Origin of the sequence: Pseudomonas azotoformans, from assembly GCF_001579805.1 — a bacterium.
Classification (GTDB): Bacteria; Pseudomonadota; Gammaproteobacteria; order Pseudomonadales; family Pseudomonadaceae; genus Aquipseudomonas; species Aquipseudomonas azotoformans_A.
Genome location: NZ_CP014546.1, coordinates 917,340 through 1,031,385 on the forward strand (window position 1 = coordinate 917,340; position 114,046 = coordinate 1,031,385).

The following is a 114,046-nucleotide window of genomic DNA, read 5'->3' on the forward strand; positions in this document are numbered from 1 at the left end:
TGCTCGGACAACGACAGCAACAACAGGTAGAACAACGCCAGCGCAAACCCCACCAACGCGTATTGGATTGGATGCACCGCCAGGCTCTTGAGCACTTCGAACAGGAAGAAGCCGGCGAAGGTCAGGGCGATGAACAGCAGCGCGTATTTGATCGCACGATCGCTCTTGAGGTACTGGTCCACCGGGTCGATGAAGTTCACGCCGAAGCTGCGGTTGTTGAAGTCTTCACAGCCCTGCTTGTCCAGACAGGTTTGCAGGGCTTGTTCAAGGTTGGTGGAGAAGAACGAGGTCTGCCAATTAGCGGTAAAACCCTTATCGGTAATCTCACGTTGTGCCGGCAGGAAATTGCCGATGAAGCTGGGATGTGGCCAGTTGGAAGCGAGTGACACCTGGCTGGTCTTGCCCACCGGCACCACTTGCAGTTGCTCGGTGCCTTGCAGGCGCAGGTCGAAGGCGAAGTCCACGACGTTGGGCTTTTTGCTGTCGTGCTCCGGCAGTGTCACGTGCACGCCCTCACCCAGCCAGTCCACCTGGGAGCCGGGCTCGAACTCCAGTTGCTGGCTGCCCAGCTCCAGTTTCAGCGCGTTCTCGATGCCGCGAATATCGCTGATGCCCACCGCCAGAAACGCCGGCTCAAAACGGTAATCGGCAAAATTCTCCGTAATGCCCAATTGCGCAGGCAGCTCGAAACGCCCGCTGATGCGGTTGTCGGCATGGAACAGCCGCGCCTGGTAGATGCCCCGCGCACGCAGTTCGGTTTGCACTTTGCCGTCGAGTTCAAATCGATCCGGCAGGAAATACAGACGACCGCGCTCTTCCCGGGTGACTTCGTAGCGTTTATTGAGCTTTTCATTGAGCTTCCACTCGCGCACGGTCTTGCGATAAGGCACCACCATCACCGGGCCGGTGAGGCGCTGGCTGTAGCTGGAGCTGCGGGCAATGTCATCCAACACCTGATCACGCGTGAACTGGCGGTCGGCGATGATGCCGTTGATCATCAGCAATGGAATCAGCAATACCAGCATCAGCAGCGCAATCGCGCCAAGTTTGAAAAGCAGGCTGCGGTTCATGGGTCTCTCCCTGTTTTGATGGGGAGAGTCTGGGCAGCCCGTGTGGGCGATTTATGTGGGCAATGTGGAGACTGTGTGGAGATGCAGTACCACCTGCACGCCGCCGTCGACATTGCCGATCTGCAATGCGCCGCCGTGCAATTTCATCACTTCCTCGACAAAGTTGAGGCCCAGCCCCGTGCTTTTGCGCCCACTGGCCGGGCGTGGCAGCGAGTAGAAACGCTCGCTCAGGCGCGGCAGGGCGTAGTCGGGAATCGGTGCGGCCTGGTTGAACAGGCTGACTTGCACGTCGTTGTGTCGCGTCTGTGCGCTGAACTTCAACAGGCCGCCGGGCGGTGTGAAGTCCAAGGCGTTATCCAGCAGGTTGCCCAGAGCCTGACGCAGCAGGAAGGGTTCACCGTACACCTTCACATCCGCCGCAATCGACTGCTCGACCTGCAACCCGGCGCCTTCAATCCGCGCGCACTGAGCCTTGAGCACTTCATCGACCATCGCCGCCAGCGGGATACTCGCCTGCTCTTCCAGGCCCTGACGCTGTTCGACCTGCGCCAGGTTCAGCAGGCGCTCGATCAGCTGCTGCAGACGCGCGCTTTCGCTGTCGATGTTGCTGACGAAGCGCTGCTGTTGCTCGCGGGTCATCTCACCCTGCAACAGCTCCGCCGCACCGCGGATCGCGGCCAATGGGCTCTTCAATTCGTGGGTCAGGGTGTGTACGTAATGTTCGACGTAGGCCTTGCCTTCCAACTGCGTGCGCATGTGCTCGACGGCGGTGGACAGCTGCTTGAGTTCACCGCCACGGTAATGGGGCAGCTCGGCACGCCGCCCCTCGCTGACGGCTTCGGCGTAGGCGGTCAGACGGCGCAGCGCCACGCTCAGCCACCAAGACAGCAGTGCGCCCAGCAGCAGGCCCAGAATCACCAGGCCCGCGCCGTACCACAGCAGGCGGCGCTCGGTGCGGTCGACATAAGGCTGCAATGAACTGTTCGGCTTGGCCACGGTGACCACGCCGATGATCTGGCCATTGTCACGGATCGGCGCGCCCACGTGCATCACCGACGAGGCGGGGTCATCCAGTTCGCTACGGGTAGAGCGCGCGCCATACTCGCCACGCAGGGTCAGGTAGACGTCGTTCCACTTCGAATAGTCTTGCCCCACCGCTTCGCCCGTAGAGTCGAGCAACACGGTGCCCTTGGCATCGGTTACGTAGATACGGTGGTTGACCTGGTTCTTCGGCAAGCCCCAGATGGTCGCGCCCGGCTGGCGGTTGCCATAGGCCTTGAGCAGCTCCGGCCAGTGGCTCTGGCCGAGAGTGCCGTTCTTTACGTCACTGCGCACGATCTCGGCCAACAGGTTGGCGGTATCCACCAGGGTTTCTTCGGTGGACTGGCGCACGCCAGGGCGGATTTCCTTCATCACGGTGCTAAGCACGAAGTAGCCAGTCAGGCCGATAAACAGCGCATACACCAGGAAAATCCGCAGCCCCAGGCGCATCAGCTGTTGCTCGGGCTGTAGCTGTAGCCGAGGCCACGATGGGTCTGGATCGGCTCGGCATCGGCAGCCACGCTGCGCAATTTGCTGCGCAGGCTTTTGATATGGCTGTCGATATTGCGCTCGTAACCCGCATCCGCCGCCACGCCCACCGCGTCCAACAGTTGCTCGCGGCTGAACACACGCTCGGGCTGTTCCAGCAGGCTTTGCAGCAGGCGAAATTCATGGCGTGTAAGGCTCAACGGCTGGCCGCGATAGCTGATCTGCATGCGCTCCAGATCCACCTGGAACACGGCCGGCGCAGCACCTGGGCCAATGCGTTTCAGGATCGCCCGGACCCGCGCCGTCACCTCCCGTGGGCTGAAGGGCTTGACCACATAATCGTCGGCGCCGATCTCCAGCCCCACCACGCGGTCGATCTCGCCATCCCGCGCGCTGAGAAACATGACAGGCACTTCGCTGAACCGGCGCAGTTGCTTGCAGGTTTCAAAGCCGGTGATATCCGGCAGGCCGATGTCGAGGATAATCAGGTCGGCGGGGGTCTGGCGCTGATGCTCCAGCGCCGCCTGGCCGAGGGTCAGCCAGGTGGTGGTGAAGCCCTCGCCTTGCAGGGCGAAGATCAGCGTGTCGGCAATCGCCGCTTCGTCTTCGACAATCAGGATATGCGGCATGTAGGTCCGTCAGCAGTCCGGTTTGTCGGCAGTGTAACGACGGGCCGGGTTTACCGCAGCGCCAAATTCACGCAGGGCCTTGGCGCCGATCAGCAACGGGTAGTTGAAGCTGCTGCGGTCGGTGAGGTTGACCTCGACGGTGCGCTTGACGTCGCCCAGGCACATTTCCAGGTCGATCACCGGGCGCTTGGCCACGGTGGCTTCGTCTTTGTCGTCGTCTTCGTCGGCGCGGCTCTTGATCTTGCTGATGCGCGACACCTTGTGTTCGTAGACTTTGTTGGAGGCGTCTTTGCCGCCGAGGCGGAAGCGCACCCAATCGTCGCCGTCACGGGTGAAGGTCTCGATGTCGCGGGCCGACAGCGAAGCAGTCAGCGCGCCGGTGTCCATCTTGGCCTTGAAGGTTTCGCCGATCTCCGGCAACTGGATGTATTCGTAGCGACCGTAGAGGGTCGGTTCGGCGGCCATGACCGGCAGGGCAGCCAGGGCGAGAGAGGCAAGGAGCAGTTTCACGAAGTGATTTCCTCGGAAAGAAGTAGGCGGATTCTAGACCGCAAAGGCAGCACTTAGTTAGCTCGCCCCAGCATAACCGGCACATTGTGAAACATTCGTACGGTGATTTGCGATTTGGTCTCTAGACTCACCTCTCTTATGATGGCCCGCCCACCGGACTCCAAGAGTTGCTTATGCGCCGCCTGCTCACCGGCTGTTTTGTCTCATTGCTACTGCTGCTCAACACCCTGGTCCTGATCGGGCCGTTGATGGTGTTTGCCCTGCTCAAGCTGGTGGCCCCTGGGCGCTCGCGTGACTACATGTCCTGGGCGGTGATGTGGATCGCCGAGACCTGGGCCGAGATCGACAAGCTGATTTTCGCGCTGTGCATCCCGACCCAATGGGATATTCGCGGTGGCGAAGACCTGCGGGGCGATACGTCCTACCTGGTGATCAGCAACCACCAATCCTGGGTGGATATCCCGGCGCTGATCCAGGCCCTCAACCGCCGCACGCCGTTCTTCAAATTCTTCCTGAAAAAAGAGCTGATCTGGGTGCCCTTCCTCGGCCTGGCCTGGTGGGCATTGGATTACCCCTTCATGAAGCGCTACAGCAAGGCCTTCCTGGCCAAGCACCCGGAACTCGCGGGGCAGGATTTAAAAATCACCAAGGAGGCCTGCGAGCTGTTCAAGCGCCAACCGGTGACGGTGGTCAATTATCTGGAAGGCACGCGTTTCAACGAAACCAAGCGCAAGCAGCAGGGCTCACCCTTCACTCGCTTGCTCAAGCCCAAGGCGGGCGGCGTGGCGTTTGTATTAGCGGCGATGGGTGAACAACTGGATGCCGTGCTCGACGTGACCGTGGTCTATCCACAGCACAGGATTCCGGGGTTCTGGGATTTGATCAGTGGCGCGGTGCCCAAGGTGATCATTGATATCCGCACCCGCGAACTGGATCCGGCATTGTGGCAAGGGGATTACGAGAATGATCCGGCGTTTCGCCAGACCATCCAGAACTGGGTGAACCAACTCTGGATGGAGAAGGACGCGCGCATCGAGCAACTGCGCGCGGAGCGCTCTTAACTGCCAGTGCCCCAGGCCTGGGCCAGTTTGCCCAGCACCGAGCTGCTGGCACCCTGGCCGCCCAGGTATTGCAGGATGACCGGGGCAAACTGGCCGACCATGCCGCTGTCCATGCCCAAGGCGCTGAAGGCGGTGTTCAGGTCGTTGGTGCTTTTCACATTACCCAACAGGCCATCCAGGCCGCTGGTCTTGCTGCCGCCGGTCTGGCCGAGCATCCCGCTCAAGGCGCCGAGGCTGCCCAATGCGTTGTTGCCCGACAACTGGTCGAGGCCCGGCACGCTGTTGCCCAACTGCGAATAATCGTTGCCGCTCAGCTTGTTCTTGGCCAGGCCGAGCATGGCGCCTGTACCGCCGACCGCTTGTTCGGGGGTGATATTCAGTTGCGAGGTCAGTGCGCTTAACAGGCCGGCCGTCTCGGAAGACGGGGCGGCAGCGGCTGCCTTGTTGTTGCCACCCTGCATGCCGGAAATCGCATTGGCTGCGTCGCCAAGGCTGAAGCCTGCGGCGAACACCGGGGCGGCTGCCAGGGTCATCAGGCAGGAAAGGGCGAAACCGCGTGAAATCTTCATCGAAACAACCTCTGGGTGTAAGAGCTAAAAGCAGGCGTTTGACTGACAGTCCGGAACGATTGTTCCCACACCAAGGTTAGTTCAGATTTTTCTGCATCCGAATGGCCTCGGCCCGCGTATAGCCTGCATACGCCGCTCGGAGTTGGATGGAATGAATGCCCAGGCTGAACTACCCTCCGCTTACCGCGTGCCGTCCCGTCACCCTCGAACGAGGGTCTGGAGAAGCCCTATTAGCGCCGATGATGCTGACCCCTTGCGCCCTTTGCTGGCGCAATGTGCCCTGGGTAACCGCCAAGCGTTCGAAACCCTCTACCGCAGCGTTTCGCCGCGCCTGCACGGTGTGGCCCTGCGCTTCATGGGCCGCACGGACCTGGCCGAAGAAGTGCTGCAGGAAGCCTTCGTACGCATCTGGTACAACGCTTCGCGCTACGAGGCGCACCTGGCGGCGCCGATGACCTGGATGGTCAACATCACCCGCAACCTGGCCATCGACCAGTTGCGCAAACACCGCGAACAGCCGCTGGCCGATGGTCAGCAAGACGCCTTGATCGATGACGCCCCCAGCGCCCACGACCAACTCGACCATGAACGCCAAGCCCATGCCCTGAACCGCTGCCTGGACACCCTCGACGGCATGCAACGCCGGTCGATCAGCGTGGCGTACTTCCAGGGCCTGTCGTGCTCGGAGCTGGCCACGCAGTTGGCAGCGCCCCTGGGTTCGGTCAAATCCTGGATCCGCCGCGGCATGGAACGCCTGCGCAGGTGCCTTGAATCATGAACTACCAGACCACCGCCCTGCGCCGCGCCCTGGCCGCCGACTACGCCATCGGGCTGATGCCCGCTACCGCGCGTCGGCGCTTTGATGCGCTGTTGCTGGAGGATGCCGCGCTGCGAATGGAACTCGGCCATTGGCAGGACGCGCTCGCCAGCCTGACCGGTGCCCTGCCTGAGCGACCCGTTCCGGAACACGTGTGGGCAGGCATCAAGGCACGCATCGAGCCGCAGGTGCTACATGTGCCGACGAAGCAAGCGTTCTGGAAAAACCTCCGCGTCCTGGCCGCCGCCTGCGCAGTGGTCGTCGCCGTCACCGTCGGTGTGCTGTACCAACGCGACACAGGGGTGGCGTACAACGCCACCCTGGTCAACGCCAACCAACAACCCGCGCTGCAGATCAGCGCGTTCGCCGACCACCTGCAAGTGGAACCCCTGACACTGGCCGCGATAGCACCGACGTTGAGCCTGGAACTGTGGGCGATTGCGCCGGGTGGCAAACCCATCTCACTGGGCTTGCTGCCCGCCGCAGGCAAAGGCCGGATTCAACTGAGCGAGACACAGCGTGCGTTACTCAGCGCGCCGCTGACCCTGGCCGTGAGCCTGGAGCCGCACGGCGGCTCACCGACCGGCCAACCTACCGGACCGGTGCTGTATCAGGGCCAATTGGCATCACTTTGAGCTGAACCGGGGCCAGGAACCCATCGTGCAAACCAGGGTCCATGACAGGACTGAAAGCCTTGTCAGGAATAGCCCCATGAGCGCGACCCGCCCCCAAGTGATTGAGCAAAAGCCCCCATTCTGGAGCCGCCCACGTGTGTTTATCGGCGTCTGCATGGCCATCGTCGCCGGCCTCGGCGGCGCGCTCTACACCCAGGACAACGTCAAGTCCGCCGCCACGCTGGTGACCACTGCCCAGCAGCCGGCCGCGCAAATCAGGGCGCACAAGGATTACCTCGAAGTCGAACCGATCGCCACGGCGGCGCCTGAGCCGGATCGCAGCCTGGAACTGTGGGCCATGCCCGAAGGTGGTGCGCCGGTTTCACTGGGGCTATTGCCGGAAGATGGCAAAGGCATTATCGGACTCAACCCGCGCCAGCAGAAAAGCATCCGTAAGCCGGTAGAGTTGATGGTGAGTTCGGAGACCAAGGGTGGGTCGTTGAGCAAGCAGCCGACGGGGCCGACGGTTTATCAGGGGGCGTTGGCTGCTCGCTGAGTCGACGTCCCGCGTTGCTCGCCACGATGCATAGGAGCTAGATATAACTACCCCATCACGCCATCTTGCCTCAGGAAAAATGTCCCTCTCAACCATCATTTAACCGAGAGGCAACATGGAACTCTTTTCCACCTTATTCATTGAAACCTTCGCTGCAACCTTGCACGCCCTGAGCAACGGTCGAACCCTGGTTGCGCCGCAGGACTTCCCCGTAGAAAGGGCTTACACAAAATTCATTTTCAACCTGGAAAGCCGAGAGAATGAAGATGAGTTTGAAGTCGTCATCAAGGCAAAACTCATAGACTTTCGCGATGAGTGCAACCGCTACACACCGCCCTCCAGCAGCCTGATAAAGGCACCTGCGGGCTACTACTTCATCGACCGACCCGTTTCTGGACAAACCGCAATGGCCTGTGCGACCCGTACGTTGCGCGCGGAAGTCTTCGATATAGCCCTTCGCGACAATCGCTTCCCCTACAACAGTCATGCCCCGATCGTCATCCACGCGTTCCATGGGATACACGTTGAGTATGAGGTCATAGCCAAAACAGCCTCTGGCGCCACGGATAATTCCGACAGCTAACGTCCGCTAATCCGCAACCAGCGGTCCAGGTTATAGCGGAACCGAACGACTCTGACAGCCCACCCAAGGCAGCCTTCCCATTCAAAGGGAAGGCTCAGCCATAAAACAAGGAGCTGTAACGATCATGATCGGATTGATACCCAATTTTTATGCTGCCTTCAGCGCACTCAACCATTTACCAGCTCGCAGCCAAGCCCAGTCTTCACGGCCCCAAGCCACCGGCATCGACCAATGCCCCGCCCCCCGTGACATCCAATCCAAACCCTACACAGACCCTGACCTTCCAGCGCCCTATGGCGAGGGTTATCAATACACTGCCACCACCAACGGCAAGTCGTGGACAGGGCAAACGGCAGCCACCCAGGATGACTACCTGGCCCCGGAGTACGAGCTGAAGGCCGAGGCCATCAATGAACGCAACGGCAAGATTCATTGCGACTACGGCGGCAAGCGCCTGATCAAGAACGGTGAGGTGGCCGATCCCTATCTGCGACTCACGACCATCAAGTAACCCATAAAAATGGCGACCTCCGGGGTCGCCATTTTTTCAGCCTTGAGCCTTACGCCGCACTGAACAGCTTGTGCGGATCAATCACAAACTTCTTCGGCACGCCCGCATCAAACTCGCCGTAGCCACGTGGTGCGTCATCCAGGCTGATCACCTGCACGCCGACGATTTCGGCAATGTTGATACGGTCCCACATGATCGCCTGCATCAGCGCGCGGTTGTACTTCATCACCGGGGTCTGGCCGGTGTGGAAGCTGTGGGACTTGGCCCAGCCGAGGCCGAAGCGGATGCTCAGGCTGCCCATTTTGGCGGCGGCATCCACGGCACCTGGATCTTCGGTGACGTACAGGCCAGGAATACCGATTTTGCCCGCCACGCGCACCACGCCCATCAGCGAGTTGAGCACCGTGGCCGGGGCTTCTGCTTTCACGCCTTCATGGCCGTGGCCACGGGCTTCGAAACCGACGGCGTCGACGGCGCAATCCACTTCCGGCTCGCCCAGCAACGCGGCGATCTGTTCGTGCAGTGGGGTATCGGTGGACAGGTCGGCCACTTCAAAACCCTGGGCCTTGGCGTGGGCCAGGCGGATCGGGTTGACGTCGCCAATGATCACCACCGCCGCGCCCAGCAGGCGTGCAGATGCGGCAGCGGCCAGGCCGACCGGGCCGGCACCTGCAATGTAGACGGTGCTACCTGGGCCAACGCCTGCAGTCACGGCGCCGTGGTAGCCGGTAGGCAGAATGTCGGAGAGGCACGTCAGGTCGCGGATTTTCTCCATGGCCTTGTCGCGGTCCGGCAGTTTCAGCAGGTTGAAGTCCGCGTATGGCACCAGCACGTATTCGGCTTGGCCGCCGGTCCAGTCGCCCATGTCGACATAGCCATAGGCGCCACCGGCACGGGCCGGGTTGACGGTCAGGCAGACGCCGGTGTGTTGCTCTTTGCAGGAACGGCAGCGGCCGCAAGCCACGTTGAAGGGAACCGAAACCAGGTCGCCGATCTTTAGGTTTTCGACGTCGCTGCCCTTCTCGATCACTTCACCGGTAATTTCATGACCGAGCACCAGGCCGGTCTGGGCAGTGGTGCGGCCACGCACCATGTGTTGGTCGGAGCCGCAGATGTTGGTGGAAACCACGCGCAGGATGACGCCGTGCTCAATCTTCCTGCCACGGGGGTCCTGCATTTTGGGATAGTCGATTTTCTGTACTTCGACCTTGCCGTTGCCGAGATACACGACACCACGATTACCAGACATGCTTTCACCTCGCTGTTGTTTTTATGGAACTGCGTTGCCCGTTGGGTGGGCAGCGCGTTTAAGTGCTCGGGTACAGATGCTGTTTGTTGTCTTTGCAATCAGAGCACCACAGTCCGATTGGCGTTGAGAAACACCCGCCGCTCAATGTGATACCCCACCGCCCGGGCCAGTGTCAGCCCTTCAATATCGCGCCCCTTGGCAATCAAATCCTCTGGATAGTGGCTGTGATCCACCACCTCCACGCCCTGGGCAATGATCGGGCCTTCATCCAGATCATTGTTGATGTAATGCGCCGTGGCGCCGACCAATTTCACGCCCTTGTTGTACGCCTGGTGATACGGCTTGGCGCCCTTGAACCCCGGCAACAATGAGTGGTGAATGTTGATGGCTTTGCCATCCAGCTTGCGGCACAGCTCCGGCGACAGCACTTGCATGTAGCGCGCAAGGATCACCAGTTCCGCGCCGGTGTCTTCCACCACTTGCCACACCTGACGCTCCTGGGACGGTTTGTCGTTGGGGTCGAGGGGGAAATGGTAGTAGGGAATCTGGTGCCAGTCGGCCAAGGGCTTCAAATCAGGGTGGTTGGACACCACCGCGACCACGTCCATCGACAGTTGGCCGATGCGCTGGCGATACAGTAGATCGTTCAGGCAATGGTCGGCCTTGGAGACCATGATCACCACTTTTGGCCGGTAATTCGGCGCCGTCAGCTCGAAGATCATGCCGAAGGCTTCGCCGCGCGTGGCCAGGCCATCGCGGAAACCTTGTTCGTCAAAACCGTCGGGCTGGCGAAACTCCACGCGAATAAAGAACCGGCCCGAAAGCCGGTCATCGAACGAGTGGTGCTCAGTCACGTAGCAACCCTGTTCGAACAGATAGCGGGTGACCGCGTCCACCGTGCCGAGCACGCTGGGGCAGTCGGCGGTCAAAATCCATGTATCAGGTGCGCGGCTCATGGGTATTCCTCAGGCTTGGACGCTCAGGCCGAATTCGGCGGATGCATCCTGTAACCACAACCACCAGTAATCCGAGAAGCTGCGGCGAATCAGCAGTTCCCAAGTGTCTTCGGCCGTGTGACGGATCACTAGTTGCGACTTGGCGAACACCGTGCCCACCGCCTTGCCCACCGGGAAGTTGTTGGGGTGCACGTCGTAGCTGGTGGACTTCATCAGCACATCGCGCACGTTCGGGCCGCTCAGTTCAAGAATCTGCTGGCCGCCGCTGACGTTGACGATCTGGATATGCAGCTCACCCAGGGCGGCACGCAGGCTTTTCTCGGCGGCGAATTCTTCGCCGCTTGGCACGATGAGCAACCACTCATCCGGGCCGAGCCACTGCAAGCTGGTTTCGCCTTTGACGATCACGGTCAAGGCGCTCGGCAGTTCGATGCCCAGGGCCTTGTGTACGCCAGCGGCGAAGGCTGCATCATGGCCGTCGCCACGGATGGTCAGGTGGCCCAGAAGTTTCTTTTCGCGCACGGTCACGCCGGCGTTCTTGCGGCCCTTGCCGACCAGGCTGGCGAGGTCGGCATGGTGCAGCGACGACTCGGCCTTGGCCCCGGTGGTTGGGCGTTGTTGGTACACATTGGCTGCTGTCATAAAGCACCTTTGAATGCTGCTTGGAATGCGGCCCCTGTGGGGCCGCAACTCGGTCCATCAGATGTTCTGGCGATCGCCTTTCGGGTCAAAGAACACCGAGGAAACAATCTCCGCCTCGATCACGCTGCCATCCGCCTGCGGCGAGAACACGCGCTCACCAATACGCTTCAAGCCGCCCTTCACCACACCCATGGCGAACGAATAGCCTAGGGAGTTGTGCGCATAGCTTGAGGTCACGTGGCCGACCATCTTCATCGGAATCGTCTGCTTCGGATCGAACACCAACTGCGCGCCTTCCGGCAGCCATACATTCGGATCGATCGGCTTCAAGCCCACCAGTTGCTTACGCTCTTCGCGCACGCAGTCTTCACGGTTCATGCCGCGCCAGCCGATCCACGAGAACGGCTTGGTACGGCCGACGCACCAACCCATGTTCAGGTCGTCGGGGGTCATCGAGCCGTCAGTGTCCTGGCCGACGATGATGAAGCCCTTCTCGGCCCGCAGTACGTGCATAGTTTCGGTGCCGTACGGCGTCAGGTTGTACTTCTTGCCGGCGTCGACGATTTTTTCTAGCACGCCCATGGCGTAGTCGGCCTGCACGTTGACTTCGTACGACAGCTCACCGGTAAACGAGATCCGGAACACCCGCGCCGGTACGCCGCCGACCAAGCCTTCCTTCCAGGTCATGAACGGGAAGCCGTCCTTGTCCAGGTCGATATCAGTCACTTCCGCCAGCAGCTTGCGGCTGTTGGGGCCGGACAGGGTCATGGTGGCCCAGTGGTCGGTGACCGAAGTGAAGTACACCTTGAGGTCTGGCCACTCGGTCTGCTGGTAGATTTCCAGCCACTGCAACACGCGAGCCGCGCCGCCGGTGGTGGTGGTCATCAGGAAGTGGTTGTCGGCGAGGCAGGCAGTCACACCGTCGTCGAAGACCATGCCGTCTTCCTTGCACATCAGGCCGTAGCGCGCCTTGCCCACATCGAGCTTGGTCCAGGCGTTGGAGTAGATGCGGTTGAGGAACTCGCGCGCGTCCGGGCCCTGGATGTCGATCTTGCCGAGGGTCGACGCATCCAGCAGGCCGACGCTGTCGCGCACGGCCAGGCATTCGCGTTTCACCGCGGCATGCAGGTCTTCACCGTTGCGTGGGAAGTACCACGGACGTTTCCACTGGCCGACGTCTTCAAACTCGGCGCCGTTCTTCACGTGCCAGGCTTGCAGCGCGGTGTAGCGCACCGGCTCGAAGATGTGCCCACAGTGACGACCGGCGACGGCGCCGAACGTGACCGGCGTGTAGTTCGGGCGGAACATGGTGGTGCCCATCTGCGGGATGGTCACGTTCAGCGAACGGGCGGCAATCGCCAGGCCGTTGACGTTGCCCAGCTTGCCCTGGTCGGTGCCGAAGCCCAGCGCGGTGTAGCGTTTGACGTGTTCGACCGACTCGAACCCTTCGCGGGTCGCCAGTTCGATGGCGGCGGCGGTCACGTCGTTTTGCAAGTCGACGAATTGCTTCGGCGCCCGTGCGGTTGGCTTGTCGTGCGGCACTTGGTAGATCGCCAGTGTCGGCTCTTCCAAGCGGCTCAAGGCTTTTGGCAGGGTGCCTTCCACCGGGGCAAAACCGGCTTCGCTGGCCGCGCGCACGCCGCCTTCAAAACCGTCAGCCAGGGAATCGCCGAGGCCATAGACGCCGTTGATGCCACCGACGCACACGCGTTTTTGCGGTGCTTCGCCCGGTACAAAACCGAGGATGTCTTCACGCCAGGTCGGCTTGCCGCCCAGATGCGAAGCCAAGTGAACCACCGGGCTGTAGCCGCCGGAGCTGGCCACCAGGTCGCAGTCCAGCCACTCGCCAGGGCTGGTGACTTTATGCGCTTTGACGTCAATTGCAGCCACGCGGGCAGCAGTCACGTGCTTGCTGCCACGGGCCTCGATCACGGCGCTGCCGGTGAGGATACGAATACCTTTGGCGCGGGCTTCTTCCACCAGCGCGCCGCGTGGGTTGTGGCGCACATCGGCCACAGCCACCACTTGCAGGCCGGCGTCGAGCCAGTCCAGCGCAACGCGATAGGCGTGATCGTTGTTGGTGGACAGCACCAGCTTCTTGCCCGGTGCCACGCCGTAGCGACGCACGTAGGTCGAAACCGCACCGGCCAGCATGTTGCCCGGCACGTCGTTGTTGCCGTACACCAGCGGGCGCTCACACGCACCGGTCGCCAGCACCACACGCTTGGCGCGCACACGGTGGATGCGTTGGCGCACCACACCAATCGGCGCACGGTCACCCAGGTGGTCGGTGAGGCGTTCGTGAATAGTCAGGAAGTTATGGTCGTGATAACCGTTGACGGTGGCGCGGGGCAGCAACACCACGTCTGGCAGGGCCTTCAATTCAGCAATGACACTGGCAATCCATTCCGCCGCCGGCTTGCCGTCGAGGCTTTCGCGCGAATCGAGCAGCGAACCGCCGAACTCTTCCTGCTCATCGGCGATGATCACGCGGGCACCGCTGCGTGCGGCGGCCAGTGCGGCGGCCAGACCCGCAGGGCCCGCGCCGACCACCAGCACGTCGCAGTGACGGTTGAAGTTGTCATAGGTGTCCGGATCGTTTTCGGTCGGCGAGCGACCAAGGCCAGCGGCCTTACGGATGTACTTCTCGTACGTCATCCAGAACGATTGCGGGTACATGAAGGTTTTGTAGTAGAAACCCGGCGGCATCAGCTTGCCACCGACCTTGCCAAGAATGCCCATCACGTCATTGTTGACGTTCGGCCAGCCGTTGGTGCTGGTGGCGACCAGGCCTTGGTACAGCGCCTGTTGCGTGGCGCGCACGTTAGGAATCTGGGTGGCTTCGGTGGCACCGATCTGCAGCACCGCGTTCGGCTCTTCGGCGCCCGCAGCAAAGATGCCGCGAGGGCGCGAGTACTTGAAGCTGCGGCCGATGATGTCGACGCCATTGGCCAGCAGGGCTGCGGCGAGCGTGTCGCCTTCAAAGCCTTTGTAGCTCTGGCCGTTGAAGCTGAAGGTCAGGACTTTATTACGGTCGATCCGGCCACCGTTGGACAGGCGATTGGTCTGGCTCATACCTTCTCTCCAGAGGCCTTGGCGGTGAATTGTGGCTTCTCACCGATCTTGTAGGTTTCAAGAATTTCGTAGGTCAGGGTGTCGCGGGTCGCGTTGAAGTACTGGCGGCAACCGGCGGCGTGGATCCACAGTTCGTGGTGCAGACCACGGGGGTTGTCGCGGAAGAACATGTAGTCGCCCCACTCTTCATCGGTGCAGGCGTTCGGGTCCAGCGGGCGCGGGATGTGCGCTTGGCCGGACGCGTGAAATTCCTCTTCGGAGCGCAGTTCGCCACAGTGAGGACAGAAGATATGCAACATAGGGAATTTCTCCTGTTAGTGGGCGACGGCCGCAGCGCCGTGTTCGTCGATCAACGCACCGTTGTGGAAACGGTCGATGGAGAAAGGTGCGGCCAACGGGTGCATTTCACCCTTGGCGAGGCTGGCGGCAAACACGTTGCCTGAGCCCGGAGTCGCTTTAAAACCACCGGTGCCCCAACCGCAGTTGAAGAACATGTTCGGCACTGGAGTCTTGGAGATGATCGGGCACGCATCCGGCGTGGTATCGACGATGCCGCCCCACTGACGGTTCATGCGCACGCGGGACAGCACCGGGAACATCTCGACGATGGCCTGGATGGTGTGTTCGATCACCGGGTACGAGCCGCGCTGGCCGTAGCCGTTGTAGCCGTCGATACCGGCGCCGATCACCAGGTCGCCCTTGTCGGATTGGCTGATGTAACCGTGTACGGCGTTGGACATGATCACGCTGTCGATAATCGGCTTGATCGGCTCCGACACCAACGCTTGCAGCGGGTGGGATTCGATCGGCAGGCGAAAGCCCGCCAGCGAGGCCATGTGCCCGGAGTTACCGGCGGTGACCACACCGACGCGCTTGGCGCCGATAAAGCCTTTATTGGTCTCCACACCGATGCACACACCGTTTTCCTTGCGAAAGCCGATCACTTCGGTCTGCTGGATCAAATCCACGCCCAGTGCGTCGGCGGCGCGGGCAAAGCCCCAGGCCACGGCATCGTGACGGGCCACGCCGCCGCGCCGTTGCACGGTGGCGCCGAGCACCGGATAGCGGGTGTTCTTGGAGCAGTCGAGGTACGGGATCTCATCGGCCACTTGCTTGGCGTTGAGCAGTTCGCCGTCCACGCCATTGAGGCGGTTGGCACTCACGCGGCGCTCGGAATCACGGATGTCTTGCAGGGTGTGGCACAGGTTGTAGACGCCACGTTGGGAGAACATCACGTTGTAGTTCAGGTCCTGGGACAGGCCTTCCCACAGCTTCATTGCGTGTTCGTACAGATGCGCCGACTCGTCCCACAGGTAGTTGGAACGCACGATGGTGGTGTTGCGCGCGGTGTTACCGCCGCCCAGCCAGCCTTTCTCGACCACGGCCACGTTGGTGATGCCGTGCTCCTTGGCCAGGTAGTAGGCGGTCGCCAGACCATGCCCGCCGCCGCCGACGATGACCACGTCGTAGACCTTTTTAGGGGTCGGGGTGCGCCACATCTTCTGCCAGTTTTCGTGGTGGCTGAGTGAGTGCTTGAAGAGGCCGAAGCCCGAGTAGCGTTGCATAGTCATTACTCCAAAACCGCGCTCAGCGATAAACCGGGAAATCAGCGCACAGGGCAGACACGTGCTTGGCCACGTTGGCCTCAACGTCGGCGTCGCCGAGGTTGTCGAGGATGTCGCAGATCCAGCCAGCCAGTTCGATGCACTGCGGCACTTTAAAACCACGCGTGGTCACTGCCGGGGTGCCGATGCGCAGGCCCGAGGTCACGAACGGCGACTGCGGGTCATTCGGCACCGCGTTCTTGTTGACGGTGATGTGGGCGCGACCGAGGGCGGCGTCCGCCTCTTTGCCGGTGAGGCCCTGACGGATCAGGCTGACCAGGAACAGGTGGTTATCGGTACCGCCGGACACGACATCGTAGCCACGTTTGATGAACACCTCGGCCATAGCCTGGGCGTTGTCGATCACTTGTTGCTGATAGGCCTTGAAGCTTGGCTCCAGCGCTTCCTTGAAGCACACGGCCTTGCCGGCGATGACGTGCATCAGCGGGCCGCCCTGGGCGCCAGGGAATACGGCGGCGTTGAGTTTCTTTTCAATCTCTTCGTTGGACTTGGCCAGGATCAGACCGCCCCGTGGACCACGCAGGGTCTTGTGGGTGGTGGTGGTGACCACGTCGGCGTACGGCAGCGGGTTCGGGTACAGGCCAGCGGCAACCAGGCCGGCGACGTGGGCCATGTCGACGAACAACAGCGCGCCCACTTTGTCGGCGATCTGACGGAAACGTGGGAAATCCAGAGTCTTGGAGTAGGCAGAGAAACCGGCCACAACCATTTTCGGCTTGTGCTCGACGGCCAGGCGCTCGACTTCGTCGTAGTCGATCAGGCCAGTGTCGGTGTTGATGCCGTATTGCACCGCGTTGTACAGCTTGCCCGAGGACGACACTTTGGCGCCGTGGGTCAAGTGACCGCCGTGGGCCAGGCTCATGCCCAGAATTGTGTCGCCCGCATTGATCAGAGCCAGGTACACCGCGCTGTTGGCGGACGAACCGGAGTGTGGCTGCACGTTGGCGTAATCGGCGCCGAACAGTTGCTTGGCGCGCTCGATGGCCAGGGCCTCGACTTTATCCACGTGCTCGCAGCCACCGTAGTAGCGCTTGCCCGGGTAGCCTTCAGCGTATTTGTTGGTGAGGCCGCTGCCTTGGGCTTCCATTACGCGTTTGCTGGTGTAGTTCTCTGACGCGATCAGCTCGATATGATCTTCCTGGCGCTGCTCCTCGGCATTCATGGCCGCCAGCAGTGCGTCGTCATATCCCTGGATCTGGTCTTGTTTGCTGAACATCGCGTCTCTCCCAGCCTTTCGTATTGTTGAGGCCCGGTGCAGGGCCCTTTGATGCGATGGTAGGGCTGGCGTCAGCAGGTCAAATGCCTACGCACGCCACACAAAGGTGCGTTTACGACATGGAATGAATTCAGCGACTCAGGCAAGGCTGTGGCGCAAAGCCAGCAGTAGCAGGAAATGCGCGGGATAGAGGGCATACGCCCAGCGGCGCATGGCCGGTGGCGAGGCGTTTTGAGCGTGTCGCAATAGGACCAGGCCAAGCATTGGCGCAATCAGGCAAGCGGCCAATCCGACCAACGCTACGGGGGTGCCGCTATTGAGCAGAACCTGCCATTGATTGGCCGCCACACAGACCAGGCCCGGCAATACACTGAAATACCAGGGGCGACGGAATACCAGCAGCGTCGCCAGTGGCAGTAATACGCCGAAAAAACCGAACATCAGCTGTGTGGAAAACACGGCGGCAATCGTGAGGGCAATCAGCGCCAATCCTCGATCAAAATGCGCCTTCTGCCGCCATCCTCGGGCAACCAGCAGCCCCAGCGCCAAGGTCGGCAGGACGTTCAACGTATCGGCATCGTCGATAAACAGTCGGTACGGCACTTCGCTGATCACGCTGAACAGTAACAGCCAGCCCAGGTAGCGCCATTGACCTGTCACAGGCGCGCCCCTGACCCGGTGCAGATTCGCCGCAATCGCCAGGCAAAACCACGGGAACGCCAGGCGCCCCGGCACGTACAGGCCGTCCAGACTCAAACCGACATAGCGTAGGTGATCGAGCACCATGCTCAACAGTGCCAGCCACTTGAGCAGATCCAAAGCGCCATCACGGACACGTCCGACAGGCAGGGTTCCAGTACCGTGCATAATTCCCCAGTGACTTTGCATTTACAGTGCGTGCGCACCCGCAACAATCTTGGTTACAGTGCGCACCAACATCGACCACAGGAATGGGCCATGACCGACAAGAGCCAACAATTCGCCAGTGACAACTATTCGGGCATCTGCCCGGAAGCCTGGGCCGCCATGGAACAAGCCAACCAAGGCCATCAGCGCGCCTACGGCGATGATGAATGGACCCACCGCGCCGCCGACGGTTTCCGCAACTTGTTCGAAACCGACTGCGAAGTGTTCTTCGCCTTCAACGGCACCGCCGCCAACTCCCTTGCGCTGTCGTCCTTGTGCCAGAGCTACCATAGCGTGATTTGCTCGGAAACTGCCCACGTCGAAACCGACGAATGCGGCGCGCCGGAGTTTTTCTCCAACGGTTCCAAGCTGCTCACCGCTCGCACCGAAAACGGTAAGCTGACCCCGGAGTCGATCCGCGAGATCGCCCTCAAGCGCCAGGACATTCACTACCCCAAGCCGCGCGTGGTCACCCTGACCCAGGCCACTGAAGTCGGCAGCGTGTACACCCCGGATGAAATCCGCGCCATCAGCGCCACCTGCAAAGAGTTGGGCCTGAACCTGCACATGGACGGCGCGCGCTTCTCCAACGCCTGCGCGTTCCTCGGCTGCTCACCGGCGGATCTGACCTGGAAAGCCGGGGTGGACGTGCTGTGCTTTGGCGGCACCAAGAACGGCATGGCCGTGGGCGAAGCGATCCTGTTCTTCAACCACAAGCTGGCTGAAGACTTCGACTACCGCTGCAAGCAAGCCGGCCAACTGGCGTCGAAAATGCGTTTCCTGTCCGCCCCTTGGGTAGGCCTGCTGGAAAACGACGCCTGGCTCAAACACGCGCGTCACGCCAACCACTGCGCTCAATTGCTGAGCAGCCTGGTGGCGGATATTCCTGGCGTGGAGTTGATGTTCCCGGTGCAGGCCAACGGCGTGTTCCTGCAACTCTCGGAACCGGCGATTGCCGCGTTGACCGCCAAGGGCTGGCGCTTCTACACCTTTATCGGCAAAGGCGGCGCACGCTTCATGTGTGCGTGGGATACCGAGGAAGAACGTGTAAGAGAATTGGCAGCGGATATTCGGAAAGTGATGGAGGCCTGAAACCACGGGGCTTTCAGCGCGTTTTCAGAGACTGTTTGTACGTATTTCTGACAGTATCTATCTACCCCCTGTCTTGGATAGGATCTTGTCACCCCGATTGAACGGACGCGTTACTTCGGGGCTGACTGCCTGCCGAATAGTCGGCTGGAAATGGAAATCCTATCGAGGGCAACATCATGGAAATTCAATGCTACACAACTGATTCGCAACTTCGAGATGATAACAACGCCACACTCGTCAACCTGGATGATCTCAGGAAACTGGCGAATGTCGGTGATACCATCATCGAGCCTTCAAGAACCTTTACCATCACTGGGAAAGAGTTCGAAATGACAGCATCCGGCGCGTACCTCATCAACGTTTTCGTCCGCTAACCCATAACTGTAGGAGCCGGCTTGCCGGCGATGGCGGCCTTAGGATCGCTATCGCCGGCAAGCCGGCTCCTACAACGGGGATCGCCTCAGAATTCGATGCGCACATCGCCCTTCGGCACACTGCAGCACGACAGGATGTAGCCTTCGGCTTCATCTTCTTCAGTGATGCCGCCGTTGTGCTCCATCTCCACCTCGCCGCCCAACTTCATCACCTTGCAGGTGCCGCAGATGCCCATGCCGCAGGCTTTCGGGATCAACAGGCCAAGCTTGGCGGCCGCGGCATGCACGGTTTCCCCAGGGGCGACGCGGATGCTCTTGCCCGATGCGATGAACTCCACCTGGTGCAGATCCGCCAGGTCGATTTCCGGCGCGTCGGCGGCTTGTTCGGCTTGCTCCACCGCGTCCGCACGGGCTTCCGGCGGCGTGGCGCCGAAGGATTCCTCGTGATAACGCGTCATGTCGAAACCCGCCACTTCCAGCAGGCGCTTCACCGCGCTCATGTACGGCGTCGGGCCGCAGCAGAACACTTCGCGCTCCAGGAAGTCCGGCACCATCAGTTCAAGCATTTTGTGATTCAGGTAACCGCGATACCCCGCCCATGGCTCGCCCAAGCCGTGTTTCTCGCAGATCAGGTGCAGGCTGAAGTTGTCGATCCGCGACGCCATGTGCTCCAGCTCGCGGTGGTAGATGATGTCCTTGGGCGAGCGGGCGCTGTGGATAAACGTCATGTCGACGTTGGCGTTGGTGTCGTAGAACCAGCGGGCCATGGACATGACTGGCGTGATGCCCACGCCGCCGCTGAGGTACAGCACTTTCGGGCTCGGGAAGTCGATGGCGTTGAACAAGCCCACCGGCCCGTGCACCGCCAACTCTTGCCCTTCATGAAGGGTGTCGTGCAGCCAGTTGGACACCTTGCCGCCCGGCACACGCTTGATGGTCACCGAGAAGCTGTAGGGCACCGACGGTGAGCTTGAAATGGTGTAGGAGCGCATGATCGGCTGGCCTTCGATCTCCAGCTCCAGGGTGACGAATTGCCCCGGCTTGAAAAAGAACAGGATCGGCTGGTCGGCCATGAAACAGAAGGTGCGCACGTCCCAGGTTTCCTGGATGACTTTGACGCAACGGACAATGTGCCGACCATTGGCCCAGGTCTGGGTGGTTACCGGATTCAGGAAATTATTGGACATGTTGTTCTCCACCGCCGACATCGGCCTTATGGTGGCGATTCTGCGTAACGCCAGAACCACCCATTTACCTATCTGCGACATTCACATACTTATCGCGACCAGCCCCCAACGACCTAGGGTTGCGCGTCGGGAACAGATTGGGCCATGTCGCCCATGGATAAGGTTCGGCGCATCGGCGGCCCCACACTCGCTCCCAACACAGACGCTTTCTTTACGCCTTGCTGCAAACCTGATTAGCCACTTATCTCGGCCACACAGAATGGCCATGAGGACACACACGATGGACGTCACCGCAACCTTAAGCTTGGGCGATCCGCTGGAACCCGCACGCAAGGCCACCGCGCAAATGCTGCAAGAGCGCGAGCGCACTTTCTCGCTGCCGCAGCCGTTCTACTCTGATGAGCGGCTGTTTGATATCGACATGCAGGAGATCTTCCAGAAAGAGTGGTTGATCGCCGGCATGACCTGCGAAATCCCCGCCAAGGGCAACTACCTGACCCTACAAATCGGCAAAAACCCGATCATCGTGATCCGGGGCGCCGAAGGCGTGGTTCACGCGTTCCACAACGTGTGCCGTCACCGTGGCTCGCGCTTGTGCACCAGCGACAAGGGCAAGGTCGCCAAACTGGTCTGCCACTACCACCAGTGGACCTACGAACTCGATGGCCGCCTGCTGTTCGCTGGCACCGAAATGGGCGCCGACTTCGACATGAAGCAGTACGGCCTCAAGCCGGTCAACGTGAAGACGGCCGGTGGCTACATCTTCATCAGCCTGGCGGACAACCCGCCGGCCATCGATGACTTCCTGTCGACGCTGAACCATTACATGGAACCCTACGACATGGAGAACACCAAGGTGGCGATTACCACCACCTTGATGGAGAAAGCCAACTGGAAGCTGGTGCTGGAAAACAACCGCGAGTGCTACCACTGCAACGCGTCGCACCCGGAACTGCTGAAAACCCTGCTGGAGTGGGACGACGTCACCGACCCGCGCGCCGACCAGGCGTTCAAGGACCACGTGGCCGCCTCCGCCGCCGCCTGGGATGCCGAGAAAATCCCGTACGCCCACGCCAGTTTCGGCCTGCGCAACCGTATCGTGCGCATGCCGCTGCTCAAGGGCACCGTGTCGATGACCCTCGACGGCAAGCAAGGCTGCGCCAAGCTCATGGGCCGCATCAAGAACCCGGACCTGGGCTCGATGCGCATCCTGCACCTGCCGCACTCCTGGAACCACTGCATGGGCGATCACATCATTGTGTTCACCGTGTGGCCAATCAGCGCCCAGGAAACCATGGTCACCACCAAATGGCTGGTGCACAAGGACGCCGTGGAAGGCGTGGACTACGACGTGGAGCGCATGCGCCAGGTGTGGGACGCCACCAACGACCAGGACCGTCGCCTGGCCGAAGAAAACCAGCGCGGCATCAACTCCACCGCCTACCAGCCTGGCCCGTACTCCAAGACTTATGAGTTCGGCGTGGTGAACTTCGTGGACTGGTACAGCGAGCGCCTGTTGAGCAACCTGGGGGCCGCTCCAGCGCCGTACCTCAAGGGCGTTGCGGTTCACGAATAACCTGTTGATCTTCGGGGGGCTGGGCTGTACAAAAAACACCCAACCCCCTGATAACCCTTGATTCCCCTGCCCTCCAGCCTTTCCCCAACAACTTATCCACAAAGCCACCCACAGCAATTGTGGGCAACTACGCTTCCTGCCTGAAATTAAATGAAGAAAATCCGTGACTTATTCAAGCCAGTCGGTTTGAACCGGCTTTGTTCATTTATTGACCAAACCAGCGCAAGCCACGACTTACGTGGCCTGTAGCGGAACGCGAACACCTTATCCACAGAAGCACCAACAGACTTTGGGGGCAACTTGGAGAGTGCTGTGGAAAACCACCTCAAACCTTCACAAATCGGGGTTTACAGGGTTTTTAGTCGGTAAAAAAACCAAATCGATCACATTTTGATCAATCCGATGAAAGCCTTGATTAATAAGGGCTTCAGCCGACAGCGAACATGTTATCCACAGAAGCGCCAACAGACTATGGGGGCAAGTCGGGCCGGAGAAATGCACAGGAGCAGCGAAAAACCCAAGTAAAAACCGCAAGTTAGCTTGGTTGTTTTTCGTACAGAGGGCTGGAGGGCTTGATTCACAGGGGGTGTGGACAACCGCGAACAGGTTATCCACAGACGGGTCAACAGGGATTGTGGGTAAGCCACATTCCCTGTTCAGCTTCAGCGAACCACACCTTCCTCAACCAGCAGCTTGAGGATAGCTTCGGCGCCCGCTTCCGGGCTCAGGCCCTTGAGCACTTGCCCGCCACCACCACTGGCCTTGGCCGTGGCGGCTTTCATGCGGTCAGCACCGCTCTTGGCCTTGATTACCTTGAGGCGCTTGGGGCGTGGCTTGGCCGGTTGCAGCACGGCGCCTGTGAATAACTCGTCTTGTTCGATTTCGACTTCATGGGCCGCCAGCTCACCGCGCTGCGCCGGGCCGTAAGCACTCTGCCGAGGCTTGGGCGCGGCGTTATCCACTGTCGCCAGAAACGGCAGGCGCACCTTCAGGCGTCGCCGCTGGCCGCGTGGCAAGGCTTGCAGCACATGGGCCACGCCGCCATCGATGGATTCGACCTGCGCCAGCCCGACAATCAGCGGCCAGCCCAATTGCTCGGCCAGCAGGTACGGCAACATGCCCGAGCCTTCACCGGTTTCGGCCTGGCTGCCAGCAAGCACCACCTGGGCACCGGCGTCGCGCAGGTATTCGCTGAGCACCGGCAAGGCATCGCTGCCCGCCGGTTGCTCCAGCACATGCAATTGCGGCAACCCCATGCCCAGGTAGCTGCGCAGGGTCGGCTCAGCAATGTTGCCGGCGTGCAGCACCTGCAACTTATCCCCAGCCATTTGCAGGCCCAATTCCACTGCGCGCGCGTCTTGCTCGGCGCGGCGCGGGCGACCGGAGGTCGGGTGGGCGCCGATGGATACCAGGCTGATAACATTCGTGTTCATGCTCATATCCTCAAGCCGCATCGCGCTTGGCGCCGTTGCGGTAGGCCTCTACCGCAGCGATCAAGGCATGCAGAATCGCGGCGCTTTCGCCGATGACCGAGAGATCGGCCCGCTTGATCATGTCGCAACCAGGGTCGAGGTTGATCGCCACCACCTTGTCGCAGGCACCGATGCCTTGCAGGTGCTGGATCGCCCCGGAAATACCCACGGCCACGTAGACCCGCGCCGTCACCCAGGTGCCGCTGGCGCCGACCTGGCGATCACGCGCCATGAAGCCATCGTCCACCGCCACCCGCGAGGCGCCTTCGGTGGCGCCCAGGGCCGCAGCGGTCTGGTGGAACAGGGCCCAGTCCTTCACGCCGTTGCCGCCAGAGAAAATGAATTCTGCCTCGGCCATGGGAATCGCCGCCGGATCCACCGCCACTGCACCGAGGTCTTCGATGCGCGGCAGGCTGCGTGCCAGGGCTGTGGATAACTCCACGGGGAGCACTTCATGCCGTGTCTCACTGACAGGATCGGCGCATTCAGCGGCGGCCAGAATCAGGCGTGGCAGCGGACGGGCCAAGTCTTCCTGGCCCGCACCGGCGCGGCCGATGCACTCGTCGCCCTTGATCTGCCAAACCCGCGTAGCCGGGCGTTCCTTGAGGCTGGCGGCAAAACGCCGGCCCAGTTCGCCACCACCGCTGCGGCTGTCTGGCAGCAACCAGTGACGCGGATTGAACTGGTGATCCACAGCGCGCAAACCTTGCACCCGTTGTTCCGGTGAATAACCGTCGAATTCGTGACCTTCCAGCACCAGCAGGCGATCGACGCCTGCGGTGGCAAATGCACCTTCCTTGTGTTCGCCAAACACCACCGCCAGCACCGCGCCGTCGCTGCCCGCCAGTTGTCGGGCCAGGCCGAGCAAGTCACGGTCGTGGCTGCTCAAGCGGCCGCCGACCATGTCCGGCACCACGTTGATGTAGAACGCAGGCGCCGCCACCTGATGCAGCGGCAACTGCACTTCCACCGCCGCTGTACGCTTGGCCGCGCCGCCCTGCTGGGCGCCACTGCGGTCGATGCGCTTGATGCCATTGGGGCCGATGAAGCCAACACCATGTACATTTTTGCGGATGACGCCATTGGGGCCCATCCAACTGTGTTGCACCGGTTGCATAGCCGCATGCAGCGGGTGCAGACGGTTGCGGGCGATCCACTCAGCGCGTGGGTCGCGGCGGATAATGTCGCTCATCAGTGCACCTCCGCAGACTTTTGTTGGACCGGGCGTTTGATGGGAGCCTTGGTCGGGGCTGCGTCTTCCAGCAGAGCGTCGGCTACCAGTTCGGCGATATCCTTGATCAGCGGACGTGGCTCAACCACACCCTCAAGCATCGCCGTGCACTGTGGACAACCCACGGCCACCAGCTCGGCGCCGGTTTCGCGGATGTCTTCCATGCGCATATCCGGTATGCGTTGCTTGCCGGGAATGTCGGTAATCGGCGCACCGCCCCCGCCACCGCAGCAGCGTGAACGGAAGCCCGAGCGTTGCATCTCCTTGACCTCGATGCCCAACGCCCGCAGCACTTGGCGCGGCGCCTCGTATTCGCCGTTGTAGCGGCCCAGGTAACAAGGGTCGTGGTAGGTCACGCTGTTGCCCTTGTGCTGGCCCAGGTTCAGCGCGCCCTCGCCGATCAGCTCGGCCATGAAGGTGCTGTGATGTTGCACCCGATAGTTGCCGTTGAAGGCGCCGTATTCGTTTTTCAGCACATGGAAGCTGTGCGGATCGCAGGTGACGATGCGCTTGAAGCTGTACTTGGCCAGGGTCTGGATATTGCGCGAAGCCAGCAACTGGAAGGTCGCTTCATCGCCCAGACGACGCGCCACGTCGCCGCTGTCACGCTCTTCCAGGCCGAGCACGGCAAAGTCGACCTTGGCCGCCTTGAGCACTTTGACGAAGGCGCGCAGAGTACGTTGGTTACGCATGTCGAAGGCACCGTCGCCGACCCAGAACAGCACGTCGGCACTGCCTTTCTCGCTGAGCAGCGGCAGGTTCAGGTCTGCCGCCCAGTTCAGGCGACCACCCGGTGCGAAACCGCCGGGGTTGTCGGTGGCGATCAGGTTTTCCAGGACTTCCGCGCCTTTGTTCGGCGTGGCGCCTTTTTCCAGGGTGAGGTGACGGCGCATGTCGACGATGGCGTCCACGTGCTCGATCATCATCGGGCACTCTTCCACGCAAGCGCGGCAGGTGGTGCAGGACCACAGGGTCTCGGCGTCCACCAGGCCGTTGACGATCGGCTGATGCGGGTTGCCGCTGTGTTCGCCGATGGCTTTGCCCGGATACGGGCTGCCGGCGAACTTGGCATCGGTGCCACCGGCCAGGCCGACCACCATGTCCTGGATCAGCTTTTTCGGGTTCAGTGGCTGGCCGGCGGCGAAGGCCGGGCACGCGGCTTCGCACTTGCCGCACTGTACGCAGGCGTCGAAGCCCAGCAGTTGGTTCCACGTGAAATCCTTGGGTTTCTCCACGCCCAGCGGCGCGGATTTATCGCTGAGGTCCAGTGGTTTCAAACCGGTGGAACGGCCGCCGCCAAAGCGCTCGGCGCGACGGTGCCAGGCCAGGTGCAAGGCACCGGCGAAGGCGTGCTTCATCGGGCCGCCCCAGGTCATGCCGAAGAACATCTCGGACACGCCCCACAACACACCCACCCCGAGCAACGCGGCAAGCAACCAGCCGCCGAAATCCGCTGGCAGAATCCCGGCCACCGGCAGGGTCACCAGAAAGAAGCTGACCGAGAACGCCATCAGGCTTTTCGGCAAGCGCATCCATGGGCCTTTCGAAAGACGTGCAGGCGGATTGCGACGGCGCAGGTAAACGAAGGTGGCGCCGACAAACATCAGTACCGAGGCCAGCAGCAAGGCGTAGCCGAGGATGCGATTCTGCAGGCCGAAGCCGTGGACCAGAATGGCGAGCAACGCCGACAGCACAAAACCCAGCGCGGTGGCGACGTGGGTGTTGGCGATGTATTTGTCGCGGGCGACCACGTGGTGCAGGTCGACCATGTAGCGTTTGGGCATGGCGAGCAGGCCGCCCAAAAGGTCAACCTTGGACGCGCGGCCACGGCGCCACATGTTCACCCGGCGCAGGGCGCCGAGGACGGCAAGGCCCAGGGCGGCAAACAAGAGAATAGGCAGCAAGGTGTTCAACATTGAGGTGACCTCAAGCGGCAAGCCTCAAGCTACAAGCGGCAAGTCAAAGCCGGTCACACATCGCTCTTTCTTGCAGCTTGAAGCTTGTGACTTGCGACTGTTCTTAAAAATCCTTGCAAAGGCGCAGGGCGTCATAGATCGCAGCATGGGTATTACGCTGCGCCACACAATCACCGATGCGGAACAGCAAGTACCCGTCACCCGCCTCGCTCAAGCACGGCTGCGGCTTGATCGCGAACAAGGCTTCGACGTCGATCTGGCCCTTGTTGCGCGAGCCTTCCTTGAGTGCGTAGTAGATAGCTTCATCCGGACGCACGCCGTTCTCGACGACCACCTGGTCCACCACCCGCTCCTCTTTAGCGCCGGTGTATTCGTTCTCCAGCACCGCCACCAGCTTGTCGCCTTCGCGGTAGACCTTTTCCAGCATCATGTCGCCGGTCATGATCACTTCCTTGGGGTACATGCTGCGGTAGTAGGTCGGGAACGACGTACCGCCGATGGCTACGCCCGGTTTGATGTCGTCGGTGACGATCTCGACCTGGCTGCCCTTGTCCGCGAGGAAATCCGCCACCGACATGCCGGTGAATTCGCAGATGGTGTCGTACACCAGCACGTTCTTGCCCGGCGCGACTTTGCCGTCGAGCACATCCCAGCTGCTCACCACCAGGCCTTCGGCCGCGCCCCAGTGTTCGTTCTGTTCCACGTTCGGATGTCCGCCTACCGCCAGCACCACTACGTCCGGACGCACGTCCAGGATAGTGTCGGCATCGGCGGCCACGCCCAGGCGCAGGTCGACCTTCAACCGCGCCAGCTCCAGCTGGTACCAGCGGGTGATACCGGCGATCTGGTCACGCTGAGGCGCCTTGGACGCCGTGGTGATCTGCCCACCAATAAACTCTTTCTTTTCGAACAGGGTCACGTCGTGGCCACGTTCGGCAGCCACGCGTGCAGCTTCCATCCCGGCCGGGCCGGCACCGACCACTACAACTTTGCGTTTGACGCCGGTGGTTTTTTCGATGATGTGCGGCACGCCCATGTATTCACGGGAGGTCGCGGCGTTCTGGATGCACAACACATCCAGGCCCTGGTACTGGCGGTCGATGCAGTAGTTGGCACCGACGCACTGCTTGATCTGGTCGATCTGGCCCATCTTGATCTTGGCGATCAGGTGCGGGTCGGCGATGTGCGCACGGGTCATACCGACCATGTCCACATAACCGCCTTCCAGGATGCGCGTGGCCTGGTTTGGGTCCTTGATGTTCTGCGCATGCAGCACCGGGACCTTGACCACTTCCTTGATACCGGCGGCCAAATGCAGGAACGGCTCCGGTGGATAACTCATGTTGGGGATCACGTTGGCCAAGGTGTTGTGCGTGTCACAACCCGAGCCCACTACGCCGATGAAATCCAGCATGCCGGTGTCGTCGTAGTACTTGGCGATCTGCTTCATGTCCTCATGGGACAAGCCGTCCGGGTGGAATTCATCACCGCACAGGCGCATGCCAACGCAGAAGTCGTCACCGACTTCGGCGCGCACGGCTTTCAGCACTTCCAGGCCGAACTTCATGCGGCCTTCGAAGGTGCCGCCCCACTCGTCGGTACGCTTGTTGACCCGCGGGCTCCAGAACTGGTCGATCATGTGCTGGTGCACGGCGGACAGTTCCACACCGTCCAGGCCGCCGGCCTTGGCGCGTTTGGCTGCGCTGGCGTAGTTGCCGATCACGCGCCAGATTTCTTCCGGCTCGATGGTCTTGCAGGTCGCACGGTGCACCGGCTCACGCACGCCAGACGGCGACATCAGCGTGGGCCAGTTGAAGCCGTCCCAACGCGAGCGACGGCCCATGTGGGTAATCTGGATCATGATCTTGGCGCCATGCTTGTGCATCGCGTCGGCCAGGTTCTGGAAGTGCGGGATGATGCGGTCGGTGGACAGGTTGACCGAACTCCACCATTCCTGCGGGCTGTCGATAGCCACGACCGAGGAACCGCCGCAGATCGCCAGGCCGATACCGCCCTTGGCTTTCTCTTCGTAGTACTTCACATAGCGGTCGGTGGTCATGCCGCCGTCGGTCGCGTAGACCTCGGCGTGGGCGGTACTGAGCACGCGGTTGCGGATGGTCAGTTTGCCGATCTGGATCGGCTGGAACATTGCTTCGAAAGCCATGGCACGGTCCTCGGCTTACAACGGCTTGACGGTGAACAGGCCGTCATCGTGGCCCTCTTCGGAGCCTCCGTAGACTTGTTCGGCGACAGTGCGGATCTGGCTGCCGCGGGCTTGCAGGATCTGGTCCATGGCGCCGGCAAACCAGCCGGTGAACATGTAGTCCACCTTACGCCCGACCTTGCCGTACACGTACACAAACGCGGAGTGTTCCAGCTTGACGCTGCAGGTGCCCTTGTCGAGGTCGATATCCTGGATCTTGAACAGGCCCCAGCCGCGTTGCGACAGGCGCTTCATGTAGTGCTCGAACACCGCGACGCCTTCCAGGCCGTGGCATTCGGCTTCTTTTTCACACCAGTGCCACGCGGATTTGTAGCCGGCCTTGTAGAGGATTTCGGCGTAGGCGTCGGCGCCCAACACTTCTTCAATACCAATGTGGTTGTTGACGAAGAAATGGCGTGGCACGTACAGCATTGGCAGGGCGTCGGAGGTCCAGACACCGGTTTCGCTGTCGACTTCGATAGGCAATTGCGGGGCGATCTTGGCCATGGAAACTTAACTCCAGAAAAATTCTTGTTGATGCCCCCGGCGCGAATGGCCGGGGGGAAAAGATGCGGTGGCGGTGGCTTATTCGCCCCAGACGTCCTTGAGGACGTTCACCCAGTTTTCACCCATGATCTTGCGTACCACGCGCTCAGGGTGGCCGCGCTTGAGCAGGGTCTCGGTGAGGTTGGGGAACTCGCCCACGGTGCGGATGCCCAGCGGGTTGATGATCTTGCCGAAGCTGGTCAGGCGGCGGGCGTAGCCCTTGTCATGGGTCAGCATTTCAAAGAAATCCTGGCCATGGCCCTGGGTGAAGTCGGTGCCGATGCCGATGGCGTCTTCGCCGACGATATTCATGGTGTATTCGATGGCTTCGGCGTAGTCGTCGATGGTCGAATCGATGCCTTTGGCCAGGAACGGCGCGAACATGGTCACGCCGACAAAACCACCGTGGTCGGCAATGAACTTGAGTTCTTCATCGGACTTGTTGCGCGGGTGCTCTTTGAGCCCGGACGGCAGGCAGTGGGAGTAGCACACCGGTTTTTTCGATTCGAGGATGACTTCTTCGGAAGTCTTGGAGCCGACGTGTGAGAGGTCGCACATGATGCAGACGCGGTTCATCTCAGCGACGATTTCACGGCCAAAACCCGACAGGCCGCCATCACGCTCGTAGCAACCGGTGCCGACCAGGTTCTGGGTGTTGTAGCACATCTGCACCACACCGACGCCGAGCTGCTTGAAGATCTCGACATAGCCAAGCTGGTCTTCGAAGGCATGGGCGTTCTGGAAGCCGAAGATGATGCCGGTCTTGCCCTGCTCCTTGGCGCGGCGGATGTCGGCGGTGGTTTTCACCGGGATCACCAGGTCGCTGTTTTCACGGATCAGGGTCTGGCTGGCCACGATATTGTTGATGGTGGCCTGGAACCCTTCCCACACCGACACGGTGCAGTTGGCAGCGGTGAGGCCGCCTTTGCGCATGTCCTCGAACAGGTCGCGGTTCCACTTGGCAATAATCAGCCCGTCGATAACGATGCTGTCGGCGTGCAATTCGGCTGGGCTCATCAGGCGTCCCCTTATTGGCGATTCATGCGCCGAATCGTCTGCCGGCGCTTTGGGGCCAGCATATGCCCAGGGGCCGACAGAGCCGGGTGCAAAAACGACAGGGGAATTGCCGAAAGCGTCAATCCACGACAAAGCCTGTTATGAGAGGTCTGACTGGCGGCTGTTCTTTGTCTTACGCTTGAGCCAGAATTCCCGCATCACCTGATATGAGACGGCGCAATGAAATCGATTTTCCTGGCTTTGGCACTCATCGCAACCGGCGTCCACGCGGCCGAAGACACCGACAGCACGCCGTGCGACGGCATCGAAAACGACAAGCAAACCCTGGAATGCGCCTCCTACAACAAAACCACCGCCGAACAACTGCTCAAAGACAACTATCAAGGTCTGCTGGAACGCATGGCTTCGACCTATGGCAGCGACAAGACCAAGCTGGCGGACATTACCGCTCGTCTGAAGGATGCCCAGCAGAAGTGGGAAAAGTTACGGGATGCTGATTGCGCCGTGGACACCTTCCCGGCAGTCAACGGCACCAAGGCGTATGCGATTGCGCAGAATGATTGTCTGGCACGAATGAGCGATGAGCGGTCGGAGTTTTTGGAGTCGATTGGGCAGGAGTAACGGCTAGAAGGCTTTCCCGATTGAATTGAAGGCCATTTGCACCTGATCCCGCTGGGCTTTGTCGATATTGAGGTCAGCGCAATGCTGATGCCACCGGGATAGAGCCTCCATCGTCTGCTCGATGTAGAGGTCAGGTTCAAGAAAGCTGAAGGGTGCACAGACCTTCTTGATTGCCGTGCGTGATGGCTGGCCTGCACCTGCAAAAGCACTGGTGTTCTCATTCCCCCGACCGCTGGTATTGGCAAACGTCAGGTCATAGGCCGGCGCCATCTGCCAGCCTGTCGATGAGCCAAAGAACGAGAAGTTTTTTGCGTGGTCGTCACGGTTATGGGTCAGTGCATTGAACACCATCAGCCGGGCCATTTTTTCCACCTCCCTGGCATTTTTGGTGATCGCGAAGGTCAGGCGCAACAAATCGCCATAGTCCAGGCTGGGCATACGGTAGTCGGCATACAGAATCGCCGCAGCGGTGAGCATATGACGCTTCGTAAGACCCACGCGGTCAAAGCGCCGTGTGACGAAAAACCGCTCTATTGCGGTAGCTGTCTCTACCTCAAGTAACGCCGAGTCTGAAATTTCGACCCCCGCGATACGGGCCATCAAGGCGTAGGCCTGTTCGATAGCGCCACTGTCCGGATGCTCTTCCTGGCTACGGAACTTGATCAACCAATGTTCGTAACCTTCAGGCATCTCACCAAATGAAGAGATAGCCTGCGTCTTGTCGGATGAAAGACCCATGACTGCCTTAGGACGTGCACCGCCAGGGGAGCCGCCCGCGAGGCGCAGTGACTCAATCACGTCTTTCGACTCACCCGACAGCACCTCTTGTGAAGCCTGGTAAAGAGAGGCCAGGTCAAGCTCGTTCTGTTCTGGCCTCTTTTCGAACGCTGGCTTGTATTCCAGTGCCCCCATACCCCGATTATCCATATAGGCGAGCCGCTCCAATGGGCCGATCGCACGACGCTCCATGCCCAATTGCGTGCGAAAGAAGCGGTCCATCAACAAGAGCCCCCAGCCATCGGGCAACGAATCGCTGAACGCCCCTTGCAGGCCACCGAACAGCAATGCGTCTGCCGCCAACTGAGGCGCCGAAGAAAAGTCCATGTACAACGGCGCCAGGTTGAAGCCGTTAGCCAGCCAACTCGGATCATACGAAAAATAAATGCCCCGGCCAGGCGCATCTACCAGCTCACCGACGCGTGAGCCCTGCAACATCACGTGCAGTGCAGAGACTGTTTTCATCGGCGTCCTCGCAGCCTGGTTTGGCTTTTCAGTTCCTGAAGACTGAGTGGCGGTGGTGCACTGAACAGATTCGCCATTTGCTCTCCTACCCCCAGGCTCATGGCGATCAGCAGCAGCGCATCGAGGGATACCTTGCCGGTCGTTTCAAAACGCTTGAGTGTGGATTCAGCCACTCCGGACTGGGCTGCCAAGGCTCGGCGAGAAAGGTTCTTGCTCAGCCGCAGAGCCTTGGCATTACCGGCGATCTGCAAGGCAATCTCTCCAGGGGCGTAGAGAATATGCGTAAGGGCCATGGTTCGACCTCAGAGGAGTGTTAGCAAGTGTAGCAGGCTACCCTACAATCATATTAAATAATGGATAACGGGTTATCCATAAAACGATGATTATCGACATAACGGATAATATATTGACCCTTATTTCATAATCTCTTCGATCTGATCTCCAGTGCCTTTGACCCCCATCGAAAGGTAAGCGACCATCTGCGCCATCTCACCTCCTTCAAGGCCAAACCATGAAAACCTGCGGCATCGAAATCAAAGGCAGCGAAGCCATCATCGCTGTCGCCTCCCTGGACAATCAGGCGTTGAGCCATGTCGCCCTCGCGACCAAGAAGATCGCACTTGAAGACGACGATGAGGCCGCCAACGTCAAAGCCTTCGCCGCTCAAGTGAAAGCGTTTGTGCAGGAAAACGCCGTCACCCGTATCGCCATCAAGAAACGCAGCAAGAAGGGTGAATTCGCCGGCGGCCCGACCACGTTCAAGATTGAAGGGGTGTTTCAGTTGCTGGATGCGGTTGAGGTGACGCTGCTGTCACCGCAGACCCTCAATGCGCAGAACAAGAAGCACAATTTTGAACTGCCGGCGACGCTGAACAAGTATCAACATGAGGCCTACAAGGCAGCCTGCTCGGCCCTGCTAAAGAAATAAGAAACCCCCTATTCACTGTGGGAGCTGGCTGTACGCCCCCTGTGTTGCAGCCAATCGCCAAAGGTCTTGTCCTCCAGGGCATAACCGCCCCGGCTCGACTTCCACACCAGTTCCTTGTCGCGCAGGGCATCGATGCAAGCCTGAATCGTCTGGGTGCCCGGCACCACGTCGCTGCCCATGTCTTCCAGCGCTTTGCTGACCGCAGCGAGGGTGCTGTCGGTGAACGGCGCGAAGGGTTCGTTGGTTTGAGAGCGCTCTACCATCACTTGCAGCACCGCGCGCTGGGGGATGGTGAGCGTGTTCCAGGCGCTTTCGAATTCGGTCCACACGCCTGCGCGCAACAGTTCGGCGCGACTGTGCAGCAGTTGGCCCAAATTGCTCGCCTCACCCAGCTCCAGCGCCACTTCGCCGATGATCGTGCGCAACATCTCGGGCCGACGGCCAACCAGCTCAAACGCCTCATCAATATCGGCCGGGTTGAATTGGTTGGTTTTCGCCAAGTGCGCGTTGAGGTGCGCGGTATAGGCCTGGGTGAACGCTTTGCCCAGCAACGGGAACGGCGTAATGCTGGATCCGAAGAAAGGCTGGCTTTTACCCAATACCAGGTGGGCCAGCTTGTCGCGATTGGAGCCAGTGAACACCAGATGCAAACCGCTGCCTTCCTCGTCACGCCCCTGGTTGAGCTGATCCCGGGCGGCCTTCAGCGCAAACATCGCATTGATGCCTGAATCGCTGGTCAAGGCGTGCTGCGCCTCGTCAATCACCAGGACGACGGTTTTTTCCGCCGCGTGATGCAATAACTCCAAGGCTTGGGTCAAGGTCGCGCCGACGGGCAATTGAGGCTTGCTGAAGTCCCAGGACAGCGTGCGCAGAAAACTCAGTTTCTCGATCCCAAGGTTCTTGGCGAGCTTGCGAATGCCCTTTTCATAGGGCACCAGCGCTGCGCCAATGGCGCTGGCAATCAACTCCGCAGGGTCTTTCTCTTTGTCGGCCCACAGATCGACGTACACCGCCAGCCACCCTCGCAGCTGACACTCCGGGATCAGGTCTTCACGCAAAAAAGTACTTTTTCCCGTGCGACGCGGTGCCGCGAGAAACAGGCCAGAGGTGAAATCCTGGATACCGGCCCCCACCAGGCCGTCGGCAATGCTGCTTGCCAGCGCGGGACGGCGGAATACAAAGCCGCTGTGCTTGGACATGGTTTTATACTCAATTATGGAAAGAACTATAAATTATAGTAACGAGTATAATTTACTATAATTGGCCGTCAAACCACTTCCCTTCGCCGATCCTCCCTCGGGCACTTCGCAAACCGTGCCCGATAACTGCGGGTGAAATACGACGGCGATTCAAACCCACAGGCAATGCTCACTTCCAGCACACTCATGTCGCTCTGGCGCAGCAGCTGCCGGGCTTTCTCCAGGCGCAGGCCGAGGTAGAAGTTGCTGGGGGTGTCGTTCAGGTGCAGGCGGAACAGGCGCTCCAGTTGGCGACGCGTCACTTTGATCGCTTCGGCCAGCGCCAATGTGCTCAGCGGCGGCTCGGTGTGCTGCTCCATCTCGCCGATCACTTGCACCAACTTCTTGTTGTTGATGCCGTAGCGCGTGGCGATCTGCATGCGCTGGTGGTCTTTGCGTGGGCGGATGCGGCCGAGCACGAATTGTTCGGAGACCTGGATCGCCAGTTCGGGGCCGTGGGCCTGGGCGATCAGGTCAAGCATCAGGTCGATGGAGGCCGTACCGCCAGCGCAGGTGATGCGGCGGCGGTCGATCTCGAACAGTTCCTGGGTCACGGTGAGCTGTGGATAAGATTCCTTGAAAGCGTCGATGGCTTCCCAGTGCAGGGTCAGGCGATGGCCATCGAGCAGGCCTGCTTCGGCGAGTACGCAGGCGCCGGTGTCGATGGCGCCGAGGGTCACGCCGTCGTGGTCGAGGCGGCGCAGCCAGTGTTCCAGCGCGGGGGTGGCGAATTGCAGCGGTTCGAAGCCCGCGACCACCAGCAAGGTCGCGCCTTTTTTCAACGGTTCCAGCGCGGCGTCGGCGTTGACCGACATGCCATTGCTCGCCAGCACCGCGCCGCCATCGGCGCTCAGCACGTGCCAGCGGTACAGCTCGCCACGAAAGCGGTTGGCCACCCGCAGCGGTTCCAGCGCGGAGATAAAGCCGATGGCCGAGAAGCCCGGCATCAGCAGAAAGTAGAAATCCTGGGACATGGTGGCGCTCTCGTCGGACGGGCAGCGTGGCACTGTGATACTCCCGTTCTCGGGTGGATTCAAGGGGGCAGGTCGCTGCAGTGCAAGAGCTGGTCGCCGCCGTGCGTTTTATAGGCCCTCAAGCTGCGTAACTTGATCCCACGGCGCACAAAGACGCCGGACCCCACAATAACGACCTGCCGAGGGATCCACCATGAACCGACTGATCAGCCGCTGTGTGCTTGCACTCAGCGCCAGCGCCATCTTGAGCACGAACGTACTGGCTGCCGACGCGGCATCTTGCCAGAACGTGCGCATGGGCGTGGTGAACTGGACCGACGTAATCGCCACCAGCGCCATGACCCAAGTGTTGCTCGACGGCCTCGGCTACAAGACCAAACAGACCAGCGCCTCCCAGCAAATCATCTTCGCCGGCATCCGCGACCAGCGCCTGGATTTGTTCCTGGGCTACTGGAACCCGCTGATGACCCAGACCATCACGCCGTTCGTCGACGCCAAGCAAGTCAAGGTCCTCGACAAACCCAGCCTCGAAGACGCGCGCGCCACCCTCGCCGTGCCGACTTACCTGGCGGACAAGGGCCTGAAAACCTTCGCTGACATCGCCAAGTTCGAAAAAGAGCTGGGCGGCAAGATCTACGGCATCGAGCCAGGCTCGGGCGCCAACACCCAGATCAAGGCGATGATCGCCAAGAACCAGTTCGGCCTGGGCAAGTTCCAGCTGGTGGAATCCAGTGAAGCCGGCATGCTCGCCGCCGTCGACCGCGCGGTGCGCCGCAAGGAAGCCGTGGTGTTCTTCGGCTGGGCGCCGCACCCGATGAACGTCAACGTCGCCATGACCTACCTCACCGGCAGCGACGACGCCCTGGGCCCGAACGAAGGCATGGCCACCGTGTGGAGCGTCACCGCGCCGAACTACGCCGAGCAATGCCCGAACGTGCACAAGCTGCTGACCAACCTGACCTTCACCGCCGCCGACGAGAGCCGGATGATGCAGCCATTGCTGGATCACAAGGACGCCATCGAGTCCGCCAAGCAGTGGCTCAAGGATCACCCGCAAGACCAGGCGCGCTGGCTGGAAGGGGTGACTACCTTCGACGGCAAGCCGGCCGCGGCCAACCTGCAATTGACCAGCCAATAACCTTTTCTGAACCACCGTTTCGCAGCTCAACCGGGCTGCGAACGGCACCCCCACGCCTGTAAGGAACCGCCAAATGAACCACGACGTCATCATCACCTGCGCACTCACCGGTGCTGGCGACACGACCAGCCGCAGCCCCCACGTGCCGGTCACCCCCAAACAAATCGCCGCCGCCGCCGTGGAAGCGGCCAAGGCCGGCGCCACCGTTGTGCACTGCCATGTGCGTGATCCTGAAACCGGCAAGTTCAGCCGCGACGTCGCCCTGTACCGCGAAGTGATGGAGCGCATCCGCGAGGCCGACATCGACATTATCGTCAACCTCACCGCCGGCATGGGCGGCGACCTGGAGATCGGCGGCGGCGAGAATCCAATGGAGTTCGGCCCCAACACCGACCTGGTCGGCCCGTTGACCCGCCTGGCTCACGTCGAGGAGCTGCTTCCGGAAATCTGCACCCTGGACTGCGGCACCCTGAACTTTGGCGATGGCGACACTATTTACGTCTCCACCCCGGCGCAACTGCGGGCCGGCGCTAAGCGCATCCAGGAACTGGGCGTTAAGCCTGAGCTGGAAATCTTCGACACCGGTCACCTGTGGTTCGCCAAGCAGATGATCAAGGAAGGCCTGCTCGACAACCCACTGTTCCAACTGTGCCTGGGCATCCCATGGGGCGCACCGGCAGACACCACCACCATGAAAGCCATGGTCGACAACCTGCCCGCCGACGCGGTGTGGGCGGGCTTTGGCATCGGCCGCATGCAAATGCCGATGGCGGCGCAAGCGGTGCTGCTGGGCGGCAACGTGCGGGTCGGCCTGGAAGACAACCTGTGGCTGGACAAAGGCGTGCTCGCCACCAACGGCCAGTTGGTGGAGCGCGCCAGTGAAATACTCAGCCGCCTGGGTGCACGGGTCATGACCCCGGCGGAAGGTCGAATCAAGATGGGTTTGACCAAGCGCGGTTGATCGTAGCCACCACTTTTTTTAGGAATTTGCCATGAGCTTTATCACCGAAATCAAAACCTTCGCCGCCCTCGGCAGCGGTGTCATCGGCAGCGGCTGGGTGTCCCGCGCGCTGGCCCATGGCCTGGATGTGGTCGCCTGGGACCCGGCGCCCGGTGCCGAAGCCGCACTGCGCAAGCGGGTTGCCAATGCCTGGGGCGCCTTGGAAAAACAAGGCTTGGCGCCGGGCGCGTCCCAGGACCGCCTGCGCTTTGTCGCCACCATTGAAGAGTGTGTGAAAGACGCCGACTTCATCCAGGAAAGCGCCCCGGAGCGCCTGGAACTGAAACTCGACCTGCACAGCAAGATCAGCGCAGCGGCGAAACCGAATGCGTTGATAGGGTCGAGCACGTCCGGCCTGTTGCCGAGCGAGTTCTACGAAGGTTCGACCCACCCTGAGCGCTGCGTGGTCGGCCACCCGTTCAACCCGGTTTACCTGCTGCCGCTGGTGGAAGTGGTCGGTGGCAAGAACACCGCACCAGAGGCAATCCAGGCCGCGATCAAGGTGTACGAATCCCTCGGCATGCGCCCCCTGCACGTGCGCAAGGAAGTCCCCGGCTTTATCGCCGACCGTCTGCTTGAAGCGCTGTGGCGTGAGGCCCTGCATCTGGTCAATGACGGCGTGGCCACCACCGGCGAAATCGACGACGCGATCCGCTTTGGCGCGGGCTTGCGCTGGTCGTTCATGGGCACCTTCCTGACCTACACCCTGGCAGGTGGCGACGCCGGCATGCGTCATTTCATGGCGCAGTTCGGCCCGGCGCTGCAATTGCCGTGGACCTACCTGCCGGCGCCGGAGCTGACCGACAAGCTGATCGACGATGTAGTCGACGGCACCAGCGATCAGCTGGGCAAACACAGCATTTCGGCGCTGGAGCGCTATCGTGATGATTGCCTGCTGGCGGTGCTGGAAGCGGTGAAAACCACCAAGGCCAAGCACGGCATGACCTTCGCCGAATAACGGAACCCCTGACATGCCCGCACTCACCACCTACAGCACCCAGGTCCACCCCGACTGGGTGGACTACAACGGCCACCTGCGCGACGCGTTCTACCTGCTGATCTTCAGCTACGCCACCGACGCGCTGATGGACACCCTCGGCCTGGACAGTGAAAACCGCGAAGCCAGCGGCCATTCACTGTTCACCCTGGAGCTGCACCTCAACTACCTGCACGAAGTGAAACTCGGCGCCGACGTGGAGGTGCATACCCAACTGATCGCCTTTGATGCCAAGCGCCTGCACCTCTATCACAGCCTGCATCTAGTGGGCGATGAAAAGGAGCTGGCGGGCAACGAGCAGATGCTGCTGCACGTTGATCTGGCCGGCCCGAATTCGGCGCCGTTCACCAAGGCCACGCTGGAAAAACTGACGGTTATCAGTGCGGAACAGGCCGACCTGCCGCGCCCCGCCCTGCTCGGCCGAGTGATTGGACTGCCCCCCAAGAAGCAATAAGGAGCCACCATGCAAGCCGCCGCCGCTGTCGCCGATTTCCGTACCTACCCGAAGATCTGCGACATCGCGGACGTGCGGGTGCTGGACGATCAAATCCTCGTGCATTGGGCCGATGGGCGGGTCAGCCCGTTTCATCATCAATGGCTGCGGGACAACTGCCCCTGTGCAGAATGCGTGTACAGCGTAACCCGCGAACAAGTACTGGAGATTGTCGACGTAGACGCCAATCTCGGGGCTGCCTCGGCCCGTCTTGATCAAGGCAATCTGTGGGTGGAATGGAACGGCGGCCACCGCAGCCAGTACGATCCCGGCTGGTTGCGGGCTCATGCCTACGACGATGAATCCCGTGCCGAACGCCGTGCGGCGAAGCCCCAACCCCAGTTGTGGGACAGTCGCTTCCAACTGCCGGTGTTCGACTACTCGGCGGTCATGGAAGACCCGAACACGCTGCTGCAATGGTTGCTGGCGCTGCGCGATTCAGGCCTGACGCAAATCCGAGGCGTTCCTACCGAGCCCGGCTCCCTGGCGCTGATCGCCAAGCGCATATCCTTCATCCGCGAGAGCAACTTCGGCGTGCTGTTCAATGTGCAATCCAAGGCCGATGCCGACAGCAATGCCTACACCGCTTTCAACCTGCCCTTACACACCGATCTGCCCACGCGGGAGCTGCAACCCGGCCTGCAATTCCTGCATTGCCTGGTGAACGATGCCAGCGGTGGCGAGAGCATTTTTGTCGACGGGTTTGCCATCGCCAACGCTTTGCGCACGGAAGAGCCCGAAGCGTTCCGGGCACTGTGTGAGATCCCGGTGGAGTTTCGCAACAAGGACCGGCACAGCGACTATCGCCGCCTGGCGCCGATCATTGCACTGGATGCGCTGGGGGATGTGGCGGAGATTCGCTTGGCCAACTTTTTGCGTGGGCCGTTCGAGGCCAGCGTTGCGCAGATGCCGTTGCTGTATCGCGCGTATCGACGTTTTATCGCCATGACGCGGGAGGATCGTTTTCGTGTGGTCAAGCGCCTGAATCCGGGGGAACTGTGGTGCTTCGATAACCGCCGCACCTTGCATGCGCGTAATGCTTTTGACCCGGCTTCCGGGGCGCGGCACTTCCAGGGTTGCTACATCGATCGGGATGAGTTGCTCTCGCGAATTTTGGTATTGCAGCGTTAAAAAAAGCCCCGATCCAGCCGTGACTGGATCGGGGCAGAGTGCCTTGTGTGAGCGTGACATCCTGAGGGTGACCAAACCTTCAAGCTGAGTGCCTGAGTTCAGTGTGCCCATTAATGCGTTCGGTAAACGGCCCGAAAACGACATGCTCATAGCCATCTGAGGCATTCGTGCAATCTGCCCTTGCCGACCGCTTGGGCGGCTACCAGAATCGAGGTCAAACCCCGTTCCCTTCACCAGGATAAACGTCATGATGCACGCGGATTTGATTGACCAGGATGACCTGCTGGGCCAACTGCGCTCACTGGGTTTTGAAGTGTCCAGCGGCGCCACCGCCGAGCAGGCCTGCGAGTGTGCGGTGCGTGGGTTGAGCGAGGCGCGGGCCAAGGCGCTCAAAGGGATGGTTGAACAGATGTACACCGGCAGCGCGACGATCCTGCCGGCGGTGCGGCAGGCAATCGACAAGCAGCTATTGCCGGCGTTGGTGCAGTTCAAACAGAACTCCGGCGCCTGAATAGATCACTGTGGCGAGCGGGCTTGCCCCGCGTTGGGCTGCGCAGCGGCCCCAAAATCTTGGGAGCGCTTCGCACTCCAACGCGGGGCAAGCCCGCTCGCCACAACCATAACCACAACCACAACCACAACAAGCCTGCTCCCACAGGGTCTAGAGCCTTACGCTGGCAAACGTCGATTCGTTACGCGCCTGACTCAACGCCGACATCGGCCCCGACAACGGTGACAACACCAGCGCCTGCGGAATCGGCATCATCGCCACTTGTTGGGTGGTGTTGGAGCCCACACGCTCATCCCGTGGCGGAATGCCGAAGTATTCGCGGTAGCACTTGGAGAAGTGCGGCGTGGAGACAAACCCGCACACCGACGCCACTTCGATGATCGACATCGGCGTTTGCTTGAGCAACTGCCGTGCGCGGATCAGGCGCAGCTTGAGGTAGTAGCGCGACGGCGAACAGTGCAGGTATTTCTGGAACAGACGCTCCAGTTGGCGGCGGGACACGGCGACGTACACCGCCAGTTCGTCCAGGTCGATCGGTTCTTCCAGGTTGGCCTCCATCAGCGCGACGATTTCCTGCAGCTTCGGCTGGTTGGTGCCGAGCATGTGCTTGAGCGGCACACGCTGGTGATCCTGTTCGTTGCGGATGCGTTCGTACACGAACATCTCGGAGATGGCGGCCGACAGTTCACGGCCGTGGTCGCGGCTGATCAGGTGCAGCATCATGTCCAGTGGCGCGGTGCCGCCGGAGCTAGTGAAGCGGTTGCGGTCGAGGGTGAACAGGCGTGTGCTCATGGCCACGCGGGGGAAGGCTTCCTGCATCGAGGCCAGGCATTCCCAGTGCACGCTGCAATCAAACCCATCGAGCAAACCGGCGCAGGCCAGTGCCCAACTGCCGGTGCACACTGCGCCCAAGCGGCGCGATTGGCGCGCCTGGCTTTGCAGCCACGACACATGTTCACGGGTAACGGTGCGCTGGATACCCACGCCGCCGCACACGATCACGGTGTCCAGGGCTGGGGCTTTGTGCATGGAAGCATCGGGGGTGATTTGCAGACCGTCGCTGGCCCACACCTGGTTTCCGTCGACACTCAAGGTCGTCCAGCGATACAACTCGCGACCGGAGAGCTGGTTGGCCATGCGCAGGGGTTCGACTGCGGAGGCCAGGGAAATCAGCGTGAAATTGTCCAGCAGCAAAAAGCCGATGGATTGAGGCGCACGGTTCTGGGGTTGGGCCCCGGAGTTGAACGACGTCATCGCGGTATCTCCTCACACAAAGCGGGTGATGGCCTCAGGCGAGGCTCTTGTTATTGCGCTCTTCATCCAGCCAGGAGAGAGGCTTTGAATTGATAGAGCAAATGCCATGCCTAAAATTGAATGGCCGTCCAATAACTCCTAAAAACGACCTGATGACGCGTCTAGATAAGCCCGCGCCGCGAGTACGGATATAGCCGGAATCGGCTGTAGGAACGAGCCTGCCCACGAGGCGTGAGCAGATCGGTAGCACTTGTGGGAAGGCGCTTTGCGGGTGTGGGAGAAGTCTGTCACCCCAAGCACGGGTGACCGGTGGTCAGGCGGGAAATCGTTCGGTAGCTACTTATCTGTTTGCGACGCGCTAAAAGGTGGCGCGTTTGGATCCGGGTGTTCACTTAATGAGCAGGAGTGCCACTCAACACTCCACAGCACTCACGGCCAACCCACCCCGCGATGTCTCTTTGTATTTGTCATGCATATCCGCCCCGGTATCGCGCATGGTGCGGATCACCCGGTCCAGGGAGATAAAGTGCTGGCCATCGCCACGCAGCGCCATTTGCGCAGCGTTGATCGCCTTCACCGCCGCAATCGCATTGCGCTCGATGCACGGCACTTGTACTAGCCCACCCACCGGGTCGCAGGTAAGGCCCAGGTTATGTTCCAGGCCGATCTCGGCGGCGTTGCACAGCTGCTCCGGCGTAGCACCGAGGATCTCGGCCAAGCCGGCGGCGGCCATGGCGCACGCCGAACCCACTTCGCCCTGGCAACCGACTTCGGCACCGGAGATCGAGGCGTTCTTCTTGCACAGGATCCCCACCGCCGCCGCACCCAGCAGGTAGTCGACGACGTTGGCTTCAGTCACTTCCTCGCTGAACTTCATGAAGTAGTGCAACACCGCCGGAATAATCCCCGCCGCGCCGTTGGTAGGCGCGGTGACCATACGTCCACCCGCGGCGTTTTCTTCATTGACCGCCAGCGCGAACAGATTGACCCATTCCATGGCGCTCAAGGTCGAGCCGATCACATTGGGCTTGTTCAATTCCTGCAGGCTGCGGTGCAACTTGGCCGCACGCCGGCGCACGTTCAAACCGCCAGGCAGGATGCCTTCGTGCTTGAGGCCTTGCTCCACGCAATCCTGCATGGCGCGCCAGAGCTTCATCAGGCCACTGCGGATTTCTTCTTCGGAGCGCCAGACCTTTTCATTGGCCAGCATCAACTCGGCCACGCGCAGGTTGTGGGTCTTGCACAGCTGCAACAGCTCCACCGCGCTGGAAAAATCGTAAGGCAACTCGGTGCGGTCCATATCGGCCACGCCGCTTTGCGCCTGGGCTTCATCCACTACGAAACCGCCACCCACTGAATAGTAGGTGTCGCGGTGCAGTTCAGCGCTGTCGCCGTACACCACCAGCGTCATGGCGTTGGGGTGGAACGGCAGGTTTTCGTCGAGCAGGCGCATGTCCCGCGCCCAGACGAAGGGCACCGGCAAACGCCCGTCCAGCAGCAAGGTGTCGGTCTCGCGCAGGGTGTGAATGCGCAGGCCGATTTGCGATGGATCGATTGCGTCCGGCCACTCGCCCATCAGCCCCATGATGGTCGCGGTGTCGCTGCCGTGGCCAATGCCGGTGGCGGACAAGGAGCCGTAAAGCTGAACTTCGACGCGCCGCACTTGTTCCAACAGTTCACGTTCACGCAAGCCTTGAACGAACAACGCCGCGGCGCGCATGGGGCCGACGGTGTGAGAACTCGAAGGCCCGATGCCGATCTTGAACAGGTCGAAAACACTGATAGCCATTGCCGTGGAACTCCGCAGGTGAGCAAACCGGGCACCAAGGAGCTGCTACGCTCAAATCGCCCAGATGGCGGCATCATCAAGCTTTTGCTGACCGCCACGGCGTCTCACACCGACGTAACCATGCTCACCAGCGTCGCTTGCGTACGATCACCTGTTTTGGCCGTTTTTAGCGGTGCAGATGGACGAAAACTGCAGTTTCGCCTCTGGAAAAATCTGTAAGCGACGTCACCGACACTGGATACGACCATCCCTGTACTGGATACGACGCCCCCTGTAGGCGTCAGATTTTCACTGGTACATGATCAGTCTCGACTCGTTTGCAAGGCACCGTGCCAGAGCTGTTGTCGCACGCACCAACCGCAACACTTATAAAGCGCGGCGAATGCCGCCAGAAAAAACACAGGAGTCTACCCAGATGAAAGGTTCACCCTCGTTGTTGTTGGCCGCCATGCTGAGTCTGCCAGTCATGGCGCACGCCGCAGAACCGGCACAATGTCAGACCGTCAACTTCTCCGATGTCGGCTGGACCGACATCACCGTCACCACCGCGACCACCAGCGAGATCCTCAAGGGCCTGGGCTACAAGCCGCGCACCACGATGATTTCGGTACCCGTGACCTACAAGTCACTGGCCGACGGCAAGAACATGGACATCTTCCTCGGCAACTGGATGCCGACCATGGAAAACGACATCAAGCAGTACCGTGATGCCGGCACCGTGGAAACCGTGCGCGCCAACCTGGAGAACGCCAAGTACACCCTGGCCGTCCCGGAAGCGCTGTACAACAAAGGCCTCAAGGACTTCGCCGACATCGCCAAATTCAAGGATGAGCTGGGCGGCAAGATCTACGGCATCGAGCCAGGCAACGACGGCAACCGCACCATCCAGACGCTGATCGACAAAGACGCCTTCGGCCTGAAAACCGCCGGTTTCAAAGTCGTCGAATCCAGCGAAGCCGGCATGCTCTCCCAGGTCGAACGCGCCTCCAAGCGTGACCAGGCCATCGTGTTCCTCGGCTGGGAACCGCACCCGATGAACACCCGCTTCAAGATGAAGTACCTGACCGGCGGTGACGACTCGTTCGGCCCCAACTACGGCCAGGCCACCATCTACACCAACACCCGCAAGGGTTATACCCAGGAATGCAGCAACGTCGGCCAGTTGCTGAAAAACCTGGTGTTCACCCTGGATATGGAAAGCACCCTGATGGGTAAAGTCCTGGACGACAAACAAAAGCCTGACGCCGCCGCCAAGGCCTGGCTGAAAGCCAACCCGCAAGTCCTCGACACCTGGCTCGCCGGTGTCACCACCGTAGATGGCAAACCAGGACTCGACGCCGTTAAAGCCTACCTCGCCAAGTAATGTTGTCCCCGGGGCGGTGCGCTGCCCCGGGATGTTTTCCCTCTTCGCATGTGGACATTCACTACCATGCTGACTGAACAGAAAATCCCACTAGGCCAGTACATCGCTGCCTTCGTCGAATGGTTGACCCAACACGGCGCCAACTACTTCGACGCAATCGCATCGACACTGGAAACGATGATCCACGGCGTGACGTTCGCGCTGACCTGGTTCAATCCGCTGGCATTGATCGGTCTGATTGCGCTGCTGGCTCACTTTATCCAACGTAAATGGGGACTGACTGTTTTTGTCATCGCCTCCTTCCTGCTGATCCTCAACCTGGGGTATTGGCAGGAAACCATGGAGACCCTGGCGCAAGTGCTGTTCGCCACCCTGGTCTGCGTGGTCATCGGTGTGCCGCTGGGCATTGTTGCCGCGCACAAACCGTTGTTCTACACCATGATGCGGCCGGTGCTCGATCTGATGCAGACCGTACCGACCTTCGTCTACCTCATCCCTACCCTGACCCTCTTCGGGCTGGGTGTGGTGCCTGGTTTGATCTCTACGGTGGTGTTCGCGATTGCCGCGCCGATCCGCCTGACCTACCTGGGTATCCGTGATGTACCGCAAGAGTTGATGGACGCCGGCAAGGCCTTTGGCTGCTCGCGCCGTCAGTTGCTCTCGCGCATTGAACTGCCCCACGCCATGCCGAGCATTGCCGCCGGCATTACCCAATGCATCATGCTGTCGTTGTCGATGGTAGTGATCGCGGCCCTGGTGGGCGCCGACGGCCTCGGCAAACCGGTGGTCAACGCGCTGAACACCGCCGATATCGCCTTGGGCTTTGAAGCCGGTCTCGCGATCGTGCTGCTGGCCATCATGCTCGACCGCATCTGCAAACAACCCGACGCTAAAGTAGGGGGTGATGCATGAGCATTATCCGATTCGACAATGTCGACGTGATCTTTTCCAAAGACCCACGCGAGGCGCTCAAGCTGCTGGACCAAGGCATGAGCCGTAATGAAATCCTGAAAAAGACCGGGCAGATTGTCGGCGTAGAAAAGGCCAGCCTGGATGTCCAGAAAGGCGAGATCTGTGTGCTGATGGGCCTGTCGGGCTCCGGCAAATCCAGTCTGTTGCGCTGCATCAACGGCCTCAACACCGTCAGCCGTGGCCAGTTGTTCGTGGAGCATGAAGGTCGCCAGATCGACATCGCCTCCTGCACACCCGCCGAGCTGAAAATGATGCGCACCAAACGCATCGCCATGGTGTTCCAGAAGTTCGCCCTGATGCCTTGGCTAACGGTGCGCGAAAACATCAGCTTCGGCCTGGAAATGCAGGGCCGTCCGGAGAAAGACCGACGCAAGCTGGTGGATGAAAAGCTCGAACTGGTAGGCCTGACCCAATGGCGCAACAAGAAGCCGGACGAACTCTCCGGCGGCATGCAGCAGCGGGTCGGCCTGGCCCGCGCGTTGGCGATGGACGCCGACATCCTGCTGATGGACGAACCCTTCTCCGCCCTCGACCCGCTGATCCGCCAAGGCCTGCAGGATGAGTTGCTGGAACTGCAACGCAAGCTGAGCAAGACCATCGTCTTCGTGAGCCACGACCTCGACGAGGCGCTCAAACTGGGCAGCCGCATCGCAATCATGAAAGACGGCAAGATCATCCAGTACAGCGTGCCGGAAGAGATCGTGCTGAACCCGGCGGACGACTATGTGCGCACCTTCGTCGCGCATACCAACCCGCTGAACGTACTGTGCGGCCGCAGCCTGATGCGCACCCTGGACAACTGCAAGCGTGTGAACGGTTCAGTGTGCCTGGACCCAGGCGGCGACTCATGGCTGGACCTGGCCGAAGGCAACACCATCAAAGGTGCCCGCCAGAATGGCGCGGTGATGAACCTGCAGAACTGGGCGCCAGGCCAAGCGGTGGAAGGCCTGGGCCGGTTGCCTACGCTGGTGGATTCGAATATCGGCATGCGCGACGCGTTGCAGATTCGTTATCACACCGGGAACAAGCTGGTGTTGCATGACAACAACCAGGTGGTGGGGATTCTCGGAGACAGCGAGTTGTACCACGCCCTGCTGGGCAAGAACCTGGGGTAATCCCCCAGGTACAAAAACGCCGCGAGGATCGCGGCGTTTTGTTTTACAGATGGATGATCAACCTTCAGCTATAGACACGGCCAAGGAGCTGCCGATGGCTTTCAAACTGATCGAGCACGTCCCGGGTGATCTGTTCCTGGGCGAAGCCCATCAGGTCGTATTCCTGAGGTCCGTTGTGCAGGTAGACCTCAGCGCGGTAGTAACGCGTGCGCTCTTCCTCGGGCAGGTCGCTCGGTGCCGACGAGTAAGCATCCAGGCTCACTTCGTAGACAAACGGGTTGCCCTCTTCCATCTCGATGCGCACACCGATGCAGCGCTTGGATTTACCCAGCAGCGTCTGCACTTCCAGCCCCTGTTCACGCAAGGCCGTCGCCGCTTCTTCCAACGCCGGCGTGACGTGCTTGTCCATGAAGCGTTGCACGGTGCCTTGGCTCGGTTGCAGGTCCAGCGCGGTCAAACGCTCGCTGAAACCACGGCGGCCACGCTCGGCCAGTTGCGCCTGCTCCTGTTCGATAGCCACGTCCTGGCGCATCGCCTTGTGCAAGCCGAACATGAAGAAGATCAACACCACCGAGAACGGCAGCCCCGCCAGCACCACCATGGTCTGCATGGCTTCGAAGTTGCCGGCGAACAACAGGCCGATGGTCACCAGGGTGATCACCGCCGACCAGAAGATCCGCAGCCAGTGCGGCGCATCTTCATCCACATTGCCGCCTTTGCACGACAGGTTGGCCATCATCACCGCGCCGGAATCCGCCGGGGTCAGGAACAGCACGAAGCCCACGAAGATCGACACGCCGATGACGACTTTCGACGCCGGGTAATGCTCAAGCAACTGGTAGATCGCCATGGACGGCTGTTCCAGTGCGGTCTTGCCCAACTCCACCGCGCCGTGGTTCAGCACCAGGTCCAAGGCCGAGTTCCCGAAGATCGACAACCACGCCAGGGTAAAGCCCAGCGGGATCAGCAGCACGCCGGCCACCAGTTCACGCACCGTGCGACCACGGGAAATACGCGCGATGAACATGCCCACGAATGGCGCCCAGGAAATCCACCAGGCCCAGTAGAACAGGGTCCACAGGCCCATCCAGCGCTCGGTTTTGTCGGCGTCGCCTTCGTACACATAGAGGTCGAAGGTTTTCAGCACCAGACCGTTCATGTAGTCGCCGATGTTCTGCACAAAGCCGTTGAGCAAGTGCAACGTCGGGCCAAACAACAGTACAAAGATCAGCAGGCCGCTGAACAACACGATGTTGAGGTTGGACAGGCGACGAATGCCATTCTCCACGCCCGACACGGCGGCGATGGTCGCCACGGTGCTCATCACGATGATCACGATCAGCAGGTTGGTGTTGCTGTGCTCCATGCCGAACAGGTTTTCCAACCCGGACGACACCTGCATCGAACCAATCCCCAGGTTCGTCACCAGGCCCAACAGGGTCACGAACATGCCGAAACCGTCCACCGCATGGCCGGCCGCGCCTTTCACCCAACGCTCGCCCACCAGCGGGTACAGCGCCGAACGCAGGGCCAGCGGCTGGTTATGACGGTACGCGAAATACGCCACGGCCAGGCCGACCAGGGCGTAGATCGCCCAGCCGTGCAGGCCCCAGTGCAGGAAGGTCAATTGCAGCGCCTGGCGTGCGGCGCCATTGCTGGCGGCAGCGCCTTCGGGCGGGTTGAAGTAGTGGTCCAGCGGCTCGGAAGCACCGAAGTACAGCAGCGAAATGCCGATGCCCGACGAGAACAACATGCCGGCCCAGGCGCCGTAGCTGAAGTCCGGGGTGTCGTCCTTGCTGCCCAGTTTCAATTTGCCATAGGAAGAAAACGCCAGGCCGACCACGAACACCAGGTAGGCGGCGATGACCACCATGTAGTACCAGCCGAAGCTTTTCGACAGCCACGCCTGGGCGACACCGAGCATGCGCCCGGCCTCCTGCGGGGCGATGATCAGGATGGCAGTCAACAACAGAATCAACGCGGTGGAGGTGTAGAACACCCAACCGTTGACCCGCACCTTTTCCGGTGGGGTCTTTATAAGAGAGGCAGAACTCATGGCGCAGATGCTCCGGGCAGTGCGAGAGAGAAACACAAGGCAACGGTTATCCCGGGACATCGATTTTTCGGCAGTCGACGGACGGGTGTTATAAAGACACCCCTTAAATCCCTGCACCCCATGAGCGCAGTGCCCAGGGACGTTTCAGGGGTTTAACCAGGTGCCAGATGTCGCGCCTACATGTAGGAAACACCTGTAGGACGCGACCATTTGTCGCAGATCTTATTCTTTGTTGATTGAACGTTCAATCAAAACAAAATAGACTGGCCCTCAAGCCGACGGACGTTGATCGCCCATCGGCAGGCCTAAGGAGAGGTGCTACATGCCCAAGGTCGGTATGCAACCCATACGCCGCCAGCAGTTGATCGAAGCCACGCTGACGGCCATCGATCAGGTCGGAATGGGAGATGCCAGCATTGCGCTGATCGCCCGTTTGGCCGGCGTTTCGAACGGCATCATCAGTCACTACTTTCAGGACAAGAACGGCCTGATCGCCGCGACGATGCGGTACTTGATGAATGCGCTGATCGAGAACGTCCACGAACGCAGGCTCGCACTGAAGGACGACAGCCCACGGGCACACCTTCAGGTGATCATCGAGGGCAACTTCGATGCCAGCCAGGTCAACGGCCCGGCAATGAAAACCTGGCTGGCCTTCTGGGCCACCAGCATGCATCACCCGTCATTGCACAGGTTGCAGCGGATCAACGATCAACGTCTGTATTCCAACCTGTGCTGCCAGTTCCGCCGAGTGCTGCCGCTGCCGCACGCACGCAAAGCAGCCCGAGGCCTGGCGGCCCTGATCGACGGTTTATGGTTGCGCGGCGCCCTGTCGGGAGACGCTTTCGACACGGCGCAGGCGCAACGGATCGCTTACGAATACATGGATTTCCAATTGGCCAAGCAGGTGAGTTAGAGCACACATAACCGCTCAACCCCTGAACTGCTGTCGCTCAGTGTTGCCACACCCTTATGGCTCACTGTTCGGCGGTTAACGCCAACCACTTATGCACTTGCGAGGACTTTATGGCCCGTTTCGACCTGCAAAAACTCTACATTGACGGCGGCTACAGCGACGCTGGCAGCGATGCCACCTTCGAAGCCATCAACCCGGCTAACGGTGAAGTTCTCGCCCAAGTGCAACGCGCGACTAAAGAAGACGTTGAACGTGCCGTGGTCAGCGCCGAAAAAGGCCAGAAAATCTGGGCCGCCATGACCGCCATGGAGCGTTCGCGCATCCTGCGTCGTGCCGTCGACATCCTGCGCGAGCGCAACGACGAGCTGGCCGCCCTGGAAACCCTGGACACCGGTAAATCCTTCTCCGAAACCAAGTACGTCGACATCGTTACCGGCGCTGACGTGCTGGAATACTACGCAGGCCTGGTGCCGGCCATCGAAGGCGAGCAGATCCCACTGCGCGACACTTCGTTCGTCTACACCCGCCGCGAGCCGCTGGGCGTGGTCGCCGGTATCGGCGCGTGGAACTACCCGATCCAGATCGCCCTGTGGAAATCCGCACCGGCCCTGGCTGCCGGTAACGCGATGATCTTCAAGCCGAGCGAAGTCACCTCGCTGACCACCCTGAAACTGGCCGAGATCTACACCGAAGCCGGCGTTCCGGCGGGCGTGTTCAACGTACTGACCGGCAGCGGCCGTGAAGTCGGCACCTGGCTGACCGAACACCCGCGCATCGAGAAAGTCTCGTTCACCGGCGGCACCGACACCGGCAAGAAAGTCATGGCCAGCGCTTCCAGCTCGTCGCTCAAAGACGTGACCATGGAACTGGGCGGCAAGTCCCCGCTGATCATCTTCGACGACGCCGACCTCGACCGCGCCGCCGACACCGCGATGATGGCCAACTTCTACAGCTCCGGCCAGGTCTGCACCAACGGCACTCGTGTATTCGTACCCAAGCACCTGCAAGCGGCGTTCGAAGCCAAGATCGTTGAGCGTGTCGCGCGCATTCGCGTTGGCAACCCGGAAGACGAAAACACCAACTTCGGTCCGCTGGTCAGCTTTGCCCACATGGAAAGCGTGCTGGGCTACATCGCCAAGGGCAAAGAGCAAGGCGCCCGCCTGCTGTGCGGCGGCGACCGCCTGACCGACGGCGACTTCGCCAAAGGCGCCTTCGTGGCTCCGACCGTGTTCACCGACTGCACCGACGACATGGTCATCGTGCGTGAAGAAATCTTCGGACCAGTGATGAGCATCCTCACCTACGAAACCGAAGAAGAAGTGATCCGCCGCGCCAACGACACCGACTTCGGCCTGGCCGCAGGCTTGGTGACCAAGGACCTGAACCGCGCCCACCGTGTGATTCATCAGCTGGAAGCGGGTATCTGCTGGATCAACGCCTGGGGCGAATCCGACGCGAAGATGCCGGTCGGTGGCTACAAGCAGTCGGGTGTGGGCCGTGAGAACGGCATCAGCTCGCTGAACAACTTCACCCGCATCAAATCGGTACAGGTTGAGCTGGGCGATTACGCCTCGGTGTTCTAAGACCCGAGCCTTGTATTGCCTGTGAGTGCCCTATCGCAGGCAAGCCAGCTCCCACAGTTGGAATGCGTTCCCCTGTGGGAGCCGGGCTTGCCCGCGATGAGGCCCGACCTGACTATCTCAAAAGAGGGTGCATCCAATGTCCCAAGAATACGATTACATCATTGTGGGTGCCGGCTCCGCCGGTAACACCCTGGCGACCCGTCTGACCGAAGACGAAGGCGTCACCGTCCTGCTGCTGGAAGCCGGTGGTCCCGACTACCGTTTCGACTTCCGCACGCAAATGCCAGCCGCCCTGGCCTTCCCACTGCAAGGCCGCCGCTACAACTGGGCCTACGAGACCGATCCAGAGCCACACATGGACGGCCGTCGCATGGAATGCGGTCGCGGTAAGGGCCTGGGTGGTTCTTCGCTGATCAACGGCATGTGCTACATCCGTGGCAACGCCATGGACTACGACAACTGGGCGAAATTGCCAGGCCTGGAAAACTGGACCTACCTGGACTGCCTGCCGTATTTCCGCAAGGCCGAAACCCGCGACATCGGCCCGAACGACTGGCACGGTGGCGATGGCCCGGTCAGCGTGACCACGCCAAAAGCCGGCAACAACCCGCTGTTCCACGCCATGGTTGAAGCCGGCGTACAGGCCGGTTACCCGCGCACCGTCGACCTGAACGGCTACCAGCAGGAAGGCTTCGGCCCGATGGACCGTACCGTCACGCCTAAAGGCCGTCGCGCCAGCACCGCGCGTGGTTACCTGGACACTGCCAAAAAGCGTTCGACCCTGACCATCGTCACCCACGCCCTTACCGACAAAGTCTTGTTCGAAGGCAAGCGTGCCGTGGGCGTGCGTTACCTGATCGGCGCCGCTGAAGAGCGCGTTGAAGCCCGCGCCCGTAAAGAAGTGCTGGTGTGCAGCGGCGCAATCGCTTCGCCGCAACTGCTGCAACGCTCCGGCGTGGGCCCGGCCAAACTGCTGGAAAGCCTGGACATCCCAGTGGTCCACGACCTGCCCGGCGTCGGCGAAAACCTGCAGGACCACCTTGAGCTGTACCTGCAATACGCGTGCACTCAGCCGGTCTCGCTGTACCCGTCGCTGCTCTGGTACAACCAGCCGGCCATTGGTGCCGAATGGCTGTTCAACGGCACCGGTATCGGCGCCAGCAACCAGTTCGAAGCGGGCGGTTTCATCCGTACCCGTGAAGAATTCGAGTGGCCGAACATCCAATACCACTTCCTGCCGGTGGCAATTAACTACAACGGCAGCAACGGTGTGAAAGAGCACGGTTTCCAGGCGCACATGGGTTCCATGCGTTCGCCGAGCCGTGGTCGCATCCAGCTGAAGTCGAAGAACCCACGGGACTACCCGAGCATCCTCTTCAACTACATGGCCACCGAACAGGACTGGCAGGAATTCCGCGATGGCATCCGCCTGACCCGTGAAATCATGCAACAGCCTGCTCTAGACCAGTACCGTGGCCGCGAGATCAGCCCCGGCATTGACGTGCAAACCGATGAGCAGCTCGACACGTTCATCCGTGAGCACGCCGAGACTGCGTTCCACCCGTCCTGCTCGTGCAAGATGGGCACCGACGAGATGGCCGTAGTGGACGGCGAAGGCCGCGTGCATGGCATGCAGGGTCTGCGCGTTGTGGATGCGTCGATCATGCCGATCATCACCACCGGCAACCTGAACGCGCCGACGATCATGATCGCCGAGAAAATCGCCGACAAGATCCGTGGCCGCCAGCCACTGCCGCGCAGCACCGCCGACTACTACGTGGCGGGCGATGCGCCGGTGCGTGGCAAGCCGATGCGTGAAGTGGGTCCGACTGCGCAGTAACTGATACACCCTTGTGGCGAGCGGGCTTGCCCCGCGTTGGAGTGCGTAGCGCTCCCAAGGTTTTTGGGGCCGCTGCGCAGCCCAACGCGGGGCAAGCCCGCTCGCCACAATAGTTCACCTGCCACAAATGGTTGCCTTTCCTTGATCAGCTCCCAGCCCAGGCCTACTCTGTTTGCCTGCCCGCGACGAGCCGCCCACAAGGAAGGCCCCATGTTCGACCACCACGCCACACTCAAAAAACACTTCAGTGCCCTGCGCACCACCGCCGAATTCTTCTCCCTGCGCTACGTACGCGAATCCGGCCAATATCTGGCCGTACGCAAGAACGTCGCCGAACCACCGCACCTGAACCACGACGAAGGCGCCATGCTCACCGTGCGTCTCAACGGTGTGGAAGCCTACGCGGCAACCAACGACATTTCCCTGCCTGGCCTGCAAGCCGCCCTTGAGCGGGCCGAACAGCAAGCCCGGTTGATCAAGCCCCACGCCCTGCTCGACCTGCGCGACCAGCATGTCTCCAGTGATGTGGCCGACTATTTATCCCCTGAACTCAACCAAGCCTTCCCGTCCTTGAGCGACTGCTACCAGCTGCTGGGCGACGAATCCGCCGCTGTGCCGAAGGACGAGCGCCTGGTGAGCTGGGAAGTCAGCCTCGGCCTGACCCACGTCGAGCAGATCTACCTCAACAACGCTGGCGCCGAACTGCGCCAGGCCCAGCGCTTCGTGTTCCCCGGCGTCAACGTGACCGCCTACGACGGCAACGATAGCCAGAGCCGTACCCTGGGTGGCAGCAACTTCGGCCAGCAAGGCGGCTTTGATGTGATCAGCCGCTTCGGCCTGGTCGGTGCCGCGCCACGCATTGCCGACGAAGCCCTGCAATTGCTGCTCGCGCCCAACACGCCCAACGGCCCGCGCGACCTGCTGCTGATGCCCGACCAGATGATCCTGCAGATCCACGAATCCATCGGCCACCCGCTGGAGCTGGACCGCATCCTGGGTGACGAGCGCAATTACGCCGGCACCAGTTTTGTGAAGGCCAGCGACTTCGGCCATCTGCACTATGGCTCCCAGTTGCTCAACGTAACGTTCGACCCGGACATCCCCGAGCAACTCGCCAGCTACAGCCATGACGACGACGGCACGCCCGCCAGCAAGCAGTTCCTGATCCGCGAAGGGCTGCTGCTCAAACCGCTGGGCGGTGCGCTGTCGCAATTCCGTTCGGGTATGAGCGGCGTAGCCAACAGCCGGGCCAGCAGTTGGAACCGCGCGCCCATCGACCGCATGGCCAACCTGAACATTGAGGCGGGCGACAAGAGCCTGGCGCAACTGATCGGCGGTATCGAAAACGGTGTGCTGATGTCGACCAACCGTTCATGGTCCATCGACGATGCGCGCAACAAATTCCAGTTCGGCTGCGAATGGGGCCAATTGATCGAGAACGGCGAGCTGAAAGGTGTGGTGAAGAACCCCAACTACCGCGCCATTTCTGCCAACTTCTGGCGCAACCTCAGCGCGGTCGGTGACGCCAGCACCTTCAAGGTCTTGGGCACGCCGAACTGCGGCAAAGGCGAACCCAACCAGGTGATCCGCGTCGGCCATGCGTCGCCGGCCTGCGTATTCAGTGATGTCGACGTATTTGGGGGAGACGCCTGATGAACAACTTCAAGGCATTGGTGGACTGGCTCAAGCACGCCATCACCGACAACGAACAATTCCACCTGGGCTATGCGGATGAAGCGTCCGAATTCGTGCGTTTCAATCACGCCAAGGTGCGCCAGGCCCGGCCAGGTGCAACAGGCCAGCCTCAACCTGAAACTGATCAACGACGGCCGCCACGCCGACCTCGGCATCACCCTGGCCGGCGAGCCCGAACTGGACCGCCAACGCTTGGCCGACGGCCTACAACAGTTGCGTGAAACCCTGCCGCTGCTGCCCCAGGATCCGTACCTGCTGCTGAACCACAATGCCTGGCAAAGCAGCAACGAACAAACCCGCCCGCTGCCGGAACTGGCCCAGGTACTGGAAGACATCAGCCAGGCCGCCCACGGCGTCGACCTGGTCGGTTTCTATGCGGCCGGCCCCATCAGCCGGGGCTTTGCCAGTTCGTCGGGCGCCTTCGGCTGGCACCAGGCCAATAGCTTCAACTTCGATTTCAGCCTGTTTCACGCCAATGGCGAAGCGGTGAAAGCCAGCTACGCCGGGCACACCTGGGACAGCGCCGAGTTTGCCGCGCGCTTCCAGCAGGCCCGCGAACAGCTGGAGTTCCTCGGCCGGCCACTGCACACACTGGCGCCTGGGCAATACCGCGCCTACCTCGCCCCGGCGGCGATTGAAGAGATCATCAGCATCATCACTTGGGGTGGTTTTTCAGCCCAGGCCATCGCCAGCAAGGGCAGTTCGCTGCAAAAGCTGTACGCCGGCGAACAGTCCCTGAGCCCGCTGGTGACGCTGACGGAACAGATCAGCGGTTCCCTGAGCCAGGCTTTTTCCACCGAAGGTTACCCGCGCGGCGACGTCACCCTGATCAAGGCGGGAAGCGCCGAGGGCCAATTGATCAACTCGCGCAGCGCGGCCGAATATGGCTTAAGCACCAACGGCGCAAGCAGCGATGAATCGCCCAGCGCCTTGCAGATGGCCGGCGGCAGCCTGGCCCAGGCCGATATCCTCAAGCAGTTGGGCACCGGGTTGTATATCAGCAACCTGTGGTACCTGAACTATTCGGACCTGCCGGCGGCACGCCTGACCGGCATGACGCGCTTCGCCACCTTCTGGGTGGAAGACGGCGAGATCAAGGCGCCGGTCAGCACCATGCGCTTTGATGACAGTGTCTACAGCCTGCTCGGTTCGCAGCTCGAAGCCCTGACCTCTGATCGGGAGTTGCTGCTTTCTGCCAGCACTTACAGTCAGCGCAATACCGCCTCAAATCTGCTGCCAGGAGCGTTGGTAAAACGCCTGACACTTACTCTGTAAGCGTCTTACGCCTGTAGGCAGAGGCACTCCTACAGGCGTTTCTCCTCCACCGTAGGACACCTTCCTTTCCTCCAGAATCCTCGTTATAAGGGTTAATGGCATCCCGCCACCCCCACCCACGAGAGCACGACCTTGCCCGGGAAGGGCAAGCTGGAGCGTTGACATGAACCATGGAAGTTTTGTCATTGAGAAGCTGTTCAAGCACTACAACGTTCATGTTGAGCAGCTAGGAAACGATTCTGGAAAGAAGACCGTCTTGATGGTCAACGGCGCGCTGTCCACCACGCGCTCCTTCGCCCGCACCAGCAAATGCCTGGCGGAGCATTTCAATGTGGTGCTGTTCGATCTGCCGTTCTCCGGCTACTCCCGCGAACACAACACTGAGCTGGACCTGGTGACCAAGGACGACGAAGTGCAGATGCTGCGCGCGCTGGTCGAGCGCTTTCAGGTCAACCACCTGGTATCGGCCTCCTGGGGCGGCATCTCGACGTTGCTGACCCTGGCGCACAACCCACCCTCCATCGAAAGCTCAGTGGTGATGGCCCTGGCACCCAACCTCAACCAAGCCATGCTCGATTATGTGGAACGCGTACGTGTATTGATCGAGGCCGATGACAAGTCCGCCGTCGGCCACTTGCTCAATGAAACCGTCGGCCAATATTTGTCGCCCCGGCTCAAACGCAACAACCACCGTCACCTGTCGACCATGGCCACCACCGAATACCGCCAGGCGCGGTTTCATATCCACCAAGTGCTGGCCTTGGGTGACGGCAACTACCTGCCGGCACTCAAGCAAATTGAAACGCCGGTGCACTTTCTCAACGGTGCCCTCGACGAATACACCCCCGCCGCCGAGGCCCAGTTGTTCAAGCAGTACGTGGGGCGTAGCAGCTTTGCCGTCGCCGAACACACTGGCCACTTGCTCGATCTTGAATCCAACGAAGCCGCGGTGGCGGTGCACCGTGAACTGCTGGATTTCCTGGTGGGAAAACGCGCGACGAATGGCGCATAATCGCCAACACATAGCCTGCTAACCAAAAGGGTTTCCATGCCGAACCGCGTCCCGCTCGATGCCAAGACCGCCCGCTGGCTCCCCTGGGTGGTCGCGATTGCCTTCTTCATGCAGTCGCTCGACGGGACGATCCTCAACACGGCATTACCGGCGATGGCCCGGGACCTCGCGGAAAACCCGCTGCGTATGCAAGGGGTGGTGATCGCCTACATGCTCACCGTCGCCTTGCTGATCCCGGCGTCGGGCTGGATCGCCGACCGCTTCGGCACCAAGAAAATCTTCTTTGGCGCAATCATGCTGTTCAGCATTGGCTCGCTGCTGTGCGCCCTGTCCAGCAGCTTGACCATGCTGGTGGGCGCACGGGTGATCCAAGGCCTGGGCGGTGCATTGATGCTGCCCGTCGGACGACTGGTGGTGCTGCGCGCCTACCCGCGCTCCGAACTGGTGCGCATCATGGGTTTCATCACCATCCCCGGTTTACTCGGCCCATTGCTCGGCCCGACCATGGGCGGCTGGATGGTGCAATACCTGACCTGGCACTGGATCTTCCTGATCAACCTGCCGGTGGGCATGATTGGCTGCTACGCCGTGTGGAAATTCATCCCCGACCTGCGCGGCAGCGAGCGCACGCGCTTCGATGGGATCGGCTTCCTGCTGTTTGGCGCCGCGATGGTGCTGATCACTATCGCCATGGAAGGCCTGGGCGAGCTGCACTTGCCGCACTTGAGGGTGATGTTGCTGCTGTTCGGCGGGCTCGCGTGCCTGGCGGCGTATTGGTTGCGGGCCGGGCACATCGATAATCCACTGTTTTCACCGGTGCTGTTCAAAACCCGCACCTTTGCCGTGGGCATCCTCGGCAACTTGTTCGCGCGGTTGGGCAGCGGCGCCCTGCCGTTCCTGGTGCCGTTGCTGTTACAGGTGGCGCTGGGGTACTCACCGTCGGAAGCCGGCATGAGCATGTTGCCCCTGGCGGCGGCGGCGATGTTTGCCAAGTCCGTGGCACGCCCGCTGATCGAACGCCTGGGCTACCGCATCGTGTTGACTGGCAACACTCTGGCCCTGGGCATCATGCTGGCGAGCATGGGATTGGTCACGGAACACACGCCCTACCCGCTGCTGCTGGGAATGCTGGCGGTGCTGGGGGCGATCAACTCGCTGCAATTTACCGCGATGAACACCGTCACCCTGATCGACCTCGATGACGCCCAAGCCAGCAGCGGCAACAGTTTGCTGTCGGTGGTGGCGCAATTGTCGTTGAGCCTCGGGGTCGCCTGCGCCGGCGCGCTGCTCGGCGGGTTTACCGCCGAAACCGGCAACGACGGCGTCAGCACGGTACTCGGCGCATTCCAGCTGACCTTCCTCACGGTGGGCATCATGGCGATGCTGGCGGCCGCGATCTTCCTGCAACTGTCGCCAAAAGACGGCAAGCGTGCCGTCAGCCCCGAGCAGCATATCGAGCATTAACAGGCTTCTCGTCTAGAACTTGCGGGGAAATTCCCACGAGACTGGTACACTGCGCGACATTTTGTTTTGCAGAGCCAGTCCCGTGACTACCATCGCCACCGCTTTTAATACTTTGCCCCTGTCCGCCGCCATGCTGGCTAACCTCGACTCGCTGGGTTATGTCGAGATGACGCAGATCCAGGCGCAAAGCTTGCCGGTGATCCTCAAGGGGCTGGACCTGATTGCCCAGGCCAAGACCGGCAGCGGCAAGACCGCCGCCTTCGGCATCGGTCTGTTGAACCCGATCAACCCGCGCTACTTCGGCTGCCAGGCCCTGGTGATGTGCCCGACCCGTGAGCTGGCCGACCAGGTCGCCAAGGAAATCCGCCGCCTGGCCCGTGCCGAAGACAACATCAAGGTGCTGACCCTGTGCGGCGGCGTGTCCCTCGGCCCGCAGATCGCCTCCCTGGAACACGGCGCCCACGTCATCGTCGGCACGCCGGGCCGTATCCAGCAGCACCTGCGCAAAGGTTCGCTGGTCCTCGACGGCCTGAACACGCTGATCCTCGATGAAGCTGACCGCATGCTCGACATGGGCTTCTACGACGCCATCGAAGACATCATCAGCAAGACCCCGCCGCGCCGCCAGACCCTGCTGTTCTCGGCCACCTACCCGGTGAGCATCAAGCAGTTGGCCTCCAAGTTCATGCGCGCGCCGCAGCAAGTGAAAGCCGAAGCCTTCCACTCCGATGACCAGATCGAGCAGCGTTTCTTCGAGATCTCGCCGGAAGAGCGCATGGACGCAGTGACCAAGGTATTGGCGCACTTTCGCCCAGCGTCTTGCGTAGCCTTCTGCTTTACCAAGCAGCAAGTGCAGGAAACCGTGGATCACCTGACGGCCAAGGGCATTTCCGCCGTCGGCCTGCACGGCGACCTGGAACAGCGCGACCGTGACCAGGTGCTGGCCATGTTCGCCAACCGCAGCACCTCAGTGCTGGTTGCCACCGACGTGGCTGCCCGTGGTCTGGACATCGACTCGCTGGACATGGTGATCAACGTCGAACTGGCCCGCGACTCAGAAATCCACATCCACCGCGTCGGCCGTACCGGTCGTGCCGGTGAGACCGGCATTGCCATCAGCCTGGTGGCGCCGTCCGAAGCGCACCGCGCCCAGGCCATCGAGCAACTGCAGAAGTCGCCGCTGAACTGGGACCAACTGGACAACCTCAAGCCGCAAAGCGGTGGCCCGTTGCTGCCACAGATGAGCACCCTGTGTATCGCTGCCGGCCGCAAGGACAAGGTTCGCCCAGGCGATATCCTTGGTGCGCTGACCGGTGAAGCCGGGATTCCGGGCGCCCAGGTCGGCAAGATCGCAATCTTTGACTTCCAGGCCTTCGTGGCCGTGGAACGTGGGATCGCCAAGCAGGCGTTGCAGCGTTTGAACGACGGCAAGATCAAAGGCCGTTCGTTGCGCGTGCGGATCCTGTAAAGCTCTCTCGTTCAATGGAGATCTAATGTAGGAGCGGGCTGTTGTGGCGAGGGAGCTTGCTCCCGCTGGGCTGCGCAGCGGCCCCACGATTTTGGGAGCGCTTCGCACTCCAGCGCGAGCAAGCTCGCTCGCCACAAAAAGCCCGCACCTACATTTAAACGTGCTTCAAATCAGATTTTTGTGAGGACACCGTTTTGCGCTCGACCGAAGTTGTGATCATTGGCGCCGGCGCCGCAGGCTTGATGTGCGCACTGACCGCCGCCGGGCGTGGGCGCAAAGTGATGTTGATCGACCATGCGAACAAGGCCGGCAAGAAGATCCTGATGTCCGGCGGTGGCCGCTGCAATTTCACCAATATGTACACCGAGCCTGCCAACTTCCTCTCGCACAATGCGCACTTCTGCAAATCCGCCCTGGCGCGTTATACCCAGTGGGATTTCATCGGGCTGGTGGCCAAGCACGGCGTGCCATATCACGAGAAGAAGCTCGGCCAGCTGTTCTGCGATAACAAGTCCAGCGACATCCTCGGCATGCTCTTGGACGAGTGCATCCAGGTCGGCGTGAGCCTGCACCTGGACACCTCGATCCAGGAAATCGCCAAGCTCGACAGCGGCTACCAGTTGCAGACCACCTTGGGTGAACTGCGCTGCGAATCCCTGGTGATCGCCACCGGTGGCCTGTCGATTCCGACACTGGGCGCCACCGGTTTTGGTTATCAAGTGGCCAAGCAGTTCGGCCACGAACTGCTGCCGACCCGCGCCGGGCTGGTGCCGTTCACCATCACCGATCAGCTCAAAGACTTGTGCGGCGAGCTGTCTGGCACCTCGGTGGATTGCCTGGTGAGCTGCAACGGCCAGAGCTTTCGCGAGAACATCCTGTTCACTCATCGCGGCCTGAGTGGGCCGGCGATCCTGCAGATTTCTTCGTACTGGGAATCCGGCGACACGGTGGAAATCAACCTGCTGCCCGACCATGACGCCCACGAGTGGCTGCAAGCGCAACAGGCCCGAACGCCCGAACAGCGAGCTGAAAACCCTGCTGGGCGAGATCTTCACCAAGAAGATGGCCAACCTGCTGGCGGACACCTGGTTTTCGTCCAAGCCGATGAAGCAGTACACCCACGCTGAAATTGCCGACATCGCGCAAAAACTCGGCAGTTGGCAATTGGTGCCGGCCGGTACCGAAGGCTATCGCACGGCCGAAGTGACCCTGGGCGGTGTGGACACGCGTGAAGTGTCGTCCAAGACCATGGAATCCCTGAAAAGCCCTGGTCTGTACTTTATCGGTGAAGTGCTGGATGTGACCGGTCACCTGGGCGGCTTCAACTTCCAATGGGCCTGGGCTTCGGGTTACGCGGCGGCGCAGTACGCCTGATCGGCGCAGTGGAATAAATTTTGCTGTTGGATGTGATCGCCACGCTTGCCGTGGCGTCCTTGATAGCTCAATTTAGCGGCATCGTCCCGGAAGACTCCAGACTTCATGTCATCGACCTCGTTCAAGCAGTCCATGCGGCGCCTGTGGGCGCTGGATAAATTCAGTTACAGCATCCGGGTGTTCATCGCCCTCACCGGCAGCATGGCGCTGTGCTGGTATCAGGATGAAATGACGCTGCTGATCCCGTTGTTCCTGGGGATTATCGCCAGCGCCCTGGCCGAGACCGATGACAGTTGGCAAGGCCGTCTAAACGCCCTGGCGGTGACGCTGGTGTGTTTCAGCATCGCCGCGCTGTCGGTGGAGCTGCTGTTCCCTTATCCCTGGGTCTTCGCGATCTCCCTGGCCCTGGCCACCTTCTGCCTGACCATGCTCGGCGCCTTGGGCGAACGTTATGGGGCGATTGCCTCCGCGACGCTGATCCTGTCGGTGTACACCATGATCGGCGTGGACCAGCGCGGTGGTGCCGTCTCGGATTTCTGGCATGAGCCGCTGCTGCTGGTGGCCGGTGCCGCCTGGTACGGCGCGCTGTCGGTGCTGTGGCAGGCGTTGTTTTCCAACCAGCCGGTGCAGCAAAGCCTGGCGCGGTTGTTTCGCGAGCTGGGGCGCTACCTCAAGCTCAAGTCGTCGTTGTTCGAGCCGATCCGCCAGCTGGATGTGGAAGCGCGTCGCCTGGAACTGGCCCAGCAAAATGGGCGGGTGGTTGCCGCGCTGAATGCGGCGAAGGAAATCATCCTGCACCGCGTGGGCAATGGCCGCCCTGGCTCGAAAGTCAGCCGCTACCTCAAGCTGTACTTCCTCGCCCAAGACATCCATGAGCGTGCCAGCTCATCCCACTATCCCTACAACGCATTGGCCGAAGCCTTCTTCCACAGTGACGTGCTGTTCCGCTGCCAACGCCTGCTGCGTCAACAGGGCAAGGCGTGCCAGACCCTGGCCGAGTCGATCCAGCTGCGCCAGCCGTTCATCTATGACGACAGCTTCGCCGAAGCCTTGGGCGATTTGAACGCCTCCCTGGAACACCTGCGCATCCAGAGCAACCCAGCCTGGCGCGGCCTGCTGCGCTCGTTGCGCGCGCTGGCGGCCAACCTGTCAACGCTGGACCGCCTGCTGGGCGACGCCAGCAACCCCGACAGCCTGGCCGACGCCACCGACAGCAACCTGCTGGACCGCGCCCCGCGCAACCTCAAGGAAATGTGGACGCGCCTGCGCACGCAGATGACGCCCACATCACTGTTGTTCCGTCACGCGTTGCGCCTGTCCCTGGCGCTGACCGTGGGCTACGGCATGTTGCATGCGATTCATGCCTCCCAAGGCTACTGGATCATCCTGACCACGCTGTTCGTGTGCCAGCCGAATTACGGCGCCACCCGGCGCAAGCTCGGCCAGCGGATCATCGGCACCGCTATCGGCCTTACCGTGGCCTGGGCCTTGTTCGACCTGTTTCCGAGCCCGCTGGTGCAGTCGATGTTCGCCATCGCCGCCGGCCTGGTGTTCTTTATCAACCGCACCACGCGCTACACCCTGGCCACCGCCGCGATTACGTTGATGGTGCTGTTCTGCTTCAACCAGGTGGGTGACGGTTACGGGCTGTTCCTGCCGCGTCTGTTCGATACCTTGCTGGGCAGCTTGATTGCGGGCCTGGCGGTGTTCCTGTTCCTGCCGGACTGGCAGGGCCGTCGCCTGAACAAAGTGCTGGCCAACACCCTGACCTGCAACAGCATCTATTTGCGCCAGATCATGCAGCAATACGCCGCTGGCAAAAGCGACGACCTGGCTTACCGCCTGGCGCGACGCAACGCGCACAACGCCGATGCGGCGCTGTCGACCACCCTGGCGAATATGCTGATGGAGCCGGGGCACTTCCGTAAGGAGGCGGATGTGGGCTTCCGCTTCCTGGTGTTGTCGCACACCTTGCTCAGTTACTTGTCAGGCCTCGGCGCGCACCGCGAAACCCAGTTGCCAGCGGAGGTGCGCGAGCATCTGATCGATGGCGCCGGGAATACCTTGGCGGCGAGTATTGATGAGATCGCCACGGGGCTTGCGAACAAGCAGCCGATTGCGATTCAGAGCGACGCCGAGGAAGCGTTGGCGGCCGACCTGGAACAGATGCCGGATGAGATTGATGAAGGGCAGCGATTGGTGCAGACACAGTTGGCGTTGATCTGTCGGCAGTTGGGGCCGTTGCGCACGTTGGCGGCGCATCTGATCAAAGACACCAGCGCGGCCTGACCTGTGGTGAGCGGGCTTGCCACAACAAGCCCACTACATACCATGCGCCTTCATCAACCGCGCATAACTGCCATCCGCCTTCATCTTGGCAATCTCCCGGTCAAAGCTGGCGACGATCTGTTCATGCTCGGGGTTCTTCAAGCTCACCAAGATATGCAGACTGTTTTCGCTCAACGGCTTGGGTAAAAACTCCACCGCATTGCGCACCCGCGCCGACTCGCGGGACAAGTAATAACGCGCCACATATTCATCCTCCACGGTCAGCCGCACCCGCTGCGCCGCAAGCATGCGCACCGCCATGGCGAAGTTATGCACCGGCACTTTCTGCAACTGCGCATCGCCATCGAACGCCGCCGAATAGGCATACCCGCGCACCACGGCGATGGGGTAGTCGTGCAGTTGCTCAAGGTTCTGAAATGCAATGGGATCGTCACGCCGCTTGATGAAACGCACGCGGTTGAGCAGGTATTCGCCGGAAAACTGCCCCAGCTGCGTACGCGCATCGTCGTACCAGGCGTTCACCAACACGTCATAACGCCCGTCGCCCACCCCCATTAACGCCCTGGCCCAGGGCACCTGTTCGAAATCGCTGGCATATCCCGCACGGGCAAGGGCGGTGCTGACGATATCGGTGGCCAGCCCGCCATTGATCAAGGTGGCATCGGTAAAGGGTGGCCAGGCATCCGCTACCAGGCGCAGACGCTGTGCGAAGGCCGGCTGGGCCAGCAACAACACTCCAATCAAAGCAACGGCACGAGAGAATCGCGGCATGCTCAAAGTCCTTGGCAGGCAGGCGTTATCCTGAGCTCAGGTGGGGCCTGAGGTTCTAACAGTAGCTCAGATTACACAAAGAAACCGGCGCCGAACGCACTCAATGATGGCAAATTGATTTCACTCACAAAAATAGTCGATTTAGACACAATCGGCTGCCGCGCTTACTATCCGCAGCAGACATCTATAAGAGAACACGCCATGACCGTTGAATGGGTTTGCAAGCACCACGATGACCTGGGCAAGGAGCAGCTCTACGCCATCCTGCGCCTGCGCAACGAGGTCTTCGTTGTCGAGCAGAAATGCGTTTACCAGGACCTCGACGGGCAGGATCTGTCGGGCGACACCCACCATTTGATGGCCTGGCAGGATGATCAGTTAGTGGCCTACCTGCGCCTGCTGGACCCAGAAACCCAAGGTGGTGACGTGGTAATCGGCCGCGTGATTGTGGCGCCGGTAGCGCGTGGTACCGGGCTGGGGCATCGGATGATGGAAGAAACACTCAAGCGGATTGAGGATATCTGGCCACAAACGCCGATTTTCCTGTCAGCCCAGGCGCATTTGCAGGGCTACTACGGGCGCTACGGGTTCGTCGTCGCCGGTGAGGAATACCTGGAAGATGATATTCCGCACATTGGCATGAGAAAGGACTAGGGGTAACCCAGCACCTGTTTGATCTGCGCGAGATTGGCCTCGATCCAGCGCCGATCGATCGCCCCCCAGCTGCGAATTCGATAGTGCCCGGCGTGGTTGCGGGCACCGTCCTCCTGCTCGAATTCACACAGGATATCCAGGTCGGCCAACGCCGCAATCGTGTCCTGCGCCGTGCGCCGGGGCATGCCGGTGGCGTCGGTCAATGCTGGGACGCTGCTGGCCTGGCCGCTGTCGATCAGGTAGGCCACGTACAGGCGGCGGTAGAAGCTGCTCTTGGTCTTGCTCACATCCATGGTCGGTCGCCTTGTGCGGTCAGGGTTTGCCCTGCAGGTCGCGGTACGTGAGGTAGACGCGCAGGTCGAATTCCACCTGATGGTAGCCCGGCATCATGTACTCACAGAGTTTGTAGAACGCTTTGTTGTGGTCCGATTCCTTGAAGTGCGCCAGCTCGTGGACCACGATCATGCGCAGAAACTCCGGCGCGGCCTCCTTGAACAGCGCGGCAATGCGAATCTCTTTCTTGGATTTAAGGTTGCCGCCCTGCACACGCGAAATCGTGGTGTGCAGGCCGAGGGCGCGGTGGGTCAAGTCCAGGCGGTTATCGAACAACACCTTGTCGATGGCCGGCGCATTGCGCAAGTGCTCCTGCTTCAAGGCCAGGGCGTAGGCGTACAGGGCCTTGTCGCTCTGCACGGCGTGGCGTTCGGGGTAACGTTGTTCCAGGTAGGCACCCAACTGGTCCTTGGCGATCAGCTGGCGCACTTGTTCCTGGAGGGCGGCGGGATAGGCCTGTAGGTATTTCAGCGCGGTCATGGGGTCTGCAACAGGTTCGGATGGCCGCCAGTGTAACGAATTCAGCCCAGGCGAGCGCGGCACCAGTCGGTCACTTCCTCGGCCATCAACGGTTGCGCCGCCAACGGGCCTTGGATAAACGGGCAACCGTTGGCCTTGAGCCATTGGGCTTGCTGCTGGGTTTCGACGCCCTCCGCCACCACCACAACCTCAAAATGCCCGCACAGTTCGATGATGCTGCGCGCCATCACCGCGTCCCGCGCGGAACCCGGCAGGCGCGCGACCAATTGCGGGTCGAGCTTGAGCGTATCGAACGCCAGGTCGCGCAGATGCGCCAGGGAGCAATTGCCCAAGCCAAAGTCATCCAGCGCGGTGCGCACGCCGATCTGGCGCAACAACTTGAGCTGCTTGGTCGACTCTTCGAGGTTACTCATCAGGCAGTCTTCACTGATTTCCACCTCCAACTGCCGCCCCTGCAACCCATGTCGCTCCAGTACCTGCTGCAGTTGGCTGGCCAGGTTGGGCATATTGAACTGGTTGCTGCTCAGGCTCACGCTTAGCACCAGTTCATCATCAAACGTGGTTTTCCAGGCCTGGCGTTGCGCGGCGACCTGTTGATAAATCCAGGTGCTGAGCTGGCTGATCAACCGCGCCTCCTCCAGCAACGGCAGAAACAGCCCCGGCGGCACATCGCCAACACTCGGGTGCTGCCAGCGCAACAGCGCTTCGACACCGCGCAGGCGCCCATCGTCCAGAGAAACTTGAGGCTGATAGACCAGGGTGAAATCCTTGTTCTGGATCGCCGTGCGCACACTGTCTTCCAGCATCAGCCGAGAGCGGGCGCGGCCGTTCATTTCCTGGTCGTAATAGCGATACTGCTGACGGCCCGCACGCTTGGCTTCGTACATGGCAATGTCTGCGGCGCGTAGCAGGCCATTCAAGTCCGAACCACAATCCGGGAACGTGGCGATGCCGATGCTGACGCCGAGCATCACATCCAGACCGTCGATTTGCTGGCACACCGACACGCGTTCGATCAGTTTTTCCGCAATCTTCGCGGCTTGCTCCGGAAACTCCAGCTCCAGCAACGCCGTGAATTCATCCCCGCCCATGCGCCCGAGCATATCGCCGGACCGCAAGCAGGCCTGCATCTGTTCCGACACCCAGCGCAACACCCGGTCGCCTGCGTCATGCCCCAACGAGTCATTGACCCGCTTGAAACCATCCAGGTCCAGGTACAGCAGCACCAATGAGTGCTCGCTCCGCTCGCTGCGCAACAATGTGCTCTCTGCTGCCTGATGGAAACCACGCCGGTTCAACAGCCCGGTCAACGGATCGGTCACCGCCTGGAACTCCAGTTGCTGGTGCAAATGGCGCACTTCAGACATGTCCAGCACCGTCACCACCATGGCCTTCTGCTCGGCGGGCAACGGCGCGCAGGACAGCGCCACCGGCACCTGCTGACCGCGACCGGTGCGTAAAATGGCGTCGTGCTGGCGCCACGTTTCGCCTTTGCGGTACGCCTCGAACATCGCGAACCCCAGCCAGGCCGGCACATGGGGTTTTTGCAGGAAACTCAGGAAGCTCTCACCCTGCAACTCCGTCATGGTGGCATTCAGCAGCCGCGAAATAGCCGGGTTGGCGTACTCGATCACACTGCCCTCGCCCACCACCAGAATGCCCTCGGCGGCGTTGTCCAGCACCGAGGCATTGAACGCGCGGGCGGACTCCAGGTCATGACTCAGGCGCTGCAAGGCCCGGCGATTGCGCTGGTGCTCCAGCAATGCCTGGACCTTGGGCTTGAGAATATGCGGGTCGAAGGGTTTGAACAGGTAATCGATGGCGCCGCTGGCGTAGCCTTCCAGCACGGCGGCGGGGGATTGGGCGTTAGCGCTGAGGAAGATGATCGGCGTCATCCGTGTGCGCTGGCTGCCGCGCATCAGGCGGGCCACTTCGAAGCCGTCCATGCCGGGCATCTTCACGTCCAGCAGCACCAGGTCGACATCATGCTGCAGCAACAGCTCCAGGGCTTCCAGGCCAGACGCTGCGGTGATGACCTGCCAGTCATCGCGCTGCAAGAGCGCGCGCATGCTGAGCAGGTTTTCCGGATAGTCGTCGACCACCAGAAGAACCGAACGACCATCGCCGTGGTGTGGAGCGCATTCCATGCTACGTCTCTTCCTTGGGAGCCACTCCGGTCAATTCTGGGAGAAAACCCGGACAAACACTGAGGCCTCACTCTAGCCCCGGTTCCGGAAAATCAGAAGTAATGGCAGTGCCATCATTGCGCCAATTTTCAGGAAGCCGACTAACGGTCAATGCTTGGAGCCCACGGATCATGGGAAACATGGCTTTTTGACACTTCTTTGACGCCAATAAATTGCCAGCAAACGTTTAACAAGACGGTTAACACCACCTATAAAGAACCTGTCTGGCCCAAGGGCCTTAGCCTACACCCCTCTGTAAAAAGGCCTACGCCATGATCGACCTATCTACTTGGAACCTCAGCATCCCTGTCGGCTCCCCGCCCGCGACCATCGAAACCCCCAGATTGATGAGCGGCTTCAACGACCAATACTTCCAGGCCGAAGGCAGCAACGTGCAATTCTGGACACCCGTCACCGGCACCCGCACGGAAAACGCCATTTACCCACGCAGCGAACTGCGTGAGACCTACGCCGATGGGCGCCTGCGTAACTGGACCTACCCGGATGCGAACAACTTCCTGCGGGCCACGTTGGAGGTCAATCAGGTGCCGTCCTCCGGCAAAGTCGTGATCGGGCAGATTCATGCCTATGACAGCCAGAAGCCGCTGATCAAGTTGGAGTACCAATTCAAGGAGAAGACCCAGACCGGCAATATCGTCGCCAAGGTGAGGATGCGCCCGGATGATGGTGAAGGGCGGGTGATTACCGTGGCGTCCAATGTGCCGTTGGAGAAAAGCTTTACCTACGTGATCAACCTCAACAAAGCTGGGCTGCTCAGCGTGTATGCCGCTGATGGGCAGTGGAACGAGCGCATTGGCGCGGCGTGGGGGGCCAAGCCGTTGTATTTCAAGGCGGGGGTGTATGTGCAGGACAACAGTGGGGATAGCAAGGAAGGGGCGCGGGTGACGTTTGCCAAGCTGGATATTGATCACGACTGAGTGATGCGCCTCAACAAGTAGGCTTCATCTGATGATCACCACAGATCCTTGGGCGATTCACACGGTCGCCTGAACAACACAAAACCCTGTGGGAGCCGGGCTTGCCCGCGATAGCGGTGTATCAGGCAACATTTTCGACGACTGGCCCACCGCCATCGCGGGCAAGCCCGGCTCCCACAGGGGTTCTGCGTCCTACAGGGCCGTTGCGGTGAATCAGGGCCACGCTTATAGTTCGCCCCGTCGCCGGCATTGAACGGCGATAGGGTTTCGCAGCCCTTCAGAGTTAAAACCACAACCGTCAAAGCAGCCCCGGTATTCTTGCCGACGGCCGTCTTTGTTATGGCGGTTGTGCGTGGGAGACCTTCGGGTCTGCCGGGTCTTAACTCCTCGGTCTGCGAACCCGCGCACAACTGCCACCCTATTTGTTTCGCAGCAAACGGTGGCCATTCTTCTCTTGAGTTAAGGATTTGCCATGAAGAACCAACTACCACCCCGCCGCTTTTACCCCTGCACCGAAAACGCTACGGACAACCCCGTCCTACTGATCGACAGCGACGCCCCACTGCCAGACCTCCACGCCTGCCTGCGCGAACGCCTCAACGCCGCCCTCGAACACCTCAACCTGATGGCCTGCACCAGCCTGCCGGACTTTGGCGAACGCGACCTGAACAATGTGACGAACACGGCGCGCATTCTGGTGCAGGACGTCAGTGATGTTTTCCGCGTGATCGAGCATCGGGGTTTTGATACGCCTAACGCCGCGTGATCAATTCTAGTCATACGATTGAGCCTGCAATGTTGCGGGCTTTTTCTTCGCCTGAAGATGAAGAGCTGAAGCCAAGGAATCATCACTCCTTAAAAGGGACAGACTTATATAACACTGCCCACTTTATTCTAAAAAATTACAGACCCACGAATTAAAAACCGAGAACAAGGCAGACCCCAAAAGCAAAAATAGATCTGCCCCCCATAAAAGCCCGTCAGCAAAAAAATCACAAACCTTATGCAAAAACAGAATATTAAATATATCTAAAAATTATGCATACCTGTCAACCTTGACAGTATCAGCCCCCAATGAAACCTCACACAATGAAGGCTCACACATTGTGCTGAGGAATATAAAAATGGCTATTAATAATTTTTTCTGGTCTCCCCCGAATGTTGCGACGATCCCATGTTGCGACACCGGTTCAACTTCTCCCACCCCCACCGCCCCTGCGCCAATACAAACCATTGGATCGAAACCCGGTTTGACGATCAACTCGTTCTTGAGGGTGGGTGAGTTTGTAATCGCTGATACGTTAAATCCCGCGGGCGTGGCGACAGAAGTGGCCGGATTTTTGGACAGTATCTCTACTGACGGAAAAACCGCAGTTATCGCAGACGGTGAAACCGGCGCAACAACGAACGTAAGTGCCCGCTTTATATCTTTCTACGCCCCTGTAAACAATGTCAACATATACCCAGGACAGTATGGCGGAATCAATAACAATTTCAACGGACCCGTTTACGCTGTCAACCAATATACTCGGAGCGCGACGTACAGAGCAAAATTCCTAGCATCGACGCGGGCATTTGTCGCCCATAGCCCGTTTATCGTTCGCTAACGTATGGTTACTCGCCAATCAAAATATTTATTACGTGATAAAAAGGAATAATAAAATGCCAAAGTTTGTAGAATATATCGTTAGCGCCGTGGAAATCGAGGTCGGAGATAAATTCGACTTCATCTCCGCCGGAACTATTTACCGTGATGCAGAACTGGTTGCTGCCGCCTACGACGACAACCAACAAGACTATGTATTGACGATCAAATCACTTGCCAACGGTATTGAAGCGATCCCTTATAACGATACTGTCCCCCTTCTACCTGTCACGATATCCAGTGCACTAGACGTTCCTTCAGCAACACCGAAATTAGCTGCTCAAAAAATCTCTTACCTGACAGGCTGGTCTCACTACGGACTGTTCCTTCGTTAACTCTAACGGTCGGGGGGCTGGACGACATGTGCAAATCCACCGCCCCCTCTATGAAAAAGGAACTTTTTAACCATGAGCATTATTAATGAAATCCGACAATTTATAGCAATTAAAGAAGGGGAAATTTTCTCATTTACCGCTGACGACCAACTTTATAGCCACGCCACCCTGCTTAGGGTGCAACAAGGAAGTGCGCTGATAAAAACAGCCGGAGGCGCACAGGAAGCGATCGCTATTGAGAGCATGAAACTGGCCATAAAACTTATACCTCAGCCTTCTCCTTCAACAGGCAGTTCTGTCCCCTTGAAGGTGGAGCAATCCAAAGAATTCGCCATAGGCTTCCCCCTGGAAAACACAGGTATTCGAGCCTACACCTATCAAGGCGTCCAATACGCCGAGCCCTTGTACCAGGGCGCGGTAGCGATCTCAAATAACCCCACACTCTCCAGTCCAGGCCCTCAGGTAAGTTCGGTCACGATAGTGACAATTAATGTGCCGATTATTGTGGAAATCACAGAGCTCACAGATGGAAACCACAATATTAACATATACGAGCAAACCAACTACCCGCCCACAGGAGCATCACTACCACCTCCGCCTCAACGTTTAGACGTAGCCTATTGGCTTGCTGAAGAAGAGAGGCATGAAAGAGAAAGATTAGCCTTCATAATGGATCACTCCTGAGTTATCAGACTCATCAAGGTGGCTATCATGCCGTTACCTATTATCACGTCTGCTCCTAGTTTTCCCGGTGTGGCCAAACCAAAAAGTGGCCCTTACAAGATTCCATTGAACCCAGTCAATCAAACATTGAATATGGTAATCACGCCCGCGACATTTGCCATTTACTCACCAACTGATCAATGGCGAATATCTGTGCAGCGTAATGGCAGTGGCCCAGCAGGGCCTTATCCTGTCAATGTTATTTCATTGGAAAGTATTGAACAGCAAAAAATGAATACCGCAATGAATACCCCACCCAACTATTTCAACTTAAATGTCAGCATGTTCAAAACACTGATTAAAAATCTGAACTACACTTTAAGAATCACACTAACAGATAGCAGCGGCATGGTAAAAGCATTGACCCCAAATATTTTGATTATGATTATTTAACATTATCAGCATCCATATTGACCAGGTACCTAAAGACAGCTTAAGGAACGCCTACTATGCCAACCATTCCACTGATAATGCCAAGACCCACATTCTCGAACAAGCCTCCCCCGGTTTCAGGACCGTTTCGCGTGAACCCAACCAGCGCATGCGAAGTGGTAAAAGCACCGACAAACTCGGCGTCACTCGCAGCGCTCACTGTTGGGGATAAGATAACTGTCACATTGCAAAGAAACGGTAATACCCCTTCAGGGCCGTACCCCCCACAACAGATTTTCACTGAAGTGCTGTCTAATCAGCGAATTCAAACAGCGGCAACCTTTGGCTTTATTGGAATAGAAATTTGCACATTCAAGTCTCTTACTCCAAACACAAACTACATATTAAGAATAAACATTACTGACACACTGAACACCGTTAAGATAATTTCAACGAATCTATCAATAACGCTGTAAGGCTAGAATACCTTAGCGTGTCATTGAGGGTGGCGGAATTTACCGCTCACTCAAAAAATCGAATGATGTGCACGATGTAATCATGGAGGCCAGCCTATGCCACTGCCACTTATCGGGTCGAAACCGTATTTTTTAAATACGCCAAATCCGTCGCCCGCGCCCTACGCAGTGTCACTCCCTCGGAACAGCATTATTCTCGGGTGGGCGTTAACACCAGCGGTTATCCAGGCTCTAGTACCTGGATGCATTATCCGTGTCACATTACAAAGGGCGGGTAACAGCCCTTCAGGCGCCTACCCTAAGCAACAGGCTCACCAACGCCCGCTGGATCAAGCCAGCATCAACTACATAAAGCAAATGAAAGAGATATTGTTAGAGCTACGTGATTTAGCACCCTTCAGAACAGGGACAAACCAAATATTGCGAATCGACACAACTGATCCATCTGGCCAAAGTATCGCTATATCGATCAACCTAACGGTGATACTCACCTAATCTGATCAGCTTGTAAAAGATTGATCAACTACTCTTATCCATAAGCCTACAGGAACAACTTTATACCGGACATCACCTTAAGATACTTTCAACGATCTCATATTCAAGCGTAACGGCAAGCTCTCATCAGGCCCTGAACAATGGACAACCGCACGTTATATTCTATCTGCGGAACATAAACTACCCAGCAGGCAATCGACCGCAGCAAAGATCCTGCGCCTAATTGGCATAATACTTTACCGCCGAGGAGAAACTAGCATGCCTTCTTACACCCTTATGAGTAAACCTCAAATATATTATTATACAGCCTATGGCGCAACCAATGCGAAGCAACTCCGCGCCAACCCCAAAATATGTATTGACAGGGCAAGTCCGAACTGCATCGACTACACGTATCCGGGCATCAACCAAGCCACCCACTCTAAAACTTCTGGCTTCAGCCTGGTATCCGATGTCTATGGACCCTATTTCAAAAAAAATGACCTGGTGAGATTCAGGATCATTAACACCACTCAGGGTGCCGGGTCATACAGGTCAACTTTAAATAGTCCCATGCAATGGGACACTGCGTTCTCAGCGGAGATCACGGTCGGTGAAATGAAAAAACTTGGTACGGGCAAACAACTTATTCTTATGGATATTTATTCGGTAGGTGACGACACGACCTTCATATTCGACGCGCTAGACACAGAGTTTACGCCATGAAATCTTCAGGCTCGCCCACCCCATCAGCACGCTAACACTGACATTCTATCAACAAAAGAAGGCGCTATTATGACTTTTACCTCTCCTAGACTAACTGCTCAAGGGCACCCTCCGCCGACTAGCACCTCATCGCCCTACCCAATAACGGCACACTACGGTTATGCCTTGTTATGGTCCACACTTATTCCTGCGAATGCCGCCACCTTGATGACTGGTCATAGGGTAACCGCTACGATCCGACGAAACGGTAATCAGCCCTCCACTACTACGCCTTACCCAGCCGCAGTGTTCCATACCTATGTTTACAAAAGAAATGGACGAGCCGGTGATGTTCTAGCGGCAGAACTGCCAAACCCGCAGACTTACGTGCCCAACACTAACTATACGATAGCGTTACAAGTCACTGACGCTACAGGCACAGTGATTAGACTGTCCATCAACACGACGTTCAGATTTTCCTAACTTGTTGAAAGGTGTCGAACTGAAAGGCTATTCGCGGAGCAGTAAATATAAATATAACCACACACTCATTTAGAACGGCGCGCGAAGCTGTTTGGTGCTTCAAAGAGCGCCCGCCTATCACGCATTGGAAATTCCATATCAATCGATGCAACCTACAAATTTCAACTACAAAAAAGCCCGCATCGCTGCGGGCTTTTTCTTAAGCGACTGGGGCTCAGTTGACCTTCGCGTTCAACTCACCTTTCAAATACCGCTGATACATCGCTTCCAACGAAACCGGCTTGATCTTCGAAGCGTTGCCGGCGGTGCCGAAGGCCTCGTAGCGAGCAATACATACGTCACGCATGGCGGTCACAGTGGCGCCAAAGAACTTACGCGGATCAAACTCGCTCGGATTGGTAGCCATCAGGCGACGCATCGCACCGGTGGACGCCAAACGCAGGTCGGTGTCGATGTTGACCTTGCGCACGCCGTGCTTGATGCCTTCGACGATTTCTTCAACCGGTACGCCGTAGGTTTCTTTGATGTCGCCGCCGTACTGGTTGATGATCGCCAGCCACTCTTGCGGCACCGAGGAAGAACCGTGCATCACCAGGTGGGTGTTGGGGATGCGTTTGTGTATTTCCTTGATGCGGTCGATGGCTAGCACGTCGCCGGTAGGCGGCTTGGTGAACTTGTAGGCGCCGTGGCTGGTGCCGATGGCGATGGCCAGGGCGTCGACTTGGGTCTTCTTGACGAAGTCGGCGGCTTCTTCCGGGTCGGTCAGCATCTGGCTGTGATCCAGCACGCCTTCGGCGCCGATGCCGTCTTCTTCACCGGCCATGCCGGTTTCCAGGGAACCCAGGCAGCCCAGCTCGCCTTCAACCGATACGCCGCAGGCGTGGGCCATGGCCACGGTTTGTTGGGTGACGCGTACGTTGTACTCGTAGTCGGTCGGGGTCTTGCCGTCTTCGCCGAGGGAGCCGTCCATCATCACCGAGCTGAAGCCCAGCTGGATGGAGCGCTGGCACACGTCAGGGCTGGTGCCGTGGTCCTGGTGCATGCACACCGGGATGTGCGGGAATTCTTCGATTGCGGCGAGGATCAGGTGACGCAGGAACGGGGCACCGGCGTATTTGCGCGCACCGGCCGAAGCCTGGACGATCACAGGGGAGTCGGTCTTGTCAGCGGCTTCCATGATGGCGCGCATCTGCTCAAGGTTGTTGACGTTAAAGGCTGGGACGCCGTAGCCGAACTCGGCTGCGTGGTCCAGCATTTGACGCATGCTGATAAGTGCCATTGTGTTGTCTCTCCCGGTCGAGGGTCGTTAATCGTGCAAGCCTGCCGTAGCGGCGGCTGCTATTCAAGTTATTGCAGGTCAGGGTTTGTAGGCCTGGCCTGCTGAATCGTTATTGCTGTCAGGCTTACTGCGCTTTGCAGCCGCGCCCGATCAAATCATCGGTGGCGACCCAGTAAACCAGGCCTTCCTCACCTTTTGTGTGAAACGCCAATTGGTCGTTGGCATACAACACGCCCGAGGCGGCGACGTCCTGTTTCAAGCGGTAAACCTGGTCGGAGCCGCCGAGGCGCACATCGACTTCAGATTTAGCCGCATTGGCAAAGCGCCAGTTGACCTCAGCCTTGCTGTCGCAGGTCCAGGTGGTCCACTTGTCGGCAGTTTCTGCCTTGTTGCTGAACATGTTCATGCTGCTGCAGCCGGCCAACAGGGCCAGGGCTGCCAGGGCGAAAACGCCTTTCATTGCCAATCCTCGTGAGGCGACCGATGGCCGCCAGTTGATCAGACCCGTCAAGGGCAACCCTGTTCCTGACCGTTGGGCGCGGCGTCGTATTTCTCCAGCCGTTCGTTGCCGATGCGCTTGTTGATCACCGGCATGGTCTCGGCTTGCCAGTCCGCCTGGTAGCAGCTCTTTTTTTGCTGCGCTGCAGGCTTGCCAGCGTCCGGCTCAGCGCTTGGCGTGCTGCCGCAGCCGACCAACAGGCCCGCTGCGATCACCATAGCCAACGACTTGATCATGGGAACACTCCTTTTCCGGATCACGAGCCTCAGCCTTTGGCTCGGGTTTCCAGCACTTCAACGGCGGGCAGTACTTTGCCTTCGACGAATTCGAGGAACGCGCCGCCACCGGTAGAAATGTAGGAGATTTGGTCAGCAACGCCATATTTATCGATGGCCGCCAGGGTGTCGCCACCGCCCGCGATGGAGAACGCCGAGCTTTCAGCGATGGCCTTGGCCAGCACTTTGGTGCCGTTGCCGAATTGGTCGAATTCGAACACTCCGACCGGACCGTTCCACAGGATGGTCTGCGAAGCTTTCAGCAGTTCGGCGAAGTTGGCCGCGGTTTGCGGGCCGATATCCAGGATCATGTCGTCGGCGGCCACATCAGCGATCAGCTTGACGGTAGCTTCGGCGCTTTCGGCAAATTCCTTGGCGACCACCACGTCGACCGGCAATGGCACGCTGACTTTGGCGGCGATGGCGCGGGCGGTGTCCAGCAGGTCCGGTTCGTACAGGGACTTGCCCACCGGGTGACCGGCGGCGGCCAGGAAGGTGTTGGCGATGCCGCCGCCAACGATCAGTTGATTGCAGATCTGGCTCAGGCTGTTGAGCACGTCCAGCTTGGTCGACACCTTGGAGCCGGCCACGATGGCAGCCATTGGCTGAGCCGGAGCGCCCAGCGCCTTGCCCAGTGCGTCCAGTTCAGCAGCCAGCAGCGGGCCAGCGGCGGCGACCTTGGCGAACTTGGCCACGCCGTGGGTCGAGCCTTCGGCGCGGTGAGCGGTGCCGAACGCGTCCATCACGAACACGTCACACAGCGCCGCATATTGCTGGGCCAGTTCGTCGCTGTTCTTTTTCTCGCCCTTGTTGAAGCGCACGTTTTCGAACAGCACGATGTCGCCGGCTTTAACGTCAACGCCACCCAGGTAGTCAGCCACCAGCGGCACGTCACGGCCCAGGGCTTTGCTGAGGTAATCGGCAACAGGCTTGAGGCTATTTTCGGCGGAGAACTCACCTTCGGTCGGGCGACCCAGGTGGGAGCAGACCATCACGGCCGCACCTTTTTCCAGGGCCAGCTTGATGGTCGGCAGCGAGGCCAGGATTCGCGCATCGCTGGTGACAACACCGTCCTTGACTGGGACGTTGAGGTCTTCGCGGATCAGTACGCGCTTACCTTGCAGATCGAGGTCGGTCATCTTCAACACGGTCATGGGTCGCAGTTCCTGAATTACTGTTGAGGTTGTTTAGAGGCGATGTGCAGATAATGTTCCGCAACATCCAGCATGCGGTTGGCAAAACCCCATTCGTTGTCGAACCAGGCCAGGATATTGACCAGCCTTGGGCCGGAAACGCGGGTCTGGCTGGCATCGACAATCGCCGAATGCGGGTCGTGGTTGAAATCACAACTGGCGTGGGGCAATTCGGTGTAGGCCAAAAGGCCCTTGAGCGGGCCGCTGGTGGCGGCGTCGCGCAGGATCCGGTTGACCTCCGTCGCATCGGTGTCGCTGACGGTTTGCATGGTGATGTCCAAGCAGGACACGTTCACCGTCGGCACCCGTACGGCTTTGGCCTGGATTCGCCCGGCAAGTTCCGGCAACAGTCGCTCGATGCCACGGGCCAGGCCGGTGGACACCGGAATCACTGACTGGAACGCCGAGCGCGTGCGGCGCAGGTCTTCGTGGTGGTAGGCGTCGATCACCGGCTGGTCGTTCATCGCCGAGTGGATCGTGGTGATCGACACGTAATCCAGGCCGATCGCCTGATCCAGCAAGCGCAACAGCGGCACGCTGCAGTTGGTGGTGCAGGAAGCGTTGGACACCAGCAGCTCATCGCCCGTCAGGCAATCCTGATTGATGCCGTAGACGATGGTGGCGTCGACATCCGCCTCGCTGGCCATCGGCTGGGAAAACAGCACACGCGGCGCGCCGGCGTCGAGGAAACGCTGGCCATCGGCACGGGTGTGGTAGACACCGGAGCATTCCAGCACCAGGTCGACGCCCAGTGCTTTCCAGTCGATGCCTTCGGGGGTGGCACTGCGCAAGACCTGCACGCAGTTGCCATTAATGTGCAGACAATCGCCTTCGACCCGCACTTCGCCAGGGAAGCGGCCGTGGGTGGAGTCAAAGCGTGTCAGGTATTCGATGCTGGCCATGTCGGCCAAATCATTGATCGCGACAATTTCAAACCCGGCCGCCGCCCCTCGCTCGAACAGAGCACGCAAGACGCAACGACCAATGCGGCCGTAGCCGTTGAGTGCAACTTTGTAGGGACGCGGTTGAGGCATGGGGTTCTCGATTACCTTGGGTAACGGGGTGGCTGTCAGACCGCTTTCGCGAGCAAGCCCGCTCCCACATTTAGACCGCGATCTAATGTGGGAGCGGGCTTGCTCGCGAAGGCGTCAGTACAACCACCCCAATTTACAGCCTTAGTCTTCCAGCAGCTCTTCAGCCTGACCCAGGATGTTTTCCAGGGTGAAACCGAACTCTTCGAACAACGCTGGCGCCGGCGCCGACTCACCGTAGGTGGTCATGCCGATCACGCGGCCTTCCAGGCCCACGTACTTGTACCAGTAGTCGGCGTGCGCCGCTTCGATGGCGATACGCGCGCTGACCTGCAACGGCAGCACCGACTGCTTGTAACCGGCGTCCTGGGCTTCGAACACGCTGGTGCACGGCATGGACACAACACGTACGTTGCGGCCTTGGGCAGTCAGCTTGTCGTACGCCTGAACGGTCAGGCCCACTTCGGAACCGGTGGAGATCAGGATCAGCTCCGGCTCGCCGATGCAGTCCTTGAGCACGTAGCCGCCACGGCTGATGTCGGCGATCTGCGCGTCGGTACGCACTTGGTGCTGCAGGTTCTGACGCGAGAAGATCAGCGCCGAAGGGCCGTCCTTACGCTCGATGGCGTGTTTCCAGGCCACGGCGGATTCCACCGCATCGGCAGGGCGCCAGCAATCCAGGTTCGGCGTGGTACGCAGGCTGGTCAGTTGCTCGACAGGCTGGTGCGTCGGGCCGTCTTCACCGAGGCCGATGGAGTCGTGGGTGTACACATGGATCACGCGTTTCTTCATCAGCGCGGCCATGCGTACAGCGTTGCGGGCGTATTCCATGAACATCAGGAAGGTCGCGCCGTAAGGCACCAGGCCACCGTGCAGGGACACGCCGTTCATGATGGCGCTCATGCCGAACTCACGTACGCCGTAGTACATGTAGTTGCCGCTGGCGTCTTCAGCCGACACACCTTTGCAGCCTTTCCACAGGGTCAGGTTGGAACCGGCCAGGTCGGCAGAACCGCCGAGGATCTCAGGCAGCAGGGGGCCAAAGGCGTTCAGGGTGTTCTGGCTGGCTTTACGGCTGGCGATGGTCTCGCCCTTGGCCGCGACTTCGGCGATGTAGGCCGAGGCTTTTTCCGAGAAGTCGACAGGCAGGTCACCGGCGAGGCGGCGGACCAGCTCGTTGGCCAACTCAGGGAACTCGGCGGAGTAGGCGGCGAAACGCTGGTCCCACTCGGCCTCGGTGGCCAGGCCTTTTTCCTTGGCATCCCATTCGGCGTAGATGTCGGCCGGGATTTCGAACGGGCCGTGGTTCCACTTCAGGGCTTCACGGGTCAAGGCGATTTCCGCGTCACCCAGTGGGGCGCCGTGGCAGTCTTCTTTGCCCTGCTTGTTCGGCGAACCGAAACCGATGGTGGTCTTGCAGCAGATCAGGGTCGGCTGCGCGCTCTTGCGGGCGGTGTCGATGGCGGTCTTGATCTCTTCCGGATCGTGGCCGTCGACGTTGCGGATCACCTGCCAGTTGTAGGCTTCGAAACGCTTCGGGGTGTCATCGGTGAACCAGCCTTCGACTTCGCCGTCGATGGAGATGCCGTTGTCATCGTAGAAGGCGATCAGCTTGCCCAGGCCCAGGGTGCCGGCCAAGGAAGCGACTTCGTGGGAAATGCCTTCCATCATGCAGCCATCACCTAGGAACACATAGGTGTGGTGATCGACGATGTTGTGGCCTGTGCGATTGAACTGCGCGCCCAGGACTTTCTCAGCCAGCGCGAAGCCAACGGCGTTGGCCAGGCCTTGGCCCAGGGGACCGGTGGTGGTCTCGACGCCTGGGGTGTAGCCGAATTCCGGGTGACCCGGGGTGCGGCTGTGCAGCTGGCGGAAGCTTTTCAGGTCATCGATAGTGACGTCGTAGCCGGTCAGGTGCAGCAGCGAGTAGATCAGCATCGAGCCGTGGCCGTTGGACAGGACGAAGCGGTCACGGTCGGCAAACGACGGGTTGCTCGGGTTGTGTTTCAGGTAGTCACGCCAAAGCACCTCGGCGATATCCGCCATGCCCATCGGGGCACCGGGATGGCCGCTGTTGGCTTTTTGCACGGCATCCATGCTGAGGGCACGAATGGCGTTGGCACGCTCACGACGGCTGGGCATCGCTGATCTCCTGGGGTTTGCTGAAAAGAAACGGAAAAAAGGACCGGCATTTTCCCTCAGCCACCGCCTGCGGGCAATGACAGATAGTCACTTGAGGACGTTTTTCCTGTGCTTTGGGCGTCAATCCCTTGCAGAAACCTTTAACCAGTTCGTCTAAAGGTTATAGCGAGTGCTTATAACCGCCACTTATCGATCAATATCAAAACTTTTTGATATTGCCCTTGCGATGCATTCCACCCGTCACTAGACTGCTGGCCTTATGAATCTACCCATGCCCTCACTGCGCCCCGACGACGGCGATGAACTGGCAGCCTTGTGCAAGGCCGCTGGCGATCCGTTGCGTTTGAACGTGTTGCGCGCGCTGGCCAACGATTCCTTCGGCGTACTGGAACTGGCGCAGATCTTCGCCATCGGCCAATCCGGCATGAGCCACCACTTAAAGGTGCTGGCCCAGGCCGACCTGGTGGCGACCCGCCGTGAAGGCAATGCGATTTTCTACCGCCGCGCCCTGCCTCATAACGAGTTGTTGGGCGGCAAGCTGCACGCAGCGCTGCTTGAGGAAGTGGATAACCTGAGCCTGCCCGGCGACGTACAGTCGCGCATCAGCCAGGTCCATGGGCAACGCGCTGCCGCCAGCCAGGACTTTTTCGCACGGGTTGCCGAGAAGTTTCGCGCCCAGCAAGACCTGATTGCCGGCCTTGCCCAATACCGCGACAGTGTATTGGCGCTGCTCGACAAGCTGAGCTTCAGTGAAGAGGCCACAGCACTGGAAGTCGGCCCTGGCGACGGCGGTTTCCTGCCGGAACTGGCGCGGCGCTTCCAGCAAGTCACCGCGCTGGACAACAGCCCGGCGATGCTCGAACTGGCGCGCCAGCTGTGTGAACGCGAGTCGCTGGGCAATGTCAGCCTGCAGTTGGCGGACGCGCTGAACAACACAACGTTGAAGGCCGACTGCGTGGTGCTGAACATGGTCTTGCACCATTTCGCCGCCCCCGCCGACGCGCTCAAGCAAATGGCCGGGCTGCTGCAACCCGGCGGTAGCCTATTGGTTACGGATTTATGCAGCCACAACCAGAATTGGGCCAGGGAGGCCTGCGGTGATCTCTGGTTGGGTTTTGAACAGGACGATCTGGCCCGTTGGGCCACCGCTGCGGGACTCGTTCCCGGGGAAAGCCTCTATGTAGGTTTACGTAATGGTTTCCAGATTCAGGTCCGCCATTTTCAGCGGCCGGCTGGCGACACTCACCATCGGTAAATATCAGGAAAACATCGAGATGAGCGAATACTCCCTTTTCACCTCCGAGTCCGTGTCTGAAGGGCATCCGGACAAAATCGCCGACCAGATTTCTGACGCGGTGCTGGACGCCATCATTGCTGAAGACAAGTTTGCCCGTGTGGCGTGCGAGACTCTGGTGAAAACCGGTGTAGCGATCATCGCCGGCGAAGTGACCACCACCGCCTGGGTTGACCTGGAGCAGATCGTTCGTGACGTGATCACCGACATCGGCTACACCAGCTCCGACGTCGGCTTCGACGGCGCGACCTGCGGTGTAATGAACATCATCGGCAAGCAATCCCCGGACATCAACCAGGGTGTCGACCGTGCCAAGCCTGAAGATCAGGGCGCCGGCGACCAGGGCCTGATGTTCGGCTATGCCAGCAACGAAACCGACGTGCTCATGCCTGCGCCGATCACCTTCTCGCACCAGTTGGTGCAGCGTCAGGCCGAAGCGCGTAAATCCGGCTTGCTGCCGTGGCTGCGCCCGGACGCCAAGTCCCAGGTGACCTGCCGTTATGAAGGCGGCAAGGTTGTGGGCATCGACGCTGTCGTGCTGTCGACCCAGCACAACCCGGACGTGTCCTACGCCGACCTGCGCGAAGGCGTGATGGAGCTGATCGTCAAACACGTGCTGCCGGCCGAGCTGCTGAGCAAAGACACCCAGTTCCACATCAACCCGACTGGCCAGTTCATCATCGGCGGCCCGGTGGGCGACTGTGGCCTGACCGGTCGCAAGATCATCGTCGACAGCTACGGCGGCATGGCCCGTCACGGCGGTGGCGCGTTCTCCGGTAAAGATCCATCCAAGGTTGACCGTTCGGCTGCCTACGCCGGTCGTTACGTGGCCAAGAACATCGTCGCGGCCGGCCTGGCCGAGCGTTGCGAGATCCAGGTTTCCTACGCGATTGGCGTGGCCCAGCCTACATCGATCTCGCTGAATACCTTCGGCACCGGCAAGATCAGCGATGACAAGATCGTAAAACTGGTGCGCGAGATCTTCGACCTGCGCCCTTACGCGATCACCACCATGCTCGACCTGCTGCACCCGATGTACCAGGAAACCGCAGCCTACGGCCACTTCGGGCGTACCCCTGCGCAGAAGACTGTCGGCAACGACACCTTCACCACCTTCACCTGGGAAAAAACCGACCGCGCCAACGACCTGCGGACCGCCGCCGGCCTGTAATCGCTCTCGGTACACAAAAGCCCTGCCGGGTTCATCCGGCGGGGCTTTTTATTGCCGCCCGAATGGCGCGACGACCTTCACAGTTTTTGGATCCAAAGCTTGCAGGCCCAATGATGGCCCCTTAGAATCCGCGCCCTCTCGGGCCCTTCACCTTATTTGGATATTGCCCTGCGCCAGCCCGGGATTCATCAGCGCGCAGGCAATCGAACATTGAGGTTTTTCATGCGCATTTCCACGCTCGCCCCCGCCGCCCTGCTGCTCAGCCTGTTCGCCCTGCCGGTTAACGCCGCCGACCTGAGCGCACTGAGCGGCGCCCTGAGCGCCCAACTGGGTGGCGGCAACTCCGGCGACTGCCAGAAACAAGCCGCAGATCTGCAAACCAAGATCGATGCTGCCGAAGCCCAGAAGGACACCTTGAAAGTAAAGGCCTTCAAAGCCGCCCAGGACCAGATCAACAAAGGTTGTGACAAACTTTCTGAAGCCCAGGCCAAAGCCGACGCCAAGCAGCAAACACAGGAGGCCAAGGCCGATAAGCCCGACGCCGTAAAAGCCCTGGGCGGCCTGTTCAAGTAAATAGAAACACCCCGTAAAAAGCCCCGCAGCGTCGGGGCTTTTTTGTGGCCGAGAGGATCATTTAGGCTGGGCACCCTTTCCGGGCAAGGATGCTCACGATGCCTTTACTGATAGCGTTTGTACTCAGCCTTTTACCTCTCAGCGGGTGGGCCGAAGAGTGCCCAGACGCCGCCAGGGCACAGTTCAACACCCTGGCCGAACAGATACGCCTCTGGGACGACAGCTACCATCGCCTCAACCAATCCCCCGTGAGCGATGAACTCTATGACCAGGCACGCCAGCGCCTGGCCCACTGGCGCCAATGCTTCCCCGAATCCACCACGAAACCCGACAAGCCACTGGCGAGTTCACGCGGCACCCTGCCTCATCCCATTGCCCATACGGGCCTTGAGAAACTGCAGGATGAACAGGCCGTCGGCGCCTGGCTGCGAACACGCGAAGATGTCTGGATTCAGCCCAAGGTGGATGGCGTGGCGGTGACCCTGATCTATCAACAAGGTCGCCTGCGACAAGTCATCAGCCGGGGCGATGGCCTCATGGGCCACGACTGGTCCGCCTCCGCACGCAAGATCCCTGGCATCGTCCAACAGTTGCCGGAACCCATCGACCTGGTGCTGCAAGGTGAACTCTATTTGCGGCTCGACGACCATGTGCAGTCGGCTAACGGCGGGCTAAATGCCCGCAGCAAAGTGGCCGGGCTGATGAACCGCCTGCAACTGAGCGACACCGATGCCAGCGGCATTGGCCTGTTCGTCTGGGCGTGGCCCAAGGGGCCAGCTTCCTTTACCGAGCGCCTGGCCACACTGGCGCGCTGGGGCTTCACCGACAGTCGTCGCTTCAGCCAACCCATCCGTGACATCGCCGAAGCCACGCACTGGCGCGCCTATTGGTACAACCACCCACTGCCATTCGCCAGCGATGGGGTGGTGGTGCACCAGGCTCAGCGCGCGCCCGCCGAACGCTGGCAAGCCAGCGAGCCCTATTGGGCTGCCGCCTGGAAGTACCCGGCAGGCAAGGCCCTGGCACTGGTGCGCAACGTGCAATTCAAGATCGGCCGCACCGGACGCATAACCCCCATGCTGGAGCTGGAACCGGTGCGACTGGATGACCGACAGATCAGCCGGGTGAGCGCCGGCTCATTGAAACGTTGGCAAGCGCTGGATATCCGCCCTGGCGACCAGATATCCATCAGCCTGGCGGGCCAGGTGATCCCGCGGCTGGACGAAGTCATTCTGCGAAACACCCACAGGGCAGACCTGAAAGTGCCTGACCCACGGGACTTCCATGCCTTGAGCTGCTGGCAACTGGACCCCGGCTGCGAAGAGCAGTTACTCGCACGCCTCACCTGGCTGAGCAGCAATCAAGGCCTTGCGCTACCCCATATAGGTCGCGAAACCTGGAACGTATTGATCCAGGCCGGTCTAATCGCAGGCTTTCTCGATTGGTTAACCCTGGATGCGGCAGAGCTTGCTAACATTGAAGGCTTCGGTGATCGCAGCCGCGCACGCGTGGTCGAAAGCCTCCACAGCGCGCGGCAACGGCCCTTTGCCCAATGGCTCAAAGCCTTGGGCGTACCGCCCGCGGCACGCAACAACCTGGAAGGCGACTGGCAGACGCTGGTCGCGAGAGACACCCAGGCCTGGCTGGCCATCGATGGCATCGGCCCGGGTCGCGCGGCGCAACTGAGCGCTTTTTTCCGCGACCCGCAAGTACAGGCCTTGGCAGACACATTACGCGTGGCCGGCATCGACGGGTTCTAAACCCAAGCCGACCACCAGATTGCGACTTTGGAGCCCCACATGAAATTTCTAGCCCCCGTTGCCCTGACCGTTGCAAGCTTCATGGCCACACCGTTGCTGGCCGCCGAACAAGCACCACAGCTCACCGGCTGCGCCGCCAAGCGCCAAGCCATCAGCACCCAGATCGAGCAGGCCAAGGCCGCCGGCAACAGTGCGCAACAAGCTGGTCTGGAAAAAGCCCTGAGCGAAGTCACCGCCAACTGCACCGACGCGTCCTTGAAGAAGGAGCGGGAAAACAAGGTGCTCGATGCCAAGCATGAAGTCAGCCGCCGTCAGGGCCGACCTCGACAAGGCCATGAAAAAGGGCGACGCGGACAAGATAAACAAACGCAAAGACAAACTCGCCGAGTCCCGCAAAGAACTGCAGGACGCCGTAGAAGAACTCGACCAGTAAAACCGGTCAGTGGTCCCGGAACTGTTTATGGCAGGCGCTGCAGGCATCTTCGATTTTCTGCACCGCCGGCCCCAGGTTGCTGGCCTTGTAAGGCTGGACCTGGCTGATGGTCACCAACTCACCGGTGGCCGCTTCAAGGTTGCGGGCCAGTTGCTGGAATTGCGCCTGTTTCTGCCAGACATCGTCCTTGGCGCTGGTGTGATCTTCCTCGCGCACGCTCGGGAAATGCTTCCACGGCTCATGGGACAACGCATCCAGCTTGACCGCGCCTTCGGCAAATTTAGCGCCGTCGAAGGGGATGCGCCCACGCAGCATGCCGCCCAGGTCTTCGCCGGTCTTGAGCATCTGCTTGAAGATCGCCTTGCGCTGGCCCAGCGGCGAATTGGGGTCCACGCCGCCACAGGCGGACAGTGTCAGGCAGGCCAGCAATACAACGGTCAGTCTTTTAAAAGTCATGGTGGCTTCGAGGTCACGGGAAACGGCGGCCAGTATCCTCGCCCCGCCCGTAAAGACCAATAGCCCTATTAATAATAAGGGTTGCCCAATTGCACTACCGCGTGGGCAATCGCTTCAGGAATGGTTTGTATGCATGTCACGTTGAAACCCTGGAGCCGCCGCCTGGCGTGGGCTCTGCCGATGATCGCGCTGCTGGCCGGCTGCGATGCGGGCAAAGAAACAGCCAAAGATGAAACTTCGAAGCCCCATGCTGTGGCCACCTATGTCAGCGCACCGTGGGAAGCCCTGCCGGTGGTGTCCGACAGCGACCTGCTGGCCGGCTTTGAATCCTGGCGCAGTGCTTGCCAGCGCCTCAAGGCCGACCCGATCTGGGGAGCTACTTGTGCAGCCGCCGCGACCGTGCCCACGAATGCTACGGCGGTGCGTGGCTTCCTCAAGGAGCGCCTGGATGTATTCGGCCTGCGCTCTGCCGACAACACGCCCAACGGCTTGATCACCGGCTATTACGAGCCGGTCTACCCCGGCAGCCTGACCAAAACCGCCAAAGCCAACGTGCCGGTATACGGCGTGCCGGACGACCTGATCATCGTCAACCTGGAAAGCATCTACCCCGAACTCAAGGGCAAGCGCCTGCGCGGTCGCCTGGAAGGTCGCGTGCTCAAGCCTTACGACGATGCCAGCGCCATCAACGGCCAGGGCTCCACGGCCAAACCGATTGCCTGGCTGACGGACCCGATGGACCTGCAGTTCCTGCAAATCCAGGGCTCGGGCCGCATCCAACTGGCCGGTGGGCGTCAACTGCGCGTCGGTTATGGCGACCAGAACGGCTATCCCTACCGCCCGATCGGCCGCTGGCTGGTTGAACAAGGCGAGTTGAAGAAAGAAGACGTGACCATGGGCGCCATCAGCGCCTGGGCCAAGGCGCACCCGCAGCGCATACCGGAACTGCTGGCGAGCAACCCGAGCTATGTGTTCTTCAGCGCGCGCCCCGACAGCAATGAAGGCCCGCGCGGCTCCTTGAATGTACCATTGACCGCTGGCTACAGCGTGGCGGTGGATCGCAAAGTGATTCCGTTGGGCAGTTTGTTATGGCTGTCGACCACCAAGCCGGATGGTTCGCCGATCGCACGGCCCGTCGCTGCACAGGACACTGGCGGCGCAATCACGGGTGAAGTGCGCGCGGATCTGTTCTGGGGCACCGGCGATGCGGCGGGTGAACTGGCGGGCAATATGAAGCAGCAGGGGCAGATCTGGATGTTGTGGCCAAAGGGTGCGGCGTTGCCACAGGTGCCGGATGCACCTGCGGGGAGCTGAAGACGCTCTGCCCAACTCAATGTATTGGGGCTGTGGTGAGGGGGCTCACCACACAAGCCCACTCCCCCAAGGACCTTTATCAACCGTCAGATCGAGACAAAGAAGAAACTCGCAATCAACGCCATCCCCACGAACCACACAAGCGAACGCAACATCGCCCAATCCGCCAGGTAGCAGATGATGTACAGCAGGCGGCTGGTGATAAACAGCACAGCCAGCACATTGATGGTCACCAATTCGGCCGTACCCGCCAGGTGCGCGATGATCACTGCCGCCGCGAAGGCCGGGGTGACTTCAAAACTGTTGAGCTGGGCACTGTGGGCACGCTTGGCAAACCCTTCAAGGGTGTCCAGGAAAGCGCGAGGGTCGTGGTTCTGCCGTGGGCCGAACTTGCCGCCGCTGAACTTGGCCACACCTGTGCACAGGTAAGGTAGAAAAATTGCGATCAACACACACCAGAAAGCGACCGTCATCACACATTCCTTTTGTAGTTTTAAACAGCGATTAGAGTTTTAGCACTAAAAATACCAAACCGCACTCACCCGCTATGAGCCCTGGCTGGCCCAAAGGTTCTATGGCGTTTTATCCAATGCCTTGCAACATCGTGCCACTGGCGCGGTCCATCCACCCAACCCTGCACTGCCACCCAACCTCCAAGGACCCCGGATGCTTGAACTTGTCGCCGCCTTTATTTGCCTCACCACCCTGCTCACCTATGTGAATTTCCGTTTTATCGGCCTGCCGCCCACCATCGGTGTGATGGTCACGGCCCTGGTGTTTTCGCTGATCCTGCAAGGCTTGAGCGTTCTCGGCTACCCAGGCCTGGAAGAGCGTATCCAGCAATTGATCGGCCAGATCGACTTCGGCGATTTGCTGATGAACTGGATGCTGTCGTTCCTGCTGTTCGCCGGCGCCCTGCACGTGAACCTGAACGACCTGCGCAGCTACCGCTGGCCCATCGGCCTGCTGGCGACCTTCGGCGTATTGATCGCGACCGTGGTGATCGGCAGCTTGGCGTATTACATCTTCGCCCTGTTTGGCTGGCACGTGAGCTTCCTTTACTGCCTGCTATTTGGTGCGCTGATTTCACCCACCGACCCGATTGCGGTACTGGGCGTGCTGCGTACCGCCAATGCCTCGAAACCGCTGAAAACCACCATCGTGGGCGAGTCACTGTTCAACGACGGTACCGCTGTCGTGGTCTTCACCGTGCTGCTGGGCATCGCACAGCTGGGCGAAACCCCGACCGTCGGCGCCACCGCCCTGCTGTTCGCCCATGAAGCCATCGGCGGCGTGGTATTCGGCGGTCTGATCGGCTACTTGGTCTACCTGATGATCAAGAGCATCGAGCAGCACCAGATCGAAGTGATGCTGACCCTCGCCCTGGTGATCGGCGGCTCGGCGATGGCCACCGAGCTGCACGTCTCGGCACCGATTGCGATGGTGGTAGCCGGTCTGATCATCGGCAACCTGGGCCGCAAGCTGGCGATGAATGACATGACCCGTCGCTACCTCGATGGCTTCTGGGAGCTGCTCGACGACATGCTCAATGCGCTGCTGTTCGCCCTGATCGGCATGGAACTGCTGCTCTTGCCGTTCAACTGGTTGCACGTATTCGCCGCCAGCCTGCTGGCCGTGGCAATCCTGCTGTCGCGCCTGTTGACGGTGGCCCCGGCGATCCTGCTGCTACGGCGCTGGCGCACGGTGCCACGCGGCACCATCCGCATCCTCACTTGGGGCGGTTTGCGTGGTGGTGTATCGGTAGCGTTGGCCCTGGCACTGCCGCTGGGCCCGGAGCGTGACCTGCTGCTGAGCATCACGTACATCGTGGTGCTGTCGTCGATCCTGTTGCAGGGCTTGAGCATCGGCAAGCTGGTCAAGCGCGTGACCCGGGATGAGCCCCAGGCCGCACCTGACACTCACTGATCCTTGTCGATCCGCTGCGGATGCCTGGGGTCCGCAGCCTTCTTGCCTGGCAGGCTGCTTTCGCTGCGAATCTGCGCGTGGCTGATCAGCGCAAAGATAAAGCTGCCGCCAATGATATTGCCCGCCAGCGTCGGCCCGGCGAACACCAGCCAGAAGTCCTTCCACGCCAGTTCGCCGGCAAACACCAGGTATGACACCTCCGCCGAACCCACCACGATATGGGTAAAGTCCCCCAGCGCCATCAGGTAAGTGATCAGGATGATGATGAACATCTTGGCGCTTTCCATCGACGGGATCATCCACACCATGGTCGCGATCATCCAGCCGGAGATGATGCCTTTGGCGAACATCTGGCTGGCGTCGTTTTCCATGATCTTGCGCCCGATTTCGAGGAAGGCCTGGTCAGTCCGGGTATCGAAGATCGGCAAGTGCAACATCACATAAGCCACCAGCAGGGTGCCGCACAGGTTGCCGACCAGTACCACCGTCCATAATCGCAACAGTCGCCCGGCGTTGCCCAGGGTGGGCTTGCTCATCACCGGCAGCACCGCCGTCAGGGTGTTTTCGGTGAACAACTGCTGACGCGCGAGGATCACCGCCAGGAAGCCTGCGCAGTAACCGAAGCTGGCGATCACCTTGAAGGCTTCGCCATCCGGCAGGCGCGAGTTGAGCAACCCCATCGCCATCAGCGACAGTCCCATGGTCAACCCGGCGGCCAACGCCGACCACCACAAGGCGGCGACGCTGCGCTCCAACTCCTGGTCGCCCTGGGTACGGATGATTTCATGCAATACCGCCGCGCGGGGTGGCTGGTTTTTGTCGACGTCCTGCTGCTCTTCCTGCGACAGGTTGGGGGTTTTGCCTGATTCGTCGGTGGCCATGATCATCCGGAGTCCAAGGGGTGCCTGTAGCTACGACACGCCGCCGCGATGGCTGTTCAGTGGCCAGGCAACTAAACCTTTAGCTTCCAGGCCTTGGCCATCTCCACGGTGGTAGAACTGGAGGCCTTGTCCCAGGGCTTGTTGCGCGCCTTGTAACTGTCCTCAAGGGTGTCGAGTACCCGGTTGAATTCGGTGGCCGTGGTGGACCATGCCAAGTCTTGGGCCGCACGGTGCAACAGTTCAACGTTAGACTCGGGCTGGCCGGGTCGGAACAGCGACGGGTAGATCACCTCACGCGTGAAGTTTTCAGCTTTCGTCGCAATATCACGCACGCTCATCTCAGCGACAGCACGGCCAATGACCTTGGACTTCGGCAATGCACCGCCTGCGATCTGCTTGGCCGCCGCTTGCAACAACTGCTGAAAATTGGGCTGACGGGCGACATTGAGGCGCCGCCCCAACCAATCGATGTGCTCCGGACGCTGGGCAAGGACATCGAGATTGCGCAGAGCCGATAAGATTTTCGGCGTGAACACCAACGCGCCTTGCGCCTGGTTCGCCTCGGTAATCGCAGAATCCAGGACTTGCAACGCCTGTTTTGCGCTATCCCGAAACATCAGCACATCCGAGGCGGCGGGGTCTTTTTGCAGCGTCGGTTGCACGCTGGCGAGCATTGAATCATCCATGGCCAACACGGCGTCATCCAGCGATTGGAAAGCGTGGTGCTCAAGTGCGGTGGTGCGACGCTCCAAATGCGCGTCTACCGCCTGGCGCGCCTTCGCTTGCAGGTGTTGCTTCTGCTCATCCTGCATCGTGAAGTTGACCGTGCCCGTGAGCAGGCCTCGAAAATCGCCTTTTTCAGTCTTGAGGGGCAATGTCACGATCTGCTCGGCGAACGCTTCGAGCTTTTTGTCCTGGAAGGCACCAGCAGCCGAATGCGCAACGCCCGTGATGCGATCTGCCAAGTGGCTCAAAAAACTGCCACTGCGCGCTCGCTCACCAGAGGCATCTGACTCGAACTTGACGATCAACGCCTCGGACTTGGCCAGGGGGCTCTCGGGAAACGCCCGATCCACCACACCTGGCGCCGGGGTATTGAGCAGCAGGCCACCATCCTTGAATGCGGTGCTTTCAGCTGACGCCTGAAAGCCATGACCTTGTTCCACGGGGCTCTTGAACACCAGTGGCAACGCGCCGGAAATATGCGCCGCCCTGGCGATGTCCATCTGCGGCGTCAGGCTCGCATTGAACACCACCAGCTGTGGACGGTCGGCAAACATGCCGGTGCCGGTGATGTTGAGTTGCTTGATCGCAGGTACATCCCGACTCAGCACCTCAAGATCACCAAACGTAGGAGCGCCTCCGGCACTCAACCTGTCAGCAATGCGCATGATTTGCGCCGAGCGGGTTTCCCGAGGGGTTTGCGCGATATGACCCAGAATCGACTGGCGCGACTCATTGCGAATCAGTTCTTCAAGGGGAAGTGCCTCGGTCTGCAGGCGCGGCAGCAAGGTCATCAACAATTGCGAGGTACTGCCGACGGCGCCGGGCAAGCGCCCGACCAGCTTGCCCAGTGTCGTACTGGCATCCTGCATCCAGGCCGTCACGGCGTCTTGGCTATTGAGCAGGCTTGGCAAATCGATACCATCCGACAACTTGTCGAACGCTTCAGCCCCCATGCCACTGGCAATCAGTGCTGCTGAAATAGCACCGGCAGATGAGCCGGAAATCGATTGGATACCTTGCAGCTTCTGGGCGTCCTCAAGTGCCCGCACCACCCCCGAGAAAGCAATGCCCTTGGCGCCACCGCCACTGAGTACCAGGCTGGTAACAGGGGGGGCCGATAAAAACACGTCCACCCGTCCCTGCTGATCACGCATGAGTGTCACATTGCGCGTGCCCACCCCCTCCACCAGCGGCGTCTCCACCGCTTGCTGGGTCGGGGCATACGCCTCTTCAGTCACTGAGGGTTGAATCTTGGTGATCGAGTTAAACACTTTCATCCATGGGCTCTCTCTACAGGGTGTGGTCCTGAGTGATGAGAGCGCCTGGGAAAGATCCGTGCGGAATGATTTGGTAAAGCAAATCACAGCGCAGCAGGGTTACTCGGGAAGGCTATCGTCCTTGAACTGGTCCTTCACGTACCGGATCTCGGTGCGGCCGTGGGGCGCGGGCAGACCATCTTCGCCGAGGTTGACGAAGACCATTTTCTCTACCGTGAGGATACTTTTTCGGGTGATCTTGTTGCGCACTTCACAGGTCAAGGTGATGGAGGTGCGACCAAATTCGGTAGCGGTAATGCCCAGTTCGATGATGTCGCCCTGGCGCGAAGCGCTGACGAAGTTGATTTCGGAGATGTACTTGGTTACCACGCGCTGGTTGCCCAGTTGGACGATGGCGTAGATCGCCGCCTCTTCGTCGATCCAGCGCAGCAGGCTGCCGCCGAACAGGGTGCCGTTGGGGTTGAGGTCTTCGGGTTTTACCCATTTGCGGGTGTGGAAGTTCATGGTCACTCCAAAGCGTCTTGCGAAATGATGGGCAACATCATGGCAGAGCCTGGGCCCAAGCTCTACGCACCATTGCCTATCAACCCCATCAGCGATCTTCATATGGCCGACGGAAAGGCTTGGGAAGTCTGGCGCACACGGCTATAATCGGCGCCGTTTCAAAACGGTCATCTCTAGTTGATACCGTTCTCCCGCCACCTGTCCGAGGGGCGCTGCAGCAGGTTCAACCTGTCAGGCTCGGATGGGGCGTTGTCCGGCCTGGTTAGCCAGCTGGATACTAAACGCACAACGGCGCCCATTCGCACACTACGAATGGAGGCTCTTCATGAGCGCTGTAAACACGCCTGCAGATTTCAACGACTACAAAGTCGCCGACATGTCCCTCGCTGCCTGGGGCCGTCGCGAAACCTTTATCGCCGAATCCGAAATGCCTGCCCTGATGGGTCTGCGCCGCAAGTACGCCGCTGAGCAACCGCTCAAAGGCGCGAAGATCCTCGGCTGCATCCACATGACCATCCAGACTGCCGTGCTGATCGAAACCCTGGTTGCCCTGGGTGCCGAAGTGCGTTGGTCCTCTTGCAACATCTTCTCGACTCAAGACCAGGCCGCTGCCGCTATCGCCGCTGCCGGTATCGCTGTATTCGCCTGGAAAGGCGAGACCGAAGAAGAGTACGAGTGGTGCCTGGAGCAAACCATCCTCAAGGATGGCGCGCCATGGGATGCCAACATGATCCTCGACGACGGCGGCGACCTGACCGAGCTGCTGCACAAGAAGTACCCGCAGATCCTGGACCGCGTCCACGGTGTGACCGAAGAAACCACCACCGGCGTGCACCGCCTGTTGGACATGCTGGCCAAGGGCGAGCTGAAAATCCCGGCCATCAACGTCAACGACTCGGTGACCAAGAGCAAGAACGACAACAAGTACGGCTGCCGTCACAGCCTGAACGATGCCATCAAGCGCGGTACCGACCACCTGCTGTCGGGCAAGCAAGCCCTGGTGATCGGCTACGGTGACGTGGGCAAGGGTTCGTCCCAGTCCCTGCGTCAGGAAGGCATGATCGTAAAAGTCTCCGAAGTTGACCCGATCTGCGCCATGCAAGCCTGCATGGACGGTTTCGAAGTGGTTTCGCCGTTCATCAACGGCCAGAACGACGGCACTGAAGCCAGCATCGACAAGGCCCTGCTGGGCAAGATCGACCTGATCGTGACCACCACCGGTAACGTGAATGTCTGCGACGCGAACATGCTCAAGGCCCTGAAGAAGCGCGCTGTTGTCTGCAACATCGGCCACTTCGACAACGAAATCGACACGGCTTTCATGCGTAAAAACTGGGCATGGGAAGAAGTGAAGCCACAGGTACACAAGGTTCACCGTACCGGTGCAGGCGATTTCGACCCGCAGAACGACGACTACCTGATCCTGCTGGCTGAAGGCCGCCTGGTTAACCTCGGCAACGCCACTGGCCACCCAAGCCGCATCATGGACGGCTCGTTCGCCAACCAGGTACTGGCGCAGATCTTCCTGTTCGGCCAGAAGTACGCCGACCTGTCGCCTGCCCAGAAAGCCGAGCGCCTGACCGTGGAAGTATTGCCGAAGAAACTCGACGAAGAAGTGGCCCTGGAAATGGTCCGCGGCTTTGGCGGCGTAGTGACTCAACTGACCAAGACCCAGGCCGACTACATCGGCGTGACCGTCGAAGGTCCGTTCAAGCCGCACGCTTATCGGTACTAAGCAGCTGCAAGCTTTCAGCTACAAGCGGCAAGTAAAAGCGCTTGTGGTACAGGGCTTGCTACCTCATTGCTCTTTGAGCAGCTGAGAGATGTGAGCTTCAAGCGACAAGATCAGGCGCACCGCCGCTCTTGCCGCTTGAAGCTTGCAACTTGCAGCTGGAGACCTCCCCCATGTCCCAAGACCGTCGCTACAGCTTCGAGTTCTTCCCGACCAAGACCGATGCTGGGCATGAAAAACTGATGGCGACTGCTACGCAGTTGGCCAGCTACAACCCCGACTTCTTTTCCTGCACTTACGGCGCCGGCGGCTCGACCCGTGACCGCACGATCAACACCGTGTTACAGCTGGAAAGCCAAGTCAAAGTTCCCGCCGCTCCGCACTTGTCGTGCGTGGGCGACAGCAAGGCCGACTTGCGCGGCCTGCTGACCCAATACAAGAGCGCTGGCATCAAGCGCATCGTCGCCCTGCGCGGCGACCTTCCGTCCGGCATGGGCATGGCCAGCGGTGAGCTGCGCCACGCCAATGACTTGGTGAGCTTTATCCGTGAAGAGACCGGCGATCACTTCCACATCGAAGTGGCGGCTTACCCGGAGATGCACCCCCAGGCACACAGTTTCGAAGACGATCTGCAGAACTTCGTGCGCAAGGCCAACGCCGGCGCCGACAGCGCGATCACCCAGTACTTCTTCAACGCCGACAGCTACTTCTACTTCGTCGAACGTGTACGGGCCATGGGTGTGAACATCCCCATCGTACCGGGCATCATGCCGATCACCAACTACAGCAAGCTGGCGCGCTTCTCCGACGCCTGCGGTGCCGAGATCCCACGCTGGGTGCGCAAGCAATTGGAAGCCTATGGCGACGACGTCAAGAGCATCCAAGCGTTTGGCGAACAGGTCATCACAAATATGTGTGAAGATTTGTTGAACGGTGGTGCACCGGGGCTACATTTCTATACCCTTAACCAGGCCGAACCGAGCCTTGCGATCTGGAACAACCTCAAGCTGCCGCGCTGAGGTTGTTCAAGCAGTACCCAGGCCCTCGTTTATACGGGGGCTTTTTTGTTCACACACTCCCGGAATGGAAGCCAGCAGTAAATGAATACAGCGTCCCCGACCCCTCGCCCACAGCTGGTTTACCTGGTATTTGGCGCCGAGACCTACCATCAGGAAGCGGTATTCAGCATCGCCAGCGCACTCGCGCATCTGGGCGGTACGCAGAACATGCCGTTGGACATCCAGGTGTTCAGCGATAACCCAACGCCCTACGCGGGACTGCCGGTGCAGGTCCACACACTGGACGACGCCACGCGCCAACGCTGGAGCGAGCCCCACGGCTACCATTTCCGCACCAAACATGTGCTGTTGCGCCAAGTCCTCGAAACCTCGGAACGCGCGCTGCTGATCGACACGGACACGTTTTTCCACGACTCGCCCATGGCACTGTTCGAACGCGTCGCCCCCGGCACCTTGCTGTGCAATGCGTTCCACGCCAAGTACGGCGATAACCGCGAAAGCCCGCTGTACGGTTCCCTGGCGAAGGTATTGGCAGAAAAAGGCTTGGCCGATGACGACATGCCTCTGCTCAATTCCGGCGTCATGGGCCTGGCCCGAGAGGACGCGCACCTGCTGGATCACTCCATCAAACTGATGGACGAGCTGTTTTTACTGGCGGGCGGTGCCTATACCCTTGAGGAGTTCTGCCTGTCGGTAGTTGCCTACCGCACGGTCAACGTGCGCCAGTGCCCGGACCTGATCCACCACTATTGGAGCCGCAAGCAGCTGTTCCGCGCCAAGGTCAAGGCGTGGATCACCAAGCACGCCGCCGCCCCCATCAACGCCGAGGCGTTGGCCGACACACGCAAAGTCTCCGCCCACCTGCCGCGCCCACCGCGCCTGCAGCGCCAGATGTACAAGCTGATCACCCTGGCATTGCCCAAGCGCAAGCAGCAGTTCATCCGCGAGATTCTCTACGGCTGCTACGAACACGAAAACGAATTCGACCAGGCCTGTGGCCCGGTTTGGTGGGACAAAGCCCGGCAGAACCAGGAAGAACGCCAGAAATGCCCGGTGGATGCGCACCAATTGGAACACTGGTTCGCCAACCCCTTGGTACGCCTGATTCTCGGCGAGCGGCGCGCAGCCATCCATGACCACCTGATGAGCTCAGAGGCAAAATAGCATCGCCCGCAGATGCGTGTGCCAGAGCTTCTCTTTAAGGCAGGAGCGTCGTAACCTCAGGGCATGCCCATCATTTTGAAGCTTGTGACCGCTGCCCTTTTGACTTGCCTGAGCCTGGCCGCTTACGGCGAGAAACTGCGCATTGTCACCGAGCCCTGGGCGCCCTATGTGTATGAAGAACAGGGCACCATTCAGGGGCTGGACTACGAAACCACGGTGATCGTGTTCCAACGCCTGGGCGTGGATGTGCAATGGCAGTTCCTGCCCTGGAAGCGCTGCCTGGCCATGCTCGACCAGGGCCATGCCGACGGGGCGCTGGATATTTTCCACAGCCATGAGCGCGATGCCTTGCTGCTGTACCCCAGCGAACCGCTGTCGGAGGTGGAATTCGTGCTGTTCTACGCCAATGAGCGCCCCCATCCCGTTCAAAGCCTCGAAGAGGTGCGCGGCCTGACTGTCGGTACGTCGCCGGGATATCTGTACGGCGCGGCATTCAGCGATTCCCCCCTGTTCAACCGTGAGCCCGCCCCCAGCCATGAAGCCAACTTCGGCAAATTGATGCTCGGGCGTATCGACCTGGTGATCACCGACCGCCGCGTAGGCCAGCATGTGATCAATACGCTGGGCCTGGAAGGCAAGGTCAGCCAGGCGCCGGTGGTGGTCAGCCGCCAGCAACAGTTCCTCGCGGTACGCCGTGGCGCGGGCATGGATCTGTTGGTGCAACGCTTTGCCGCCGAGCTCAAACGCTTCAAGCAAGAGCCGGCCCTATAGCGTTTTGAGCGCCAAATATGGTGGAATCCAAGCGATTACGGGGTCTGGACGCACCGTTGAGCAGCAGGAAAGCAGCGCGCCGTGATTGCTCTGTTATACTCCGGCCTTTCCGCCAGGCTCACGCCCGGCCGCTGATGTCTTGAAAAAGGCACCCAACCCCGCTACAGCGCAGCTTTCAGCCCGCGCGAGCCGGTGGAGTGCCCGCCAGACGCAGCAGGACCGGACGGGATAACGCTCCCCTAAGCGTCATTCACGCCCGGCAAGATTATCCCTTTGGGCCAAGCCCTAACTAAAACAGGATTACTCATGTCCTTTGCTTCCCTCGGTCTCTCCGAGGCTTTAGTCCGCGCCATCGAGGCAGCGGGCTATACCGAGCCTACTCCGGTGCAACAGCGGGCCATTCCCGCCGTGTTGCAAGGTCGCGACCTGATGGTCGCGGCTCAGACAGGTACTGGTAAAACCGGCGGCTTCGCCCTCCCGATTCTGGAGCGGTTGTTTCCCAATGGTCACCCGGACAAATCCCAGCGTCACGGCCCGCGCCAACCGCGCGTACTGGTCCTGACCCCCACCCGCGAACTCGCCGCCCAAGTGCACGACAGCTTCAAGCTGTATGCCCGCGACTTGAAGTTCGTCAGCGCCTGCATCTTCGGCGGCGTCGGCATGAACCCACAGGTTCAGGCCATGTCCCGTGGTGTGGACGTACTGGTCGCCTGCCCGGGTCGCTTGCTCGACCTGTGCGGCCAAGGCAGCGTCGATTTGTCCCACGTGGAAATCCTCGTGCTGGACGAAGCCGACCGCATGCTCGACATGGGCTTTGTCCATGACGTGAAAAAGGTCCTCGCGCGCCTGCCGGCCAAACGCCAGAACCTGCTGTTCTCGGCCACGTTCTCCCAGGACATCACGGCCCTGGCTGGCAAGCTGTTGCACAACCCGGAGCGCATCGAAGTCACGCCGCCGAACACCACGGTCGAGCGTATCGAGCAACGTGTGTTCCGCCTGCCTGCCAGCCACAAGCGTGCGCTGCTGGCCCACCTGATCACCGCCGGCGCGTGGGAACAGGTGCTGGTCTTCACCCGCACTAAGCATGGCGCCAACCGCCTGGCCGAGTACCTGGACAAGCACGGCCTCACCGCCGTCGCCATTCATGGCAACAAGAGCCAGAACGCGCGCACCAAGGCCCTGGCTGACTTCAAGGCCGGCACCGTACGCATCCTGGTCGCCACCGATATCGCCGCCCGCGGCCTGGATATCGACCAGTTGCCACACGTGGTCAACTTCGAGCTGCCGAACGTCGATGAAGACTACGTGCACCGTATCGGCCGTACTGGCCGTGCCGGTCGCTCGGGTGAAGCCATCTCCCTGGTGGCGCCGGACGAAGAAAAACTGCTGAAAAGCATCGAACGCATGACCAAGCAGAAAATCGCCGACGGCGACCTGATGGGCTTCGATGCCAGCACCGTGGAGGCCGAGAAGCCTGAAGCGCGCGAGCGTCCAGACGTGCGTAATCCGCGCAACCCACGCGGTCCGAAGGGTGATGGCCCGAACGGCGGCGGTGGTGGCGGTGGTCGTCGCGACAAGGGCAAAGATAAAGGCAAGGAAAAATCTGCGACCAGCGGCCGTGGCGAACGCCCAGCCCGTGAGCAGAAACCCCGTGAAGGTACCCCGGCCCGCGAACAGCGCCAGCCGAGCCAACCGCCACGCGCCGCTGCCGACCGTGCGCCGGACGAATTCCTCGACGACGACGTGGATAACTTCGGTAACCGCGTCGACTACGTGCCACAGGCCAAACCGGCCCAAGGCCGTGGCCGTCGTCCAGGTGCCCCGGCACAGGGCGCAGGCGCTGGCGCTCCACGTGGCGGTCAGCCACAAGGTGGTCGTCAGAATGGCCCCCGCAACAGCAGCGGCGGCACCACCGGTACACCACCTGCCAAGCGCAACGGCCCGCGTAACGGCGCGCCGCGTGATGGCCAGGCTCGCCGCGAAGACTCGCGCAGCAACAACCGTCGCCCGGCCCGTGACGACCAGCCTCGCTCGTCCGAGCCGGCCGTGCAGAACCCACGCGGTGGCCCGGCGCCAAAGATCATCCACAAGGAGTCGAAGGCTGATCGCTTCCCGACACCCGAGCAGTTGGATCAACTGCCAGGCCGTCCTCGTGGTGAAAAGCCAGCGTTGCTGACCCGCAACCGCTGAGTTTTGTAGCCCAATAAAAAATGCCCCGCATCTTTCGATGCGGGGCATTTTTTTGTGCAGGCAGAAATTACTTCTGCTTAACACCTTCCAGCGAGATGTCCAGGTCCACAGTCTGCGAGGACGGGCCTGGGCCTTTGATGCCGAAGTCGTTCAGGTTGACGGTGGTCTTGGCGTTGAAGCCGGCACGCTCGCCGCCCCACGGGTCTTTGCCCTCACCGTTGAAGGTGGCCTTGAAGGTCACCGGTTTGGTCACGCCGTGGAAGGTCAGGTCGCCGGTCACGTCAGCGGTTTTTTCGCCGGTGGACTTGACGGCAGTGGAGACAAACTTGGCGTCAGCGAACTTGGCAACGTCCAGGAAGTCTTTGCTGGCGATGTGCTTGTCACGTTCTGCGTGGTTGGACCACAGGCTGGCGGTTTTCACGTCGACCGCGATTTTGCTGGACTCAGGCTTGGCGGCGTCCCAGCTGAAGGTGCCATCCCAGTCCTTGAAAGTACCGTGGATGAAGCTGTAGCCCAGGTGGCTGATTTTCCAGTCGATGAAGGCGTGCTGGCCTTCCTTGTCGATCTTGTAGTCAGCAGCCATCACCTGACCTGCAGACAGCAGGGCAGTACCGATTGCCAGAGCGGCGAGGGTCTTTTTCAACATGCGTTCTATTCCTTGTGAGTCGAGGTTGAACATCAGGCTTTGCGGCCCAGCATACGAAGCAGGGTCACATCACGGTCAATGAAGTGGTGTTTCAACGCAGCCACGCCGTGCAAGCCGGCGAAGACCACCAACACCCAAGCGAGGTACAGATGCACCAGGCCGGCGTTATCTGCCTGGTCCGGTAGTCCGGAAACCACGGCAGGAATCTCAAACAGGCCAAACACCGGGATACCGACACCGTCTGCGGTGGAAATCAGGTAACCAGCGATCATCACGGCAAACAACCCGAGATACAGGAACCCGTGGCCAAAGGCAGCGCCGATACGGGTCATGCGGCTGTAGCTGGCCAGCGGTGGCGGCGGCGGGCTCACCAGACGCCAGACAATACGCACCAGCATGATGGCGAACAGCGTGATGCCAATGCTCTTATGCAGGTCCGGCGCGTCTTTACGCCAGGCGCTGTAGTAGTCGAGACCGACCATCCACAGGCCCAGGGCGAACAAGCCAAACACCACCAGGGCCACGCCCCAGTGCAAAACCATGCTGACCCAGCCATAGCGGGCCGGTGAATTACGTAACTGCATGTACTTAATCCCGTAGTAGTGCGCCCAAGACTAGCGATTTACCTATCGAATTAAAGCGGAAAATTTCGCTTTGAAATATCGAGAAATACGATCAATAGCCTATGCATAATAAATTAACGAGGGATTAAGACTATTCCTAAGAAACGTGACAGACCGTCCTGCCTTTACCGTCAATTCACGTGTAATGCCTTGTGACATAGCCGTCCATTGCATAGGCTTGCGCGATTGTTTTACCTGCGCCCGCCGCAGGACCGCTTCGAGGAGATCACCGATGGGCTTGAACAACCAGTGGATGCAACGCGACCTGGCGGTGCTGTGGCATCCCTGTACCCAGATGAAAGACCACCAGCAACTGCCGCTGATCCCGATCAAGCGCGGTGAAGGCGTGTGGCTGGAAGACTTCGAAGGCAAGCGCTACCTCGATGCCGTCAGTTCCTGGTGGGTCAACGTGTTTGGCCACGCCAACCCGCGTATCAACCAACGCATCAAGGACCAGGTCGACCAGCTGGAACATGTGATCCTCGCCGGCTTCAGCCACCAGCCGGTGATCGAGCTGTCCGAGCGCCTGGTGCAGATGACGCCCGAGGGCCTGACCCGCTGCTTCTATGCCGACAACGGCTCGTCCTGCATCGAAGTCGCGTTGAAGATGAGCTTCCACTATTGGCTCAACCGCGGCCTGCCGAACAAGAAGCGCTTCGTCACCCTGACCAACAGCTACCACGGCGAAACCATCGCTGCGATGTCGGTGGGCGACGTGCCGCTGTTCACCGAGACCTACAAGGCGCTGCTGCTCGACACGATCAAAGTGCCAAGCCCCGATTGCTACCTGCGCCCCGAAGGCGTGAGCTGGGAAGACCACTCGCGCACGATGGCCCAGGTAATGGAGCAGACCCTCGCCGAGCACCACGACACCGTTGCCGCCGTGATCATCGAACCGCTGATCCAGGGCGCCGGCGGCATGCGCATGTACCACCCGGTGTACCTCAAGTTGCTGCGCGAAGCCTGCGATCGCTACGGCGTGCATTTGATCCACGACGAAATCGCCGTAGGCTTCGGTCGCACCGGCAGCATGTTTGCCTGTGAGCAGGCCGGCATCCGCCCGGACTTCCTGTGCCTGTCCAAGGCCCTCACCGGTGGTTACCTGCCGTTGGCCGCCGTGGTCACCACCGATGACGTGTACGACGCGTTCTACGACGACTACCCGACCCTGCGCGCCTTCCTGCATTCCCACAGCTACACCGGCAATCCGCTGGCGTGCGCGGCAGCGTTGGCGACCCTGGATATTTTCGAAGAAGACAACGTCATCGAAAACAACAAGGCCCTGGCCCAGCGGATGGCTAGCGCCACCGCGCATCTGGTGGACCATCCACATGTGTCGGAAGTGCGCCAGACCGGCATGGTGCTGGCCATCGAGATGGTCCAGGACAAAGCCACCAAGACCGCCTACCCCTGGCAGGAACGCCGTGGCCTGAAGGTGTTCGAGCATGCCCTGGAACGCGGCGCATTGTTGCGGCCACTGGGCAGCGTGGTGTATTTCCTACCGCCCTATGTGATTACGCCGGAACAGATCGACTTCCTCGCCGAAGTGGCCAGCGAAGGCATCGACATCGCCACCCACAGCAGCGTCAGTGTTGCCGTGCCGAAAGATTTCCACCCAGGCTTCCGTGATCCGGGCTGATGGCCCGCACCCTTTTTTCAGAGAACCGAAATGAGACTGTCCCGTTTTTTCACCGACACCCCACTGAGCCTTGGCGATCACGAACTGCCGGAAGCCCAGGCGCACTACATCAGCCGTGTGCTGCGCATGGGCGAAGGTGACGCCGTGCAATTGTTCGACGGTTCCGGCCAGGAGTTCCGGGGCAGCCTGCTGGAAGTCGGCAAGAAACGCGTTAGCGTGCAACTCGTCGAAAGCTTTGCCGGCCAAGCTGAATCGCCGCTGCACATCCACCTGGGCCAGGGCTTGTCCCGGGGCGAGCGCATGGATTGGGCCATTCAGAAAGCCACCGAACTGGGCGTCAACGCCATCACGCCGATTTTCAGCGAGCGCTGCGAAGTGCGGCTCAAGGACGAACGCGCCGACAAACGCCTGCTGCACTGGCGCCAGGTGGCGATCAGCGCCTGCGAGCAATGCGGGCGCTCCACGGTACCCGTGATTCACCCACCGCTGCTGCTGACGGATTGGTTGAAACAGACCGAAGCGGACTTGAAGCTGGTGCTGCACCCGGTGGCCGAGCCGATGGTCAGTCACGCCAAGCCTTCCAGCCTGGCCTTTCTGATCGGCCCTGAAGGTGGGCTGACCGACAATGAAGTCGACACCGCCCAAGCCGCCGGCTACCACGCGGCCCGCCTCGGCCCACGTGTATTGCGTACCGAGACTGCGCCGGTGGTGGCGTTGGCGGTCGCCCAGCAGTTGTGGGGCGACTTCTAACGCCTTCTTTTGCAACCCGATCAAATCAGCGCTGGCTCAAGGCCCTGCATATCAATGGAAGGGGCGCGCTGGCTGATCAGCTCGGCCAGCAGTTGGGCGCTACCGCAGGCCAATGTAAAACCCAGCGCGCCGTGGCCAAGGTTTAGCCACAGGTTGCTGCAGGTACTGGCGCCAATCAGCGGTACGCCGGTCGGCGTCGCCGGACGCATACCGGCCCACTCCACCGCATGGGTGTAATCGCCCGCCAGTGGAAAGGTCTCCATGGCCTGGCGTTTCATCAGCGCAAGGCGCTTGGGTTCAAGGCGGGCGTCGAAGCCAACGATATCCACCATCGCTGCGACCCGCAGTTGCTCACCAATACGCGCGTAGACGATCTTGCGGTCGTAGTCGGTGATACTCACATTCGGCGCCTGGTGTTGAGCACCAATCGGTACGCTGAGGCTGTAACCCTTGAGCGGGTACAGCGGCAACGGCACACCCAACTCGGCGCTACGATATCCGGCCGCCAGCACCAGATGCTCAACGGGCATCACCTCATCCCCTAACTCGATGGCCTGCACTGTGCCCGCGGCGTGGCGAATGCCGGTGACCTTGCGGCCCAGCAAAAACCGGCAACGTCCCGACGCTTCCAGCCGCGCCGCCAACTGCTGGCAGAAGGCATGACAATCAGCGACTTCTTCATTCGGCGTGTAGATCCCGCCGACAAAACCACCGTCCGCCAGCGCGGGTTCGAGGCGTGCGCAATCGGCGGCTGAGACCACTTGCTGTTGCAGGATATCGGTGACCTTGCTGCGCGCCTTTTCAAAGGAAGCGCCACTGCGAAAGGTCACCAGCTTGCCGTTGCGTCGCCAGTCAAAGCCGTCCAGGCGATCATCCTCGCGCCATTGCTGCAAGGTGTCTTGGCTCAGCGAAGCCAGGCGCAGCAGATGCGCGGCATTGCGCTTGTTTACCGAGCCCCGACAGGCACCGAGAAACGCCGCCATCCAGCGCCACTGCTGCGGGTCGAGGCGCGGGCGCAGCTTCAAGGGAGAGTCACCGCGCAACAGCCAACCGATGGCTTGCAGCGGCACACCCGCATCGGCCAGTGGCGCCACGTAGCGATAGGACAGTTGACCGCCGTTGGCGAAGCTGGTCTCGCTGCCCAGGGTCTCGCGCGCGTCGATCACCGTCACCTCATGACCGGCACGCACCAACGCATAGGCGCTGGCCAAGCCAATCACCCCACCCCCGATAATGCACACCATTTGCGCCGTCCGCCGTTGAATCCAGAGGTCTCAAGCCTAGGGGCAGGTGACAGGCCGCTGACAATGAATAAAGATGGCTCACCTATAAACAAAGGTTATGGACGTGCCATGCGCTTGCGTCATATCGAAATCTTCCAGGCCATCCGCCAGACCGGCTCCGTCAGCGCCGCCGCGCAGTTGTTGCATGTATCGCAACCGGCGGTGACCAAGGTGCTGCAACACGCTGAATTGCAGCTGGGCTTCCCGCTGTTCCTGCGAGTGCGCGGCAAATTGCAGCCCACCCCGGAAGCCCTGGCGCTGGAAAGCGAAGTGGAGAAAGTCACCGAAAGCCTGCAAGGCGTGCGACGCCTGGCCAAGAGTCTGCGCCGTGCACCAGGCCAGAGCGTACGCATCGGTGCGATCCCGGCGCTGGCCTTGTCACTGCTGCCGCCGGCGATTCTGGAATGGAAGCGCGACTACCCGGACATGGCCTGCGAACTGTCCAGCGACCATAGCCGCGAGCTGGTGCAGAAGCTGCTGATGCGTGAGATCGACCTGGCGCTGACGCTCAACTTCTCGGGCCATCCGGGGTTGACCACGCAGGTGCTGGCCAACGGCGTGCTGGTGGCGCTGGCGTCCAAAGGCTATTGGTCCGACGCCGAGCTGAGCCAGCCATTGCCCCTGGCAAATCTGGCAGGCACGCCGCTGATTGGCCTGTCCAGCGCCGACCCGCTGGCCGCGAAACTCGACAGCTACCTGGAAAACGTCGACCCACCGCCACGGGTGACAATCGCCGTGCAAACCTACTCCCTGGCCCGCGCCATGGTGGAGTCCGGCGCCGGCCTCACAGTCATCGACCCCTTTACGGCCCTGGGTGCCTCGACGGCCACCACGTGCATCCGCCCGCTCACCCCGCCGCTGCCGATTACCCTGTACGCCCTCACCCGCGCCGATGAACCGCCGCCGCACATGCTGGCCAATCTGCTGCAGATCTTTGGCCAGCGTGCCCGTGAGCTTCTGGAGCGTTTATAGGACGTAATGCATGATCGCCACGAAGTGCAGCAAACTCCCGCCGATCACAAATAAATGCCAGATTCCATGGGAGTGGCGCAGGCGATCCTCCAAGGCAAAAAAGATGATGCCGACGGTGTATAAAACGCCGCCCGACGCCAGCCAGATAAACCCCGCCGTGCCCAATGCGGCAAGCAGCGGCTTGACCGCCACCAGCACAATCCAGCCCATCACCGCGTAAATCACGATCGACAGGATGCGCGCCTCGGAGCGCGGCTTGATCTCCTGCAGAATGCCGATCACCGCCAGCCCCCACACGATGCCAAACAGCGTCCAGCCCCACGGCCCTCTCAAGGTCACCAGGCAAAACGGCGTGTAGCTGCCGGCGATCAGCAGGTAGATCGAAAAGTGATCGACCTTCTGCATGATCTCTTTTCGCCGCCCCTTCACGCTGTGGTACACGGTCGAGGCGCTGTACAACACCATCAGGGTAAAGCCATAGATCGCCACGCTGACAATCTTCCAGGGGCTGCCGTCCAGGCTCGCCACCACCAACATCCACACCGCGCCGATACAGGCCGCAACCGCCCCAAGCAAATGGCTCCAGGCGTTGAATCGTTCCCCGTGATACATGTGTCACTCACCTCGAATAACCGTTATCACCTTGAGCATTCTGACGCCACCCACTCACTATCAGGTAACACCCTTTCTTCATTTGCACGAACACTACCGCCCATTGGATGATTCACAGCGGCGCCTACAGGGGGCGCATCCGCCCCAATCATTGGTGTTGACCATGCTCGAGTTTGAACCCGACGCGCCGCAACCCAGCCTATGGCAGCTGTTTTACAACTTTGCCATGGTCGGCCTGTTCGGCTTTGGCGGCGTGATGCCCTGGGCGCGGCAGATGATGGTCGACCGCAGGCGCTGGGTCAGCGAACAGGCGTTCAATGAGCTGCTGACCACCGGCCAGTTTTTCCCCGGTCCCAATATCGCCAACGTCGGCATCATCTACGGCCGTCGCCTGCATGGCCTGCCCGGTGCGGTTGTGACCGTGTGCGGGCTGTACCTGTTCCCTTCGCTGATCACCGTGCTTGCCGGATTCGCCTATTCACAGTGGTGGAGCCATGAGGTGGTGCAGCAGATTTTCGGCGCGGTCATGCCGATTGCCACCGGCCTGATTCTGGGCACCACCCTGCGCCTGCTCAAGGCCATGCCCAGGACGGTCGCCAACTACGTCGCGTTCCTGATGACCTTTGTGCTGATGGCGATCCTGGTGCTGCCGCTGTGGATGGTACTGTTGATCTGCATCCCCAGTTCGCTGGCGCTGGGCTTCATCGATACACGCAAGGGAGCCCGCTGATGCAAGGCACGCTCCTGCACTTGATGATCCAATGCGCGCTATGGTCGTTGATGTCGATCGGCGGCAACATGGTTGCCATCGGCGATATCCATCGCTACTCAGTCAACGACATGAATTGGCTGACCGACGCACAGTTCGTCGCGTTCTTCGCCCTATCCCAGGCGTTGCCCGGCCCCAATGGCATGCTGTTGGTATTTATCGGCCAGCAAGCCGCCGGCCTGCCCGGCGCCATCGTGGCCTTGCTGGCCAAGCTGGTGCCGTGCTCGGTGCTCACCTACGTCGGCGCCGGCTGGCTGGAGCGCCATACCGAAACGCCGTGGGTGCAGCGAGTCAAGCGCAGCTTGCTGCCGATTTCCATCGGCCTGATCCTCGCCGCCAGCTACATCCTCATGAACAGCCTGGAAAGCAACGCCACCAGCCTGGTGCTGACCCTGGCCAGCGCCGCCGTGGTGTATTACACGCGGCTGAATGCGATCTGGCTGATCCTCCTCGGCGTGCTATTGGGCCTGTGCAGTGCATGGCTGGGAGCGGACTGGTTTTAGGGGCACAATCGACGGCATTCGAACCAGAGCCACGGCCATGCTGATCGACGAAGAATTCACCCTCAAAAAGCTCGAGATCTTCCTGGCGTTCATGCGCACCGGCAACCTGGCCCGCGCTGCCGCCGAGCTGCAAACCAGCAACGTCAGTGTGCACCGCGCCATCCACTCCCTGGAAAACGCCCTGCGCTGCCCGCTGTTCAAACACGAAGGGCGCAACCTCACGCCGCTGGAAAGCGCCTACGTCCTGGAAGAGCGCGCGCAGAAACTGGTGGCCGATGTGGTCGACAGCGTGCGCCTCACCCGCGAAGCCGCTGGTTTCTCGGCCGAACGCTTCAAGCTCGGCTCGCTGTATTCGCTGACGGTGAAGACCGTGCCGCAACTGATCATGGGCCTGAAGATCCGCCGCAGCGAACTCAACATCGACCTGATCCTGGGCTCCAACTTCGACCTGCTCTACAAGCTCAAGAACATGGAAGTGGACGCGATCCTCATCTCCCTCGACGAGCACGCCAACGACCCGGACTGCGAACAGATCGCGCTGTTCTCCGACGATATCTTCCTCGCCACCCCGGCGGACTCACCGTTCGACCGCGATCAACAGATCGACCTGGCAGATGTGCGCGACGCGACCTTCATCACCCTCACCCAAGGCTTCGCCACGCACCAGGATGGCAATCGTGTGTTCAAGCAGGCGGGGTTCGAGCCGAAGGTGGCGATGCAGGTCAATGACATCTTCACGTTGCTGAGCATGGTCAGCTCAGGCGTGGGTTATGCGCTGCTGCCAGGGCGGATTGCGGCGGTGTATGAGAACCGCGTGAAGTTGATACCGCTGCAACCCCGGTATCGGTTGCAGCAGCATATTGGCGTGGTGTTCCTGAAGGCCAAGGAGCGTGATCCGAACTTGCTGGCGTTGTTGGCGGAGTGCCGCATGTACGCCAACCGCCAAACTTGAGATATTCCTTGTGGTGAGCGGGCTTGCCCCGCTCACCACATTAACCGACCAGGCCGCGTACGATGAAGTACAGCAACGACGGCCCGAGCAAGCAGCCTAACCCAGTGTGGAACGTCGCCGTCAGCGCGCCATACGGCACCAAGCGCCGATCTGTCGCCGCCAAGCCAGCGGTCACACCGCTCACCGTGCCGGCCAACCCACCAAACACCATCGCCGAACGCGGGTTATCCAGCCCCATCCAACGCGCCGCGACCGGCGTGCCGACCATCACCAGGATCGCCTTGATCAACCCGGTGGCAATCGACAGCGCCATCACATCCGACGTCGCGCCAATCGCCGCGCCGGTCACCGGGGCCGACGATGTAGGTGACGGCGCCCGCGCCAATGGTGGTCATGCTGATCGCATCGCGATAACCAAAGGCCCAGGCCATGCTCGCGCCGACGATAAACGGCAGGATCGTGCCCAGCAGCAACGCGATCACACCGATCATTCCGGCCTTGCGCGCCTCGGTGGCCTGCACTTCAAACGCCGTGGCGACGATGGCGAAGTCGCGCAGCATTGCGCCGCCCATCAGGCCGATGCCGGAGAACAGCGCCAGGTCCGCCAGGCCTTTCTGGCCACCGGTAATGGTGCCGCCGACCCAGGCCAAGACCAGGCCGATGACAATGGCAATCGCCGAGCCATGGATGCGCCCGAAGGTCAGCCGCTTGGACAGCACCACGGAAATCCACATCACCACGCCGACAAAGGCAAACGCGGTGATCAGGCCGTTATGTTCCAAGCCTTTTTCAATGAGATCCCACATATCAGCGGCCTCCCGCAGGAACGATCAGCGGTTCTTCATCGGGCAGCGGTTCACCCTTGTGGGTACGGCTGATCAGCGCAATGGTGCAACCACACACCACCACTGACCCAATCGCCGCGAGCACCGCCACAGGGCCACCGTGCAAAGCGGTCACCACGTTTTGTTGCGCAGCCATCGCCACCACCACGGGGATGTACATCGCGCCCCAGAAGCCCACGCCCATTTCGCAATCCTTGGTCATGCCACCGCGTTTCTGCATCCACAGGCGAGCGCAGATCAGCAGGATCATCGCGATCCCCACCCCGCCCACATTGGATTTGACGCCCAGCAACACGCCAAGCATGTCGCCCATGATCACGCCCGCGAGCGTGCAGATCGCCAGCAATGCCACACCGTAGATAATCATTGTTGTTGTCCTCAAAGTGCTCGATCGAAATTGTTGTTGTTGTGCTTCGAAAGCCTTGGGTGCTGCTTTATTGGTGGCGGCGCTCCTCCTCTTGCAGCAGGGCCTGCAAGGTGTCCAGGCGCGCGCCTTCGCAGGCGATCACCGTGCCTTGTTCGAAAACGCGGCGTGACAGGCCGGTGAGCACGGAGCCGGGTGGCAGTTCGATCTGCAGGCGCACGCCGCGCTCGTAGGCGCTTTGCACGGTGCCGCGCCAGTCGACGATGCGACACATGTTGAAGGCCAGGTCATCGCGCAATTGTTCGGGGGTATGGATCGGCCGCGCACGGGTGCTGCTCAGGTAGGTGATGCGCGGTGCCTTGAGTGGCACGAAGGCTTGCGCCAAAGCCAGGGCTGGCTGCTCCAGCAATGCGCAATGGGACGGCACGCTGACGGCCAGGCGCTTGGCGATGCCGTTGCCTTTGATGCGACTGGCGACAAGCTTCATGGCCTGGTCGCTGCCGGCGATCACCGTCTGGTTATCGGCGTTGATATTGGCCAGGTATACCGGGGTTTCGCGGCTATGGATTTCGACCAGCAGGTTTTCGACGGTGGATAACTCGGGGCCGATGATTGCGGTCATGCCATAGCCCTGTGGATAAGCGTTCTGCATCAGCTCGCCGCGCAGGCTGACCAGTCGGATCGCGTCGGCGAAATCCAGCGCACCGGCAATCACCGCTGCCGGGTAAGCACCGATGGACAACCCTGCGACGTAATCCGGCGTGTGTTGCAGCAGGCGCGCGTAGGCCACGCCGGCGATCAGCAGGCAAAGCTGCACGGCGCGGGTACTCGCCAGGGCGTGCGCCGAATCCAAGGCGCGAACGTCTTCGCCCAAGGCATCGCTGGCGTGTTCCAACACGTCGGCCGGCAACGCCTGGAGCATGCCCGGACGTTGGGCGCCTTGCCCTGGGAACACCAAAAGGCTGCTCATGCCACGGCCTGCCAAGGATCAATGACGAGGTGCGCACCGCGGGCGGTTTTCAATAGCACCCGCCGCGATGAACCGGCCCATTCGCGCAAGGCGACGGCGCCGAAAGGTGTTTGCAGTTGCATATCCACAGCGCACGCGGCGTTGTCCAAGGTTGCCAGCAAGTCACGTGCGTCGTTGCGATCCAGCGGCTCCGGCGTACGCAGCATCAGGTCCAGATCGCTCTGGGCATGCAGCGCTTCAATGCCCGTGGCCAGCTCAAAACCCGCACTGCCCGTGACGCCCCAATTCAACAGCGCCAGCAGTGGCCGCAGTTGATCGAGTGCGTGCAAAGCCGGTAAGTCCCGCGTCGAGGTAACCTCACGCAGCGCTTGCGGCGTGACTCGCCGCTGCACCGCGGCAATCGGCATCTCGGCGGCAAACCGCTGCTCGCGCAAACGCCCGCGCACGCCCACCGCAATCCAGCCCGGCGCAACGATTGCGCGACGCACCACCACCGTGCCTACCGCCTCCACCGCCCACGCCGGAGCCTCGGCAGGCAGATGCACCGGGGTCATGCCCCAGAGCAAGTCGTGGGCGTTCACCATTGTTCCCGCAGCAGTTGGCGTACGTGGCTGGAAGCCGCGCGGTTGGTCGCACCAAGGCGGCCGCTCAAGTCGGTGCTGCCAATATCCTTGATCGCACTCACCAGGCAATCGCTGACCCGCGCCACATCCTCTGATGTAGGCTGTTCAATCTGGCTGACCGACAAGGTTTCCCACAGCAACCCCAGGCTGGCGTAACTGTCGATGTCATAAGCCATGGGCGGCACACTGGCGGCCAGGGCTTCCAACTCTTCAACGCTGCGCAGCGTCACGCGCGCGGCCGAGGCCTTGCCCATGGCGTGCACCATCACACCGGGATCGCGCAGGGCGATCAGGCGGTTGGCTTGATACCCATGGGCGAGAAACGCACCGGACATCGCCTTGCCCACCAGCAGCGCAATCACCGGGTGCCCGGCCAGTCGAGCACGGGCGTAGCTGTCGGCGGCGGCAGCCAGGGCCTGGTGGATGCCGAGGGCTTCTTCGCGACGGCCATAGGCTTGGCTCGGTACATCGACGATGGCGATGATCGGGCGCTTGTCGCCACGGGCGATGGCTTCATCGACGGCTTTTGCCAGACCCCAGCCTTCCAGCAGGCCGACTTCGCCATTGCGTGCGCGGGGGAAGCGGTTTTGCGCGTCGGTGACCACGGCGATGTAGCGCACGGGCTGTTCACCCAGCACACCCTCAGCGACTTTCAACGAGCGTGGCAAACCCTCAACGGCTGTCGCTCCGGCGCTCAATGCGTTGAACCACTGCAAACCTCTCATGAGCGTTCTCCTTGATACAGCGCGCGTACCGTTGCCGGGTCGATTTGCGGCGTGGTGTCCAGTTCGGCCAGGCGCGCCAGGTAATGCTCGGCCTGACGGCTGCGCTGTTGGGTGGGCAGGCCTTGCTCCAGCAAAGCGCTGACGGTGTGTTGAATCTCGGCCACATCGTCAGCGACATAACGGTCGGCCAAGCCGCTGTTGAAGCGTTGCTCACCGCCCGTGAGGCTCCAGATGAAAGGCCGGTCGCGGGAGTCGTACTCCTCAAGCCCAGCTTCCTGTTCGATCACTTGCGGGCCATTCAAGCCCAGGCGTGCTTCGCGGGTGACCACAAGGTAACTGCACAATCCAGCCGCAATGGACATGCCGCCAAAGCAACCGACACTGCCCGCCACCACGCCGATCACTGGCTGGTATTGGCGCAGATCGACAATCGCCGAGTGGATATCCGCGATGGCTGCCAGGCCCAGGTTGGCTTCCTGCAAGCGCACGCCACCGGTTTCCAGCAACAAAACGGCGCGGGTCGCAATGCCCTTGCGATTGTCCTCGGCCGCAAGTTCCAGGGCGCCCGCAATTTTTGCACCGCCCACTTCACCGAGGCTGCCGCCCTGGAAGTTGCCTTCGATGGCGGCAATGACGACAGGTTTTCCATCAATGCTGCCCTTGGCGATCACCACCCCATCATCGGCCTGCGGCACCACGCCTTGGCGGCTGAGCCACGGCGACATGACGCGCTGGAACGGGTCGATCAATTCGCGGTAGGAACCAGCGTCCAGCAACGCCTTGGCCCGCTGCCGCGCGCCCAGTTCAACGAAGCTGTGTTTGGCGAGTAAGTCAGTCATGGCCGATCTCCTCGAAACCCTGCTCCAGGCGCAAGCGCACCACGCCGGGGGTGGCGCCGAAATCGTGGATATCAATGTTCAACGCCGGTGGCGTCTGTTCCTGGAAGATACGCTCGAACAGATGCTGCCAGCGTTGTTCGGCACCATTCACCGAGGTCTGCACCTGGATGGTCAGCGTGCCCGGCGTGCCCGGTTCCAGCAGCACCTCCAGGTCGCCCGAGCCGACGCAACCCACCAGCGCACGGCCTTTTGGCGGCTGCCCGGCGGGGAATTCA

The 114,046-nt window shown here is 60.4% G+C and carries 105 protein-coding genes, 5 pseudogenes and 1 riboswitch (2 of these 111 only partly in view); of the genes and pseudogenes, 57 read left to right on the forward strand and 53 right to left on the reverse strand.

The features are described from left to right. The 4 genes in view from creD to rloA2 are tightly spaced (at most 51 nt apart) and all read right to left on the reverse strand, a layout consistent with a single transcriptional unit that may run on beyond the window. Nucleotides 1-1,070, reverse strand: partial view of a cell envelope integrity protein CreD gene (gene creD / locus AYR47_RS04345; RefSeq protein WP_061434404.1) — the 5' portion only. Its footprint begins 304 nt before the window's first position; only the first 1,070 of its 1,374 coding nucleotides appear in the window; the start codon lies at nt 1,068-1,070; its stop codon lies off the left edge, out of view. Between the two features lie 51 nt (nt 1,071-1,121). After that, the gene (gene creC / locus AYR47_RS04350; protein ID WP_061434406.1) at nt 1,122-2,561 is read right to left on the reverse strand and encodes a two-component system sensor histidine kinase CreC; all 1,440 of its coding nucleotides are present in this window, start codon (nt 2,559-2,561) and stop codon (nt 1,122-1,124) included. Further along, nucleotides 2,561-3,229, reverse strand: a complete 669-nt coding sequence (gene creB / locus AYR47_RS04355; RefSeq protein WP_033898064.1) for a two-component system response regulator CreB — start codon at nt 3,227-3,229, stop codon at nt 2,561-2,563. The genes creC and creB overlap by 1 nt, the downstream gene beginning before the upstream one ends. A 9-nt stretch (nt 3,230-3,238) precedes the next feature. Then, on the reverse strand, nt 3,239-3,739 hold the full coding sequence (gene rloA2, locus AYR47_RS04360; RefSeq protein WP_033898063.1) for a retropepsin-like aspartic peptidase RloA2: 501 nt from the start codon (nt 3,737-3,739) through the stop codon (nt 3,239-3,241). Nucleotides 3,740-3,912: 173 nt separating this feature from the next. Here rloA2 and AYR47_RS04365 point away from each other — a divergent pair, with 173 nt between their 5' ends. Continuing rightward, a complete protein-coding gene (locus AYR47_RS04365; protein WP_061434412.1) occupies nt 3,913-4,800 on the forward strand; it encodes an acyltransferase in 888 nt (295 codons plus the stop codon). Here AYR47_RS04365 and AYR47_RS04370 read toward each other — a convergent pair. Continuing rightward, complete coding sequence (locus AYR47_RS04370) at nt 4,797-5,369, reverse strand: DUF2780 domain-containing protein (RefSeq protein WP_033898061.1); 573 nt, start codon at nt 5,367-5,369, stop codon at nt 4,797-4,799. The genes AYR47_RS04365 and AYR47_RS04370 overlap by 4 nt on opposite strands. Nucleotides 5,370-5,520: 151 nt before the next feature. On the opposite strand from AYR47_RS04370, the gene AYR47_RS04375 reads away from it, so the two are divergent. The 5 genes from AYR47_RS04375 (at nt 5,521) to AYR47_RS04395 (ending at nt 8,450) form a co-directional block, all read left to right on the forward strand. Further along, nucleotides 5,521-6,147: an RNA polymerase sigma factor gene (locus AYR47_RS04375; RefSeq protein ID WP_033898060.1), complete on the forward strand. Its 627-nt coding sequence runs from the start codon at nt 5,521-5,523 to the stop codon at nt 6,145-6,147. Continuing rightward, nucleotides 6,144-6,821: an anti-sigma factor gene (locus AYR47_RS04380; protein WP_061434414.1), complete on the forward strand. Its 678-nt coding sequence runs from the start codon at nt 6,144-6,146 to the stop codon at nt 6,819-6,821. Before AYR47_RS04375 ends, AYR47_RS04380 begins: the two co-directional genes overlap by 4 nt. 76 nt (nt 6,822-6,897) lie before the next feature. Continuing rightward, nucleotides 6,898-7,356, forward strand: coding sequence for an anti-sigma factor domain-containing protein (locus AYR47_RS04385; RefSeq protein ID WP_033898056.1), 459 nt, complete (start codon nt 6,898-6,900; stop codon nt 7,354-7,356). Nucleotides 7,357-7,471: 115 nt separating this feature from the next. Next, nucleotides 7,472-7,939: a hypothetical protein gene (locus AYR47_RS04390; protein WP_061434416.1), complete on the forward strand. Its 468-nt coding sequence runs from the start codon at nt 7,472-7,474 to the stop codon at nt 7,937-7,939. A 124-nt stretch (nt 7,940-8,063) separates the two neighbouring features. Beyond that, on the forward strand, nt 8,064-8,450 hold the full coding sequence (locus AYR47_RS04395) for a hypothetical protein (protein WP_061434418.1): 387 nt from the start codon (nt 8,064-8,066) through the stop codon (nt 8,448-8,450). 49 nt (nt 8,451-8,499) lie between these two features. Here AYR47_RS04395 and fdhA read toward each other — a convergent pair whose 3' ends face one another. From fdhA to AYR47_RS04435, 8 genes are all read right to left on the reverse strand, one after another. After that, the gene (fdhA, locus tag AYR47_RS04400; protein ID WP_016977809.1) at nt 8,500-9,699 is read right to left on the reverse strand and encodes a formaldehyde dehydrogenase, glutathione-independent; all 1,200 of its coding nucleotides are present in this window, start codon (nt 9,697-9,699) and stop codon (nt 8,500-8,502) included. Nucleotides 9,700-9,797: 98 nt separating this feature from the next. Then, a complete protein-coding gene (gene purU, locus AYR47_RS04405; protein WP_016977808.1) occupies nt 9,798-10,655 on the reverse strand; it encodes a formyltetrahydrofolate deformylase in 858 nt (285 codons plus the stop codon). A gap of 9 nt (nt 10,656-10,664) precedes the next feature. Further along, a complete protein-coding gene (locus AYR47_RS04410) occupies nt 10,665-11,297 on the reverse strand; it encodes a sarcosine oxidase subunit gamma (RefSeq protein ID WP_033898053.1) in 633 nt (210 codons plus the stop codon). Between the two features lie 57 nt (nt 11,298-11,354). Further along, complete coding sequence (locus AYR47_RS04415) at nt 11,355-14,372, reverse strand: sarcosine oxidase subunit alpha (protein ID WP_061434420.1); 3,018 nt, start codon at nt 14,370-14,372, stop codon at nt 11,355-11,357. Beyond that, the gene (locus AYR47_RS04420) at nt 14,369-14,671 is read right to left on the reverse strand and encodes a sarcosine oxidase subunit delta (RefSeq protein ID WP_010207083.1); all 303 of its coding nucleotides are present in this window, start codon (nt 14,669-14,671) and stop codon (nt 14,369-14,371) included. Before AYR47_RS04420 ends, AYR47_RS04415 begins: the two co-directional genes overlap by 4 nt. A 15-nt stretch (nt 14,672-14,686) precedes the next feature. Next, a complete protein-coding gene (locus AYR47_RS04425; protein WP_010207084.1) occupies nt 14,687-15,937 on the reverse strand; it encodes a sarcosine oxidase subunit beta in 1,251 nt (416 codons plus the stop codon). Between the two features lie 22 nt (nt 15,938-15,959). Next, entirely contained in the window at nt 15,960-17,213 is a 1,254-nt protein-coding gene (gene glyA / locus AYR47_RS04430; protein WP_061434422.1) for a serine hydroxymethyltransferase, read from the reverse strand. Between the two features lie 138 nt (nt 17,214-17,351). Next, complete coding sequence (locus AYR47_RS04435) at nt 17,352-18,080, reverse strand: TraX family protein (RefSeq protein ID WP_033898050.1); 729 nt, start codon at nt 18,078-18,080, stop codon at nt 17,352-17,354. A 90-nt stretch (nt 18,081-18,170) separates the two neighbouring features. Here AYR47_RS04435 and AYR47_RS04440 point away from each other — a divergent pair, with 90 nt between their 5' ends. Together AYR47_RS04440 and AYR47_RS04445 are read left to right on the forward strand one after the other, a co-directional pair. Beyond that, nucleotides 18,171-19,211, forward strand: a complete 1,041-nt coding sequence (locus tag AYR47_RS04440; protein ID WP_010207092.1) for a threonine aldolase family protein — start codon at nt 18,171-18,173, stop codon at nt 19,209-19,211. A 176-nt stretch (nt 19,212-19,387) separates the two neighbouring features. Beyond that, nucleotides 19,388-19,585: a hypothetical protein gene (locus AYR47_RS04445; RefSeq protein ID WP_033898048.1), complete on the forward strand. Its 198-nt coding sequence runs from the start codon at nt 19,388-19,390 to the stop codon at nt 19,583-19,585. Between the two features lie 86 nt (nt 19,586-19,671). On the opposite strand, the gene gbcB is transcribed toward AYR47_RS04445, so the two are convergent. Then, nucleotides 19,672-20,772 (reverse strand): glycine-betaine demethylase subunit GbcB, encoded by a 1,101-nt coding sequence (gbcB, locus tag AYR47_RS04450; protein ID WP_061449403.1) that lies wholly within the window; start codon nt 20,770-20,772, stop codon nt 19,672-19,674. 280 nt (nt 20,773-21,052) lie between these two features. On the opposite strand from gbcB, the gene gbcA reads away from it, so the two are divergent. Then, nucleotides 21,053-22,348 (forward strand): glycine-betaine demethylase subunit GbcA, encoded by a 1,296-nt coding sequence (gbcA, locus tag AYR47_RS04455; protein ID WP_033898047.1) that lies wholly within the window; start codon nt 21,053-21,055, stop codon nt 22,346-22,348. A gap of 662 nt (nt 22,349-23,010) precedes the next feature. Here gbcA and etfB read toward each other — a convergent pair. The 6 genes from etfB to AYR47_RS04485 all read right to left on the reverse strand — a co-directional run bounded on the left by etfB (nt 23,011) and on the right by AYR47_RS04485 (nt 30,733). Continuing rightward, a complete protein-coding gene (etfB, locus tag AYR47_RS04460; RefSeq protein WP_033898046.1) occupies nt 23,011-23,781 on the reverse strand; it encodes an electron transfer flavoprotein subunit beta in 771 nt (256 codons plus the stop codon). Between the two features lie 10 nt (nt 23,782-23,791). Continuing rightward, on the reverse strand, nt 23,792-25,012 hold the full coding sequence (gene etfA, locus AYR47_RS04465; protein WP_033898045.1) for an electron transfer flavoprotein subunit alpha: 1,221 nt from the start codon (nt 25,010-25,012) through the stop codon (nt 23,792-23,794). Continuing rightward, complete coding sequence (dgcB, locus tag AYR47_RS04470) at nt 25,012-26,967, reverse strand: dimethylglycine demethylation protein DgcB (RefSeq protein WP_033898044.1); 1,956 nt, start codon at nt 26,965-26,967, stop codon at nt 25,012-25,014. The genes etfA and dgcB overlap by 1 nt, the downstream gene beginning before the upstream one ends. A gap of 103 nt (nt 26,968-27,070) precedes the next feature. Beyond that, nucleotides 27,071-29,131 carry a dimethylglycine demethylation protein DgcA gene (gene dgcA, locus AYR47_RS04475; RefSeq protein WP_016977794.1) on the reverse strand — a complete coding sequence of 687 codons (2,061 nt, stop codon included), beginning with the start codon at nt 29,129-29,131 and terminating at the stop codon, nt 27,071-27,073. Nucleotides 29,132-29,146: 15 nt separating this feature from the next. Next, nucleotides 29,147-29,677, reverse strand: coding sequence for a DUF5943 domain-containing protein (locus AYR47_RS04480; protein ID WP_033898043.1), 531 nt, complete (start codon nt 29,675-29,677; stop codon nt 29,147-29,149). Nucleotides 29,678-29,755: 78 nt separating this feature from the next. Further along, on the reverse strand, nt 29,756-30,733 hold the full coding sequence (locus AYR47_RS04485) for a dipeptidase (RefSeq protein WP_061434424.1): 978 nt from the start codon (nt 30,731-30,733) through the stop codon (nt 29,756-29,758). A gap of 219 nt (nt 30,734-30,952) precedes the next feature. Between AYR47_RS04485 and AYR47_RS04490 the strand changes: the two genes are divergently transcribed. After that, complete coding sequence (locus tag AYR47_RS04490) at nt 30,953-31,354, forward strand: lysozyme inhibitor LprI family protein (protein WP_016977792.1); 402 nt, start codon at nt 30,953-30,955, stop codon at nt 31,352-31,354. 3 nt (nt 31,355-31,357) lie between these two features. Here the strand turns inward: AYR47_RS04490 and AYR47_RS04495 are convergent, their stop codons facing one another. Together AYR47_RS04495 and AYR47_RS04500 are read right to left on the reverse strand one after the other, a co-directional pair. After that, the gene (locus tag AYR47_RS04495) at nt 31,358-32,596 is read right to left on the reverse strand and encodes a type II toxin-antitoxin system HipA family toxin (RefSeq protein WP_061434426.1); all 1,239 of its coding nucleotides are present in this window, start codon (nt 32,594-32,596) and stop codon (nt 31,358-31,360) included. Next, nucleotides 32,593-32,889 (reverse strand): helix-turn-helix domain-containing protein, encoded by a 297-nt coding sequence (locus tag AYR47_RS04500; RefSeq protein ID WP_033898040.1) that lies wholly within the window; start codon nt 32,887-32,889, stop codon nt 32,593-32,595. The genes AYR47_RS04495 and AYR47_RS04500 overlap by 4 nt, the downstream gene beginning before the upstream one ends. 218 nt (nt 32,890-33,107) lie before the next feature. On the opposite strand from AYR47_RS04500, the gene AYR47_RS04505 reads away from it, so the two are divergent. After that, nucleotides 33,108-33,524 (forward strand): DUF3010 family protein, encoded by a 417-nt coding sequence (locus tag AYR47_RS04505; protein ID WP_033898039.1) that lies wholly within the window; start codon nt 33,108-33,110, stop codon nt 33,522-33,524. A gap of 8 nt (nt 33,525-33,532) precedes the next feature. Here the strand turns inward: AYR47_RS04505 and AYR47_RS04510 are convergent, their stop codons facing one another. Both AYR47_RS04510 and AYR47_RS04515 read right to left on the reverse strand, forming a co-directional pair. Beyond that, on the reverse strand, nt 33,533-34,723 hold the full coding sequence (locus AYR47_RS04510) for an AAA family ATPase (RefSeq protein WP_061434428.1): 1,191 nt from the start codon (nt 34,721-34,723) through the stop codon (nt 33,533-33,535). Between the two features lie 68 nt (nt 34,724-34,791). After that, nucleotides 34,792-35,736 (reverse strand): GlxA family transcriptional regulator, encoded by a 945-nt coding sequence (locus tag AYR47_RS04515; protein ID WP_016977789.1) that lies wholly within the window; start codon nt 35,734-35,736, stop codon nt 34,792-34,794. A 193-nt stretch (nt 35,737-35,929) separates the two neighbouring features. Between AYR47_RS04515 and AYR47_RS04520 the strand changes: the two genes are divergently transcribed. The 6 genes from AYR47_RS04520 (at nt 35,930) to AYR47_RS04545 (ending at nt 41,006) form a co-directional block, all read left to right on the forward strand. Then, entirely contained in the window at nt 35,930-36,874 is a 945-nt protein-coding gene (locus tag AYR47_RS04520; RefSeq protein WP_038848891.1) for a choline ABC transporter substrate-binding protein, read from the forward strand. A 73-nt stretch (nt 36,875-36,947) separates the two neighbouring features. Then, a complete protein-coding gene (locus tag AYR47_RS04525) occupies nt 36,948-37,835 on the forward strand; it encodes a 3-keto-5-aminohexanoate cleavage protein (protein ID WP_033898035.1) in 888 nt (295 codons plus the stop codon). A 31-nt stretch (nt 37,836-37,866) separates the two neighbouring features. Next, nucleotides 37,867-38,832, forward strand: a complete 966-nt coding sequence (locus AYR47_RS04530; protein WP_033898034.1) for an L-carnitine dehydrogenase — start codon at nt 37,867-37,869, stop codon at nt 38,830-38,832. 13 nt (nt 38,833-38,845) lie between these two features. Beyond that, the gene (locus AYR47_RS04535) at nt 38,846-39,325 is read left to right on the forward strand and encodes a thioesterase family protein (RefSeq protein ID WP_061434430.1); all 480 of its coding nucleotides are present in this window, start codon (nt 38,846-38,848) and stop codon (nt 39,323-39,325) included. Nucleotides 39,326-39,334: 9 nt separating this feature from the next. After that, nucleotides 39,335-40,495, forward strand: coding sequence for a gamma-butyrobetaine dioxygenase (locus AYR47_RS04540; RefSeq protein WP_061434431.1), 1,161 nt, complete (start codon nt 39,335-39,337; stop codon nt 40,493-40,495). Between the two features lie 247 nt (nt 40,496-40,742). After that, on the forward strand, nt 40,743-41,006 hold the full coding sequence (locus AYR47_RS04545) for a hypothetical protein (RefSeq protein ID WP_010207120.1): 264 nt from the start codon (nt 40,743-40,745) through the stop codon (nt 41,004-41,006). Nucleotides 41,007-41,156: 150 nt separating this feature from the next. Here the strand turns inward: AYR47_RS04545 and AYR47_RS04550 are convergent, their stop codons facing one another. Both AYR47_RS04550 and AYR47_RS04555 read right to left on the reverse strand, forming a co-directional pair. Beyond that, complete coding sequence (locus tag AYR47_RS04550) at nt 41,157-42,260, reverse strand: GlxA family transcriptional regulator (RefSeq protein WP_005792167.1); 1,104 nt, start codon at nt 42,258-42,260, stop codon at nt 41,157-41,159. Nucleotides 42,261-42,672: 412 nt separating this feature from the next. After that, nucleotides 42,673-44,049, reverse strand: coding sequence for an L-serine ammonia-lyase (locus AYR47_RS04555; protein WP_033898029.1), 1,377 nt, complete (start codon nt 44,047-44,049; stop codon nt 42,673-42,675). A gap of 18 nt (nt 44,050-44,067) precedes the next feature. Between AYR47_RS04555 and AYR47_RS32475 the strand changes: the two genes are divergently transcribed. From AYR47_RS32475 to choV, 4 genes are all read left to right on the forward strand, one after another. Then, nucleotides 44,068-44,268 carry a hypothetical protein gene (locus tag AYR47_RS32475; protein WP_133075420.1) on the forward strand — a complete coding sequence of 67 codons (201 nt, stop codon included), beginning with the start codon at nt 44,068-44,070 and terminating at the stop codon, nt 44,266-44,268. A 196-nt stretch (nt 44,269-44,464) separates the two neighbouring features. Next, entirely contained in the window at nt 44,465-45,412 is a 948-nt protein-coding gene (locus AYR47_RS04560) for a choline ABC transporter substrate-binding protein (protein ID WP_033898028.1), read from the forward strand. A gap of 66 nt (nt 45,413-45,478) precedes the next feature. After that, complete coding sequence (choW, locus tag AYR47_RS04565; RefSeq protein ID WP_016972877.1) at nt 45,479-46,324, forward strand: choline ABC transporter permease subunit; 846 nt, start codon at nt 45,479-45,481, stop codon at nt 46,322-46,324. Next, the gene (gene choV, locus AYR47_RS04570) at nt 46,321-47,499 is read left to right on the forward strand and encodes a choline ABC transporter ATP-binding protein (RefSeq protein ID WP_033898027.1); all 1,179 of its coding nucleotides are present in this window, start codon (nt 46,321-46,323) and stop codon (nt 47,497-47,499) included. Before choW ends, choV begins: the two co-directional genes overlap by 4 nt. A gap of 64 nt (nt 47,500-47,563) precedes the next feature. Here choV and AYR47_RS04575 read toward each other — a convergent pair whose 3' ends face one another. Then, nucleotides 47,564-49,498: a BCCT family transporter gene (locus tag AYR47_RS04575; RefSeq protein ID WP_237142559.1), complete on the reverse strand. Its 1,935-nt coding sequence runs from the start codon at nt 49,496-49,498 to the stop codon at nt 47,564-47,566. A gap of 379 nt (nt 49,499-49,877) precedes the next feature. Here AYR47_RS04575 and betI point away from each other — a divergent pair, with 379 nt between their 5' ends. The 10 genes and pseudogenes from betI (at nt 49,878) to yccS (ending at nt 64,471) form a co-directional block, all read left to right on the forward strand. Continuing rightward, entirely contained in the window at nt 49,878-50,471 is a 594-nt protein-coding gene (gene betI / locus AYR47_RS04580; protein WP_033898023.1) for a transcriptional regulator BetI, read from the forward strand. Nucleotides 50,472-50,581: 110 nt separating this feature from the next. Beyond that, on the forward strand, nt 50,582-52,054 hold the full coding sequence (gene betB / locus AYR47_RS04585; RefSeq protein ID WP_016977776.1) for a betaine-aldehyde dehydrogenase: 1,473 nt from the start codon (nt 50,582-50,584) through the stop codon (nt 52,052-52,054). Between the two features lie 136 nt (nt 52,055-52,190). Beyond that, entirely contained in the window at nt 52,191-53,894 is a 1,704-nt protein-coding gene (gene betA / locus AYR47_RS04590; RefSeq protein WP_033898022.1) for a choline dehydrogenase, read from the forward strand. A 210-nt stretch (nt 53,895-54,104) separates the two neighbouring features. After that, nucleotides 54,105-55,547: a TldD/PmbA family protein gene (locus AYR47_RS04595; protein ID WP_033898021.1), complete on the forward strand. Its 1,443-nt coding sequence runs from the start codon at nt 54,105-54,107 to the stop codon at nt 55,545-55,547. Then, nucleotides 55,547-56,864, forward strand: a pseudogene (locus AYR47_RS04600) (TldD/PmbA family protein). Before AYR47_RS04595 ends, AYR47_RS04600 begins: the two are co-directional and overlap by 1 nt. Before the next feature lie 163 nt (nt 56,865-57,027). Beyond that, complete coding sequence (locus AYR47_RS04605) at nt 57,028-57,876, forward strand: alpha/beta fold hydrolase (protein WP_061434433.1); 849 nt, start codon at nt 57,028-57,030, stop codon at nt 57,874-57,876. A 36-nt stretch (nt 57,877-57,912) separates the two neighbouring features. Further along, entirely contained in the window at nt 57,913-59,340 is a 1,428-nt protein-coding gene (gene mdtD, locus AYR47_RS04610) for a multidrug transporter subunit MdtD (RefSeq protein WP_061434435.1), read from the forward strand. A gap of 130 nt (nt 59,341-59,470) precedes the next feature. Then, nucleotides 59,471-60,808 (forward strand): ATP-dependent RNA helicase DbpA, encoded by a 1,338-nt coding sequence (dbpA, locus tag AYR47_RS04615; protein WP_235165500.1) that lies wholly within the window; start codon nt 59,471-59,473, stop codon nt 60,806-60,808. A 194-nt stretch (nt 60,809-61,002) separates the two neighbouring features. Continuing rightward, nucleotides 61,003-62,182, forward strand: a pseudogene (locus tag AYR47_RS04620) (NAD(P)/FAD-dependent oxidoreductase). A gap of 105 nt (nt 62,183-62,287) precedes the next feature. After that, the gene (yccS, locus tag AYR47_RS04625; protein WP_033898017.1) at nt 62,288-64,471 is read left to right on the forward strand and encodes a YccS family putative transporter; all 2,184 of its coding nucleotides are present in this window, start codon (nt 62,288-62,290) and stop codon (nt 64,469-64,471) included. A 33-nt stretch (nt 64,472-64,504) separates the two neighbouring features. On the opposite strand, the gene AYR47_RS04630 is transcribed toward yccS, so the two are convergent. Continuing rightward, nucleotides 64,505-65,242, reverse strand: a complete 738-nt coding sequence (locus AYR47_RS04630; RefSeq protein ID WP_061434437.1) for a substrate-binding periplasmic protein — start codon at nt 65,240-65,242, stop codon at nt 64,505-64,507. Nucleotides 65,243-65,443: 201 nt separating this feature from the next. Between AYR47_RS04630 and AYR47_RS04635 the strand changes: the two genes are divergently transcribed. Continuing rightward, entirely contained in the window at nt 65,444-65,896 is a 453-nt protein-coding gene (locus AYR47_RS04635) for a GNAT family N-acetyltransferase (RefSeq protein WP_033898014.1), read from the forward strand. Here the strand turns inward: AYR47_RS04635 and AYR47_RS04640 are convergent. Genes AYR47_RS04640 through AYR47_RS04650 form a run of 3 tightly spaced genes read right to left on the reverse strand, consistent with a single transcriptional unit; the run spans nt 65,893 to nt 68,856 of the window. Further along, nucleotides 65,893-66,189, reverse strand: a complete 297-nt coding sequence (locus AYR47_RS04640) for a winged helix-turn-helix domain-containing protein (RefSeq protein WP_061434439.1) — start codon at nt 66,187-66,189, stop codon at nt 65,893-65,895. The genes AYR47_RS04635 and AYR47_RS04640 overlap by 4 nt on opposite strands. Nucleotides 66,190-66,208: 19 nt before the next feature. After that, nucleotides 66,209-66,709: a M48 metallopeptidase family protein gene (locus AYR47_RS04645; protein ID WP_010207148.1), complete on the reverse strand. Its 501-nt coding sequence runs from the start codon at nt 66,707-66,709 to the stop codon at nt 66,209-66,211. A gap of 41 nt (nt 66,710-66,750) precedes the next feature. Beyond that, the gene (locus tag AYR47_RS04650; protein ID WP_061434441.1) at nt 66,751-68,856 is read right to left on the reverse strand and encodes a putative bifunctional diguanylate cyclase/phosphodiesterase; all 2,106 of its coding nucleotides are present in this window, start codon (nt 68,854-68,856) and stop codon (nt 66,751-66,753) included. A gap of 311 nt (nt 68,857-69,167) precedes the next feature. On the opposite strand from AYR47_RS04650, the gene AYR47_RS04655 reads away from it, so the two are divergent. From AYR47_RS04655 to AYR47_RS04675, 7 genes are all read left to right on the forward strand, one after another. Beyond that, on the forward strand, nt 69,168-69,833 hold the full coding sequence (locus AYR47_RS04655) for a polysaccharide lyase family 7 protein (RefSeq protein WP_061434443.1): 666 nt from the start codon (nt 69,168-69,170) through the stop codon (nt 69,831-69,833). Between the two features lie 472 nt (nt 69,834-70,305). Continuing rightward, nucleotides 70,306-70,599, forward strand: coding sequence for a hypothetical protein (locus AYR47_RS04660; protein WP_061434445.1), 294 nt, complete (start codon nt 70,306-70,308; stop codon nt 70,597-70,599). Nucleotides 70,600-70,957: 358 nt separating this feature from the next. Next, nucleotides 70,958-71,440 carry a hypothetical protein gene (locus tag AYR47_RS32480; RefSeq protein ID WP_156487778.1) on the forward strand — a complete coding sequence of 161 codons (483 nt, stop codon included), beginning with the start codon at nt 70,958-70,960 and terminating at the stop codon, nt 71,438-71,440. Between the two features lie 55 nt (nt 71,441-71,495). After that, nucleotides 71,496-71,813, forward strand: coding sequence for a hypothetical protein (locus AYR47_RS04665; protein ID WP_061434447.1), 318 nt, complete (start codon nt 71,496-71,498; stop codon nt 71,811-71,813). Nucleotides 71,814-71,885: 72 nt separating this feature from the next. Continuing rightward, nucleotides 71,886-72,497 carry a hypothetical protein gene (locus tag AYR47_RS04670; RefSeq protein ID WP_061434449.1) on the forward strand — a complete coding sequence of 204 codons (612 nt, stop codon included), beginning with the start codon at nt 71,886-71,888 and terminating at the stop codon, nt 72,495-72,497. Nucleotides 72,498-72,524: 27 nt separating this feature from the next. Next, nucleotides 72,525-72,929: a hypothetical protein gene (locus tag AYR47_RS32485; protein WP_156487779.1), complete on the forward strand. Its 405-nt coding sequence runs from the start codon at nt 72,525-72,527 to the stop codon at nt 72,927-72,929. A 1,208-nt stretch (nt 72,930-74,137) separates the two neighbouring features. After that, a complete protein-coding gene (locus tag AYR47_RS04675; protein ID WP_033897119.1) occupies nt 74,138-74,584 on the forward strand; it encodes a hypothetical protein in 447 nt (148 codons plus the stop codon). A 676-nt stretch (nt 74,585-75,260) separates the two neighbouring features. On the opposite strand, the gene fba is transcribed toward AYR47_RS04675, so the two are convergent. The 6 genes from fba to tkt all read right to left on the reverse strand — a co-directional run bounded on the left by fba (nt 75,261) and on the right by tkt (nt 81,465). Next, nucleotides 75,261-76,325 (reverse strand): class II fructose-bisphosphate aldolase, encoded by a 1,065-nt coding sequence (gene fba, locus AYR47_RS04680; protein WP_033897118.1) that lies wholly within the window; start codon nt 76,323-76,325, stop codon nt 75,261-75,263. A 124-nt stretch (nt 76,326-76,449) separates the two neighbouring features. Next, a complete protein-coding gene (locus AYR47_RS04685) occupies nt 76,450-76,785 on the reverse strand; it encodes an MliC family protein (RefSeq protein WP_061434451.1) in 336 nt (111 codons plus the stop codon). A 47-nt stretch (nt 76,786-76,832) separates the two neighbouring features. Continuing rightward, nucleotides 76,833-77,060 carry a hypothetical protein gene (locus AYR47_RS04690; protein ID WP_033897116.1) on the reverse strand — a complete coding sequence of 76 codons (228 nt, stop codon included), beginning with the start codon at nt 77,058-77,060 and terminating at the stop codon, nt 76,833-76,835. 29 nt (nt 77,061-77,089) lie between these two features. After that, nucleotides 77,090-78,253, reverse strand: coding sequence for a phosphoglycerate kinase (locus tag AYR47_RS04695; RefSeq protein ID WP_025857657.1), 1,164 nt, complete (start codon nt 78,251-78,253; stop codon nt 77,090-77,092). Nucleotides 78,254-78,270: 17 nt separating this feature from the next. Then, nucleotides 78,271-79,326 carry an erythrose-4-phosphate dehydrogenase gene (epd, locus tag AYR47_RS04700; protein WP_016977753.1) on the reverse strand — a complete coding sequence of 352 codons (1,056 nt, stop codon included), beginning with the start codon at nt 79,324-79,326 and terminating at the stop codon, nt 78,271-78,273. A gap of 141 nt (nt 79,327-79,467) precedes the next feature. After that, nucleotides 79,468-81,465 carry a transketolase gene (gene tkt, locus AYR47_RS04705; protein ID WP_061434453.1) on the reverse strand — a complete coding sequence of 666 codons (1,998 nt, stop codon included), beginning with the start codon at nt 81,463-81,465 and terminating at the stop codon, nt 79,468-79,470. Nucleotides 81,466-81,724: 259 nt separating this feature from the next. On the opposite strand from tkt, the gene AYR47_RS04710 reads away from it, so the two are divergent. The 5 genes and pseudogenes from AYR47_RS04710 to AYR47_RS04730 all read left to right on the forward strand — a co-directional run bounded on the left by AYR47_RS04710 (nt 81,725) and on the right by AYR47_RS04730 (nt 86,696). Continuing rightward, nucleotides 81,725-82,720: an ArsR/SmtB family transcription factor gene (locus tag AYR47_RS04710; protein WP_033897114.1), complete on the forward strand. Its 996-nt coding sequence runs from the start codon at nt 81,725-81,727 to the stop codon at nt 82,718-82,720. Between the two features lie 19 nt (nt 82,721-82,739). Beyond that, on the forward strand, nt 82,740-83,930 hold the full coding sequence (metK, locus tag AYR47_RS04715) for a methionine adenosyltransferase (protein ID WP_016977750.1): 1,191 nt from the start codon (nt 82,740-82,742) through the stop codon (nt 83,928-83,930). A 222-nt stretch (nt 83,931-84,152) separates the two neighbouring features. Further along, nucleotides 84,153-84,503: a DUF1090 family protein gene (locus AYR47_RS04720; protein ID WP_033897113.1), complete on the forward strand. Its 351-nt coding sequence runs from the start codon at nt 84,153-84,155 to the stop codon at nt 84,501-84,503. Nucleotides 84,504-84,601: 98 nt separating this feature from the next. After that, nucleotides 84,602-86,263: an NAD-dependent DNA ligase LigB gene (gene ligB / locus AYR47_RS04725; RefSeq protein WP_061434455.1), complete on the forward strand. Its 1,662-nt coding sequence runs from the start codon at nt 84,602-84,604 to the stop codon at nt 86,261-86,263. A gap of 39 nt (nt 86,264-86,302) precedes the next feature. Then, nucleotides 86,303-86,696 (forward strand): annotated as a pseudogene (locus AYR47_RS04730) (DUF1090 domain-containing protein). Between the two features lie 6 nt (nt 86,697-86,702). Here the strand turns inward: AYR47_RS04730 and AYR47_RS04735 are convergent. After that, a complete protein-coding gene (locus tag AYR47_RS04735; RefSeq protein ID WP_061434457.1) occupies nt 86,703-87,152 on the reverse strand; it encodes a c-type cytochrome in 450 nt (149 codons plus the stop codon). A 129-nt stretch (nt 87,153-87,281) separates the two neighbouring features. Here AYR47_RS04735 and mltA point away from each other — a divergent pair, with 129 nt between their 5' ends. After that, nucleotides 87,282-88,466, forward strand: a complete 1,185-nt coding sequence (gene mltA / locus AYR47_RS04740; protein WP_061434459.1) for a murein transglycosylase A — start codon at nt 87,282-87,284, stop codon at nt 88,464-88,466. A gap of 86 nt (nt 88,467-88,552) precedes the next feature. Here mltA and AYR47_RS04745 read toward each other — a convergent pair whose 3' ends face one another. Then, a complete protein-coding gene (locus tag AYR47_RS04745) occupies nt 88,553-88,939 on the reverse strand; it encodes an MAPEG family protein (protein WP_010207167.1) in 387 nt (128 codons plus the stop codon). Nucleotides 88,940-89,132: 193 nt separating this feature from the next. On the opposite strand from AYR47_RS04745, the gene AYR47_RS04750 reads away from it, so the two are divergent. After that, entirely contained in the window at nt 89,133-90,392 is a 1,260-nt protein-coding gene (locus tag AYR47_RS04750) for a cation:proton antiporter (RefSeq protein WP_033897106.1), read from the forward strand. Here AYR47_RS04750 and AYR47_RS04755 read toward each other — a convergent pair. From AYR47_RS04755 to AYR47_RS04765, 3 genes are all read right to left on the reverse strand, one after another. Continuing rightward, nucleotides 90,386-91,273, reverse strand: coding sequence for a formate/nitrite transporter family protein (locus tag AYR47_RS04755; protein ID WP_033897122.1), 888 nt, complete (start codon nt 91,271-91,273; stop codon nt 90,386-90,388). The genes AYR47_RS04750 and AYR47_RS04755 overlap by 7 nt on opposite strands. A 71-nt stretch (nt 91,274-91,344) precedes the next feature. Next, nucleotides 91,345-93,276: a patatin-like phospholipase family protein gene (locus tag AYR47_RS04760; protein WP_061434461.1), complete on the reverse strand. Its 1,932-nt coding sequence runs from the start codon at nt 93,274-93,276 to the stop codon at nt 91,345-91,347. A gap of 99 nt (nt 93,277-93,375) precedes the next feature. Next, nucleotides 93,376-93,780 (reverse strand): acyl-CoA thioesterase, encoded by a 405-nt coding sequence (locus AYR47_RS04765; protein ID WP_010207175.1) that lies wholly within the window; start codon nt 93,778-93,780, stop codon nt 93,376-93,378. A 198-nt stretch (nt 93,781-93,978) separates the two neighbouring features. After that, a riboswitch (S-adenosyl-L-homocysteine riboswitch) is annotated at nt 93,979-94,084 on the forward strand. Between the two features lie 21 nt (nt 94,085-94,105). Here AYR47_RS04765 and ahcY point away from each other — a divergent pair. The 5 genes and pseudogenes from ahcY to AYR47_RS04790 all read left to right on the forward strand — a co-directional run bounded on the left by ahcY (nt 94,106) and on the right by AYR47_RS04790 (nt 100,656). Then, nucleotides 94,106-95,515, forward strand: coding sequence for an adenosylhomocysteinase (ahcY, locus tag AYR47_RS04770; RefSeq protein ID WP_016977735.1), 1,410 nt, complete (start codon nt 94,106-94,108; stop codon nt 95,513-95,515). A 170-nt stretch (nt 95,516-95,685) separates the two neighbouring features. Further along, nucleotides 95,686-96,531 (forward strand): methylenetetrahydrofolate reductase [NAD(P)H], encoded by an 846-nt coding sequence (gene metF, locus AYR47_RS04775; RefSeq protein WP_033897103.1) that lies wholly within the window; start codon nt 95,686-95,688, stop codon nt 96,529-96,531. An 81-nt stretch (nt 96,532-96,612) separates the two neighbouring features. Next, nucleotides 96,613-97,695: a hypothetical protein gene (locus AYR47_RS04780; RefSeq protein ID WP_033897102.1), complete on the forward strand. Its 1,083-nt coding sequence runs from the start codon at nt 96,613-96,615 to the stop codon at nt 97,693-97,695. 63 nt (nt 97,696-97,758) lie between these two features. After that, a pseudogene (locus AYR47_RS04785) lies at nt 97,759-98,551 on the forward strand (substrate-binding periplasmic protein). A gap of 221 nt (nt 98,552-98,772) precedes the next feature. Next, the gene (locus AYR47_RS04790) at nt 98,773-100,656 is read left to right on the forward strand and encodes a DEAD/DEAH box helicase (RefSeq protein ID WP_033897100.1); all 1,884 of its coding nucleotides are present in this window, start codon (nt 98,773-98,775) and stop codon (nt 100,654-100,656) included. A 67-nt stretch (nt 100,657-100,723) separates the two neighbouring features. Here the strand turns inward: AYR47_RS04790 and AYR47_RS04795 are convergent, their stop codons facing one another. Beyond that, complete coding sequence (locus AYR47_RS04795; RefSeq protein ID WP_061434463.1) at nt 100,724-101,302, reverse strand: YceI family protein; 579 nt, start codon at nt 101,300-101,302, stop codon at nt 100,724-100,726. Nucleotides 101,303-101,334: 32 nt separating this feature from the next. Next, the gene (locus AYR47_RS04800; protein WP_033897097.1) at nt 101,335-101,886 is read right to left on the reverse strand and encodes a cytochrome b; all 552 of its coding nucleotides are present in this window, start codon (nt 101,884-101,886) and stop codon (nt 101,335-101,337) included. A gap of 271 nt (nt 101,887-102,157) precedes the next feature. Here AYR47_RS04800 and AYR47_RS04805 point away from each other — a divergent pair, with 271 nt between their 5' ends. Both AYR47_RS04805 and AYR47_RS04810 read left to right on the forward strand, forming a co-directional pair. Next, the gene (locus AYR47_RS04805) at nt 102,158-103,564 is read left to right on the forward strand and encodes an adenosylmethionine--8-amino-7-oxononanoate transaminase (RefSeq protein ID WP_033897095.1); all 1,407 of its coding nucleotides are present in this window, start codon (nt 102,158-102,160) and stop codon (nt 103,562-103,564) included. Nucleotides 103,565-103,594: 30 nt separating this feature from the next. After that, a complete protein-coding gene (locus tag AYR47_RS04810; protein ID WP_061434465.1) occupies nt 103,595-104,314 on the forward strand; it encodes a 16S rRNA (uracil(1498)-N(3))-methyltransferase in 720 nt (239 codons plus the stop codon). A gap of 20 nt (nt 104,315-104,334) precedes the next feature. Here the strand turns inward: AYR47_RS04810 and AYR47_RS04815 are convergent, their stop codons facing one another. Next, nucleotides 104,335-105,558, reverse strand: coding sequence for a D-amino acid dehydrogenase (locus AYR47_RS04815; RefSeq protein ID WP_061434467.1), 1,224 nt, complete (start codon nt 105,556-105,558; stop codon nt 104,335-104,337). Nucleotides 105,559-105,666: 108 nt separating this feature from the next. Here AYR47_RS04815 and AYR47_RS04820 point away from each other — a divergent pair, with 108 nt between their 5' ends. After that, the gene (locus AYR47_RS04820) at nt 105,667-106,569 is read left to right on the forward strand and encodes a LysR family transcriptional regulator (RefSeq protein ID WP_038849427.1); all 903 of its coding nucleotides are present in this window, start codon (nt 105,667-105,669) and stop codon (nt 106,567-106,569) included. On the opposite strand, the gene trhA is transcribed toward AYR47_RS04820, so the two are convergent. Then, nucleotides 106,564-107,181 carry a PAQR family membrane homeostasis protein TrhA gene (trhA, locus tag AYR47_RS04825; RefSeq protein WP_016976069.1) on the reverse strand — a complete coding sequence of 206 codons (618 nt, stop codon included), beginning with the start codon at nt 107,179-107,181 and terminating at the stop codon, nt 106,564-106,566. The genes AYR47_RS04820 and trhA overlap by 6 nt on opposite strands. A gap of 163 nt (nt 107,182-107,344) precedes the next feature. Between trhA and AYR47_RS04830 the strand changes: the two genes are divergently transcribed. Genes AYR47_RS04830 through AYR47_RS04840 form a run of 3 tightly spaced genes read left to right on the forward strand, consistent with a single transcriptional unit; the run spans nt 107,345 to nt 109,405 of the window. Continuing rightward, complete coding sequence (locus tag AYR47_RS04830) at nt 107,345-107,911, forward strand: chromate transporter (protein WP_061434469.1); 567 nt, start codon at nt 107,345-107,347, stop codon at nt 107,909-107,911. Further along, nucleotides 107,911-108,453, forward strand: a complete 543-nt coding sequence (locus AYR47_RS04835) for a chromate transporter (protein ID WP_061434471.1) — start codon at nt 107,911-107,913, stop codon at nt 108,451-108,453. Before AYR47_RS04830 ends, AYR47_RS04835 begins: the two co-directional genes overlap by 1 nt. Nucleotides 108,454-108,490: 37 nt before the next feature. Then, nucleotides 108,491-109,405, forward strand: coding sequence for a LysR family transcriptional regulator (locus AYR47_RS04840; protein ID WP_061434473.1), 915 nt, complete (start codon nt 108,491-108,493; stop codon nt 109,403-109,405). A gap of 40 nt (nt 109,406-109,445) precedes the next feature. Here AYR47_RS04840 and madM read toward each other — a convergent pair. The 7 genes and pseudogenes from madM to AYR47_RS04875 all read right to left on the reverse strand — a co-directional run. Beyond that, a pseudogene (madM, locus tag AYR47_RS04845) lies at nt 109,446-110,211 on the reverse strand (malonate transporter subunit MadM). 1 nt (nt 110,212) lies between these two features. After that, nucleotides 110,213-110,617 carry a malonate transporter subunit MadL gene (madL, locus tag AYR47_RS04850; protein ID WP_061434475.1) on the reverse strand — a complete coding sequence of 135 codons (405 nt, stop codon included), beginning with the start codon at nt 110,615-110,617 and terminating at the stop codon, nt 110,213-110,215. 67 nt (nt 110,618-110,684) lie between these two features. Further along, complete coding sequence (mdcH, locus tag AYR47_RS04855) at nt 110,685-111,584, reverse strand: malonate decarboxylase subunit epsilon (protein ID WP_061434477.1); 900 nt, start codon at nt 111,582-111,584, stop codon at nt 110,685-110,687. Beyond that, nucleotides 111,581-112,168 (reverse strand): malonate decarboxylase holo-ACP synthase, encoded by a 588-nt coding sequence (locus tag AYR47_RS04860; RefSeq protein WP_061434479.1) that lies wholly within the window; start codon nt 112,166-112,168, stop codon nt 111,581-111,583. The genes mdcH and AYR47_RS04860 overlap by 4 nt, the downstream gene beginning before the upstream one ends. Beyond that, nucleotides 112,162-112,932: a biotin-independent malonate decarboxylase subunit gamma gene (gene mdcE, locus AYR47_RS04865; protein WP_061434481.1), complete on the reverse strand. Its 771-nt coding sequence runs from the start codon at nt 112,930-112,932 to the stop codon at nt 112,162-112,164. Before mdcE ends, AYR47_RS04860 begins: the two co-directional genes overlap by 7 nt. Then, nucleotides 112,929-113,771 (reverse strand): biotin-independent malonate decarboxylase subunit beta, encoded by an 843-nt coding sequence (locus AYR47_RS04870; RefSeq protein ID WP_061434482.1) that lies wholly within the window; start codon nt 113,769-113,771, stop codon nt 112,929-112,931. The genes mdcE and AYR47_RS04870 overlap by 4 nt, the downstream gene beginning before the upstream one ends. After that, nucleotides 113,764-114,046, reverse strand: the 3' portion of a protein-coding gene (locus AYR47_RS04875; RefSeq protein WP_015886328.1) for a malonate decarboxylase subunit delta. Its footprint extends 17 nt past the window's final position; only the last 283 of its 300 coding nucleotides appear in the window; its start codon lies beyond the right edge, outside the window — the gene reads right to left on this strand; its stop codon occupies nt 113,764-113,766. Before AYR47_RS04875 ends, AYR47_RS04870 begins: the two co-directional genes overlap by 8 nt.

Bases quoted from the DNA above. Each gene is read 5' to 3' on its own strand.
- AYR47_RS04440 (WP_010207092.1), top strand. From the start codon at position 18,171: ATGACCGACAAGAGCCAACAATTCGCCAGTGACAACTATTCGGGCATC.
- glyA (WP_061434422.1), bottom strand. From the start codon at position 17,213: ATGTTCAGCAAACAAGACCAGATCCAGGGATATGACGACGCACTGCTG.
- mltA (WP_061434459.1), top strand. From the start codon at position 87,282: ATGCATGTCACGTTGAAACCCTGGAGCCGCCGCCTGGCGTGGGCTCTG.
- AYR47_RS04385 (WP_033898056.1), top strand. From the start codon at position 6,898: ATGAGCGCGACCCGCCCCCAAGTGATTGAGCAAAAGCCCCCATTCTGG.
- AYR47_RS04695 (WP_025857657.1), bottom strand. From the start codon at position 78,253: ATGACCGTGTTGAAGATGACCGACCTCGATCTGCAAGGTAAGCGCGTA.
- dgcB (WP_033898044.1), bottom strand. From the start codon at position 26,967: ATGTTGAACACCTTGCTGCCTATTCTCTTGTTTGCCGCCCTGGGCCTT.
- dgcA (WP_016977794.1), bottom strand. From the start codon at position 29,131: ATGGCTTTCGAAGCAATGTTCCAGCCGATCCAGATCGGCAAACTGACC.
- AYR47_RS04815 (WP_061434467.1), bottom strand. From the start codon at position 105,558: ATGGTGTGCATTATCGGGGGTGGGGTGATTGGCTTGGCCAGCGCCTAT.
- etfA (WP_033898045.1), bottom strand. From the start codon at position 25,012: ATGAGCGACATTATCCGCCGCGACCCACGCGCTGAGTGGATCGCCCGC.
- AYR47_RS04690 (WP_033897116.1), bottom strand. From the start codon at position 77,060: ATGATCAAGTCGTTGGCTATGGTGATCGCAGCGGGCCTGTTGGTCGGC.
- AYR47_RS04655 (WP_061434443.1), top strand. From the start codon at position 69,168: ATGATCGACCTATCTACTTGGAACCTCAGCATCCCTGTCGGCTCCCCG.
- metK (WP_016977750.1), top strand. From the start codon at position 82,740: ATGAGCGAATACTCCCTTTTCACCTCCGAGTCCGTGTCTGAAGGGCAT.
- AYR47_RS04650 (WP_061434441.1), bottom strand. From the start codon at position 68,856: ATGGAATGCGCTCCACACCACGGCGATGGTCGTTCGGTTCTTCTGGTG.
- epd (WP_016977753.1), bottom strand. From the start codon at position 79,326: ATGCCTCAACCGCGTCCCTACAAAGTTGCACTCAACGGCTACGGCCGC.
- choV (WP_033898027.1), top strand. From the start codon at position 46,321: ATGAGCATTATCCGATTCGACAATGTCGACGTGATCTTTTCCAAAGAC.
- AYR47_RS04630 (WP_061434437.1), bottom strand. From the start codon at position 65,242: ATGCCGCGATTCTCTCGTGCCGTTGCTTTGATTGGAGTGTTGTTGCTG.
- mdtD (WP_061434435.1), top strand. From the start codon at position 57,913: ATGCCGAACCGCGTCCCGCTCGATGCCAAGACCGCCCGCTGGCTCCCC.
- AYR47_RS04735 (WP_061434457.1), bottom strand. From the start codon at position 87,152: ATGACTTTTAAAAGACTGACCGTTGTATTGCTGGCCTGCCTGACACTG.
- gbcA (WP_033898047.1), top strand. From the start codon at position 21,053: ATGGACGTCACCGCAACCTTAAGCTTGGGCGATCCGCTGGAACCCGCA.
- AYR47_RS04760 (WP_061434461.1), bottom strand. From the start codon at position 93,276: ATGAAAGTGTTTAACTCGATCACCAAGATTCAACCCTCAGTGACTGAA.
- AYR47_RS04665 (WP_061434447.1), top strand. From the start codon at position 71,496: ATGCCAAAGTTTGTAGAATATATCGTTAGCGCCGTGGAAATCGAGGTC.
- gbcB (WP_061449403.1), bottom strand. From the start codon at position 20,772: ATGTCCAATAATTTCCTGAATCCGGTAACCACCCAGACCTGGGCCAAT.
- AYR47_RS04410 (WP_033898053.1), bottom strand. From the start codon at position 11,297: ATGACAGCAGCCAATGTGTACCAACAACGCCCAACCACCGGGGCCAAG.
- AYR47_RS04530 (WP_033898034.1), top strand. From the start codon at position 37,867: ATGAGCTTTATCACCGAAATCAAAACCTTCGCCGCCCTCGGCAGCGGT.
- AYR47_RS04520 (WP_038848891.1), top strand. From the start codon at position 35,930: ATGAACCGACTGATCAGCCGCTGTGTGCTTGCACTCAGCGCCAGCGCC.
- AYR47_RS04745 (WP_010207167.1), bottom strand. From the start codon at position 88,939: ATGACGGTCGCTTTCTGGTGTGTGTTGATCGCAATTTTTCTACCTTAC.
- AYR47_RS04425 (WP_010207084.1), bottom strand. From the start codon at position 15,937: ATGCAACGCTACTCGGGCTTCGGCCTCTTCAAGCACTCACTCAGCCAC.
- AYR47_RS04505 (WP_033898039.1), top strand. From the start codon at position 33,108: ATGAAAACCTGCGGCATCGAAATCAAAGGCAGCGAAGCCATCATCGCT.
- tkt (WP_061434453.1), bottom strand. From the start codon at position 81,465: ATGCCCAGCCGTCGTGAGCGTGCCAACGCCATTCGTGCCCTCAGCATG.
- AYR47_RS04800 (WP_033897097.1), bottom strand. From the start codon at position 101,886: ATGCAGTTACGTAATTCACCGGCCCGCTATGGCTGGGTCAGCATGGTT.
- AYR47_RS04540 (WP_061434431.1), top strand. From the start codon at position 39,335: ATGCAAGCCGCCGCCGCTGTCGCCGATTTCCGTACCTACCCGAAGATC.
- AYR47_RS04635 (WP_033898014.1), top strand. From the start codon at position 65,444: ATGACCGTTGAATGGGTTTGCAAGCACCACGATGACCTGGGCAAGGAG.
- AYR47_RS04820 (WP_038849427.1), top strand. From the start codon at position 105,667: ATGCGCTTGCGTCATATCGAAATCTTCCAGGCCATCCGCCAGACCGGC.
- metF (WP_033897103.1), top strand. From the start codon at position 95,686: ATGTCCCAAGACCGTCGCTACAGCTTCGAGTTCTTCCCGACCAAGACC.
- creC (WP_061434406.1), bottom strand. From the start codon at position 2,561: ATGCGCCTGGGGCTGCGGATTTTCCTGGTGTATGCGCTGTTTATCGGC.
- AYR47_RS04805 (WP_033897095.1), top strand. From the start codon at position 102,158: ATGGGCTTGAACAACCAGTGGATGCAACGCGACCTGGCGGTGCTGTGG.
- AYR47_RS04790 (WP_033897100.1), top strand. From the start codon at position 98,773: ATGTCCTTTGCTTCCCTCGGTCTCTCCGAGGCTTTAGTCCGCGCCATC.
- AYR47_RS04675 (WP_033897119.1), top strand. From the start codon at position 74,138: ATGCCTTCTTACACCCTTATGAGTAAACCTCAAATATATTATTATACA.
- betI (WP_033898023.1), top strand. From the start codon at position 49,878: ATGCCCAAGGTCGGTATGCAACCCATACGCCGCCAGCAGTTGATCGAA.
- AYR47_RS32485 (WP_156487779.1), top strand. From the start codon at position 72,525: ATGCCGTTACCTATTATCACGTCTGCTCCTAGTTTTCCCGGTGTGGCC.
- AYR47_RS04710 (WP_033897114.1), top strand. From the start codon at position 81,725: ATGAATCTACCCATGCCCTCACTGCGCCCCGACGACGGCGATGAACTG.
- AYR47_RS04390 (WP_061434416.1), top strand. From the start codon at position 7,472: ATGGAACTCTTTTCCACCTTATTCATTGAAACCTTCGCTGCAACCTTG.
- AYR47_RS04535 (WP_061434430.1), top strand. From the start codon at position 38,846: ATGCCCGCACTCACCACCTACAGCACCCAGGTCCACCCCGACTGGGTG.
- choW (WP_016972877.1), top strand. From the start codon at position 45,479: ATGCTGACTGAACAGAAAATCCCACTAGGCCAGTACATCGCTGCCTTC.
- AYR47_RS04755 (WP_033897122.1), bottom strand. From the start codon at position 91,273: ATGGCCACCGACGAATCAGGCAAAACCCCCAACCTGTCGCAGGAAGAG.
- AYR47_RS04560 (WP_033898028.1), top strand. From the start codon at position 44,465: ATGAAAGGTTCACCCTCGTTGTTGTTGGCCGCCATGCTGAGTCTGCCA.
- trhA (WP_016976069.1), bottom strand. From the start codon at position 107,181: ATGTATCACGGGGAACGATTCAACGCCTGGAGCCATTTGCTTGGGGCG.
- AYR47_RS04415 (WP_061434420.1), bottom strand. From the start codon at position 14,372: ATGAGCCAGACCAATCGCCTGTCCAACGGTGGCCGGATCGACCGTAAT.
- AYR47_RS04645 (WP_010207148.1), bottom strand. From the start codon at position 66,709: ATGACCGCGCTGAAATACCTACAGGCCTATCCCGCCGCCCTCCAGGAA.
- AYR47_RS04510 (WP_061434428.1), bottom strand. From the start codon at position 34,723: ATGTCCAAGCACAGCGGCTTTGTATTCCGCCGTCCCGCGCTGGCAAGC.
- betB (WP_016977776.1), top strand. From the start codon at position 50,582: ATGGCCCGTTTCGACCTGCAAAAACTCTACATTGACGGCGGCTACAGC.
- AYR47_RS04500 (WP_033898040.1), bottom strand. From the start codon at position 32,889: ATGGCCCTTACGCATATTCTCTACGCCCCTGGAGAGATTGCCTTGCAG.
- AYR47_RS04750 (WP_033897106.1), top strand. From the start codon at position 89,133: ATGCTTGAACTTGTCGCCGCCTTTATTTGCCTCACCACCCTGCTCACC.
- ligB (WP_061434455.1), top strand. From the start codon at position 84,602: ATGCCTTTACTGATAGCGTTTGTACTCAGCCTTTTACCTCTCAGCGGG.
- AYR47_RS04485 (WP_061434424.1), bottom strand. From the start codon at position 30,733: ATGAGCCCAGCCGAATTGCACGCCGACAGCATCGTTATCGACGGGCTG.
- AYR47_RS04795 (WP_061434463.1), bottom strand. From the start codon at position 101,302: ATGTTGAAAAAGACCCTCGCCGCTCTGGCAATCGGTACTGCCCTGCTG.
- mdcH (WP_061434477.1), bottom strand. From the start codon at position 111,584: ATGAGCAGCCTTTTGGTGTTCCCAGGGCAAGGCGCCCAACGTCCGGGC.
- AYR47_RS04380 (WP_061434414.1), top strand. From the start codon at position 6,144: ATGAACTACCAGACCACCGCCCTGCGCCGCGCCCTGGCCGCCGACTAC.
- AYR47_RS04830 (WP_061434469.1), top strand. From the start codon at position 107,345: ATGCTCGAGTTTGAACCCGACGCGCCGCAACCCAGCCTATGGCAGCTG.
- etfB (WP_033898046.1), bottom strand. From the start codon at position 23,781: ATGAACACGAATGTTATCAGCCTGGTATCCATCGGCGCCCACCCGACC.
- AYR47_RS04445 (WP_033898048.1), top strand. From the start codon at position 19,388: ATGGAAATTCAATGCTACACAACTGATTCGCAACTTCGAGATGATAAC.
- AYR47_RS32480 (WP_156487778.1), top strand. From the start codon at position 70,958: ATGGCTATTAATAATTTTTTCTGGTCTCCCCCGAATGTTGCGACGATC.
- AYR47_RS04370 (WP_033898061.1), bottom strand. From the start codon at position 5,369: ATGAAGATTTCACGCGGTTTCGCCCTTTCCTGCCTGATGACCCTGGCA.
- AYR47_RS04685 (WP_061434451.1), bottom strand. From the start codon at position 76,785: ATGAAAGGCGTTTTCGCCCTGGCAGCCCTGGCCCTGTTGGCCGGCTGC.
- AYR47_RS04435 (WP_033898050.1), bottom strand. From the start codon at position 18,080: ATGCACGGTACTGGAACCCTGCCTGTCGGACGTGTCCGTGATGGCGCT.
- AYR47_RS04870 (WP_061434482.1), bottom strand. From the start codon at position 113,771: ATGACTGACTTACTCGCCAAACACAGCTTCGTTGAACTGGGCGCGCGG.
- creB (WP_033898064.1), bottom strand. From the start codon at position 3,229: ATGCCGCATATCCTGATTGTCGAAGACGAAGCGGCGATTGCCGACACG.
- fdhA (WP_016977809.1), bottom strand. From the start codon at position 9,699: ATGTCTGGTAATCGTGGTGTCGTGTATCTCGGCAACGGCAAGGTCGAA.
- AYR47_RS04720 (WP_033897113.1), top strand. From the start codon at position 84,153: ATGCGCATTTCCACGCTCGCCCCCGCCGCCCTGCTGCTCAGCCTGTTC.
- betA (WP_033898022.1), top strand. From the start codon at position 52,191: ATGTCCCAAGAATACGATTACATCATTGTGGGTGCCGGCTCCGCCGGT.
- AYR47_RS04375 (WP_033898060.1), top strand. From the start codon at position 5,521: ATGAATGCCCAGGCTGAACTACCCTCCGCTTACCGCGTGCCGTCCCGT.
- AYR47_RS04840 (WP_061434473.1), top strand. From the start codon at position 108,491: ATGCTGATCGACGAAGAATTCACCCTCAAAAAGCTCGAGATCTTCCTG.
- yccS (WP_033898017.1), top strand. From the start codon at position 62,288: ATGTCATCGACCTCGTTCAAGCAGTCCATGCGGCGCCTGTGGGCGCTG.
- AYR47_RS04835 (WP_061434471.1), top strand. From the start codon at position 107,911: ATGCAAGGCACGCTCCTGCACTTGATGATCCAATGCGCGCTATGGTCG.
- purU (WP_016977808.1), bottom strand. From the start codon at position 10,655: ATGAGCCGCGCACCTGATACATGGATTTTGACCGCCGACTGCCCCAGC.
- AYR47_RS04490 (WP_016977792.1), top strand. From the start codon at position 30,953: ATGAAATCGATTTTCCTGGCTTTGGCACTCATCGCAACCGGCGTCCAC.
- AYR47_RS04605 (WP_061434433.1), top strand. From the start codon at position 57,028: ATGAACCATGGAAGTTTTGTCATTGAGAAGCTGTTCAAGCACTACAAC.
- AYR47_RS04640 (WP_061434439.1), bottom strand. From the start codon at position 66,189: ATGGATGTGAGCAAGACCAAGAGCAGCTTCTACCGCCGCCTGTACGTG.
- AYR47_RS04765 (WP_010207175.1), bottom strand. From the start codon at position 93,780: ATGAACTTCCACACCCGCAAATGGGTAAAACCCGAAGACCTCAACCCC.
- madL (WP_061434475.1), bottom strand. From the start codon at position 110,617: ATGATTATCTACGGTGTGGCATTGCTGGCGATCTGCACGCTCGCGGGC.
- AYR47_RS04480 (WP_033898043.1), bottom strand. From the start codon at position 29,677: ATGGCCAAGATCGCCCCGCAATTGCCTATCGAAGTCGACAGCGAAACC.
- AYR47_RS04515 (WP_016977789.1), bottom strand. From the start codon at position 35,736: ATGTCCCAGGATTTCTACTTTCTGCTGATGCCGGGCTTCTCGGCCATC.
- AYR47_RS04550 (WP_005792167.1), bottom strand. From the start codon at position 42,260: ATGACGTCGTTCAACTCCGGGGCCCAACCCCAGAACCGTGCGCCTCAA.
- AYR47_RS04420 (WP_010207083.1), bottom strand. From the start codon at position 14,671: ATGTTGCATATCTTCTGTCCTCACTGTGGCGAACTGCGCTCCGAAGAG.
- AYR47_RS04670 (WP_061434449.1), top strand. From the start codon at position 71,886: ATGAGCATTATTAATGAAATCCGACAATTTATAGCAATTAAAGAAGGG.
- AYR47_RS04860 (WP_061434479.1), bottom strand. From the start codon at position 112,168: ATGGTGAACGCCCACGACTTGCTCTGGGGCATGACCCCGGTGCATCTG.
- ahcY (WP_016977735.1), top strand. From the start codon at position 94,106: ATGAGCGCTGTAAACACGCCTGCAGATTTCAACGACTACAAAGTCGCC.
- AYR47_RS04555 (WP_033898029.1), bottom strand. From the start codon at position 44,049: ATGGCTATCAGTGTTTTCGACCTGTTCAAGATCGGCATCGGGCCTTCG.
- AYR47_RS04660 (WP_061434445.1), top strand. From the start codon at position 70,306: ATGAAGAACCAACTACCACCCCGCCGCTTTTACCCCTGCACCGAAAAC.
- AYR47_RS04595 (WP_033898021.1), top strand. From the start codon at position 54,105: ATGTTCGACCACCACGCCACACTCAAAAAACACTTCAGTGCCCTGCGC.
- dbpA (WP_235165500.1), top strand. From the start codon at position 59,471: ATGCTGGCTAACCTCGACTCGCTGGGTTATGTCGAGATGACGCAGATC.
- fba (WP_033897118.1), bottom strand. From the start codon at position 76,325: ATGGCACTTATCAGCATGCGTCAAATGCTGGACCACGCAGCCGAGTTC.
- AYR47_RS04780 (WP_033897102.1), top strand. From the start codon at position 96,613: ATGAATACAGCGTCCCCGACCCCTCGCCCACAGCTGGTTTACCTGGTA.
- AYR47_RS04395 (WP_061434418.1), top strand. From the start codon at position 8,064: ATGATCGGATTGATACCCAATTTTTATGCTGCCTTCAGCGCACTCAAC.
- AYR47_RS04495 (WP_061434426.1), bottom strand. From the start codon at position 32,596: ATGAAAACAGTCTCTGCACTGCACGTGATGTTGCAGGGCTCACGCGTC.
- AYR47_RS04545 (WP_010207120.1), top strand. From the start codon at position 40,743: ATGATGCACGCGGATTTGATTGACCAGGATGACCTGCTGGGCCAACTG.
- mdcE (WP_061434481.1), bottom strand. From the start codon at position 112,932: ATGAGAGGTTTGCAGTGGTTCAACGCATTGAGCGCCGGAGCGACAGCC.
- AYR47_RS04525 (WP_033898035.1), top strand. From the start codon at position 36,948: ATGAACCACGACGTCATCATCACCTGCGCACTCACCGGTGCTGGCGAC.
- AYR47_RS04810 (WP_061434465.1), top strand. From the start codon at position 103,595: ATGAGACTGTCCCGTTTTTTCACCGACACCCCACTGAGCCTTGGCGAT.
- AYR47_RS04365 (WP_061434412.1), top strand. From the start codon at position 3,913: ATGCGCCGCCTGCTCACCGGCTGTTTTGTCTCATTGCTACTGCTGCTC.